This is a genomic window from Roseomonas gilardii (genome assembly GCF_001941945.1).
Lineage (GTDB): Bacteria > Pseudomonadota > Alphaproteobacteria > Acetobacterales > Acetobacteraceae > Roseomonas.
Genome location: NZ_CP015583.1, coordinates 1972827 through 2085447 on the forward strand (window position 1 = coordinate 1972827; position 112621 = coordinate 2085447).

The 112621-nt window shown below is 70.7% G+C and carries 104 protein-coding genes (1 of these 104 running past the window's edge); 36 read left to right on the forward strand and 68 right to left on the reverse strand.

From position 1 onward, the window contains the following. The 7 genes from rnc to RGI145_RS08975 form a co-directional block, all read right to left on the reverse strand. Nucleotides 1-395, reverse strand: partial view of a ribonuclease III gene (gene rnc, locus RGI145_RS08945; RefSeq protein WP_075798083.1) — the 5' portion only. Its footprint begins 346 nt before the window's first position; the window shows 395 of its 741 coding nt (coding positions 1-395); it begins with the start codon at nucleotides 393-395; its stop codon lies beyond the left edge, outside the window. Nucleotides 396-400: 5 nt separating this feature from the next. Then, nucleotides 401-1156: a signal peptidase I gene (gene lepB, locus RGI145_RS08950; RefSeq protein ID WP_075798084.1), complete on the reverse strand. Its 756-nt coding sequence runs from the start codon at nucleotides 1154-1156 to the stop codon at nucleotides 401-403. A gap of 82 nt (nucleotides 1157-1238) precedes the next feature. After that, the gene (gene acpS, locus RGI145_RS08955; protein ID WP_027281380.1) at nucleotides 1239-1679 is read right to left on the reverse strand and encodes a holo-ACP synthase; all 441 of its coding nucleotides are present in this window, start codon (nucleotides 1677-1679) and stop codon (nucleotides 1239-1241) included. 66 nt (nucleotides 1680-1745) lie between these two features. Then, the gene (locus RGI145_RS08960) at nucleotides 1746-4034 is read right to left on the reverse strand and encodes a RelA/SpoT family protein (protein WP_075798085.1); all 2289 of its coding nucleotides are present in this window, start codon (nucleotides 4032-4034) and stop codon (nucleotides 1746-1748) included. A gap of 11 nt (nucleotides 4035-4045) precedes the next feature. Beyond that, nucleotides 4046-4444, reverse strand: coding sequence for a DNA-directed RNA polymerase subunit omega (gene rpoZ / locus RGI145_RS08965; protein ID WP_075798086.1), 399 nt, complete (start codon nucleotides 4442-4444; stop codon nucleotides 4046-4048). Nucleotides 4445-4540: 96 nt separating this feature from the next. Beyond that, entirely contained in the window at nucleotides 4541-5065 is a 525-nt protein-coding gene (folK, locus tag RGI145_RS08970; protein WP_075798087.1) for a 2-amino-4-hydroxy-6-hydroxymethyldihydropteridine diphosphokinase, read from the reverse strand. Continuing rightward, a complete protein-coding gene (locus RGI145_RS08975; protein ID WP_075798088.1) occupies nucleotides 5049-6626 on the reverse strand; it encodes an ABC transporter substrate-binding protein in 1578 nt (525 codons plus the stop codon). Before RGI145_RS08975 ends, folK begins: the two co-directional genes overlap by 17 nt. A 291-nt stretch (nucleotides 6627-6917) precedes the next feature. Here RGI145_RS08975 and RGI145_RS08980 point away from each other — a divergent pair, with 291 nt between their 5' ends. Beyond that, nucleotides 6918-7352: a hypothetical protein gene (locus tag RGI145_RS08980; protein ID WP_075798089.1), complete on the forward strand. Its 435-nt coding sequence runs from the start codon at nucleotides 6918-6920 to the stop codon at nucleotides 7350-7352. 7 nt (nucleotides 7353-7359) lie between these two features. On the opposite strand, the gene RGI145_RS08985 is transcribed toward RGI145_RS08980, so the two are convergent. From RGI145_RS08985 to dapA (RGI145_RS09000), 4 genes are all read right to left on the reverse strand, one after another. After that, nucleotides 7360-8028: a sulfite oxidase-like oxidoreductase gene (locus tag RGI145_RS08985; protein ID WP_075798090.1), complete on the reverse strand. Its 669-nt coding sequence runs from the start codon at nucleotides 8026-8028 to the stop codon at nucleotides 7360-7362. 91 nt (nucleotides 8029-8119) lie between these two features. Further along, a complete protein-coding gene (locus tag RGI145_RS08990) occupies nucleotides 8120-8572 on the reverse strand; it encodes a DoxX family protein (protein WP_075799955.1) in 453 nt (150 codons plus the stop codon). Between the two features lie 113 nt (nucleotides 8573-8685). Beyond that, nucleotides 8686-9183, reverse strand: coding sequence for an SsrA-binding protein SmpB (smpB, locus tag RGI145_RS08995; protein ID WP_027281387.1), 498 nt, complete (start codon nucleotides 9181-9183; stop codon nucleotides 8686-8688). Between the two features lie 148 nt (nucleotides 9184-9331). Further along, complete coding sequence (dapA, locus tag RGI145_RS09000; RefSeq protein WP_075798091.1) at nucleotides 9332-10210, reverse strand: 4-hydroxy-tetrahydrodipicolinate synthase; 879 nt, start codon at nucleotides 10208-10210, stop codon at nucleotides 9332-9334. Between the two features lie 269 nt (nucleotides 10211-10479). Between dapA (RGI145_RS09000) and RGI145_RS09005 the strand changes: the two genes are divergently transcribed. Genes RGI145_RS09005 through RGI145_RS09020 form a run of 4 tightly spaced genes read left to right on the forward strand, consistent with a single transcriptional unit; the run spans nucleotide 10480 to nucleotide 14289 of the window. Further along, entirely contained in the window at nucleotides 10480-12447 is a 1968-nt protein-coding gene (locus RGI145_RS09005) for a lytic transglycosylase domain-containing protein (protein WP_075798092.1), read from the forward strand. Between the two features lie 14 nt (nucleotides 12448-12461). Then, nucleotides 12462-13316 carry an alpha/beta fold hydrolase gene (locus RGI145_RS09010; protein WP_075798093.1) on the forward strand — a complete coding sequence of 285 codons (855 nt, stop codon included), beginning with the start codon at nucleotides 12462-12464 and terminating at the stop codon, nucleotides 13314-13316. Then, nucleotides 13313-13804, forward strand: coding sequence for a phosphatidylglycerophosphatase A family protein (locus tag RGI145_RS09015; protein WP_083670574.1), 492 nt, complete (start codon nucleotides 13313-13315; stop codon nucleotides 13802-13804). Before RGI145_RS09010 ends, RGI145_RS09015 begins: the two co-directional genes overlap by 4 nt. After that, on the forward strand, nucleotides 13804-14289 hold the full coding sequence (locus tag RGI145_RS09020; RefSeq protein WP_075798094.1) for a CinA family protein: 486 nt from the start codon (nucleotides 13804-13806) through the stop codon (nucleotides 14287-14289). Before RGI145_RS09015 ends, RGI145_RS09020 begins: the two co-directional genes overlap by 1 nt. A 36-nt stretch (nucleotides 14290-14325) precedes the next feature. Here RGI145_RS09020 and RGI145_RS09025 read toward each other — a convergent pair whose 3' ends face one another. Both RGI145_RS09025 and RGI145_RS09030 read right to left on the reverse strand, forming a co-directional pair. Next, nucleotides 14326-15393, reverse strand: a complete 1068-nt coding sequence (locus RGI145_RS09025) for a threonine aldolase family protein (RefSeq protein ID WP_075798095.1) — start codon at nucleotides 15391-15393, stop codon at nucleotides 14326-14328. A 77-nt stretch (nucleotides 15394-15470) separates the two neighbouring features. Further along, nucleotides 15471-16358: a LysR family transcriptional regulator gene (locus RGI145_RS09030; protein ID WP_075798096.1), complete on the reverse strand. Its 888-nt coding sequence runs from the start codon at nucleotides 16356-16358 to the stop codon at nucleotides 15471-15473. 102 nt (nucleotides 16359-16460) lie between these two features. Between RGI145_RS09030 and RGI145_RS09035 the strand changes: the two genes are divergently transcribed. After that, complete coding sequence (locus RGI145_RS09035) at nucleotides 16461-16904, forward strand: CidA/LrgA family protein (protein ID WP_075798097.1); 444 nt, start codon at nucleotides 16461-16463, stop codon at nucleotides 16902-16904. Beyond that, entirely contained in the window at nucleotides 16894-17589 is a 696-nt protein-coding gene (locus tag RGI145_RS09040; protein WP_075798098.1) for an LrgB family protein, read from the forward strand. Before RGI145_RS09035 ends, RGI145_RS09040 begins: the two co-directional genes overlap by 11 nt. Before the next feature lie 4 nt (nucleotides 17590-17593). Here RGI145_RS09040 and RGI145_RS09045 read toward each other — a convergent pair whose 3' ends face one another. The 11 genes from RGI145_RS09045 to eno all read right to left on the reverse strand — a co-directional run bounded on the left by RGI145_RS09045 (nucleotide 17594) and on the right by eno (nucleotide 29270). Continuing rightward, nucleotides 17594-18229: a glutathione S-transferase family protein gene (locus RGI145_RS09045; protein ID WP_075798099.1), complete on the reverse strand. Its 636-nt coding sequence runs from the start codon at nucleotides 18227-18229 to the stop codon at nucleotides 17594-17596. Nucleotides 18230-18361: 132 nt separating this feature from the next. Continuing rightward, entirely contained in the window at nucleotides 18362-18850 is a 489-nt protein-coding gene (locus RGI145_RS09050; RefSeq protein ID WP_075798100.1) for a type II toxin-antitoxin system RatA family toxin, read from the reverse strand. After that, nucleotides 18850-19983: a lipoyl synthase gene (gene lipA / locus RGI145_RS09055; protein WP_237183252.1), complete on the reverse strand. Its 1134-nt coding sequence runs from the start codon at nucleotides 19981-19983 to the stop codon at nucleotides 18850-18852. Before lipA ends, RGI145_RS09050 begins: the two co-directional genes overlap by 1 nt. Before the next feature lie 7 nt (nucleotides 19984-19990). After that, nucleotides 19991-21385 carry a dihydrolipoyl dehydrogenase gene (gene lpdA / locus RGI145_RS09060; protein ID WP_075798101.1) on the reverse strand — a complete coding sequence of 465 codons (1395 nt, stop codon included), beginning with the start codon at nucleotides 21383-21385 and terminating at the stop codon, nucleotides 19991-19993. Nucleotides 21386-21408: 23 nt separating this feature from the next. Further along, nucleotides 21409-22827, reverse strand: a complete 1419-nt coding sequence (locus RGI145_RS09065) for a hypothetical protein (RefSeq protein ID WP_075798102.1) — start codon at nucleotides 22825-22827, stop codon at nucleotides 21409-21411. A 5-nt stretch (nucleotides 22828-22832) separates the two neighbouring features. Then, nucleotides 22833-23309: a GNAT family N-acetyltransferase gene (locus RGI145_RS09070; RefSeq protein ID WP_167668257.1), complete on the reverse strand. Its 477-nt coding sequence runs from the start codon at nucleotides 23307-23309 to the stop codon at nucleotides 22833-22835. Next, nucleotides 23306-24685, reverse strand: a complete 1380-nt coding sequence (locus tag RGI145_RS09075) for a pyruvate dehydrogenase complex dihydrolipoamide acetyltransferase (protein ID WP_075798103.1) — start codon at nucleotides 24683-24685, stop codon at nucleotides 23306-23308. Before RGI145_RS09075 ends, RGI145_RS09070 begins: the two co-directional genes overlap by 4 nt. Nucleotides 24686-24698: 13 nt before the next feature. Next, nucleotides 24699-26111: a pyruvate dehydrogenase complex E1 component subunit beta gene (locus tag RGI145_RS09080; RefSeq protein WP_075798104.1), complete on the reverse strand. Its 1413-nt coding sequence runs from the start codon at nucleotides 26109-26111 to the stop codon at nucleotides 24699-24701. Between the two features lies 1 nt (nucleotide 26112). Next, a complete protein-coding gene (gene pdhA / locus RGI145_RS09085; RefSeq protein ID WP_418314507.1) occupies nucleotides 26113-27039 on the reverse strand; it encodes a pyruvate dehydrogenase (acetyl-transferring) E1 component subunit alpha in 927 nt (308 codons plus the stop codon). 421 nt (nucleotides 27040-27460) lie between these two features. Next, nucleotides 27461-27784 (reverse strand): FtsB family cell division protein, encoded by a 324-nt coding sequence (locus tag RGI145_RS09090; protein WP_075798106.1) that lies wholly within the window; start codon nucleotides 27782-27784, stop codon nucleotides 27461-27463. A gap of 205 nt (nucleotides 27785-27989) precedes the next feature. Next, the gene (eno, locus tag RGI145_RS09095; protein WP_075798107.1) at nucleotides 27990-29270 is read right to left on the reverse strand and encodes a phosphopyruvate hydratase; all 1281 of its coding nucleotides are present in this window, start codon (nucleotides 29268-29270) and stop codon (nucleotides 27990-27992) included. A 188-nt stretch (nucleotides 29271-29458) separates the two neighbouring features. Here eno and RGI145_RS09100 point away from each other — a divergent pair, with 188 nt between their 5' ends. Continuing rightward, nucleotides 29459-30082, forward strand: coding sequence for a YceI family protein (locus tag RGI145_RS09100; RefSeq protein WP_075799959.1), 624 nt, complete (start codon nucleotides 29459-29461; stop codon nucleotides 30080-30082). Between the two features lie 4 nt (nucleotides 30083-30086). Here the strand turns inward: RGI145_RS09100 and kdsA are convergent, their stop codons facing one another. From kdsA to tpiA, 4 genes are all read right to left on the reverse strand, one after another. After that, on the reverse strand, nucleotides 30087-30923 hold the full coding sequence (kdsA, locus tag RGI145_RS09105) for a 3-deoxy-8-phosphooctulonate synthase (RefSeq protein WP_075798108.1): 837 nt from the start codon (nucleotides 30921-30923) through the stop codon (nucleotides 30087-30089). Continuing rightward, entirely contained in the window at nucleotides 30920-32551 is a 1632-nt protein-coding gene (locus RGI145_RS09110) for a CTP synthase (protein WP_075798109.1), read from the reverse strand. Before RGI145_RS09110 ends, kdsA begins: the two co-directional genes overlap by 4 nt. Nucleotides 32552-32671: 120 nt before the next feature. Beyond that, the gene (secG, locus tag RGI145_RS09115; protein ID WP_075798110.1) at nucleotides 32672-33064 is read right to left on the reverse strand and encodes a preprotein translocase subunit SecG; all 393 of its coding nucleotides are present in this window, start codon (nucleotides 33062-33064) and stop codon (nucleotides 32672-32674) included. 116 nt (nucleotides 33065-33180) lie between these two features. Further along, nucleotides 33181-33930 carry a triose-phosphate isomerase gene (gene tpiA, locus RGI145_RS09120; protein ID WP_208863980.1) on the reverse strand — a complete coding sequence of 250 codons (750 nt, stop codon included), beginning with the start codon at nucleotides 33928-33930 and terminating at the stop codon, nucleotides 33181-33183. Between the two features lie 179 nt (nucleotides 33931-34109). Here tpiA and RGI145_RS09125 point away from each other — a divergent pair, with 179 nt between their 5' ends. From RGI145_RS09125 to lexA, 6 genes are all read left to right on the forward strand, one after another. Then, a complete protein-coding gene (locus RGI145_RS09125) occupies nucleotides 34110-36026 on the forward strand; it encodes a peptidylprolyl isomerase (RefSeq protein WP_075798112.1) in 1917 nt (638 codons plus the stop codon). Between the two features lie 123 nt (nucleotides 36027-36149). Next, complete coding sequence (trpD, locus tag RGI145_RS09130; RefSeq protein ID WP_075798113.1) at nucleotides 36150-37166, forward strand: anthranilate phosphoribosyltransferase; 1017 nt, start codon at nucleotides 36150-36152, stop codon at nucleotides 37164-37166. A 105-nt stretch (nucleotides 37167-37271) separates the two neighbouring features. Further along, entirely contained in the window at nucleotides 37272-38123 is an 852-nt protein-coding gene (gene trpC, locus RGI145_RS09135; RefSeq protein ID WP_418314501.1) for an indole-3-glycerol phosphate synthase TrpC, read from the forward strand. A gap of 77 nt (nucleotides 38124-38200) precedes the next feature. Beyond that, nucleotides 38201-38632, forward strand: a complete 432-nt coding sequence (gene moaC, locus RGI145_RS09140) for a cyclic pyranopterin monophosphate synthase MoaC (RefSeq protein ID WP_237183253.1) — start codon at nucleotides 38201-38203, stop codon at nucleotides 38630-38632. Nucleotides 38633-38648: 16 nt separating this feature from the next. Continuing rightward, entirely contained in the window at nucleotides 38649-39854 is a 1206-nt protein-coding gene (locus tag RGI145_RS09145) for a molybdopterin molybdotransferase MoeA (RefSeq protein ID WP_075798115.1), read from the forward strand. A 138-nt stretch (nucleotides 39855-39992) separates the two neighbouring features. Then, nucleotides 39993-40721 (forward strand): transcriptional repressor LexA, encoded by a 729-nt coding sequence (lexA, locus tag RGI145_RS09150; protein ID WP_075798116.1) that lies wholly within the window; start codon nucleotides 39993-39995, stop codon nucleotides 40719-40721. On the opposite strand, the gene RGI145_RS09155 is transcribed toward lexA, so the two are convergent. Next, entirely contained in the window at nucleotides 40715-42985 is a 2271-nt protein-coding gene (locus RGI145_RS09155) for a ComEC/Rec2 family competence protein (RefSeq protein WP_075798117.1), read from the reverse strand. The two genes, lexA and RGI145_RS09155, sit on opposite strands and share 7 nt — an antisense overlap. A gap of 152 nt (nucleotides 42986-43137) precedes the next feature. Here RGI145_RS09155 and gltX point away from each other — a divergent pair, with 152 nt between their 5' ends. Next, the gene (gene gltX / locus RGI145_RS09160; protein ID WP_075798118.1) at nucleotides 43138-44520 is read left to right on the forward strand and encodes a glutamate--tRNA ligase; all 1383 of its coding nucleotides are present in this window, start codon (nucleotides 43138-43140) and stop codon (nucleotides 44518-44520) included. A gap of 79 nt (nucleotides 44521-44599) precedes the next feature. Here the strand turns inward: gltX and dapA (RGI145_RS09165) are convergent, their stop codons facing one another. The 3 genes from dapA (RGI145_RS09165) to RGI145_RS09175 all read right to left on the reverse strand — a co-directional run bounded on the left by dapA (RGI145_RS09165) (nucleotide 44600) and on the right by RGI145_RS09175 (nucleotide 47289). Next, nucleotides 44600-45598, reverse strand: a complete 999-nt coding sequence (gene dapA / locus RGI145_RS09165; RefSeq protein ID WP_075798119.1) for a 4-hydroxy-tetrahydrodipicolinate synthase — start codon at nucleotides 45596-45598, stop codon at nucleotides 44600-44602. 9 nt (nucleotides 45599-45607) lie between these two features. After that, nucleotides 45608-46054 carry a hypothetical protein gene (locus tag RGI145_RS09170; protein ID WP_156878484.1) on the reverse strand — a complete coding sequence of 149 codons (447 nt, stop codon included), beginning with the start codon at nucleotides 46052-46054 and terminating at the stop codon, nucleotides 45608-45610. Between the two features lie 287 nt (nucleotides 46055-46341). Beyond that, entirely contained in the window at nucleotides 46342-47289 is a 948-nt protein-coding gene (locus RGI145_RS09175) for a LysR family transcriptional regulator (RefSeq protein ID WP_075798121.1), read from the reverse strand. A gap of 110 nt (nucleotides 47290-47399) precedes the next feature. Here RGI145_RS09175 and RGI145_RS09180 point away from each other — a divergent pair, with 110 nt between their 5' ends. Continuing rightward, nucleotides 47400-47831, forward strand: coding sequence for a DoxX family protein (locus RGI145_RS09180; RefSeq protein ID WP_075798122.1), 432 nt, complete (start codon nucleotides 47400-47402; stop codon nucleotides 47829-47831). Nucleotides 47832-47898: 67 nt separating this feature from the next. Then, complete coding sequence (locus tag RGI145_RS09185; protein ID WP_075798123.1) at nucleotides 47899-48705, forward strand: DODA-type extradiol aromatic ring-opening family dioxygenase; 807 nt, start codon at nucleotides 47899-47901, stop codon at nucleotides 48703-48705. 30 nt (nucleotides 48706-48735) lie between these two features. Here RGI145_RS09185 and RGI145_RS09190 read toward each other — a convergent pair whose 3' ends face one another. From RGI145_RS09190 to RGI145_RS09210, 5 genes are all read right to left on the reverse strand, one after another. Then, nucleotides 48736-49995 (reverse strand): PQQ-dependent sugar dehydrogenase, encoded by a 1260-nt coding sequence (locus RGI145_RS09190; protein WP_075798124.1) that lies wholly within the window; start codon nucleotides 49993-49995, stop codon nucleotides 48736-48738. A gap of 92 nt (nucleotides 49996-50087) precedes the next feature. Beyond that, complete coding sequence (locus RGI145_RS09195; protein ID WP_075798125.1) at nucleotides 50088-51014, reverse strand: DUF697 domain-containing protein; 927 nt, start codon at nucleotides 51012-51014, stop codon at nucleotides 50088-50090. Further along, nucleotides 51011-52432, reverse strand: a complete 1422-nt coding sequence (locus RGI145_RS09200; RefSeq protein ID WP_083670577.1) for a YcjX family GTP-binding protein — start codon at nucleotides 52430-52432, stop codon at nucleotides 51011-51013. The genes RGI145_RS09195 and RGI145_RS09200 overlap by 4 nt, the downstream gene beginning before the upstream one ends. A gap of 7 nt (nucleotides 52433-52439) precedes the next feature. Next, a complete protein-coding gene (gloA, locus tag RGI145_RS09205) occupies nucleotides 52440-52835 on the reverse strand; it encodes a lactoylglutathione lyase (protein ID WP_027281423.1) in 396 nt (131 codons plus the stop codon). A gap of 211 nt (nucleotides 52836-53046) precedes the next feature. Then, a complete protein-coding gene (locus tag RGI145_RS09210) occupies nucleotides 53047-54051 on the reverse strand; it encodes an aldo/keto reductase (RefSeq protein WP_075798126.1) in 1005 nt (334 codons plus the stop codon). A gap of 221 nt (nucleotides 54052-54272) precedes the next feature. On the opposite strand from RGI145_RS09210, the gene RGI145_RS09215 reads away from it, so the two are divergent. Both RGI145_RS09215 and RGI145_RS09220 read left to right on the forward strand, forming a co-directional pair. Next, nucleotides 54273-56672 (forward strand): DUF4214 domain-containing protein, encoded by a 2400-nt coding sequence (locus RGI145_RS09215; RefSeq protein ID WP_075798127.1) that lies wholly within the window; start codon nucleotides 54273-54275, stop codon nucleotides 56670-56672. Between the two features lie 115 nt (nucleotides 56673-56787). Further along, nucleotides 56788-57873 carry an alpha/beta fold hydrolase gene (locus RGI145_RS09220; RefSeq protein ID WP_075798128.1) on the forward strand — a complete coding sequence of 362 codons (1086 nt, stop codon included), beginning with the start codon at nucleotides 56788-56790 and terminating at the stop codon, nucleotides 57871-57873. 21 nt (nucleotides 57874-57894) lie between these two features. On the opposite strand, the gene RGI145_RS09225 is transcribed toward RGI145_RS09220, so the two are convergent. From RGI145_RS09225 to RGI145_RS09245, 5 genes are read right to left on the reverse strand one after another with little or no spacing between them, the layout of a single operon-like run. Next, the gene (locus RGI145_RS09225) at nucleotides 57895-58722 is read right to left on the reverse strand and encodes a phytanoyl-CoA dioxygenase family protein (RefSeq protein WP_075798129.1); all 828 of its coding nucleotides are present in this window, start codon (nucleotides 58720-58722) and stop codon (nucleotides 57895-57897) included. Between the two features lie 18 nt (nucleotides 58723-58740). Further along, nucleotides 58741-59475: an amino acid ABC transporter ATP-binding protein gene (locus RGI145_RS09230; RefSeq protein WP_075798130.1), complete on the reverse strand. Its 735-nt coding sequence runs from the start codon at nucleotides 59473-59475 to the stop codon at nucleotides 58741-58743. A 10-nt stretch (nucleotides 59476-59485) separates the two neighbouring features. Next, nucleotides 59486-60136, reverse strand: a complete 651-nt coding sequence (locus RGI145_RS09235) for an amino acid ABC transporter permease (protein WP_027281428.1) — start codon at nucleotides 60134-60136, stop codon at nucleotides 59486-59488. Continuing rightward, on the reverse strand, nucleotides 60133-60771 hold the full coding sequence (locus tag RGI145_RS09240; RefSeq protein ID WP_027281429.1) for an amino acid ABC transporter permease: 639 nt from the start codon (nucleotides 60769-60771) through the stop codon (nucleotides 60133-60135). The genes RGI145_RS09235 and RGI145_RS09240 overlap by 4 nt, the downstream gene beginning before the upstream one ends. An 18-nt stretch (nucleotides 60772-60789) precedes the next feature. Next, on the reverse strand, nucleotides 60790-61701 hold the full coding sequence (locus tag RGI145_RS09245) for a transporter substrate-binding domain-containing protein (RefSeq protein ID WP_208863951.1): 912 nt from the start codon (nucleotides 61699-61701) through the stop codon (nucleotides 60790-60792). Between the two features lie 188 nt (nucleotides 61702-61889). Here RGI145_RS09245 and RGI145_RS09250 point away from each other — a divergent pair, with 188 nt between their 5' ends. The 3 genes from RGI145_RS09250 (at nucleotide 61890) to hutH (ending at nucleotide 66146) form a co-directional block, all read left to right on the forward strand. Further along, nucleotides 61890-62876 carry an isopenicillin N synthase family dioxygenase gene (locus RGI145_RS09250; RefSeq protein ID WP_208863952.1) on the forward strand — a complete coding sequence of 329 codons (987 nt, stop codon included), beginning with the start codon at nucleotides 61890-61892 and terminating at the stop codon, nucleotides 62874-62876. A gap of 79 nt (nucleotides 62877-62955) precedes the next feature. Further along, complete coding sequence (hutU, locus tag RGI145_RS09255; protein ID WP_075798131.1) at nucleotides 62956-64650, forward strand: urocanate hydratase; 1695 nt, start codon at nucleotides 62956-62958, stop codon at nucleotides 64648-64650. Continuing rightward, a complete protein-coding gene (gene hutH / locus RGI145_RS09260; RefSeq protein ID WP_075798132.1) occupies nucleotides 64647-66146 on the forward strand; it encodes a histidine ammonia-lyase in 1500 nt (499 codons plus the stop codon). The genes hutU and hutH overlap by 4 nt, the downstream gene beginning before the upstream one ends. 25 nt (nucleotides 66147-66171) lie before the next feature. Here hutH and RGI145_RS09265 read toward each other — a convergent pair whose 3' ends face one another. The 11 genes from RGI145_RS09265 to RGI145_RS09315 all read right to left on the reverse strand — a co-directional run bounded on the left by RGI145_RS09265 (nucleotide 66172) and on the right by RGI145_RS09315 (nucleotide 80048). Continuing rightward, entirely contained in the window at nucleotides 66172-68949 is a 2778-nt protein-coding gene (locus tag RGI145_RS09265) for a bifunctional diguanylate cyclase/phosphodiesterase (protein ID WP_075798133.1), read from the reverse strand. Between the two features lie 194 nt (nucleotides 68950-69143). After that, nucleotides 69144-69806 carry a GntR family transcriptional regulator gene (locus RGI145_RS09270; protein WP_075798134.1) on the reverse strand — a complete coding sequence of 221 codons (663 nt, stop codon included), beginning with the start codon at nucleotides 69804-69806 and terminating at the stop codon, nucleotides 69144-69146. A 165-nt stretch (nucleotides 69807-69971) separates the two neighbouring features. Next, nucleotides 69972-70727, reverse strand: coding sequence for a cold-shock protein (locus RGI145_RS09275; protein WP_075798135.1), 756 nt, complete (start codon nucleotides 70725-70727; stop codon nucleotides 69972-69974). Between the two features lie 207 nt (nucleotides 70728-70934). Next, complete coding sequence (locus tag RGI145_RS09280) at nucleotides 70935-71726, reverse strand: FAD binding domain-containing protein (protein ID WP_075798136.1); 792 nt, start codon at nucleotides 71724-71726, stop codon at nucleotides 70935-70937. Nucleotides 71727-71740: 14 nt separating this feature from the next. Further along, a complete protein-coding gene (locus RGI145_RS09285; RefSeq protein WP_075798137.1) occupies nucleotides 71741-72244 on the reverse strand; it encodes a (2Fe-2S)-binding protein in 504 nt (167 codons plus the stop codon). A 260-nt stretch (nucleotides 72245-72504) separates the two neighbouring features. Continuing rightward, nucleotides 72505-73527 (reverse strand): ABC transporter ATP-binding protein, encoded by a 1023-nt coding sequence (locus tag RGI145_RS09290; RefSeq protein ID WP_075798138.1) that lies wholly within the window; start codon nucleotides 73525-73527, stop codon nucleotides 72505-72507. Then, the gene (locus RGI145_RS09295) at nucleotides 73524-74516 is read right to left on the reverse strand and encodes an ABC transporter ATP-binding protein (RefSeq protein WP_075798139.1); all 993 of its coding nucleotides are present in this window, start codon (nucleotides 74514-74516) and stop codon (nucleotides 73524-73526) included. Before RGI145_RS09295 ends, RGI145_RS09290 begins: the two co-directional genes overlap by 4 nt. A 4-nt stretch (nucleotides 74517-74520) precedes the next feature. Then, nucleotides 74521-75432: an ABC transporter permease gene (locus RGI145_RS09300; protein ID WP_075798140.1), complete on the reverse strand. Its 912-nt coding sequence runs from the start codon at nucleotides 75430-75432 to the stop codon at nucleotides 74521-74523. Then, nucleotides 75429-76370 carry an ABC transporter permease gene (locus tag RGI145_RS09305; protein ID WP_019460650.1) on the reverse strand — a complete coding sequence of 314 codons (942 nt, stop codon included), beginning with the start codon at nucleotides 76368-76370 and terminating at the stop codon, nucleotides 75429-75431. The genes RGI145_RS09300 and RGI145_RS09305 overlap by 4 nt, the downstream gene beginning before the upstream one ends. Before the next feature lie 6 nt (nucleotides 76371-76376). Continuing rightward, nucleotides 76377-77975: an ABC transporter substrate-binding protein gene (locus RGI145_RS09310; protein ID WP_075798141.1), complete on the reverse strand. Its 1599-nt coding sequence runs from the start codon at nucleotides 77973-77975 to the stop codon at nucleotides 76377-76379. Between the two features lie 426 nt (nucleotides 77976-78401). Then, nucleotides 78402-80048 (reverse strand): ABC transporter substrate-binding protein, encoded by a 1647-nt coding sequence (locus RGI145_RS09315; protein WP_075798142.1) that lies wholly within the window; start codon nucleotides 80046-80048, stop codon nucleotides 78402-78404. Nucleotides 80049-80246: 198 nt separating this feature from the next. Here RGI145_RS09315 and RGI145_RS09320 point away from each other — a divergent pair, with 198 nt between their 5' ends. From RGI145_RS09320 to RGI145_RS09340, 5 genes are all read left to right on the forward strand, one after another. Beyond that, nucleotides 80247-80633 carry a GtrA family protein gene (locus tag RGI145_RS09320; protein WP_237183254.1) on the forward strand — a complete coding sequence of 129 codons (387 nt, stop codon included), beginning with the start codon at nucleotides 80247-80249 and terminating at the stop codon, nucleotides 80631-80633. Then, nucleotides 80630-81553 carry a glycosyltransferase gene (locus RGI145_RS09325; protein ID WP_075798144.1) on the forward strand — a complete coding sequence of 308 codons (924 nt, stop codon included), beginning with the start codon at nucleotides 80630-80632 and terminating at the stop codon, nucleotides 81551-81553. Before RGI145_RS09320 ends, RGI145_RS09325 begins: the two co-directional genes overlap by 4 nt. A gap of 144 nt (nucleotides 81554-81697) precedes the next feature. Then, complete coding sequence (locus tag RGI145_RS09330; RefSeq protein ID WP_075798145.1) at nucleotides 81698-83449, forward strand: type I secretion system permease/ATPase; 1752 nt, start codon at nucleotides 81698-81700, stop codon at nucleotides 83447-83449. Next, nucleotides 83446-84822 (forward strand): HlyD family type I secretion periplasmic adaptor subunit, encoded by a 1377-nt coding sequence (locus RGI145_RS09335; RefSeq protein WP_075798146.1) that lies wholly within the window; start codon nucleotides 83446-83448, stop codon nucleotides 84820-84822. The genes RGI145_RS09330 and RGI145_RS09335 overlap by 4 nt, the downstream gene beginning before the upstream one ends. Next, nucleotides 84812-85126, forward strand: a complete 315-nt coding sequence (locus RGI145_RS09340; protein ID WP_075798147.1) for a hypothetical protein — start codon at nucleotides 84812-84814, stop codon at nucleotides 85124-85126. Before RGI145_RS09335 ends, RGI145_RS09340 begins: the two co-directional genes overlap by 11 nt. Before the next feature lie 36 nt (nucleotides 85127-85162). Here RGI145_RS09340 and RGI145_RS09345 read toward each other — a convergent pair whose 3' ends face one another. Further along, nucleotides 85163-85900 (reverse strand): glycerophosphodiester phosphodiesterase, encoded by a 738-nt coding sequence (locus RGI145_RS09345; RefSeq protein WP_075798148.1) that lies wholly within the window; start codon nucleotides 85898-85900, stop codon nucleotides 85163-85165. A gap of 97 nt (nucleotides 85901-85997) precedes the next feature. On the opposite strand from RGI145_RS09345, the gene RGI145_RS09350 reads away from it, so the two are divergent. Beyond that, on the forward strand, nucleotides 85998-86306 hold the full coding sequence (locus RGI145_RS09350) for a hypothetical protein (protein WP_075798149.1): 309 nt from the start codon (nucleotides 85998-86000) through the stop codon (nucleotides 86304-86306). A gap of 41 nt (nucleotides 86307-86347) precedes the next feature. Here the strand turns inward: RGI145_RS09350 and RGI145_RS09355 are convergent, their stop codons facing one another. Both RGI145_RS09355 and RGI145_RS09360 read right to left on the reverse strand, forming a co-directional pair. Next, nucleotides 86348-87280, reverse strand: a complete 933-nt coding sequence (locus RGI145_RS09355) for a nucleoside hydrolase (RefSeq protein WP_075798150.1) — start codon at nucleotides 87278-87280, stop codon at nucleotides 86348-86350. Continuing rightward, nucleotides 87277-88464 (reverse strand): amidohydrolase, encoded by a 1188-nt coding sequence (locus RGI145_RS09360; RefSeq protein ID WP_075798151.1) that lies wholly within the window; start codon nucleotides 88462-88464, stop codon nucleotides 87277-87279. The genes RGI145_RS09355 and RGI145_RS09360 overlap by 4 nt, the downstream gene beginning before the upstream one ends. Nucleotides 88465-88556: 92 nt before the next feature. Here RGI145_RS09360 and RGI145_RS09365 point away from each other — a divergent pair, with 92 nt between their 5' ends. From RGI145_RS09365 to RGI145_RS09375, 3 genes are all read left to right on the forward strand, one after another. Continuing rightward, nucleotides 88557-90155: an ABC transporter substrate-binding protein gene (locus tag RGI145_RS09365; RefSeq protein ID WP_075798152.1), complete on the forward strand. Its 1599-nt coding sequence runs from the start codon at nucleotides 88557-88559 to the stop codon at nucleotides 90153-90155. Next, complete coding sequence (locus tag RGI145_RS09370) at nucleotides 90152-91951, forward strand: adenine deaminase (RefSeq protein ID WP_075798153.1); 1800 nt, start codon at nucleotides 90152-90154, stop codon at nucleotides 91949-91951. The genes RGI145_RS09365 and RGI145_RS09370 overlap by 4 nt, the downstream gene beginning before the upstream one ends. A 66-nt stretch (nucleotides 91952-92017) precedes the next feature. Then, on the forward strand, nucleotides 92018-92830 hold the full coding sequence (locus RGI145_RS09375; RefSeq protein WP_075798154.1) for a creatininase family protein: 813 nt from the start codon (nucleotides 92018-92020) through the stop codon (nucleotides 92828-92830). 9 nt (nucleotides 92831-92839) lie between these two features. Here the strand turns inward: RGI145_RS09375 and RGI145_RS09380 are convergent, their stop codons facing one another. Further along, on the reverse strand, nucleotides 92840-93472 hold the full coding sequence (locus tag RGI145_RS09380) for an HAD family hydrolase (RefSeq protein ID WP_075798155.1): 633 nt from the start codon (nucleotides 93470-93472) through the stop codon (nucleotides 92840-92842). A 206-nt stretch (nucleotides 93473-93678) separates the two neighbouring features. On the opposite strand from RGI145_RS09380, the gene RGI145_RS09385 reads away from it, so the two are divergent. The 3 genes from RGI145_RS09385 to RGI145_RS09395 all read left to right on the forward strand — a co-directional run bounded on the left by RGI145_RS09385 (nucleotide 93679) and on the right by RGI145_RS09395 (nucleotide 98179). Beyond that, nucleotides 93679-96147 carry a circularly permuted type 2 ATP-grasp protein gene (locus tag RGI145_RS09385; RefSeq protein ID WP_075798156.1) on the forward strand — a complete coding sequence of 823 codons (2469 nt, stop codon included), beginning with the start codon at nucleotides 93679-93681 and terminating at the stop codon, nucleotides 96145-96147. Then, nucleotides 96144-97013: a transglutaminase family protein gene (locus RGI145_RS09390; protein ID WP_075798157.1), complete on the forward strand. Its 870-nt coding sequence runs from the start codon at nucleotides 96144-96146 to the stop codon at nucleotides 97011-97013. The genes RGI145_RS09385 and RGI145_RS09390 overlap by 4 nt, the downstream gene beginning before the upstream one ends. A gap of 410 nt (nucleotides 97014-97423) precedes the next feature. Next, nucleotides 97424-98179, forward strand: a complete 756-nt coding sequence (locus RGI145_RS09395) for an SDR family oxidoreductase (protein WP_075798158.1) — start codon at nucleotides 97424-97426, stop codon at nucleotides 98177-98179. Between the two features lie 54 nt (nucleotides 98180-98233). Here RGI145_RS09395 and RGI145_RS09400 read toward each other — a convergent pair whose 3' ends face one another. Further along, nucleotides 98234-99253 carry a polyprenyl synthetase family protein gene (locus RGI145_RS09400; protein WP_075798159.1) on the reverse strand — a complete coding sequence of 340 codons (1020 nt, stop codon included), beginning with the start codon at nucleotides 99251-99253 and terminating at the stop codon, nucleotides 98234-98236. 92 nt (nucleotides 99254-99345) lie between these two features. On the opposite strand from RGI145_RS09400, the gene RGI145_RS09405 reads away from it, so the two are divergent. After that, nucleotides 99346-99558, forward strand: coding sequence for a putative signal transducing protein (locus RGI145_RS09405; protein WP_075798160.1), 213 nt, complete (start codon nucleotides 99346-99348; stop codon nucleotides 99556-99558). Continuing rightward, nucleotides 99555-100298, forward strand: coding sequence for a tRNA1(Val) (adenine(37)-N6)-methyltransferase (locus RGI145_RS09410; protein ID WP_075798161.1), 744 nt, complete (start codon nucleotides 99555-99557; stop codon nucleotides 100296-100298). Before RGI145_RS09405 ends, RGI145_RS09410 begins: the two co-directional genes overlap by 4 nt. An 18-nt stretch (nucleotides 100299-100316) precedes the next feature. On the opposite strand, the gene RGI145_RS09415 is transcribed toward RGI145_RS09410, so the two are convergent. The 10 genes from RGI145_RS09415 to RGI145_RS09460 all read right to left on the reverse strand — a co-directional run bounded on the left by RGI145_RS09415 (nucleotide 100317) and on the right by RGI145_RS09460 (nucleotide 112514). Further along, nucleotides 100317-100595, reverse strand: coding sequence for a hypothetical protein (locus RGI145_RS09415; RefSeq protein ID WP_027281462.1), 279 nt, complete (start codon nucleotides 100593-100595; stop codon nucleotides 100317-100319). A 189-nt stretch (nucleotides 100596-100784) separates the two neighbouring features. Further along, entirely contained in the window at nucleotides 100785-101855 is a 1071-nt protein-coding gene (locus tag RGI145_RS09420) for a ribonucleotide-diphosphate reductase subunit beta (protein ID WP_075798162.1), read from the reverse strand. Between the two features lie 151 nt (nucleotides 101856-102006). Further along, on the reverse strand, nucleotides 102007-103872 hold the full coding sequence (locus RGI145_RS09425) for a ribonucleoside-diphosphate reductase subunit alpha (protein ID WP_156878485.1): 1866 nt from the start codon (nucleotides 103870-103872) through the stop codon (nucleotides 102007-102009). Between the two features lie 320 nt (nucleotides 103873-104192). After that, a complete protein-coding gene (locus RGI145_RS09430; protein ID WP_075798163.1) occupies nucleotides 104193-105224 on the reverse strand; it encodes an amino acid ABC transporter substrate-binding protein in 1032 nt (343 codons plus the stop codon). Between the two features lie 89 nt (nucleotides 105225-105313). Then, the gene (gene guaA / locus RGI145_RS09435) at nucleotides 105314-106927 is read right to left on the reverse strand and encodes a glutamine-hydrolyzing GMP synthase (protein WP_075799964.1); all 1614 of its coding nucleotides are present in this window, start codon (nucleotides 106925-106927) and stop codon (nucleotides 105314-105316) included. 56 nt (nucleotides 106928-106983) lie between these two features. Then, nucleotides 106984-107547 carry a GNAT family N-acetyltransferase gene (locus RGI145_RS09440; protein WP_075798164.1) on the reverse strand — a complete coding sequence of 188 codons (564 nt, stop codon included), beginning with the start codon at nucleotides 107545-107547 and terminating at the stop codon, nucleotides 106984-106986. Continuing rightward, on the reverse strand, nucleotides 107544-108893 hold the full coding sequence (locus tag RGI145_RS09445) for an RsmB/NOP family class I SAM-dependent RNA methyltransferase (protein ID WP_075798165.1): 1350 nt from the start codon (nucleotides 108891-108893) through the stop codon (nucleotides 107544-107546). Before RGI145_RS09445 ends, RGI145_RS09440 begins: the two co-directional genes overlap by 4 nt. A gap of 125 nt (nucleotides 108894-109018) precedes the next feature. Continuing rightward, nucleotides 109019-110518: an IMP dehydrogenase gene (guaB, locus tag RGI145_RS09450; RefSeq protein WP_027282208.1), complete on the reverse strand. Its 1500-nt coding sequence runs from the start codon at nucleotides 110516-110518 to the stop codon at nucleotides 109019-109021. Nucleotides 110519-110692: 174 nt separating this feature from the next. Then, the gene (locus RGI145_RS09455; RefSeq protein WP_075798166.1) at nucleotides 110693-111367 is read right to left on the reverse strand and encodes an RlmE family RNA methyltransferase; all 675 of its coding nucleotides are present in this window, start codon (nucleotides 111365-111367) and stop codon (nucleotides 110693-110695) included. A 70-nt stretch (nucleotides 111368-111437) separates the two neighbouring features. Then, entirely contained in the window at nucleotides 111438-112514 is a 1077-nt protein-coding gene (locus tag RGI145_RS09460; RefSeq protein ID WP_075798167.1) for a Ppx/GppA phosphatase family protein, read from the reverse strand. Nucleotides 112515-112621 lie beyond the last annotated feature (107 nt).

Consider the following 112621-nt stretch of genomic DNA (forward strand, 5'->3'; position numbering starts at 1 on the left):
ACCTCCAGCCCGCCATCCAGGTACAGCGCGCCGATCAGCGCCTCCGTGGCATCGGCCAGCACGGTGGCGCGCTGGCGCAGCCCGGTGCGGCCCTCGGCCGGGGGGATGCGCAGGGCCTCGGACAGGCCGATCCCCTCCCCGACCTTGGCCAGCGTGTCGGCGGCCACCAGCACCGCGAGGCGCTTGCCCAGCTCGCCCTCCCGCTCCTGCGGGAAACGCTCGGCCAGCCATTCGGCGATGGCGAGGGCGAGCACGCGGTCACCCAGGAATTCCAGGCGCTCGTTGCTGTCGAGTTGCCGGCGGCGCGGGTCGGCAGCGGAACGGTGGGTCAGGGCCTGGGACAGCAGGGCCGGATTGGCGAAGCGGTGCCCCAGGCGGTCGGTGAAGTCACTCACGGCGGTCAGTGAATCCCTGAGAAGATCCGGTTCCAGCGGACCTCGAAGGGCCAGCGCCAGACCTGCCACCAGGGCGCGGAACTGTCCCAGGAGAAGAAGATGAACTCGGCGCGGCCCACCAGGTTCTCCACCGGCACGAAGCCGACCGCGTTCATGTAGCGGCTGTCCTGGCTGTTGTCCCGGTTGTCGCCCATGGCGAAGAGATGTCCGGCCGGGACCAGGTATTCCGGCGTGTTGTCCGCCTGCCCATTGTCCGAGAACTCGATGATGCTGTGCGTCCGGGGCTGCGCGCCGGGGCTGGGCGGAAGCGTCTCCAGATAGCGCCGGGCCTCCATGGTCGGCCCGTCGCCCGTCACGGTATAGGGGCCGACGAAGTCCCGCTTCACCGGCTGGCCGTTCACGTAGAGGATGCCGCCCGTCACCCGGATGCGGTCGCCCGGCAGGCCGACGATGCGCTTGATGTAGTCCGTCGTGCCATCGGAAGGCAGCTTGAACACCACCACGTCGCCGCGCGCCGGCAGGCGGCCGAAGACGCGGCCGGAGAAGAGGTCCGGCGTGAAGGGCAGCGACGCGTTGGAATAGCCATAGGCGTATTTCGACACGAACAGGTAGTCGCCGACCTGGAGGGTCGGGATCATGCTGCCGGAGGGGATGTTGAAGGGCTCGAAGGCCACCGTCCGGATGCCCACCGCGATGATCACGGCGTAGACGATGGTCTTGAAGCTCTCCACCCAGCCGCCCTGGGCCTTGTTCTTCGCCATGCTGCTCAAGGGAAGGATCCACGTTCGCGCGGCACGGAAGGGGCCGCAGGGGGCCGGTTAGACCCCCTGCCCCTCCGGCCTGTCAAGGAAGGCCGTGCGGCGCGGCGCCGGCGGCCAGGGCCACGGGGATGCCGGCGATGATCACGATCGCCTCGGCATAGGGGTATTCGTCGGTCATGGTCAGGCTGACCTGCGCGGCATAGCCCCGCGGCGTGATGGCGGAAAGCCGCGCCGAGGCGCCACCGGTCAGGCGCAGCGTCGGCTGCCCGGTGGACAGGTTCACCACCCCCAGGTCGCGGTGGAAGACGCCGTGGCTGAAGCCCGTGCCCAGCGCCTTGGACGCCGCCTCCTTGGCCGCGAAGCGCTTGGCATAGGTGGCGGCGCGCAGCTTCTCGGTGCGCGATTCCGCCTTGCGCCGCTCGGCCTCGGTGAAGACGCGCTGGACGAAGCGCTCCCCGTGCCGCGCCAGCACCTTCTCGATGCGGCGGATGTCCACGATGTCGTTGCCGAGGCCGATGATCATGCCTTCGGTCATAGCGCGCCGTTCGGGAAACGTCGCCCCCGGCCTCGCGGCCATGACGCCGGACCGTCAGCCCTTGGCGCGCTCGACCTGCTCGATCCCGGTGGTGGCGCGCAGGGTCGCGATGACGCCGGACAGGTGCCGCAGGTCCCGCACCTCCAGGTCCACCCGCAGCTCCGTGAAGTCGCTGGCGCGGTGCAGGAACTTCAGCGACTGGATCTTCGCGTCCTGCTTGGCGATGGCGATGGTCAGCGCCGCCACGGCGGCATTGTCGTTGGCGGTGACGATGGACAGCCGCGCGAGGTGCTGCCCCACCGAACCGGAGGCGATGTCCCAGTCCACGTCGATGAAGCGTTCCGGCGTGGCGGCGAAGGAGGTCAGGGTCGAGCACTCGGCATTGTGGATCGTGACCCCCTTGCCGGTGGTCACGATGCCCACGATCCGGTCCCCCGGCACCGGGTGGCAGCAGCCGGCGAAGCTGACCGCCATGCCCGCCACGAGGCCGGAGATGCCATAGGCCGCCTCCGGCCGCCGCGCCTGCCGGCTGGGCAGCACCGTGGCCCCGGGCTTGCCGCGCGCCTGGGTGAAGGGCAACACCTCGTGCGCCTGCCGGGCCGGGCCGCGCAGTTCAGGATAGACGGCGTGCAGCACGTCCTTCGGCTGGATATTGCCGCTGCCCACGGCGATGCAGAGTTCGTCATAGCCCGGCTGCTTGAGCGCCTTGATCGCCGGCTCGACGATCTTCTCGGAGAAGTCCAGCCCCTCCTGCCGGAAGGCCCGGGCCATGGCGCCCCGGCCGTTCTCGCGTGCTTCCTCCCGCTGCTTCGCCAGCACGAAGCGGCGGATGCGGGCCCGCGCCTTGCCGGTGACGACGAAGCGCTCCCAGGCCGGGTTCGGGGTGTTGCCCCGGGCGGTGATGATCTCGACCTGGTCGCCATTCTCCAGCCGCTGGCGCAGCGGCTTGATCTGGCCGTTGATCTTGGCGCCGACGCAGGCATCGCCGATGGCGCTGTGGACCTGGTAGGCGAAGTCCACCGGCGTGGCGCCGCGCGGCAGGGCGATCAGGTCGCCCTTGGGCGTGAAGCAGAAGACCTGGTCCTGGTGCAAGGCGAGCTTGGTGTGCTCCAGGAAGTCCTGCGCCTCGCCGCCGGCATTCTCCAGGATGTCCAGCAGGTCCTTGACCCAGGGATAGCGGCGGCGCGGCGGCGCCCCTTCCCGGCCCTGCTTGTAGATCCAGTGCGCGGCCACGCCGTATTCGGCGACCTCGTGCATCTCCGGCGTGCGGATCTGCACCTCGATCTTGGCGTTGCGCCGCTCCGGCACCGTCACGCCCGTGTGGAGCGACTGGTAGCCATTGGGCTTGGGGGTGGAGATGTAGTCCTTGAAGCGCCCCGGCACGACGCGATAGGCCGAGTGGACGGCCCCCAGCGCGGCGTAGCACTGGCCCTTGTCCGGCACGATGACGCGAAAGGCCATGATGTCCGAGAGCTGCTCGAACTCGACCTTCTTCTCGTGCATCTTCAGCCAGATGGAATAGGCGGCCTTTTCCCGGCCCTGGATGTCGATCAGCGGCACCCCCGCCTCGCCGAGCTTGTGCCGCAGGTCGGCCGCGATCTCGTCGATCAGGTCGGCGCCCTGGCCCCGCAGGAAGGCGAGGCGCGCCGAGATGGTCTGGAAGGCATCCGCCTGCAACTCGCGGAAGCAGATCGCCTGCAGCTCGGTGCGCAGGGCGTCCATGCCGATGCGCTCGGCCAGGGGCGCGTAGATCTCCATGGTCTCGCGCGCCACACGCTGCCGCTTCTCGGGCTTCACCACGAGGTGCAGGGTGCGGACGTTGTGCAGGCGGTCGGCCAGCTTCACGAGCAGGACGCGGATGTCCTCGCTCATCGCCAGCACCAGCTTGCGGAAGTTCTCGGCCTGCTTGGTGCGCTCGGACTGGATCTCCAGCCGGGTCAGCTTGGTCACGCCGTCCACGAGGCGCGCGACCTCGGCGCCGAACTGCTTCTCCAGGGCCTGGAGGGTCAGCCCGGTGTCCTCGACCGTGTCGTGCAGCAGGGCGGTGACGATGGAGGCGGTGTCGAGCCGGTAGCCGGCCAGGATCCGCGCCACGGCCACGGGGTGGCCGATATAGGGGTCGCCGTTCTCGCGGGTCTGGCCCTCATGGGCCTTGCGGGCGATCTCGTAGGCCCGTTGGATCAGAGCCGTGTCGGCCCGCCCGTCATAGGAGGCGACGAGGGCGCCGAGCTGGGCGCCGTCATCCTCCGCCTGGGGGGCAGCGGGGGCAACGTCCGTCAGAGCGCTCCCCGCACCGTCAGGGGCGTGCGCCGCCCAGAACCCGCCGGCTCCGGCAGCGCGCACGCCCGGGCCGCTCAGCGGCGGCCGCCGAGCTCGGCGGCGATGGCCGCCTCGATGTCGTCGGGGTTCAGGTCGTCGCCCGAGGCGGCGGCATCGCCACCCTCGTTCTCGTTCACGTCCATGACGCCGAAGATGTTCTCGTCGGTGGCGATGAGGTCGATCACCTCCTCCTCCACCGGCTCAGGCTCCGGCGCGCGCAGCAGGGACTTCACGATGTCCTGTTCCAGCGCCTCCAGATCCACCGTCTGATCGGCGATCTCGCGCAGGGCCACGACCGGATTCTTGTCGTTGTCCCGGTCGAGCGTCAGTTCCTCGCCCCGGCTGATGTTGCGCGCACGCTGCGCCGCCTTCAGCACAAGCTCGAAGCGGTTCGGAACCTGAAGGATGCAGTCTTCTACCGTAACGCGTGCCATATCGAAAACCAGTCGCTGCTTGGGAGGACAAAACTAGATAGACGGCACCCCCCCGCCCCGCAAGGCCTTTGCCGCGAGCCGGCCGCCCCGGATGGGTCAGAGCCGCCGCATCGGCATGGGCGGCAGGCGCGCCAGCAGGGCCTCCAACGCTCCCTCGGGATGGCGCCAGCCCGGGGCCACCTCCGCCAGGGGCAGCAGCACGAAGCGGCGCAGATGCGCCCGGGGATGCGGCAGGACGGGGTCCGGCGCCGGGCGGACCACCCCGCCCACGGCGATCAGGTCCAGGTCCAGGGTCCGGGGCGCGTTGGGATAGGGGCGGACCCGCCCGGCCGCGTCCTCGATCGCCTGCAGGGCGCGCAGCAGCGCCAGGGGATCGGCCGTTCCTCGCAGCCGGGCCACGCCGTTCACATAGGGGGGCGAGCGCGGGTCCGGCGGATCGGGGGGCGTTTCCCACCAGTTGCTCAGTGCCATCAGCGGCAGGCCGCAGATTCCGTCCAGCGCCGCCGCGGCGCGGCGACAGGTCTCCAGCGCCCCGGTGCCGTCGGCGGCCGGCAGGTTTGCCCCCAGCGCGACCAGCGTGTCGGCGAAGGACGGCCCCGCCGCCTCAGCCGCGCCGGACATTCCAGAAGATCGGCATGTTGGCGGGCACGACATCCTGGAGGGAGGTCCGGTAGGCGGTCGGGTAGAAGAGCTGGCCCAGGGGCAGGAAGGGCACCTCCTCGAAGGCGATCGCCTGCATCTCCCGCGCGATCTGCTTCTGCGCCGCCTCGTCCGGGGCGTCGAACCAGCGGTCGCGCAGCGCCTCCAGCCGCGGGCTGGTGGGCCAGCCGAACCAGCCGCCGGCGCCGTTGCCGCGCAAGGGGATATGCGTGGCGGGGTCGGCCACGGTCAGCCCTTCATAGGTGGTGGCGAAGGCGCTCCATCCCCCCTTTTCCACCGGCTCCTTGCTCGTCCGCCGCTGCACCAGCGTGCCCCAGTCCATGCTGGTATAGTCCACGTTCAGCCCCAGCCGCTTGAACAGGTCCGCCGCGACCTGGGCGAAGGTCTGGGTGGTGGGGTAGTCGGAGGGCGACATCAACACGATCCGCTCGCCCTGGTAGCCGCTCTCGGCCACCAGCTTCCGCCCCCGCTCGATGTCGCGGGGGCTGGTCAGCACCTCCATCCCGGCATCGTTGGCCATGGGCAGGCCGGGGGTGAAGACGCCGCAGGGGACCTGGAAGAGCTCCTTTTCCTCCCCCAGCGCGGCGGTCATGAAGTCCCGCTGGTCCAGCACGGACAAGATGGCGCGCAGCAGCTTCGGATTGTCGAAGGGCGGGTGCAGGTGGTTCAGCGCCAGCATCCCCATCACCCCCACCCGGTCGTTCACCGCGACCTTCACCCCGCGCGAGGCCCGCAGCATGGGCAACAGGTCGAACTGCGGCACCTGCACCCAGTCCACCTCGCCATTCTGCAAGGCGGAGGAGGCTGTGGCGCTGTCGGGCATGACCCGCCATTCCACCCGGTCGAAATGCACCACCTTGCCGCCGGCGAGGTAGCTCGCCGGCTCCTGCCGCGGCTGGTAGCGGTCGAAGCGCGCATAGACCGCCCGGTCGCCGGAGACCCACTCGTCGCGCAGGAAGCGATAGGGGCCGCTGCCGACATACTCGTTGATCTGTTGGAAGGCGTCGGTCTTCGCGATCCGCTCCGGCATGACGAAGCAGCTGTCGGCGAAAGCATGGGTCATCAGGGCGAAGGGGTGCTTCAGCCGGATCTCGAAGCGCCGGTCGTCCAGCGGCTTCATCTCCTCCGCCAGTTCCAGCAGCTTCTGACCCAGGGGGCGGCGCTTCGCCCAGCGGTTGATGCTGGTGACGCAGTCCAGCGCCCGCACCGGCTCGCCATCATGGAAGAGCAACCCGTCGCGCAAGGTGAAGCGCCAGGTGAGACGGTCGTCCGACAGCTCGTGCCCTGCCACCATCTGCGGCTGCGGGACGAATTGGGCATCGCGGGCATAGAGCATGTCCCAGATCATCAGCCCGTGGTTCCGGGCGATGGTCGTGGTGGTCCAGACCGGATCGGCATTGGCCAGGTTGCTTTCGGGCGCGAAGCGCAGCACCCGCGCATTCCCCTGTGCCAGGGCGGGCCTGGACAGTGCCGGCGCCGCCACGCCCAGGGCGCCGGCCGCCAAGAAGCTCCTGCGTCGCATCACCCCGACTCCCTTCCGTTCCCGTTCGCGCGGAGGCTAGGCGGGCGCGTCCCGGTTTTCCAGTTGCCCGGTCCATGGGGGGCGCCACGATTTTGCCTCATTGTGGCAATGACTGCCGTCACGTCTTCTATGAGATAGAAGAAACTATCTGTTGGATATTGTTATTACTGATCTTTATCCGCATACGTATCGAGCCGATTCGGGCCAAAATGTGTTTGCAATAAGGCCAAGCCCGCCTCTAAGACGGCTGGGAGCGGTTTGATACCGCATCGCACAACGGCATGCGGGGACATGGTCTTGCAGCACTGGGGGATCAGAAAGGGGCTCATCGGCGGGCTGGCGGCGCTCCTGCTCACGGCCGCCGGTCATGCCGGCGCGCAGCCCTTGCAGCATTCCGGGGGTGGGCTGGTGATCACCGCGGCCTTCGGCGGTGCGTTGCCTTCGCAGAATGTCGGCGGGGACAGCATCTACGTCGTCGCGCGGCTGGGGGATTCCGGGGGACCGGGAGACCGCTTCACTATCGCCAAGGCCTCCCCCTTCTCGCCCCAGACCCGGACGGTCTGGGACAGCCGCCCGCAGATGGCCCTGGGGGCGCGCTACGGGATCGGCCGGATCGAGGAACTCGGCGAGGTCTCGGTCGGCGCCCTGGTCTGCGCCGCCGTGGAATACGACCCGGCGGAGCGCCGCCCGATGGTCGGCGTCGCCACGCTGCGGCTGAGCTTCTGAGCCCGCGTCAGCCGTAGCGTTCCTCCAGCCAGGGATCGCCGCGGTGGTGATAGCCGCGGACCTCCCAGAAGCCCGGCCGGTCCTGGGCCAGGAACTCGATCCGCCGCAGCCATTTCGGGCTCTTCCAGAAATACAGGTGCGGCACCACCAGGCGCATCGGGCCGCCATGCTGACGCGTCAGCGGCGCGCCGTTCCAGCGGAAGGCCAGAAGGTTCTCCGGCCGCGCGAAATCCTCCAGGGCGAGGTTGGTGGTGTAGCCGTCATGGGATTCGAGCGAGACGAAGCGCGCCTCGTCCTTCACCCGCACATGCTCGATCAGGGTGCCGACCGGCACGCCCTGCCAGTCATTGTCGTAGCGGGACCATTGCGTGACGCAGTGGATGTCGTTGCGGAAGCCCTGCTGCGGCATGGCCTGCAAGGCATCCCAGTCCAGCAGGGCCGGTGCCGCCACCAGCCCGTCGATCCGCAGCCGGGCCTTCTCCAGCGGCACATCCGGCTGCACGCCGAGATCCAGCACCGGGAAGTCGGTCACCAGGCGCTGGCCGGGCGGCAGGCGGTCCCGTTCGCGATCGCCGGGCCGGCCGGTGAGGAGGCGGCCCTCCTCGGCCCAGCGGCGCTTGGTTTCCACCAGCTTGTCGCGGATACGCCCGGCCGGTCCCGTCCCGTCCTCGCTCATCTGCCATCCTCGCGCTGCGGCACGGATGGCAGATGAGGCGGCGGGCATGACGGTGCAACGGGCGGCCCGCCGGCATCGGCGCGTTCCGCCCTCAGGGCGTGGCGCGCAGCCCCTGCGCCAGCGGCGCGTCCTCCCGGGCCGGGGCGGTGCGCAGGGCGAGAACCGACACCAGGATCAGCGCGCCGATCATGCCGACATGCTCGGTGGCGGTGTGGAAGGCGACGGTCGCCATCGGCCCCTCGATCGCCCAGAAGCGGTGCACCAGCAGGATGGTCAGCCCGGTGAAGACGCCCAGCGCCCCTGCCCCGAGCCAGACCATGCGGCGCGACACGATCAGCGCCGAGCCGCCGAGCTGCACGAGGATGGTCAGGCCGTTGAACAGCCAGCCGGGGGTGAAGCCGAAGAACTCCATCTCGGCCACGCCGCCGGGGAAGTCGATCAGTTTCGCCAGTCCGCTGCCCCAGAAGGGAAAGGTCAGCAGCAGGCGGGCGGCGAACTCCGTGCCGGCGGCGGAAAGAAGGCGCTGGATCGGGGCGGGTGCCATGGACATTTCCATTCCGGTTCGTTGCGGTGGCGACGCTTCTTGCATCGCCACCACCCGGGCGCGGTGCGCCAGAACACAATCCGGAACCGGAACGCCCTAGCTCGGCCCCGACGTCAGCCCCTGTCCCCGCCCCGGTCCCGCATCAGCCGGGCCTTGTCGCGCTTCCAGTCGCGGTCGGCGATGGCGGCGCGCTTGTCGGCCTTGTTCTTGCCCTCGGCGAGACCCAGCACGACCTTGGCCATGCCGCGCTGGTTGAACAGGATCTCCAGCGGCACCAGGGTCGCACCCTCCTTCGAGACGGCGCCGGCCAGCGAGGTCATCTGCTTGCGGTGGAGCAGCAGCTTGCGCGGGCGGCGCGGCTCGAACTTCGCCACCACCGAGCCCGCCTGCCATTCGGGGATGTAGCAGTTGAACAGCCACATCTCCCCGTCCCGCTCGCCCGCCCAGGCCTCGGTCAGCGTGGCGCGCCCGGCGCGCAGGGACTTCACCTCCGGCCCGACGAGCATGATGCCCGCCTCGACCGTGTCGTTGATCTTGTAGTCGAAACGCGCCTTGCGGTTGGTCGCGGCGGTTCCGTGGCTGATCAGGCCCTTCTTGCGTGGCTCTGCCATGCTGTCCGTCCCCGGAGGCCGGCTTCCGCTCGCGCGGCGGGCCTGGCTCCGGCCTTTCCTGTCATCGCGTGGCCCGGCCCCGGGGCTGTCCTGCCCGCCGGGCCGTCACGTCTCCGGCGCCCGGGGGCCTTAACCCCCGGCGCCGCATTCAGTTGAGCAGCCCCGCCGCCACCATCGCCTCGCGCATCCGGACGCGGCTGGCCTCCGCGATCGGCGCCAGCGGCAGGCGGCAATGGTCGGAGCCGTAGCCGAGCAGGCTGGCGGCATATTTGACCGGCCCCGGCGAGGTTTCGCAGAACATCGCGTCATGCACCGGCAGCAGCCGGTCCTGGATCGCGATGGCCTCGGCCACACGTCCCTCCGCCCAGGCGTCGTGCATCTCCCGGCACAGGCGCGGGGCGACATTGGCGGTGACGCTGATGCAGCCATGGCCGCCGGCGGCCAGGAAGGCCACCGCCGTATGGTCCTCCCCGGAAAGCTGGCAGAAATCCGGGCCGCAGGCGGCGCGGGTGTGCAGCGGGCGGGCGAGGTTCGCCGTGGCGTCCTTGACCCCCACGATATTGGGATGCTTCGCCAGCCGCGCCATGGTCTCGACGCTCATGTCCACGACCGAGCGGGGCGGGATGTTGTAGATCACCACCGGCAGATCCACCGCATCGGCGATGGCCATGAAGTGGCGGTACAGACCCTCCTGCGTCGGCTTGTTGTAGTAGGGCGTGACCACCAGCGCGGCATCCGCGCCCACCTCCTTGGCATGGCGGGTCAGGCGGACCGCCTCGGCGGTGCTGTTGGAGCCGGCGCCCGCCATCACCGGCACGCGGCCGGCGGATACCTCGACGCAGAGCTCCACCACGCGGTCGTGCTCGGCATGGGAAAGGGTCGGGCTCTCGCCCGTGGTGCCGACGGGGATGAAGCCCTGGGTGCCCTCGCCGACCTGCCATTCGACGTGGTCGCGGAAGGCTTTCTCGTCCAGGGTTCCTTCGCGCGTCATCGGGGTGACCAGGGCGACGAGGGAGCCCTTGAACATGGCGGATGATCCTTGGAAAGGCAGGGGAAAGGCAGGCAAAATCGCGCCCCCTGCCGGCCGGCAGGGGGAAGGTGCCGAAACTAGGCGTGCGGCGGGCCCGGAACAAGGCGGCGCGGAGCGGCTTCCGCCCCGGAGCTGCTCCCTCAAAGCCATTCCCGCCGGGCCGGCGGGGGCGGATGGCGCGCGGGGATGCAACAGGGCCGGAACGAGCGGCGCCGGATACAACCCGCCACGGGACAAAGCGGCCGTGCTCGGGTAAAGGCGATGTCATGCGCCGCGCCGCCCTCGCCCTGCTGCTCGCCACCGTCGCCTTCCCGAAAGCCATTCCCGCCCAGCCCTGGTCGCCGGAGGACCAGCGCAATGCCGGGCGCGTGGCCCTGGCCATGGCGGATTCCGGCCGGATGGTGGAAGCCCAGGGCCTCGCCCTGACCGCCGACCCGATGGTCCGCAAGCTGGTCACCTGGATTCGCCTCCAGGCCAAGGACCAGGCCACGGCGGAGGAGCTGGTCGCCTGGACTCAGGCCAATCCGGACTGGCCCCTGCCCGGCCTGATCGCGAGGCGCGCCGAGGAGGCGCTGCTCGCCAGCCCCGACGATGCGCTGGCGCTGCGCTTCTTCGCGCAGCATCCGCCGCGCAGCCTGGATGGCGCGCAACGCTATGCCGATGCGCTGAACCGCGCCGGCCGGCTGGGCGAGGTCACGCCCGTGCTGCGGGCCGCATGGGTCCAGGCGCCGGGCGACGCCGTCGCGGAACCCGGCTTTTTGGCCCGCAACGCCTCGGTGCTGACGCCGGAGGACCACTGGCAGCGCTTCGACCGGCTCGCCTATGCCCGCGAACTCGGCGCGGCGGCGCGGGTGATGCCCTATCTCGATCCGGGGCGCCGCCCCGCGGCCTCGGCCCGGCTGGCCCTGGCCGGGGACCGGCCGGAGGCGGAGGCGCTGCTGCCCGCCGTGAGCACGCCCGATCTCGGGCTGCTGCTGGAACAGGCCCGCTGGCTCCGGCGCCGCGACCGGGACGCCGAGGCCGCCACGGTCTGGGAAGGCGCCGCGCGGCTGCAACGGAATCTGCCGCCCGAGGCCGCCAAGGCGGTCTGGGCGGAGCGGGAGGTCCTGACCCGCAAGTTGATCCGCCTGAACGAGCCCCAGGCCGCCTACAGGGTGGCGGCCGAGCATGGGCAGCCCGGGCCGGGTGCCGCGCGGGGCGAAGCGGAGTTCCTGGCCGGCTGGATCGCCCTGCGCCGCCTGAACGAGCCCGCCACCGCCCAGCTCCACTTCAGCCGGGTGGCCGAGGACAGCACCAGCATCATCACGCGCTCCCGCGCCGCCTACTGGCAGGGCCGCGCCCTGGCGGCGCAGGGGGATGCGGCGGGGGCGAAGGCCGCCTGGAACGCCGCCGCCGGCCTGCCGACCTCCTATTACGGGCAACTCGCCTCCTTCACCCTGAACGAGAGCCCCGCCCGGCTGGCGGAACGCATCCGCGCCGCCGGCGCCGCCCCGCCGCCGCCGGGCCAGACGGCGCTGTTCGTGGAGCGGGAACTGCCTCGCGCGGTGCTCACCCTGGCCGATCTCGGATTGCAACGGCGGGCCCTGCCCTTCCTGCTGCGGCTGGAGGAGCTGTCGCCGGATGCGGGGACGCGGCTGCTGGTGGCGCGGCTGGCGAACAGCACCGGCCGCCCCGACCAGGCGGTCTGGATCTCCCGCCGTTCCGGCATCGACGGCGTGGCCCTGGTGCCCGAGGGCTGGCCGACCCCCTATCCCACGCCGGACGGGCTGGAGCCGGCCCTGGTCCGCGCCATCTCGCGCCAGGAAAGCAATTTCGACCCGCAGGCGGTCTCCCCCTCCAATGCGCGGGGGCTGATGCAGCTGCTGCCCGCCACGGCGGCCGAGGTGGCCCGCAAGAACGGCATCCCGCACCAGTTCGGCTGGCTGACCAGTGACCCGGCGCACAACATGAAGCTCGGCTCGATCTATCTGGGCGACCAGCTCGCCCGCTTCGGTGACAACCCGGCCCTGGCGGCGGCGGCCTACAATGCCGGGCCGCGCCGGGTGGCGGAATGGCTGGCCACCTATGGCGAGCCGGGGAGCCCCGGCGTGGACATGATCGACTGGGTCGAGCTGATCCCCTTCTCCGAGACCAGGAACTACGTGCAGCGCGTGATCGAGAACATGGTCGTCTATCGCGCCCTCGGCGGCGAGGGTGCCCAGCCGCACCCCCTGGCCCGCTGGCTGGCCCCCTGAGGGGAACTCCGAGCATGGCGGAACAGGCTCCGCGGGAGCGCCGGATACGCAGCCGCGACGGATTCACCCTGGCGGCGCTGGACTGGGCGGGCGATGCCTCGCGCACCCCGCTGCTCTGCCTTTCGGGGATCGGGCGGAACGCGCTGGACTTCGCCAGCCTGGCGGAACGCCATGCCGGGCAGCGGCGCGTGGTGGCCCTGGACTATATCGGCCACGGGGACAGCGACCGCGCCGGGGAGATCGGGCGCTACGACCCGCGCGAGGCCCTGGCCGATGTCCTGGATGTCTGCGCCGCGCTGGGCATGCCCCGGGTGATCACCGTGGGCACCTCCTTCGGCGGGCTGCTCTCCATGTTCCTGGCCCTGCAGCGGCCGGCCATGCTGCGCGGGGTGGTGCTGAACGATATCGGGCCGCGCGTCGAGGGCGGCGGGCTCGGCCGGGTGCGGGACTTCCTGGGGCGGGACCCGGCCTTCGCCACGGAGGCCGATGCGGCCCGGTATCTGCGCCAGGTGCTGCCGCAGCTTCCCGTGGCCGACGAGGCCGGCTGGCTGCGCCTCGCCGCGCGCACTTACCGGCGCGGTCCCGATGGCCGCCTGCATCCCCGGTGGGACCTCCGCATCGCGCAGGCCATGGACACGGGCGCGGCGGTGACGGATTTCGGCCCGCTCTTCCAGGGGCTGCATGACCTGCCGGTCATGCTGGTCTGGGGTGAGCTGAGCGAGCTCCTTTCCGCTGATACGGTGAACCGGATGCGGCGGGAGAAGCCGGACCTGGAGCTCGTGGTCCACCCGAATTCCGGCCATGCCCCGCTCCTGGAGGAGCCGGAGATCGTCCCGCGCCTGGATGCCTTCCTGGACCGGCTGGCATGACCGCTCCCCTGACCGCCCCCTTGCCGCCCGCCTTGCCGACACCCGCGCGCGCCACCCCCCGCCTCGCGGTCCTGGTCGCCTCGATGGGCGGCGTGGGGCGGCTGCGCCCGGCGCCCGGCACATGGGGCTCGGCCCTGGTGCTGCCCCTCGCCTGGCTCGGCCCCGGACCCTGCATGCTGGCGGCGGTGCTCTTTACCCTGGCCGGGGTCCTGGCCGTCGGCCGGCTGCCCCGGGCGCAGAGCGATCCGCCCTGGGTGGTGGTGGACGAGGCCGCCGGGCAGAGCCTCGCCCTGGCCGCCCTGGCCCCGCAGGCGGGGCTCCTCTGGGTGCTGGCCGCCTTTCTCCTGTTCCGCTTCTTCGACATCCTGAAGCCGCCGCCGGTTCGCTGGGCCGACCGGCGCGACGGGCCGGTCTGGGTGATGCTGGACGACGTGCTGGCCGGGGCGCTCGCCGCCGCCGTGCTCGCGATCGCGCGGAGTGTCCTGTGATGCTGCCCGGGGAAACCATGGCGCAGGCCGCGCGCCTTCTGGAACGGCTCCAGGCCCGGGGGCTGACCCTGGCCACGGCGGAAAGCTGCACCGGCGGGCTGATCGCCGCCGCGCTGACGGCCATCCCCGGCTCCTCCGCCACGGTGCTGGCGGGGTTCGTGACCTACTCCAACGGGGCCAAGACGGCGATGCTGGGCGTGCCGGAGGCGGTGATCGCCTCGGTGGGCGCGGTCAGCGAGGAGACCGCCCGCGCCATGGCGGAAGGGGCGCTGGAGCGTTCGGGCGCCGACCTCGCCGTGTCGGTGACGGGGATCGCCGGCCCCGGGGGCGCCGTGCCGGGCAAGCCGGTGGGCACGGTCTGGTTCGGCCTCGCCCGGCGGGGCCGGCCGGTGCGCGCGCTGCGCCACGTCTTTCCCGGCGACCGCACCGCCGTCCGCGCCGCGACCGTGGCCGAGGCGCTCCGCCTGCTGGACGAGGCGGCCTGAGGCCGGGGGCGGCGGAGCCTCCCCCGGTCGCGCCGTTCAGTGCTCCGCGACGATGCCGCGGATGGCGGCCAGGGTCTCCTCGATCATGCCCGAGGACACGTCGAGATGCGTGCAGGCGCGGATCTTGCCGGCGAGCGCACTGACCAGGATGCCCTGGCGGCGCAGCTCCATCTGCAGCTCGGCGGGGGAGAAGCCGGCGCCGCGTGGATCGAAATAGACCAGGTTGGTGTCCGGATCGGTCACCTCGATGCCCGGGATCTGCTTCAGGCCGCGCGCCAGGGCGCTGGCGTTCATATGGTCCTCGGCCAGCCGGTCCACATGGTGGTCGAGGGAGTAGAGGCAGGCCGCGGCGCAGACGCCGCCCTGGCGCATCGCCCCGCCCAGGCGCTGCTTCCAGCGCCAGGCATGGCCGATGAACTCCTCCGACCCGCAGAGCACCGCGCCGAGCGGGGCGCCGAGGCCCTTGGTGAAGTCGAGCCAGGCCGTGTCGAAGCCGGCGCACATCTCGGCGGCCGGGATGCCGCTGGCGACACAGGCGTTCAGCAGCCGGGCGCCGTCCATATGCGTGGCCCAGCCCTGCTCATGCGCCACCGCCGCCACGGCATCGAGCTGCGCCTTCGGCCAGACCGCGCCGCCACCATGGTTCGAGGTCTGCTCGACCTCCAGCATCGTCTGCGGCGGGGCGTTGCGGTTGCGCGGGCGGATGGCGGCGCGCACGGCATCGGCGTCGAACATCCCGCGCGGGCCGTGGAGGCCGGTGATCTGCACCCCGCCCAGCGCGGCATGGGCGCCGCCCTCGCTGTTGATGATATGCGCCGTCTCATGCGCCAGGATCTCGTCGCCCGGCCGCGTGTGCACCAGCGTGGCGATGACGTTGCACATGGTGCCGGAGGGCAGGAAGACCGCCGCCTCCTTGCCCAGCAGCGAGGCCATGCGGTCGCAGAGCGCGTTGATGGTCGGGTCGTTGCCGGACTGGTCGTCCCCCACCTCGGCCCGGGTCATGGCCTCCAGCATCGCCGGGGTGGGACGGGTCTGGGTGTCGGAATAGAGGTTGATCCGGACGGGCGGCGCGCCTGCGGGCGGACGGGGCGGGGCGTGAACCATGCGCGCGGACTCCTGACACTGCTTCGGCGGGGAAACTGGCAGGGATGACGCATCGCGTCATCCCCTCCCGCACCCGATCAGCGGCGCAGCGGCAAGGCGGCCCGCACCATCTCCAGCCAGGCCCTGGCCGCCGGGGAGAGCGCGCCGTCCTGCCGCCAGATCAGCCCGCACTGCCAGCGCAGGTCGGGTTCCTCGACCAGCGCCACGGGCATCGGCAGCGGCGCGCGGGGCGCGACCATCAGGCGCGGCAGCAGCGCCACGCCCAGGCCGGAGGCCACCAGGGCGGTGATGAAGTCGCTCTGGCCGCTGCGCGCCGCCTCGCGCGGGGTGAAGCCACGGGCGGCGCAGGCGCGCTGGATCACCTCGTTCAGCGCGAAGCCGGTCTCGAAGAGGATCAGCGGCCGGTCGCGCAGTTCCTCCAGCCGGATCGCCTCCCGCCCGGCGAGCGGATCACCTTCCGGTAGCAGGGCCACCAGCGGGTCGTCCCAGACGGGCTGCCATTCCAGCCCCGCGGCGATCGGCAGGATGGCCATGGCCATCTCGATCTCCCCGCCCAGCACGGCTTCCGACAGGGTCAGGGAGCCCTGTTCCAGCAGCGCGATGGTGATGTCCGGATGCGCCGCCCGGAAGCGCCCCACCAGCGGCGCGAAGAGCGCGGCACTGCCGAAGGGGGTCAGCCCCAGGCGCAGATGGCCGCGCGTGAGGCCGCGCAGGGCGTCCAGCTCGGCCAGCATGGTGTCGCGGCTGGCCAGCATGGCCTGGGCGTGGCGCAGCACGACCTCCCCGGCCTCAGTGGGTCTCACCCCATGGGGCAGGCGGTGCAGCAGGTCGAGGCCCACTTCGTCCTCCAACTGGCGGACAGCCTTGCTGACGGTGGGCTGGCTCGCGAAGATCTCGCGGCTGGCGGCGGAGAAGCCGTTGCGCCGCACGACCTCGACGAAGGCCCGGAGGGTGCGCAGGTCCATACCCTATTCTGTATCGGAATGGGCTGAATTCCAGCAATTCATTTTGGGTATGCTGCGGCGCGGCCTATCTTTCTGCCTCCGACGCCCCAGCGGACATCAGCCATGAGCATCCCCGTCAACCTCGCAGGACCTTTGCGGCACGAGTTCCAGAAGCGCTGGTGGCTTCAGGCCGGCTTCTTCGTCTTCGCCTCCTGGGTCAGCGGCCTGCTGGTGCAGCGGATAGGGATTGGCCTGCCCGGCACCATCCTGGGCATGGGCCTCGTGCTGGTGCTCCTCGCCACCCGCCTGATGCGGCCGGAAAGCCTGCGACGCGGCGCGCTGGTCCTCCAGGACCACCTGATGCTCTTCTTCGTGCCGCCCATGCTGGCATTGCTGGACCACCCGGAATTCCTCAGCCTCGATGGCCTGCTGGTGCTACTTTCCGTGGTGGCCGGCACGCTGGCCGTGATGGCCGGGACCGGGCTGGTGGTGGAGTCCTGCATCCGCGCCATCGAGCGGGCCGAAGCACGCGAGGGCACTCTCCGGGACGGGCATCATGTGGCCTGAGCATCCCCTCGCCGCCCTGGCCTGGCTGTTGGCGACGCTGGCGATCTATGCGGGCAGCCGCGCCCTGCACCGCCGCTTCCTGGCGTGGTGGAGTTCGCCGCTGCTGCTCACCTGGGTCTCGCTGCTGGTGCTGATCCCGGTGGCTCATTCGGACTACCGGACCTATCTCGGCGGCACCGCCTGGCTGGGGGCGCTGCTGGGGCCGGCGACCATCTCCTTCGCGCTGCCGATCTACGACCAGCGCGCGCTGATCCGGCGTTACTGGCCCGTGCTGACGGCCGGGGTCCTGGCGGGCAGCGTGCTGTCGGTGGTCGTCTCCGCCGCGCTGGCGCATCTGCTGCACTTCTCGCCGACCATGGAACTGAGCCTCTTCCCCCGCTCGGTGACCACGCCCTTCGCCATGATCGCCTCGCAGGAGATCGGTGGCGTTCCGGGCATCACCGCCAGCTTCGTGGCGATCACCGGCATCTTCGGCGCCACGGTGGGCCCGGTGCTGATCCGCCTGCTGCGCCTGCGCAGCGGCTTCGCGCGCGGTGCGATGCTCGGCATGGGCGCGCATGGTGCCGGCGTCGGGCGGGCCTACCAGCTTTCGGCGCAGGACGGTTCCGTGGCCAGCACGGTGATGGTGCTGGCGGGGCTGCTGAACGTGCTGGTGGCGGTGGGTGTCGCTGCCCTGGTAGGGTGAAGGTTCAGCCCGGCTGGAAGTGCTTCCGCCAGACAGCACCGGCGGCGGGGCGCGCCGCCACGGCACGGGTCAGCGCCTCCAGCCGGGGGCAATGGGCCGGCACCCAGTCCTCCCCGCCCATCCAGCGGGTCAGGACCGAGAAATAGATATCCGCCGCCGAGAAGCGCGTTCCGAGGATGAAGGGGTCCGGCTTCGCCTCGCGCTCCACCAGTTGCCAGATCTCCCGCCCCATCTCGCGTGCCCTTTCGCGGATGGCGGGGGCGTGGGACGGGTCGGCGCTGAAACGCTCCGGGTAATCGGCCCGGGTCACATGCGGGTAGAATTCCCCGGCCGCGAGCGCCATCCAGCGCAGGGCCCATGCCCGTCCCGGATCGCCGGGCGGCGGCAGGAGGCCAGTCTCCGGATGCCGGTCCGCCAGGGTCAGGAGGATGGCGAGGCTTTCCGTGAGCACCGTTCCATCCGGAAGTACCATGGCAGGGACGCGTCCCATCGGATTGATCTTGCGGTATTCATCGGAAAGCTGATGGTCGCCTTCCAGCGGCACCGGACGCAGATCCACGGGGGCGCCGATCTCCGCCAGGGCCATTTCGGCGGTGCAGGAGCCGGAGCGGCGGTCGCCGTAGAGGATATAGGGTTCCATGGCGGGCGAGGCTGCCCTGGGAGGCCGGGCGAAGGCGAGTCAATAAGCCTGATGCCCGGCATCAACCCGCCATATGGGTCAATCCCGGGGAAGATCAGCATTTCCCGGTAAATAGCTGTTCCTGCGGCTTTTCTAGCTGATCGGCTGCGGCTCGCCACGCGGCTGGGCGACGCCGGGGCGGCCATAAAGGGCCATGGCACGGCGTTCGAAGGCCCGGACCATCAGCCGCACCGCCTCACCGAAGACCGTACCGATCACCGCCTGGAGCAGCCGGGAGCGGAATTCGAAATCCACGAAGAAATCGACCTCGCAGCCGGTCACGCCGCCCGGCTGCGGCACGGGGCGGAAGCGCCACTGGTTGTTCAGGTAGCGGAAGGGGCCATTGAGATACTCGACCTGGACATGGCCGGGGCGGTCCAGCGTGACCTGGGAACGGAAGGTCTCGCGGAACATCTTGAAGCCGATGGTCAGGTCGGCGATCAGCTTCCCCTCGTCGCGGGAGATGACACGCGCGCCCACGCACCAGGGCAGGAATTCCGGGTACCGGCCGACATCCGCGACCAGATCGAACATCTGCTCCGGCGTGTACCGGAGCAGCCTCTTTTCGGCATGGGTCGGCATCAGACGGCCGAACGCGCCCCCTGCCCGGCCGGTTGCAGCCCGAGCCTGGCTTCCCGGGCTGCCCGGAGCGCCGCGAAGTCGCGGTCGGCGTGATAGGAGGAGCGGGTCAGCGGCGTCGCGGAGACCAGCAGGAAGCCCTTCGAGCGCGCCATGGCGGCATAGTCCTCGAACTCCGCCGGCTCGACGAAGCGGTCCACGGCGGCGTGCTTCACCGTGGGCTGGAGGTACTGGCCGATGGTCAGGAAATCGATCTCGGCCGAGCGCATGTCGTCCATGACCTGCAGCACCTCGCCCCGCGTCTCGCCCAGCCCGACCATGATGCCGGACTTGGTGAAGACCATCGGGTCCAGCTCCTTCACACGGTCCAGCAGGCGGAGCGAGTGGAAGTAGCGGGCGCCGGGCCGGATGCTCGGATAGAGTTTCGGCACGGTTTCCAGATTGTGGTTGAAGACGTCCGGCCTCGCCTCCACCACCACCTCCAGCGCCCCGTCCTTGCGCAGGAAATCGGGCGTCAGGATCTCGATGGTGGTGTCCGGGGCCGCGCGGCGGATGGCAGCGATGGTCTCGGCGAAGTGCCGGGCGCCGCCGTCCTTCAGGTCGTCGCGGTCCACCGAGGTGACGACGACGTGCTGGAGGCCGAGCTTGGCCACGGCGTCGCCGACCCGGCGCGGCTCGTCCGTGTCCAGGCGCTTCGGCATGCCGGTGGTGATGTTGCAGAAGGAACAGGCCCGCGTGCAGATCTCGCCCATGATCATCATGGTGGCGTGACGCTTGGACCAGCACTCCCCGATATTCGGGCAGGCGGCTTCCTCGCAGACCGTCACGAGCTTGTTGTCGCGCATCAGCTCGCGCGTCTCGTGATAGATCGGATGGGTCGGGGCCTTCACCCGAATCCATTCCGGCTTCCGCTTGATCGGGTTGTCCGGCCGGTGCGCCTTCTCCGGATGGCGCAGGGCAGCCGCGGAGGGCGCGGCGGCCCGGAGCGGCAGAACGGACGCGGGCGAGGGTTCGCGCGCCGCCAGCGCGGCGCGCACCTCCTCGTTCGGGGTGGGGGCGATGGCGGCGCCCGCCGCCTCGCCACTCTGCTGCACCACGCCGCCGGCGCGGTGATCCACCAGGATACGATTGGCCATGACGCCCCTAGATGTGGATCACGCGGCCATAGGCATCAAGCACCGACTCATGCATGGCTTCCGAGACCGTGGGGTGGGGGAAGACCGTGTCCATGAGCTCCTGCTCGGTGGTTTCCATGGTCTTGGCGATGACATAGCCCTGGATCATCTCCGTCACCTCGGGGCCGACCATGTGGGCGCCCAGAAGCTCCCCGGTCTTGCTGTCGAAGACGGTCTTGATGAAGCCCTCGGGCTCGCCCAGCGCGATCGCCTTGCCGTTGCCGATGAAGGGGAAGCGGCCGACGCGCACCTCGTGCCCGGCCTCCTTGGCCCTGGCTTCGGTCAGCCCCACCGAGGCGACCTGCGGGCGGCAATAGGTGCAGCCCGGGATGTTGTTCGTGTCCATCTTGTGCGGATGGCCGCCGGCGATGGCCTCGATGCAGGCGATGGCCTCGTGGCTGGCCTTGTGCGCCAGCCAGGGCGCGCCGGTCAGGTCGCCGATGGCATAGACGCCGGGCTCCCCGGTCTCGCCGAAGCCGGTGGTGACCACATGGGTCCGCTCCACCTTCACCTTGGTGCCTTCCAGGCCCAGATCCTCGACATTGCCGACGATGCCGACCGCCGAGATCAGCCGGTCGGCGGTGATCTCCTGGGTCTTGCCGCCGGTCTCGACCGTGACGGTCACGCTGTCGGCGCCCTTCTTCACGCCCTGCACCTTGGCGCCGGCCAGGACGGTCATGCCCTGCTTCTGGAAGGCCTTCTGCACGAAGGCGCTGACCTCGGCATCCTCGACCGGCAGGATGCGGTCCAGCGCCTCGATCAGCGTCACCTTGGCGCCCATGTTCAGGTAGAAGGAGGCGAATTCCGAACCGATGGCGCCGGAGCCGATCACCACCAGCGACTTCGGCATCTCCTGCGGCACCAGGGCCTCGCGGTAGGACCAGATCAGCTTGCCGTCCGGCTCGATGCCGGGCAGGACGCGGGCGCGGGCGCCGGTGGCGAGCACGATGTGCTTCGCCTGGATCTCGGCGACCGGCTTGCCGTCCTTGGCGACCGAGAGCTTGCCCGGCCCGGCCAGCTTCGCATGGCCGTCGAAGACCGTGACCTTGTTCTTCTTCAGCAGGTGCTTCACGCCGCCCGAAAGCTGCCCCGCCACGGCGCGGGAGCGCTTGACCACCTTCTGGAAGTCGAAGCGGACATTGTCGGCGGCGAAGCCATAGGCATCCAGCGTGTGCAGGAGGTGGTTGATCTCGCTGGCGCGCAGCAGGGCCTTGGTGGGGATGCAGCCCCAGTTCAGGCAGATCCCGCCCAGGTTCTCGCGCTCCACCAGCGCCACTTTCATCTTGAGCTGCGCCGCGCGGATCGCCGCGACATAGCCGCCGGGGCCACCGCCCACCACCACCAGGTCGAACTGCTCGGCCATCGGTTCTTGTCCCTTCCGTGTGATCAGCCCGCCGCCAGACCCGGCAGGCGGCGCAGCGCCGGCATCCGCCGGGCCGCGAGTGAGAGGATTCCCCAGGCCGCGGCGATGGCGCCGCCGAGCATCAGGGAGAGATTGTAGCGTTCCTGGTTCACCGAGGCCCCGGCATGGACGAGGAGCATGATCCAGGCGGGCGCGGCATAGAGCAGGAGCGGCGTCAGCCGGCCGGCGCGGCGGGCGGCGGCGAGGCCGAGGGGCGCCAGCAAGACCATGCCGATCCCCCAGTAGCGGCCGATCCACAGCCCTCTCCAGGCGAGGGAGAGCGTCGTCAGCGTGTGCCAGACCGGGTGGAGCAGGATGCCTTCCCGCACGATCGCCGCGAAATGCGCGTCGATGCCGCCGGGCAGCGCCAGGGCCGCCTCGCGATGCTGCTGGCCGAGGTCGTAGAAGCTGCCGGGCCGGTCCCAGTCGAGCTGCCAGACCGTGTCCTGGCCGAACAGGGCGGCGGCGAGGTTGTCGCCGAAATCCGGCAGCCAGTAGAGGAAGGAGGCGAGAAGCTGGCGGGCGGTCATGTCGTTGTAGGACAGGCGCTCGACCAGCACCGCAGGACCGTAGCCGGCGCCCAGCGCGAAGCGGCCGAGCACGATCTCGTTGCGGATCATCCAGGGCAGCAGGGCCAGCGCGATGCCGAGCAGCCCGAGTGGCAGGGCCTGCCAGGAGAGCCGCCCCCGCCAGGCAGCCACCGCGATCGCCAGCAGCGCCACCGGAATCAGCACCATGTGGCTGGGCCGCGTCAGCACCAGAAGGCCGAGGGCCAGGCCCGCCAGCAGGGGCGGGAGACGGGCCGAACCGCGATCCTGGAACAGCCGCAGGAAGAGCAGCGCAGCGCCGGCGAAGAGGAAGAGGCCCAGGCTCTCGGTCATGGCCAGGGTGATCAGCTTGGCATAGCTCGCCAGCGTGCCCAGGCCGATGGCGGTGGCAAGTGCCGCGATGGCCGGGCTGCCGGACAGGCGCCGCGCGGCGGCGAAGAGGAAACCGAGCGCCCCGGCACAGAGCGCCATCTGCACCGGCAGGGTGAGGCCGCGATAGGGCGGGCAGTTCTGCGCCACGTCGCCGCTGGACCAGTGGCGCACGAGGCAGGCGGCGTTCTCGCGCAGGCGGGGGTCGAGCTCCATCATCCCGGCGAGCAAGAGCGGATAGCCGGGGCCGAGGAACATGCCAGGGGGCGGCACCTCGCGGCTGCTGTCCACCTTGTCGAAGAAGCCGTCGGAATAGACGCCGTGATGCACCAGGTCCCAGGCCGTCATGGCGTAGAAGCGCTGGTCGAAGACATCCAGGCTCCGTGGCCGCGCCGCCGAGCCCACCGCCAGCAGCACCGCGAGGCACAGGGCGAAGGCGGCCCAGGACTGGAGCAGCGGATGGGAAAGGCCGGCCGGGCGGGTCATGGCGGTCAGGCCGCGAGGCCCCGCAGCGCCTCACCATCGAGATAGCAGCGTCTGGCGCCCGTGGCGGTCTCGGCACCGAGCCTGTCGTAGAAGGCGATGGCCGCCATGTTGTCGTCCTTCACGCCCCATTCCAGCCGGTCGCAACCCGCCGCCAGGGCACGCCGCGCGAGATCGGCGAAGATGGCGCGGCCGATGCCCTGCCCCCGGCCTGCTTTCTCGACGAAAACCGTCGTGAGGTGCATCAGGCTGCGGCCGGTGTACATGCGGAACCGGAAGGTCCAGGCGGCGAAGCCGAGCGGCACGCCGTCCCGTTCCGCGATCAGCGCCGCGGCCGCGGGCGGCGCGCCGAAGAAAGCGCGCCGCAGGTCGTCCTCCGTCGCGGTCACCCGTTCCGGCTGCCCCTCATGAGCCGCCAGCGCCCGGGTAAGGCGCAGCAGCACGGGGATATCGGCCGGAACGGCGTCCCGCAGCAGGAGGGTCACAGCATCAGGCTCAGCGGGTCCTCGACCGTCTTCTTGAAGGAGGCCAGCCATTCCGCCGCCAGCGCGCCATCGACCACGCGGTGATCGACGGAGAGCGTACAGGTCATGACCGTGGCGACCGCGAGGGCGCCGTCCTTCACCACCGGGCGCTGTTCCCCGGCGGAGACCGCCAGGATGCCGGCCTGCGGCGGGTTGATGATCGCCGCGAAGTCCTTCACCCCGAACATGCCCATGTTCGAGATGGAGAAGCCGCCGCCCTGGAACTCCTCGGGCTTCAGCTTGCCGGACTTGGCGCGGGCGGCGAGGTCCTTCATCTCGTTGGAGATGGTGGCGAGGCCCTTCTGGTCGGCCTTGCGCACGATCGGCGTGATCAGCCCCTCCGGGATCGACACGGCCACCGAGATGTCCACGTCGTCGTACTGGATGATCGCGTCGTCGGTCCAGGTCGCGTTGACGTTGGGGAACTTCCGCAGCGTCGCCGCCGCAGCCTTGATCACCAGGTCGTTGACCGAGAGCTTGAAGGCGCCCGCCCCGTCCTTCGGCGCGCGGGCATTCAGGTCGGCGCGCAGCTTCAGCAGCGCATCGAGCTGGATGTCCATCGAGACGTAGAAATGCGGGACGGTCTGCTTCGATTCCGACAGGCGGCGCGCGATGACCTTGCGCATCGAACTGTTCGGGATCGCCTTGTGCGGGGCCGTGATCGCCGGGGCCTTGGGCGCGGGCTTCGGCGCCTCGGCCTGCGGTGCGGCGGCAGGAGCGGCGGCGGGCTGGGCCGCGGCCGGCTTCGCGGCACCGCCGCCCTGAACACCGTCCTTCTGGGCCGCCTCGATATCCGCCTTCACGATCCGCCCGTTCGGGCCGGAACCCTGCACGGCGCCCAGGTCGATCCCCGCCTGCTCCGCCATGCGGCGGGCGAGCGGCGAGGCGAAGACGCGGCCGTTGGAGCCGCCGCCCGAGGACGCGGCCGGCGCGGCACTGCCCTTGGGCTGCGGCGCGGGCACCGGCTGCTCGGCGGCGCCCGCCACCTTGCCGCCGGAGTCCTTGACCGCTTCCAGCGCCGGACTGCCGGAGGGAGAGGTGTTGCCCTCCCCGCCTTTCGCCGCGCCGTTGGTGGCGCCGGAGGGCACCGCCTCGCCTTCCTCGATCATGATGCCGATGGGCGCGTTGACCTTCACGCCCTCGGAACCGTCGGGCACCAGGATCTTGCCCAGGACGCCCTCATCGACGGCCTCGAACTCCATCGTGGCCTTGTCGGTCTCGATCTCGGCGAGGATGTCGCCGGACTTGACCGTGTCGCCTTCCTTCTTGAGCCAGCGCGCCAGCGTCCCTTCCGTCATGGTCGGGGAAAGGGCGGGCATCAGGATGTTGGTGGCCATGCGGATGCGCCCCTTACTTGCGGTAGGTCACGGATTTCACCGCGTCCACCACCTGCGAGAGATGCGGCAGGGCCAGCTTCTCCAGGTTCGCGGCATAGGGCAGCGGCACGTCGGCGGCACAGACCCGGGCCGGCGGCGCGTCGAGGTAGTCGAACGCCTCCTCCATCACCCGCATCGCCACCTCGGCGCCGATGCCGGCATAGGGCCAGGCCTCCTGCACGATGACGAGGCGGTTGGTCTTCTTCACCGAGTTCACGATGGTCTCGGTGTCGAGCGGCCGCAGCGTGCGCAGGTTGATGACCTCCGCCTCGATCCCCTCGCCCGCCAGCTTCTCGGCCGCCTGCATCGCAAGGCCGACCTCGATCGAATAGGCGACGATGGTGACGTCCTTGCCCTCGCGCTCGATCTTCGCCTTGCCGATGGGCAGGACGAAGTCCTCGTCGGTCGGGCACTCGAAGGTCTGGCCGTAGAGGATCTCGTTCTCGAGGAAGATCACCGGGTTCGGGTCGCGGATCGCGGCGCGCAGCAGGCCCTTGGCATCCGCCGCGGACCAGGGCGCCATCACCACCAGGCCGGGCACGCTCGCATACCAGGCGGCATAGTCCTGGCTGTGCTGCGCGGCCACGCGGGCGGCGGCACCGTTCGGGCCGCGGAAGACGATCGGGCACTCGATCTGGCCGCCCGACATGTAGCGGGTCTTGGCGGCGGAGTTGATGATCTGGTCGATCGCCTGCATGGCGAAGTTGAAGGTCATGAACTCCAGGATCGGCTTCAGACCGTTCATGGCCGAACCCACCGCGATGCCGGTGAAGCCGTGCTCGGTGATCGGCGTGTCGATCACGCGGCGCGGGCCGAACTCGTCCAGCAGGCCCTGGGAGATCTTGTAGGCGCCCTGGTACTGCGCGACCTCCTCGCCCATCAGATAGACGCGGTCATCCGCCCGCATCTCCAGCGCCATGGCGTCGCGCAGCGCCTCGCGCACGGTGGTCGGCCTGGTCGGGCCCCAGTCCTTTTCCGGGGCGATCGGCTTGGCCGAGGCCTCGGGACGCTCGGCCGCGCCCTTTTCGGCCACCTGCTTGTGGTCCTCGGCCTGCTTCGCCGTCGCCGTTTGGGCGGCCGCCGGCGGTGCGGGCTCGGTCGGCTGGTTGCTGTCCGAACCCGGCGCGGCGGGCTTCGCGCCCTCCCCGCCGCCGTCCAGCTCCGCGATCGGGGCGTTCACGCTGACGCCCTCGGTGCCCTCGGGCACCAGGATCTTCGTCAGCTTGCCCTCGTCCACGGCCTCGAATTCCATCGTGGCCTTGTCGGTCTCGATCTCGGCGATGATGTCGCCGGAGCGGACCTCGTCGCCTTCCTTCTTCAGCCAGCGCGCCAGCTTGCCCTCGGTCATCGTGGGCGACAGGGCAGGCATCAGGAGAGTGGCACCCATCTCAGCGGCTCTCCACCATAACATCGGTCCAGAGTTCGGATTCGTCGGGTTCGGGCGAGGTCTGCGCGAACTCGGCGGCATCGGCGACGATGGCCTTCACCTCGTCGTCGATCTTCTTGGTCTCGGCCTCGTCCACGCCGAGCTCCTGCAGCCGCTTGCGCACCAGCTCGATGGCATCCTGCGTTTCGCGCATGTGCTGCACCTCGTCGCGGGTGCGGTACTTGGCCGGGTCGGACATGGAGTGGCCACGGTAGCGGTAGGTCTTCATCTCCAGCAGGTACGGGCCCTTGCCCTCGCGGCAATGGGCCACGGCGCGCTCGCCGGCCTCCTTGACCGCCAGCACGTCCATGCCGTCCACCTGCTCGCCCGGGATGCCCCAGGGCGCGCCGTTCTGCGACAGGTTCTTGGAGGCCGAGGAACGCTCGACGCTCGTGCCCATGCCGTACTTGTTGTTCTCGATGATGAAGATGACCGGCAGCTTCAGCAGCGCGGCCATGTTGAAGCTCTCGTAGACCTGGCCCTGGTTCGACGCACCCTCGCCGAAATAGGTCAGGCTGACGTTGTCGGTCTGGCGGTACCAGTTCGAGAAAGCGAGGCCGGCGCCGAGCGAGACCTGCGCGCCCACGATGCCGTGGCCGCCGAAGAAGCCCTTCTCGACGCTGAACATGTGCATCGAGCCGCCCTTGCCCTTGGAATAGCCCGTGGCGCGGCCGGTCAGCTCCGCCATCACGCCGCGCGCCTCCATGCCCGTGGCGAGCATGTGGCCGTGGTCGCGATAGGAGGTGATCACCTGGTCGCCGGGCTTCAGGCACATCTGCATGCCCACCACCACGGCCTCCTGGCCGATGTAGAGGTGGCAGAAGCCGCCGATCAGGCCCATGCCATAGAGCTGGCCGGCGCGCTCCTCGAAACGCCGGATCAGCACCATGTCGCGATAGGCCTTCAGCAACTCCTCGCGCAAGGCGGATGGATCCTTGGACTTCCCGCGGCGCTGCTTGGAGGTCGGTTCGACGCCCTGGATCATGGGGGCCCTCTCGCTGCTGTCCTGATGGGCTATCTGCCGGTATTCGCGGCGGCAGCCTCAACTTGGCAGATACGCGGGAGACGGCGCGCCCGCAAGCGCACCCAAGCAGCCGGACAGGTCGTAAGTAATTGATGCTGCATTGCAGCAGGAGATTTTTCGTCCACCTTTCCATCATTCTTCAATGAAAGGGGAAAGGCGGCCCTATCTATACATTTAAACTTCTAGATGACCGGCGCGAAGACTTGGCGGATGCCACACCATGTCTTTGTGCGACGCACAAGAGCCTTCCCGGGCGCGCCATGAGGCCCGCCCGGACGCGGATGGATCAGAACAGGCGCTCGTTGGGTCCGTAGGGGATCACGATCTCGTCCTTGCCCACGACGTTCAGCAGGGCGCGCGCCCGCTCGTCGAGCATGTCGCGATCCAGGTGTTCGGCGCGCAGCCCGGCGACCCTGCGGTCCATGGCGTCCCGCTCGGCCTCGGCGAGGCGGAGTTCGGCCCTCGCATCCTCGATCTGGGCCATGCGCACGGCCCTGGCCTCCGTGCCGCGCGAACCGCTGATCGCGTGATGGGCGAAATAGGCGCAGATGGCCAGGAAGACCGCCGGCAGCACAGCCCCCTGCAGGCGTCTCTTGATCGACTTCAACATGGTTGATCGCCCCCCCGAGCGATGAAAACCCCTCAACAGGCACGAGAAAACACTCGCACATGCAAACGTGCAAGGGATTCAAGGCGCAAGGAATGGTTTCGCGGTGCCGGTGTGTCCCCGCCGCCCTTTCCGGGAAGGACGGGCGCGGCGGCGGGGCCTGCCGGAAGGCGGTACGGGGCACCCGGAGGGGCGCCCCGCGGCGCGATCAGCCGCGCGGCAGCACGGAGCGGCCGGCGTAGCGGGCGGAGGTGCCCAGGCCGCCCTCGATGCGGATCAGCTGGTTGTACTTGGCCAGCCGGTCGGAGCGGGACAGCGAACCCGTCTTGATCTGCCCGCAATTGGTGGCCACGGCGAGGTCGGCGATGGTGGCGTCCTCGGTCTCGCCGGAACGGTGGGACATCACCGCCTTGTAGCCGGCGCGGTGGGCCATCTCGACGGCCTCCAGCGTCTCGGTCAGCGAGCCGATCTGGTTCACCTTCACCAGGATCGCGTTGCCGACGCCCTGCTCGATGCCCTGGCGCAGACGCTCCGGGTTGGTGACGAAGAGGTCGTCGCCCACCAGGTTGCACTTGGCGCCCAGCTTCTCGGTGAGGAGCTTCCAGCCCTCCCAGTCGTCCTCGGCGCAGCCATCCTCGATCGAGACGATCGGGAACTTGCCGCACAGTCCGGCCAGGTAATCGACCATGCCGGCGGCGTCGAGCTTCTTGCCCTCGCCTTCCATGTCATAGACGCCGTTCCTGAAGAACTCGGTCGAGGCGCAGTCCAGCGCGAACATGATGTCCTCGCCGACGCGATGACCGGCCGCCTCGCAGGCCTGGGCGATGAAGCCCAGCGCTTCCTCGGCCGACTTCAGGTTCGGCGCGAAGCCGCCCTCGTCGCCGACATTGGTGTTGTGCCCGGCGTCGTGCAGCTTCTTCTTCAGCGCGTGGAAGACCTCGGCGCCGATGCGGACGGCATCGGCTTCCGTGCCGGCGGAGACCGGCATGATCATGAATTCCTGGATGTCGATCGGGTTGTCCGCGTGCTGGCCGCCGTTGATGATGTTCATCATCGGCACCGGCAGGGTGCGGGCGAAGACGCCGCCGACATAGCGGTAGAGCGGCAGGCCCAGATCGGCGGCCGAGGCCTTGGCCACGGCGAGCGACACGGCCAGGATCGCGTTGGCGCCGAGGCGGCCCTTGTTGGGGGTGCCGTCGAGCTCGATCATGGTCTCGTCGATCTTGACCTGCTCGGTCGATTCCATGCCCGAGATGGCGTCGAAGATCTCGCCCTCGACATTGGCGATGGCCTTGGCCACGCCCTTGCCGCCATAGCGGGACTTGTCGCCGTCCCGCAGCTCCACGGCCTCATGGGCACCGGTCGAGGCCCCCGAGGGGACGGCGGCGCGGCCGGCGGCGCCGGAATCCAGCACCACATCGACTTCGACCGTGGGATTGCCGCGCGAGTCGAGGACCTCGCGCGCGATGATATCGGCGATGGCAGCCACGGCAGGTATCCCTCTGTTGATGTCCCGGTTATGGCGCATAGGGTGCCCTTCCGCCCAGGGCAAGGGGGGGCGGGGCCTCCACCGGAACGGGCCTGCGCCCGGGTTGACCGGATGGCGGCGGGCCTGTCCCAATGCGCGGCTTCGCGGGCCGATCGGGACCCGGCCTGGCAAGACAGGGGATGGGGAAGATGAGGCGACGCGTTCTGGCCGGGTTCCTGCTGCCCCTCCTCCTGCTGCCCGCGCTGCCCGCCCTGCCACAGGGTGTCCCCGGCATGAACCGCGACCCGATGGCGATCCGCGCGGGGCGCTACCGGCTGGATTCCACGCATGGCCGCATCACCTGGGCGGTGAACCACTTCGGCCTGTCCATCTATCGCGGGCAGATCACGGGCATCGAGGCGCGGCTGGTGCTCGATCCCGCGAACATCGCCGGCACCGTGCTGGAGGTGACGGTGCCGATCGACGGATTGCGGACCAGCGATGCGGATCTCGACCGGCACCTGCGGACACCGGATTTCTTCGACCTGTCCCGCTTCCCGCAGGCCCGCTTCGTGGCGGAGAAGGTGGAGCGGACGGGGGATCGCGGTGCCCGGGTGCATGGGCGGCTGACCCTGCACGGGGTGACGAAGCCGGTGACGCTGCGCGTCGCCTTCAACGCCGCCGGGGTGCATCCGGTGAGCAGGCTCTACACGCTGGGCTTCGACGGCAAGGCGACGATCCGGCGCTCGGAATTCGGCATGACCGGCTACCTGCCCGCCGTGGGCGACGAGGTGTCGCTGGAGCTGGAAGGGGAATTCCAGCTCCAGGAGTAGAAGGTCAGTCCGGTTTGGCGAGCCGGTCGAACGCCATCAGCCGCTCGATCAGCGCCGGCATCTCCCGGATCGGGATCATGTTCGGCCCGTCGCTGGGCGCGTGGTCCGGATCTTCGTGGCACTCGATGAAGACCGCCGCCACGCCGACCGCCACCGCCGCCCGGGCCAGGACCGGGGCGAATTCCCGCTGCCCGCCCGAGGAGGTCCCCTGCCCGCCCGGCTGCTGCACCGAATGGGTGGCGTCGAAGACCACCGGGAAGCCGGTGGCCGCCATGATCGGCAGGGCCCGCATGTCGGAGACCAGGGTGTTGTAGCCGAAGGAGGCGCCGCGCTCGCAGAGCATCACCTGGTCGTTGCCAGTGGAGGCCAGCTTGGCCGCCACGTTGCGCATGTCCCAGGGCGCCAGGAACTGGCCCTTCTTCACGTTCACCGGCTTGCCCGTCCGCCCCGCCGCCAGCAGCAGGTCGGTCTGGCGGCAAAGGAAGGCCGGGATCTGCAGGCAGTCCACCGCCTCCGCCGCCGGGGCGCATTGCGCGGGGTCATGCACATCGGTCAGCACGGGCAGGCCGGTGGCCTCCCGCACCTCGGCCAGGATGGCGAGCCCTTCCGCCATGCCGATGCCGCGGGCGGCATTGGCGCTGGTCCGGTTCGCCTTGTCGTAGGAGGACTTGTAGATCATCCCCACCCCGGCCTTCTCCGCCATCTCCCGCAGGGCATGGGCGGTTTCCAGCGCATGGGCGCGGGATTCGATCTGGCAGGGGCCGGAGATGAAGGCGAGAGGCCGGTTGTTGGCGATCTCCGCCACCCGGCTGCCCGGGGCGCCGACGCGGACGGTGATCATACGAGCCGCGCCTGCTTGACCGCCGCGCCCACGAAGCCCGCGAAGAGCGGGTGCGGGGCGAAGGGCTTGCTCTTCAGCTCCGGATGGAACTGCACGCCGATGAACCAGGGGTGGTCCGGCCGCTCCACGATCTCCGGCAGCACGCCGTCCGGCGACATGCCGGAGAAGCGGAGCCCGTGCTCCTCCAGCCGGTCGCGGTAGTTCACGTTCACCTCGAAGCGGTGGCGGTGGCGCTCGGTGATCTCGGCGGCGCCGCCATAGACCTGCCGCACCAGCGAGCCCTCGGCCAGGATCGAGGGATAGGAACCCAGGCGCATGGTGCCGCCCAGGTCGCTGGCCTCGTCGCGACGCTCGGTGACGTTGCCACGCCGCCATTCGGTCAGCAGGCCGACCACCGGCTCGGCGCAGGGGCCGAATTCGGTGGAGGAGGCCTCTTTCAGCCCGGCCTCGTTCCGCGCCGCCTCGATCACCGCCATCTGCATGCCGAAGCAGATGCCCAGGAAGGGGATCTTGTGCTCGCGGGCGAAGCGGACGGCCTCGATCTTGCCCTCCGCGCCACGCTCGCCGAAGCCGCCCGGCACCAGGATGCCGTGCACGCCCTCCAGCCGCTCCACCGCGCCATCGGTCTCGAAGACCTGGGCATCCACCCAGTCCAGCCTCACCTTGACGCCGTGCGCGATGCCGCCGTGGATCAGTGCCTCGTTCAGCGACTTATAGGCGTCCAGCAGGTTGGTGTACTTGCCCACCACCGCGACCTTCACCTCCCCCTCGGGGTGGTTGAGGCCGCGCACGATCCGCTGCCAGCGGGACAGGTCCGGCTCGCCATAGGCGGACATGTCGAAATGGCGCAGGACCTCCCGGTCCAGACCTTCCTCGTGATAGCTCAGCGGCACCTCGTAGATGCTGCTGGCATCCAGGGCCGGGATCACGCTCTCGGGGCGCACGTTGCAGAACAGCGCGATCTTGCGGCGCTCGTTGTCCGGGATCTGGCGGTCGCAGCGGCAGAGCAGGATCTGCGGCTGGATGCCCAGGCCCAGCAGTTCCTTCACCGAATGCTGCGTCGGCTTGGTCTTCAGCTCGCCGGCCGAGGGGATATAGGGCACCAGCGTCAGGTGGATGAAGAGGCTCTGCCGCTGGCCGAGCTCGTTGCCGAGCTGCCGCAGGGCTTCCAGGAAGGGCAGGCTCTCGATGTCGCCCACCGTGCCGCCGACCTCGACCAGCACGAAGTCGTAGTCCTCGGTCTCGGCCAGCACGCCGGCCTTGATGTGGTCGGTGATGTGCGGAATGACCTGGACCGTGCCGCCCAGGTAGTCGCCGCGGCGCTCCTTCGCGAGCACCTCCGAGTAGATGCGCCCGGAGGTCCAGGCATCCGCCTGGTTCGCGTGGACGCCGGTGAAGCGCTCGTAGTGGCCGAGATCGAGGTCGGTTTCCGCCCCGTCATCGGTCACGAAGACCTCGCCGTGCTGGTAGGGGCTCATCGTCCCCGGATCCACGTTGAGATAGGGGTCGAGCTTGCGCAGGCGGACCTTGTATCCGCGCGCCTGCAACAGCGCCGCGAGGGAGGCGGCGGCGATGCCCTTGCCGAGAGAGGAGACCACGCCGCCGGTGATGAAGATGAACCGCGTCATGGGAGGCCGTCATAACCCCTTTCGGGGGCGGCCGGCTACACGCATGGCACGCGGGAGGGCCATGCGCGGATCAAACCCGCGCGGGTGTTGAACCGCGCGGGCATCGGTGCAGGGGGCAGATCAGTTGTTCGGGACGGAAGGCCCGGACGGAGTCGCCGGCAGGGCGGGCAGGGCCGGCGGTGCGCCCGGCGCCGTGGAAGGCGCGGCGGGCGCACCACCGGGGGTGGCGGGCGCGCCGGCGGCCGGGGGCGGGTTGTTCAGGATCGAGCTGCCGCCGCTCTGGCTGGCGCCACGGTTGATCAGCGCCAGCGCCATGGCCAGCACCATGAAGAGCGTGGCCAGCACCGCGGTGGAGCGGGTCAGCAGGTTGGCGGTGCCGCGCCCGGTCATGAAGGCGCCCATCCCCTGGGAGGAGCCGATGCCGAGGCCGCCACCCTCGCTGCGCTGGAGCAGCACCACGCCGATCAGCGCGAGGGCGACGAAGAAGTGCAGGACGAGCAGGACGGTGGTCATGGTGCCCCGGCTTCTACCCGCCCCGCGTGGCCGTTGCTACCCCGGCCGAGCGGCCCGGCCGGGGTTTTGCGCCCAAATCCGGCCTGGGTCATCCGGCCTGGGTCATCCGGCTTGGGTCAGCCCGCCGCGCCGGCGGCGATGGCCAGGAAGTCCGCCGCCACCAGCGAGGCGCCGCCCACCAGCGCGCCATCCACATGCGGCAGGGCCAGGATCGCCTTGGCGTTGGAGGGCTTCACCGAGCCGCCGTAGAGCAGGCGGGTGCCCTGCCCCGCCTCGCCGAAGCGGGCCACCAGCTCCTGCCGCATCCGGGCATGCATGGCGGCGATGTCCGCCTCGGTGGGGGTCTTGCCGGTGCCGATGGCCCAGACGGGCTCATAGGCCACCACGCCCTTGGCCGCCGTGAAGCCGTCCGGCAGGGAGCCGGCGATCTGCCCGGCCACCACGGATTCGGCCTCCCCCGCCTCGCGCTGGGCCAGGCTTTCCCCAACGCAGACGATGGGGATCAGCCCGGCGGCGATGGCGGCCTCCGCCTTGGCCTTCACCAGCGCGTCCGTCTCGCCATGGTCGGCGCGGCGCTCGGAATGGCCGAGGATGACATAGGCGCAGCCGGCATCCGCCAGCATCGGGGCGGAAACGTCGCCGGTATGGGCGCCCTTCTCCTTGGGCGAGCAGTCCTGTGCCCCGACCGCGATGGGCTGGAAGGCGATGGCGGCGGAGGCCGCGTGGATGTGCACGAAGGGCGGGCAGACCAGCAGGTCCACGGCGCCGGTCACCTCCGCGGCCCCCTGGCGCACCGCATCGGCGAGGCCGGCGGCCTCCCGGGCGGTGCCGTTCATCTTCCAGTTGCCGGCGATCAGCGGGCGGATGCCAGGGGTCATCGAAGCCTCTCCGAATGTTTCATTCGCTCTCCCCGGCGGTATCCCGGCCGGTGGAGGTTTGGCAACTCCGCCCGCCTCCGGTAAGGCGTGCCCCCGACCCGGCGTACCGTGCCGGACCCTTCTTCTTTCGGGCGCCCCCGGGCCGCCCCAGGGACTTGCCGGACCAGATGCTCACCGCCTTCCGCCGCCTCGCCGGGACATGGTTCGCCAAGGGCCTGTTCCTGCTGCTGATCCTTTCCTTCGGCATCTGGGGGATCGAGGATGTCGTGCGCAATTTCGGCCGCGACAGCGCCGTGGCGCGCGTGGACGGACACCCGATCGAGCTGGCCGAGGCCCAGGCGGCGGCGCGGCGGCAGATGGCGCAGCTGCAGCGGCAGCTCGGCCCCGACTTCGCCATCAACGATGCCTTGCGCCAGACCGCGGCCCAGCAGGCGGTCGCGGCCCTGGTCAACCAGCGCATCGCCTCGGCGGAGTCCGACCGCATGGGCGTCGCTGCCTCCGACCAGGCGGTGCGCGACTATGTCTTCGCCATCCCGGCCTTCCAGGCGGGCGGGCAGTTCAGCCGTGCCATCTTCAACCAGTTCCTGCGCGGCAACGGGCTGGACGAGAACGGCTTCCTGGCGCTGGTGAAGCGGGAGCTGGAGCGGCAGCAGATCATCACCTCGGTCCGCGCCGGCATCCATGCCCCGGATGCGCTGGTGAAGCCCCTGCTGGCCCAGGCGGGCGAGCGCCGCGTGGTGGAGCTGGCGACCCTGCCGCTCTCGGACGCGCCGGAGCCCCCGGCCCCGACCGAGGAGCAGCTCCGCCGCTTCTGGGAGAACAACCCGCAGCAGTTCTCCACGCCGGAGCTCCGCACCGCGACCGTGGCCCGGCTGGCCGCCGAGATCGTGATGAAGGACGTCCAGGTCACGGACGAGGAAATCGCCCAGGCCTATGCCGCCGCCGGCGACCGTTTCCACACGCCGGAGCGCCGGACGCTGGAGCAGGTCCTCTTCCCCACCGGCCCCCAGGCGGAGGAAGAGGCGAAGGCCCTGGCCGCGACCTGGAAGAACGGCGCGGATTTCGCGACGATCACGGAGAAGGCCAAGGCGGAAGGCGGGCAGCCGGTGGAGCTGGGCACGCTTTCCCAGGCCGAGATCCCCGTGCCGGAACTGGTCCGCGCGGCCTTCGCCACGCCGGAGGGCGAGGTGTCGGCACCGGTGAAGTCCTCCTTCGGCTGGCACGTGCTGAAGGTGGTCAAGGTCGAGCCCCCGGCGGTGCGCGGGCTGGATCAGGCGCGCGACGAACTCCGCAACGAGCTGGCCCAGAGCAAAGCCGCCGACCTGGCCTTCGAGCGCATCAACGGCGCCGAGGACGCCCTGGCCGGCGGCGCGAAGCTGGCGGAGGCGGCGAAGCAGTTCGGCATGGAGGTCGGCACGGTGACGGTGGATGCCACCGGCCACGCCCCGGACGGACAGGCCGCCAGCCTCCCGGTGCCGGACTATGCCCGCGACGAGACCCTGGCCGCCATCTTCGCGGCGCAGCCCCGGCAGCCCGCGCGGATGGAGGAATCCAAGGCCGGGGCCGGCTTCGTGGGCGTCGAGCTGGATTCGGTTCAGCCCCCGGCCCCCCGGCCCTTCGAGCAGGTGGAGGACGCCGTCCGCGCCGCCTGGACCGAGGATGCCCGCGCCCATGCCCAGGAAGAGAAGGCGGCCGCCCTGCTCGCCGCGGTCAAGGACGGGCGCAGCCTGGAGGATGCGGCGAAGGAGGCCGGGGTGATCGCCCTGCGCAGCGATCCCTTCGGCCGCGACGGGCGCAACGAGGCCGGGCCCCGCGTGCCGCCGGAACTGCTGAACCAGATCTTCGGCACGAAGCCCAACGATGCCACCATGGTCCGCACGGCCCAGGGCTTCGCCGTGGCGCAGGTGCTGGAGGTCACGCCGGGCGACGTGGCCGATGCCTCCGCCCTGCGCGCCTTCCGCGGCCGGATCGAGAGCGGCATGGGCGACGAGCTGGAGATCCAGTACCTGAACGCCCTGCGCGACCGCACCCCGGTGCAGATCAACGAGGCGCTGCTGCCGCAGGTCGCCGGGGGGATGCCGTGATGCCGCGCGCCCCGCTTGATCACGGCGCCGGGAGGCGGAACACTGTCCGGCCATGATCCTGGCCATGATCCCCGACGCCGCCATCCCCCGCCCCCTGCCGGCCGGTCCGGGAAGGGGCCGGCCATGAGCGAGACCTCCCTCAAGCCGGTGCTGGCGCGCCTCGCCCAGGGCGAGACGCTGGACGAGGATGAGGCGGAGCGGGCCTTCGGCATCATCATGAACGGCGAGGCCACCCCGGCGCAGATCGCGGGGCTGGTGATGGCCATGCGGCTGCGGGGCGAGACGGTGGCCGAGATGGCCGGCGCCGTCCGCGCCATGCGCGCCCGCATGGTGCCCGCCGAGGTGCCGCCCGGCGCGGTGGACATCGTCGGCACGGGCGGCGACGGGGCGGGGACGCTGAACATCTCCACCGCCGCCGCCATGGTGGTCGCGGGCTGTGGCGTGCCGGTGGCCAAGCATGGCAACAAGGCCCAGTCCTCGCGCTCCGGCACGGCGGATGCCTTCTCGGCGCTGGGGGTCAATCTCGACATCCCCTTCGAGCGCATCCCGGCGGTGATCCGCGAGGCCGGGATGGTCTTCCTGATGGCGCAGCGCCATCACGCCGCCCTGCGCCACGCCGCCGGGCCGCGCGTGGAACTCGGCACCCGCACCATCTTCAACCTGCTGGGGCCGATGGCCAATCCGGGCGGCGTGACGCGCCAGATGACCGGCGCCTTCGCCCCGCAATGGCTGCGCCCGATGGCCGAGGCCCTGGGGCGCCTGGGCAGCGAGCATGCCTGGCTCGTGCACGGCCAGGGGCTGGACGAGCTGACCGTCAGCGGCCCCAGCCAGGTGGTGGAGCTGCGCGACGGGCACCTGCGGGAATTCACCGTCTCGCCGGGGGATGTGGGGCTGCCGGTCTCCCCCGTGGAGTCCCTGCGCGGCGGCGATCCGGAGCGCAACGCGGCGGCGCTGCTGGCGCTGCTGGACGGTGTCGCCAGCCCCTATCGCGACTGCGTGGTTCTGAACGCGGCCGCCGCCCTTGTGGTGGCGGGCCGGAGCGACGATCTGCGCGAGGCGGCCCGGATGGCCGCCGCATCCATCGACCAGGGCGCCGCGCGCGGCGTGCTGGAGCGCCTCCGCACCGCCACCGCACCCTGACCACCCCCGCCCCCGCGCGCCCCGGTTCGTGCAGACCCTTCCATGCAACCCGGGCGGCGGCCGGAACTTGACGAGGCGGCGTCATACGCCGCAGGAAACCGTTCCATGGACCAAGCCTCAACGCTCGCGGCCCCCGAGACCCGCAGTGCCGCCAACCGCGACATGCCCGACATCCTCGCCCGGATCATGGCCGAGAAGGCCGTGGAGGTGCAGGCGCGGATGCACGAGATCTCCCGGTCCGAGATGGAACGGCGCGCCACCGCCGCCCCGGCACCGCGCTCCTTCACCGGGGCGCTGTGCAAGTTCCTGGGCGAGGGCCGCACCGGCCTGATCGCCGAGATCAAGCGCTCCTCCCCCTCCGGTGGGCTGATCCGCCAGGATTTCTCCCCCGCGAAGCTGGCCCGGGCCTATTGCGATGCCGGCGCCGCCTGCCTGTCCGTTCTCACCGATGCGCCGCATTTCGGCGGCTCCCTCGAATACCTCGCCGAAGCGCGGGCCGCCTGCGAGCTGCCGGTGCTGCGCAAGGACTTCATGCTCGACCCCTATCAGGTCCTTGAGGCGCGGGCTGCCGGGGCCGACTGCATCCTGCTGATCATGGCCGCCATCACCGACGAGCAGGCTCATGCGCTGGAGGACACGGCGCGCAGCCTGGACATGTCCGTGCTGGCCGAGGTCCATGACGAGCGCGAGCTGGACCGGGCCCTGGGGCTGGAGACACGGCTGATCGGGGTGAACAACCGCGACCTGCGCACGCTGCGGACGGATATCGCGGTGACGGAGCGCCTCGCCCCGCTGATCCCCGCCGACCGCATCCCGGTCGGCGAGAGCGGCATCCGCACGCCCGACGACGTGCGCCGCATGGCCGCCGCCGGGGCGCGCTGCCTGCTGGTCGGGGAACACCTGCTGCGCCAGCCGGATGTGGGAGCGGCGGCCCGGGCGCTGATCGAGGCCGGTTGAGCGGCGACGAGCCGGAAGGCCCCGCAAGGGATAGCCAGGGGCCCCTCACCCATTTCGACGCGGCCGGAAAGGCCGCGATGGTCGATATCTCGGCCAAGGCGGTCACCGAGCGTCGCGCCACCGCGCGTGGCCGCGTGGTGATGCGGCCGGAAACCCTGGTGCTGATCCGCGAGGGCCGTGCCGGCAAGGGCGACGTGCTGGGCGTGGCGCGGCTCGCCGGCATCATGGCCGCCAAGCGCACCGCCGACCTGATTCCGCTCTGCCACCCCCTGCCCCTCACCTCCGTGAAGCTCGACCTGGAACCGGTGGAGCCCGATACGGTGGAGATCGCCGCCACCGTCTCCACCGCCGGGCGCACCGGGGTGGAGATGGAGGCGCTGACCGCCGCCACCGTGGCGGCCCTGACCGTCTATGACATGTGCAAGGCGGTGGACCGGGGGATGCGGATCGAGGCGGTGCGCGTGGTGCACAAGTCGGGCGGCAAGTCCGGCACTTTCGAGGCCGACTGAAAGGGTTCCAGCGAGGATGATCCCGGTTTCCGAGGCGCTGCGGCGAATCCTGGATGCGTTGTCCCCCGTCCCGGCGGAGACGGTCAGCCTGCCGGAAGCCTGGAACCGTGTCCTGGCCGCGCCCGTGGCGGCACGCCTGACCCAGCCGCCCGCTGACGTCTCGGCCATGGACGGCTATGCCGTGCGGGCCGCCGAGGCGGTGGAGGGTGCCACCCTGGCGGTAACCGGGGCCGCGCCGGCGGGCCATCCCTTCGCCGGCACGGTCGGGCCGGGCGAGACGGTCCGGATCTTCACCGGCGGCTTCGTGCCGGAAGGGGCGGACGGCATCCTGCTGCAGGAGGACGCCACCGCCGAGGGCGACCGCGTCACCGTGCGGGAAACCGTGCGCCCCGGGCGCTGGATCCGGCGGCGCGGGCTGGACTTCGCCGTTGGAGAGGAACTGCTTTCCCCCGGGCGGCAACTCACGGCGCGGGATATCGGCCTCGCCGCCGCCGCCAACCATGCCTGGCTGACCGTGCACCGCCGGCCCCGGATCGGCATCCTGGCCACGGGCGACGAGATCGCCCTGCCCGGCGACCCGCTGCCGCCGGGCGGCATCGTGTCCTCCAACGCCCATGCCCTGGCCGCCCTGGTGCGCGGCGCCGGGGGCGACCCCGTGATCCTGCCCATCGTCGGGGATGATTCCGCGGCCATCGCCATGGCGGCCGCGGCGGCGGAAGGCTGCGACCTGCTCGCCACCACAGGCGGTGCCAGCGTCGGGGAGCATGACCTCGTGCAGTCGGCACTGGGGCCGCAGGGCTTCGCGCTGGATTTCTGGCGGATCGCCATGCGTCCCGGCAAGCCGCTGATCTGGGGGCATCTGCGCGGCGTGCCGCTGCTCGGCCTGCCGGGCAACCCGGTCTCGGCGCTGGTCTGCGGCGTGCTGTTCCTGCGCCCGGCCATCGCGCGCCTCTCCGGCCTGCCCGCCGGCCCCGCGCCCACCCGGCTGGCCCGGATCGGACGCGACCTGCCGGAGAACGACCGGCGGGAGGACTATCTGCGCGCGAGCCTGGAGGCCACGGGCGCGGACCTGCCCGTCGCCACCCCCTTCGCCGCGCAGGACAGCTCGATGCTCAAGACCCTGGCCCGTGCCGATGCGCTGGTGCTGCGGGCGCCGCACGCCCCGGCCCTGGCGGCGGGCGGGACGGTGGAAATCATCGACCTCGCGGCGCTCGGGGTCTGAACCGGCCCCTCCCTGACCCTTCCGTGATGGCGGAACACCTGTGGAATCCGGGGATAAACTTGACGACAAGCCAGGAACTTATCTAGAACAAGCAGATAACGTTTCCTCTTTGTTCGCCGCCCGGTTGGGAGATGCGCCATGCTAACGCGGAAGCAGCACGAGCTTCTCGTCTTCATCGACCGGCACCTGCGCCAGACCGGCTTCTCGCCCTCTTTCGAGGAGATGAAGGAGGCCCTCAACCTGCGCTCGAAGTCCGGCATCCACCGCCTGATCACGGCGCTGGAAGAACGCGGCTTCCTCAAGCGCCGCGCGCACCGGGCCCGGGCGCTGGAGGTGGTGCGGCTGCCCGACAGCCTCGCCCCCGGCAAGACGCCGTCCCGCGCGGCAGCGGCGGGCCCCGCCGGATCGTCCGGTGGCGCCTCCAACGTCATCCGTGGCAACTTCGCGCCGAACCTGGCGGGGGTGCCCTCCCCGGCCGAGCACAGCGTCGTGCAGCTCCCGCTCTATGGCCGCATCGCCGCCGGCCAGCCGATCGAGGCGCTGCGCGACACCGGCGGCAGCGTGGAGGTCCCGGCCTCGCTGCTCACGGGCGGCGAGCACTATGCGCTGGAGGTCTCCGGGGATTCGATGGTCGAGGCCGGAATCCTCGACAGTGACACGGTGATCATCCGCCGGGGCGATACGGCCGAGAACGGCACCATCGTCGTGGCACTGGTGGACGATGCGGAGGTCACGCTGAAGCGCCTCCGCCGCAAGGGCAATTCCATCGCCCTGGAGCCCGCCAATGCCAGCTACGAGACGCGGATCTTCGGCCCCGACCGGGTGAAGGTCCAGGGCACGCTGGTCGGGCTGCTGCGCCGCTACTGATCCTCGCCGGGGAGTTCTTCCGGCGGCTCCGCGGGTTCGGCGGCCATGTCCGGCCCGCCTTCATCCTCCCTGGCCGGGGCCTCGCGCGGCCTCGGCTTCGGGACAGGCGGCACCCAGGGGCGCTCGCCCCGCAGCATCCGGTCCGAAACCACCCTTGCCCCGTCGGGGGCCAGGAACACGGCCTGGGCGCCGTCGCGCCAGACGCTGAAACGGTCCACCACCAGCGGCGAGGTCCGGCCGGCACGGCAGCGGCCCCGGATCGGCTCGGCCGAGACCAGCGCCGCGACGCTGTCGCACCAGGGCTCCATCCGGATCGGCGGCGGCGCCACGCCCCGGCGCGTCTTCACCTTGCGCAACAGGGCGATCGCCGGCCCCCCCGGATGGGGCCGCAGTAGGCAGTGGCCGGCGGCGCAGCTCAGCCCGGCCGCCACGTTCTCCCCTTCCTCCGGCAGCGGCGCGAAGCCCGCCTCCCCCCAGTCGCGCAACCAGCTGTCACGGGTGAAGCCGTTGCTGCCCGAGCCACGCGCCAGGAAGACGCCTTCGGGGCTGCGATAGGCGATCAGCCGCGCATCGGCCGAGACCAGCAGGTCGGGCCGCGGCACCAGCGGGGCGGAGAACAGGCCGAACAGGATCAGCGGCACCCCCGCCCAGCGCCAGCGCGTGCGCCAGAGGCAGAGCCAGATCATCCCGAAGCTCGCCAGCAGCAGGCCCCAGGCGGGAATCGGCGGCGCGATGGCGGTGGCGCCGGGCCAGGACGCGACGCGGCGGGCCGTGGCCAGCACGAGGTCGGTGCCCCAGCCCATCGGCACCAGCGCCAGCCATTCCAGGCGGAAGGGCATCAGCAGCACCGCCAGCATCCCCGCCGGCATCACCAGCAGCGACGTCACCGGCACCGCCACCGCATTCGCCACCACGCCATAGAGCTGGAGCCGGCCGAAATGGTGCAGGCCATAGGGCGTGGTGGCCAGCCCGGCGAGCAGCGAGGTGAGGGTCAGGCCGAGCACCGCCACCAGCCCCCGCCGCCAGGCCTCGCCCTGCCCCCGCAGGCGGTCCAGCGGCCCGCGCATCGCCTCCCACCCCGCGATCAGCGCCAGCACGGCGGCGAAGCTCATCTGGAAGGAGGGGCCGAGCAGCGCCGCCGGCTGCCAGGCCAGCACCAGCGCGGCGGCCAGGGCCAAGGCGCGCAGCGACACCACCCGCCGCCCCAGCAGCACCGCCACCGTGGCCAGGGCGGCCATGGCCAGGGAACGCAGCATCGGCACCTGCGATCCGGTGAGCACCGTATAGGCCGTGCCGAGCAGCAGCCCCGCCGCGGCCGCCACGGACTTGCTGTCCGCCCGCAGGGCCAGGGGCGGCACCAGCGCCACCAGCAGCCGCACCACGCTCATCCCCAGGCCGATCACGATGGCCACGTGCAGGCCGGACACGGAGAGCAGATGGGCGAGGCCGCTGTCGCGCATCGCCGCCACGGCCTCGTCCGGGATGGGCGTCTGGCTGCCGGTGAGCATGGCGCTGGACACGGTGCTCGTCGCACCGCTGCCAAGCACGGCGAGGACGCGCTGTTCCAGCAGGCTCCGCAGCCCGGAGAAGCCGCTCCCGCCCGGTGAGGACGGCGCCGCCTCCAGCCGCTCCACGGGCGCCAGGGCCGAGGCGCTGCCGGCACTGCCGTCGAAGAAGGCGGATCGCTGGTAGTCCCAGGCACCGGGGGCCGAGGGCGGCGGCGGCGGCCGCAACAGGGCGCGCACCCGCAGCCGGTCGCCCGGCGAGATCGGCGTCTCGTCGCCCTTCTTCAGCCGGAGGCGCAGGCTGCGCTCCAGCGCCGGCTGTCCCTCGCCGGGGGTCGCCCCGGTCAGCAGGACGCGTCTTCCGCCCGGCAGGCGTTCGACCGAATCCACGCTCCCCACCAGGATCACCGCCCGGCGCGGCAGGTCCGGCACGGGCGGCAGGCTGACCCGGGCCCAGAGGGCGATGGAGAAGCCCAGCGCGACGGTCCCGGCCAGGCCCAGCAGCAGGGCGGGCAGCGGCGCCCGCCGACGCAGCCAGAGCGCCGGGAGCAGCAGGGGCGCGGGCAGCCACAGCCAGGCCTCGGAAGGTTCCCGCGACAGGGCGAAGTACAGGAGGATCCCGGTGCCGAGGGCGACGGCGAACCAGGGTGGCACGCGACTCCACTCGGCCTGCAACAGGGCCTGGAACCCGTCGCGCAGGCGCGTGGCGAGGCCGGTCCGGGCCTGCCGGTCCGGGGCGAGGAGAAAGGTGGAGGACAACAACCCAAGGTTGTTTCATTCCGGGTCAGAGCGCAACTCTCCGTGATCGGATCACCTCCGGCCCGGCCCAGGGCCGTCACGTCCGCGCCGCATTCCAGCGACAGCGGCGCGCCGTCTTCAAACCCGTCCGGACAGGGTGCTAATCAGCCGGAATGACCGTCCGCACGCGCTTCGCGCCCTCCCCCACGGGCTACCTCCATATCGGGGGCGCCCGCACCGCCTTGTTCAACTACCTCTTCGCCAAGCACCATGGCGGGCAGTACCTGCTGCGCATCGAGGACACGGACAAGGCACGCTCCACGCCGGAAGCGGTGCGGCAGATCCTGGAAAGCCTGGAATGGCTCGGCCTCTCGCCCGACGAGCCGCCGGTGATGCAGTCGGCCCGCGAGGCGCGGCACGCCGAGGTGGCGCGGCAGCTCCTGGCCGAGGGCAAGGCCTATCTCGCCTTCGACACGGCCGAGGAACTGGCCGCGATGCGCGAGCAGGCGATGAAGGAGGGCCGCCCGCCCCGCTACGATGGCCGCTGGCGCGACCGCGACCCGTCCGAGGCGCCGCCGGGCATGGCCGGTGCCGTGCGCATCAAGGCGCCGCGCGAAGGGGAGACGGTGATCCGCGATCTCGTGCAGGGCGAGGTCCGGGTGAACAATGCCGAGCTGGACGACATGATCATCCTGCGTTCGGACGGCACGCCGACCTATCAGCATGCCGTGGTGGTCGATGACCACGACATGGCGATCACGCATGTGATCCGCGGCGACGACCACCTGACCAACACCTTCCGCCAGATCATGATCTATGACGCGATGGGCTGGGACCGGCCGGACTTCGCGCATATCCCGCTGATCCATGGCGCCGACGGGGCGAAGCTGTCCAAGCGCCACGGCGCGGTGGGCGCGCTGGAGTTCCGCGACCAGGGGCTGCTGCCGGAGGCGGTGTGCAACTATCTGCTTCGCCTCGGCTGGGGCCATGGCGACGAGGAGATCGTGCCGCGCGACCGCGCCATCGCGCTCTTCGAGCTCAGCGATGTGGGCCGCTCGGCCAGCCGCATGGACTATACCAAGCTGGCGCATGTGAACGGCGTCTATATCCGCGATGCCGATCCCGACCGGCTGGCGCGGGAGGTGATGGCGCGCCTCGCCCGGCGGGGCCTGCCGATCGACGACACCGGCGCGGCACGGGTCCGCGCCCTGGTGCCCAGCCTGCAGCCCCGCGCCCGCACGCTGGAGGAGATGGCCGACGGCGCCGCCTTCGTGCTGGAGCGTCCCGAGCCCGACGCGAAGGCGGCCGGGCAGCTCACCGGGGAATCGCGGGAGCGGCTCGCCATCCTGGCCGGGGCGCTGGAGACGGTGGCCTGGGACGGCCCGGCGCTGGAAACGCTGCTGCGCGAGCAGGCCGAGGCGCAGGCCGTGAAGCTCGGTGCCCTGGCGCAGCCGCTGCGCGCGGCGCTGACCGGGCGCACCCAGTCGCCGCCGATCGACGCGGTGCTGCTGGCCCTGGGCCGCGAGGAGAGCCTGCGCCGCATCCGGGCCGCCTGAACCGCGCCATCCCTCCCGCCCCTCTGCCGGGAGGGATGGCGCGCCCGTGTGTGTGGCAGGCCCCCGCGCAGCCTCGCTCCTAGTGGAGCCTGCCGATGCCCGCATCCCCGCCCGGATGGACGGGGCAGGACGCCGGGAAAGGCATGTCCCCGGCCGCGAGCAGTTCCTCGTGCGGAAGAAGCGCGCCGAGGAGCCGCTCCACCACCATCCGGGTTTCCGCGCGGGCGCGGATCAGGGGCAGGCGCGGCCGGCTGTCGGATAGCCGCAGCCTCTCCAGCCCCGCCTTCAGGAGCACAGGATTGCTTTCCGCGAAAAGCGCCTCGTGCAGCGGTGAAAGGCTCTGGTGCAGCGCGGCGAGCATCCCGGTGTCACGGGCCGTCCAGGCCCGGTACTGGGCGGTGCAGAGCGCCGGCAGCAGGTTGGCGGTGACCGAGATGCACCCCGCCCCGCCCGCCAGCAGATGCGGCACGGCGGTGGCGTCGTCGCCCGAGAACTGCGGGAAATCCCCGCCGCAGAGTCGGCGCAGCCGCGCCGGGCGGCCGATATCCGCCGTGGCGTCCTTGAAGGCCTGGACCAGCCCGTCGTCGCGCAGGGAGGCCACGGTCTCGTCGGCGATGGCGACACCCGTCCGCGATGGCACGTCATAGAGGATGAGCGGCAGGCCGCTGACGGCGGCCACGGCCCGGATATGGGCGCGGATGCCATCCTGGCTTGGCCGGATATAGGGCGGAGCGGCACAGAGCAGGCCCGTCGCGCCGCCCCGGGCTGCGGTGGCGGCGAGTTCCACCGCGGCCTGGGTGCAGCCGCCGCCGATGCCGGCGACCACCTCCGCCCGGTGGCCGACCGCCTCGGACACGACGCGCAGCGCCCTGGCCTGCTCGACAGGCGTCATCGCGGCCGCCTCGCCGGTGCTGCCGCAGACCACCACGGCGGAGGCGCCGCGCGTGACGCAGCGTTCCGCCAGCCGGGCCAGGGCCGCTTCGTCCAGCTCCCCGTCGCCGGGGCGGAAGGGCGTGGCCAGGGCTGGAATCCAGCCCTCCAGACGGGGCAGGAGATGTGCTGAGGCTTGACGCATCATCGTCATTCCTCAGCGGACCGGCGGACGGCCTGACAGCGGCGTGTGCAGGCGGCAGGTCACCACCACCGCACCATCCGGCCCGGACGCGGCATGCACGGCCCTGAAGCCATCGCTGCGCAGGCGCCGGACCAGGGAGAGGGCCGCGCTCCGCGCCTTTTCGCCGAGCAGGCGCAGGGCCAGGCGGCCACCGGACGCGCCATCGGCCAGGGCGTGGCGGGCGGACCGGGCCACCGACAGGGCCTCGTCCTCGCTGTGCAGGTGGGGCGCCACCACGACCTCGGCCGCGGCGGGATACGCCGGGGGGTCGGTGAGGCATGTGGCCGAACGGCAGCCCCGGCGCACCGTGGCACAGAGCAGATCCGCGCTGCTGCCGCCGATGATCAGCACGCGGTCATGCGGCTGTGTCTCCACCGCGTCGAGCAGATCGCCGGCCGGCGCCGCGCCGGGAGCGATCATGCGCCGCAGCCGCGCGGGACGGCTGAGCAGAGCCAGGGGAAGCGGAGCCTCCGGGCGCGTGGAAGCCTGGGAGGGCCGGGGCGCGGGCGCCGCCATGCGTGTGTTTGGCATGAGGGAAGAATAGGTCTGGCTGCGTAAAGACGATATTCGCCGCATGGGCTGCCCGCATAAAGAACACGTAAAAACCGCGATGCGAATGAGCCACGCCACCAAGTCATCTGCCGGATGCGTCATTTGGGGACGCGAGCAAACCGCCGGCACCCGGTGCCGTCTTTTTCCGGGTGGGTTCAGTCCACTATCGGCGGCAGGTTCCGCTCCCAGGGTGGCTCAGGCACCCAGGCCCGGGCCAGGAAATCGACCATGGCCCGTGTCTTGGCGGGCGCCTGCCGCCCCGCCCCCGCCGGCAGGGGTGGCTGCACCGCATGGATGCCAAGCCAGCCCATGGGGGGATGGTCCAGCGCGATCCCGACCAGCCGGCCATCCCGCAGGGCCTCGTCCAGCAGGAAGACCGGCTGGTAGATCAGCCCCTGCCCGGCGATCGCCGCCTCGCGCAGCGCATCGCCGTTGTTGGCGCGGAGGCTGCCGCCGACCGGCACCGAGACCTCCCCGCGCGTGCCGAACACCCAGCGTTCCGCTCCGACCGCCTCCGACAACGTGTAGCCGAGGCAGGCATGGCGCCGCAGTTCCTCCACGCGCGCAGGGATGCCCCGCGCTTCGAGGTAGGAGGGAGCGCCGCAGACGATCATGCGGACCGGCGCCAGGCGCCGCGCCACCAGGCTGCTGTCGCCCAGGCGGCGGATGCGGATGGCGAGGTCCCAACCCTCCTCCACCAGATCCACCAGACGGTCGTTCAGGCCCAACTCCACGGTCACGCGCGGATGCAGGCGGCCGAACGCCGCCAGCAGGGGCGCCACATGCCGCGTGCCGAAGGAGACCGGTGCGTTCAGCCGCAGCAGGCCGCGCGGCTCCAGCCGGTCGGCGGAAACGGCGCGCTCGGCCTCCTCGATCTCCGGCAGCAGGCGCAGGCAGGAATCGAGGAAGCTACGCCCGGCCTCGGTGAGGGAGAGCCGGCGGGTGGTGCGGTGGAGGAGCCGCACACCCAGGCGTTCCTCCAGCGCCGCGACATGCTTGGTCACCATGGTCTGGGAAAGGCCGAGGGCGCGGGCGGCGGCGGAGAAGCTGCCCATCCCAGCCACCCGGGCGAAGACCTCCATCCCCGTCACGCGGTCCAGCATGGATCTCACTCTCCTGGTATGAAGTGAGTTCCGGAATAGCGGGATTATCGCACGGCTGGCGAGGGTGCATCTCCCCCGGCAACGATCCTCCAACGGAGACCCCTCCCCTGATGACCGACGCCCGCACCGCCCCCTGGGCCGCCCTCCTGCTCCGGCTATCGCTCGGCGTGCTGTTCCTGGCCCATGCCGGGCTGAAGATCTTCGTCTTCACCCCCGCCGGCACGGCCGCCTTTTTCGGCAAGCTCGGCCTGCCGCCGGCGCTCGCCTATGCCACCATGACTGTCGAGGTGCTCGGCGGCGTGGCGCTGATCCTCGGCGTCTGGGCCCGCCTGGCGGCGCTGGTGCTGATCCCCGTCCTGCTCGGCGCCATCTTCAGCGTGCACGGCGCCAACGGGTTCTTCTTCACCAATGCCGGCGGCGGCTGGGAATTTCCCGCCTTCTGGGCCCTGGCCCTCTTCGCCCAGGCCCTGCTGGGCGATGGCGCCCTGGCGCTGAAGCCGACCCCGCTGCCCGCCGCGGCGCGCCTGCCGGCGCATGCCTGATGAAACGGGGGTGCGGGCTGCCTTCCCCGGCGGCCCGTCCCCCACGGATACGGAGACACGGATCATCATGACCACCCCTGCCCCCCGCCAGCCCGTGATCTTCATCCCGCATGGCGGCGGCCCCTGCTTCTTCATGGACTGGCCGAAGACCTGGGACCGGATGGCGGAGCACCTGCGCGGCATCCCGCAGCGCCTGCCCGCGCGGCCGAAGGCCATCCTGGTCGTGTCTGGCCACTGGGAAACGGCGATGCCCACCGTCACCACCGGCACGCGGCCGCCGCTGATCTTCGACTACTACGGCTTCCCGCCGCATACCTACGAGCTGCGCTACCCGGCCCCCTGTTCGCCGGAACTGGCGGCGCGGGTGCGGGAGCTGCTGGGGCAGGCCGGGATCGAATCCGCCGGAGATGACGCGCGCGGCTTCGACCATGGCGTCTTCATCCCGTTCCTGCTGGCCTTCCCGGAGGCCGAGATCCCGGTGGTGGAACTGTCCGTGCGCGACGATCTGGACCCGGCGGAGCATCTCGCCCTGGGCCGGGCACTGGCGCCGCTGCGGGACGAGGGCGTGCTGATCGTGGCGACCGGCATGACCTATCACAACCTGCGGCACTTCATGCGGCCGGATGGCGTGAACGACGAGGTCTCGGTGGTCTTCGACGACTGGCTCGGAGAGGCCGTGACCGCGGCGCCCGCGCAGCGCGACCGGCTGCTGCTGGGGTGGGAACAGGCCCCCGGCGCCCGTGCCTGCCACCCGCGCGAGGAGCACCTGATCCCGCTGCTCTTCGCCGCGGGAGCCGCCGGGGAGGATATCGGCCAGCGCGACTACCACGACCGGGTGATGGGCAAGGCGCTGTCCGGCTTCCGCTTCGGGTGAGCGGGCTGGGGGTGCCCTGCCCCCCTCGCGTCAGCCCGTGGCGGTGACGCGCCAGACCGTGTTGCCGCTGTCATCGGCCACCAGCAGGGCGCCCGCCGCATCCATGGCGACGCCGACCGGGCGGCCATTGACCTGCCCGGTTTCCGGATCGGCCATGAAGCCGGTGAGGAAATCCCGCGCCGGGCCGTTCGGGCGCCCGTTGGCGAAGGGCAGGTAGATGACGCGGTAGCCGGCGAAGGCCGCGCGGTTCCAGGAGCCGCGCTGGCCGATGAAGGCACCGCCGCGCCACTCCGCCGGGAAGGCACTGCCGGCCGAGAAATCCAGCCCGAGCGAGGCCGTGTGCGGCCCGAGCGCATAATCCGGCACGATGGCGCGGGCCACCATCTCCCGCTCCCGGTTGCCCATGCGATCCCGCAGGCGCGGGTCGGCGTGCTGCCCGAAATAGCTGTAGGGCCAGCCGTAGAAGCCGCCCTGCCGCACATGGGTCAGGTAGTCGGGCACGAGGTCGTCGCCGATGTTGTCGCGCTCGTTCACCACGGTCCAGAGTTCGCCCGAGCCGGGTTCCCAGGCCATGCCGACGGGGTTGCGCAGCCCGCTGGCGAAGAGGCGCTCGTTCGAGCCGTCCAGGTCCACCCGCAGGATGCAGGCGCGGCGCCGTTCGTTCTCCAGCCCGTGCTCGGCCACGTTGCTGCCGGAACCCACGCTGATGAAGAGGCTGCGCCCGTCCCGCGCCGGCAGCAGGTTGCGCGTCCAGTGGTTGTTGTAGCCGCCGGCCGGTAGGTCGAGGATCTTCTCGCCCCGCGCCGTGATCTTCCCGCGCCCGCCATTCCAGGGAAAGCGCAGCAGCCCGTCGGTGTTGGCGACGAAAAGCGTGTCGCCCAGCACCGCCATGCCGAAGGGGCGGTTCAGCCCGTCCAGCAGCACCAGGCGTTCCGCCGCGGCGCCGTCACGGCCCTGGCCCCGCAGCAGGGTGATCCGGTTGGCGCGCGGCGCCTCCGCCACCAGCACCTCGCCGCCCGGCAGCGGGAGGATCATGCGCGGGTTGTCGAGTCCGGTGCCATAGGCCGCCACCGTGAAGCCCTGGGGCGCCCGTGGCGTCCGCCCGGCGGGCCAGCCGCCGCCATGGGAGCGGTTGACCACGCGGTGCGCCGTGTTCGGCGAGGGCAGGTCCGGCTGCGGCCCCATGCCCGGGAGCTGGCCCGGACCCTGCTGGGCCAGGGCACGGGCGGCGAGACCGCCGGCGGCGGCCCCTCCGGCCAGGGCGAGGAGGAGATGGCGTCGAAGCGTCATGGGCGGTCGGCTCCTGTCGCGGCCGCGTCCCGGCGGCGGTGGTATTCCCAACGGAACGCCGGACGGGGCGGAACGCTTCGGAGGCTGGCGCCTCAGCGCTCCCCCTGCCCTCCGGCGGCAGGCGAGGGCGAGCCGGGCGCGGGCACGATGCGGCAGGCCGCGGCGGCGGCACGGGCCAGGGAGAGCATGCGCCGCGCCGCGACGGCTCCGGTGGCGGCCTCGCCCGCCAGCTTCTCCACCAGCGGGTTGGACACCACCGCGCGCGTCGCCGCATCGGCCAGGACGTTGGTGGCCGCGACCGTGGCAGCGGAGAAGGCCGAGCGGCGCAGCAGCGCCACCGTGCCCGCGATGCCGGGGCGCAGCCCGTGCAGCGCCGCGACCTGCCGCACCAGCCGCACCGCGCGCCAGCCGAAGACGAGGGCATCCCAGGCGGGGGACGGGCTGATGGCGGTGGCGGCGAAAGCCTGCACCGCCGCCGTGCGGCCCAGGCTGATGGCCTGGGCATCGAGGGCGCGCAGCGGCCCGGCCTCCAGCAACGCGCGCAGGGTCGGGATGTCCGGCGCCTCGCGCAGCGCCGGCAGGATGTCACGGGCGGCGGGCACCCGCGCCGCCCAGCGGATCACATCCGCCTTGGCGCGGCCGAGGTCGCCGGTGGCCAGGGCCTCCCGCGTCCGGTCCACCGCGTCCAGCGCGGCCAGGGCGCGGACCTCCCGCAGCCCGGCCCAGAAGATCAGGCCGAAGCCGAAGACCGCGACCAGCAGGGTGAGGCCGCCCAGGACCGGGCCGCGCGCGAACTGCGAGGCGACGAAATTCGCCGCGTCCAGCATCGACAGGCCCAGGATCAGCGAGGAGACGCCGGTTGCCGCGAGGCTGAGGCTGGACCAGCCGCCAATACGCGGCTCCGCCACCGGCACCACCGCCTGTTCCCAGCGCAGGTCCAGGCGCTCGTCGGGGCGGGATGGCGCCTCGTCTTCCAGGATGACGCGCGGGCCGGCGGGCGGGGTCCTCGGGTCGCTCACAGCAGGTCTCCGATCAGGCTGGCCAGCAACCGGTCCAGCCCCAGATGCGGAACGCCGGAATGGCCGCCCGGCTCCAGCCTCGGCGGACGGAAGACCGGCATGGCGAAATAGGGCGCGCTCCAATAGGCCTCGTCCGGCCGTTTCGCGGGCACCTGCCCGGGATCGACCCGCGCCCAGCGCCCGGTTTCCAGCAGCACGCCGCGCACGGCGGGCACGGCATGGCCATCGCGCTCAGCCAGCGTGTCCTCCGTGCAGCGGAGCGCGGCGATGGCCTGCACCGAGACCTCCGCGCCCGCCGCCAGGACGCGGGCGCGCGGCGCGGAGACGAGGTCGCCCAGCAGCGCCGCGAGGTTCTCCCGCGAGGCCTCCGGCACATGGTCCGCCTTGGTCGCGGCGAAGGCGACATGGGACACGCCGGCCCCGGTGATCCAGTCGAGCCAGGAGCCGCCATAGCGCAGGCTCTCGGCGATGGCGGCCAGGGATTCCGCCGTGTCGTCGAAGGATTCGCGCCCGGCATGCAGCGCGCCGAGCACATCCACCAACACCGCCTGACGGTCGAAGCGGCGGAAGACCGGCTCGAAGAAATGCGCCCGCTGGTCCTGGAGATAGGCGTCGTGGCGGCGGGCGAGCAGCGCCGCCATCTCCCCGCCCCGCGCGGCCTCCGGCAGCGGAAAGAACCAGAGCAGCGGCGTTTCCCCGCGCGGACCGGGATTCAGCACCCGGCCGGGCTGGAGGAAGCGCAGGCCCAGCTCGTCGCGGCAGTGGCGCAGCGCGTCGCGGTAGAGCACCCAGCCACGGCGGACCAGCGCCTCCTCCGCCGTGGCGGCGGGCGGCAGGGCGCGGGCGAAATCCAGGAAGGCGCGCACCGGCTCGGCCCGGATGCGTTCCAGCCTCGCCAGCGTGGCATCGGACCAGCCGGCATGGCTGCCGTTGAACATCGGCAGGTCCAACAGCCACTCGCCGGGATAGTCCAGCAGTTCCAGCGTCACCTGCCGGTCGGGCAGGAGCTGCCCCCAGAAGTTCCGGCGCCGGATGGTGAGCGCCAGGGACAGGGTCGAGAGGTCCTCGGTCCGCGCCGGCCATTGCGGCGGGTCGGCGGCGAGGGATTCCAGATGCGCCAGCGCGTCGAAGCGCGGCGTGTTCTCGGTGCCGGCGGGAACGAGCTGGACGGAGAGGAGACGGCCGCCGGCCGCCTCCTCCAGCGCCGGCAGGGTGCGGGCGCGCGAGCCCGCCGCCAGCAGGTTGGCCACCAGCGAGGTCAGCATCACCGTCTTGCCGGCCCGCGACAGGCCGGTGACGGCGAGCCGCACCTTGTCCCGCCCGGCGAGCGAGCGGGCGGCATCCTCGGTCCCGGCCAGGACGTCCCGCCACAGGCGGCCGGGCGTCCCGGTCAGCACGTCCAGGGGCGATGGGCTCACCGCTGGATCAGGGGCGCTGGATCAGCTCGATCTTGTAGCCGTCCGGGTCCTCGACGAAGGCGATGATGGTGGTGCCGTGCTTCACCGGCCCGGCCTCGCGCGTCACCTTGCCGCCGCCGTTGCGCACCTTCTCGCAGGCCGCGGCCACATCGGGCACGCCCACGGCGAGATGGCCGAAGCCGGTGCCGATCTCGTACTTCTCCACGCCGTAGTTGTAGGTCAGCTCGATCTCGCCGCCATTCTCCTTGTTGCCCTCGCCATAGCCGAGGAAGGCGAGCGTGTACTGGCCGGCGGGCACGTCGTTGCGGCGCAGCTCCTTCATGCCCAGCAGATCGGTGTAGAACTTCACGCTGCGGTCGAGGTCGCCGACGCGGATCATGGTGTGCAGGAAGCGTCCGGACATCCGGGGTCTCTCCATTCTATGGCGTCTCAGCGCCGGAGCGGGGGCCGCGTTTCCGTGTTTTCGCGTTTCCAGGGCGGGGCGGAGGCCGCCCCGGATGCCCCCGGCGCCGGAATCGGCGGGCGCGGCGCCCGCGCCAGGGCGGGCCGGGTCCCTAGCTGGCCCCGGCGCCGCCCGGGCGCAAGCCACCCAAGCCATCGCCGGACCGGGCCGCTCAGCCAGTCACGCGTCCCTCCACCGGATAGGCCGGGTCGGTGTAGCCCGGGGTGGAGGGATGCCCGGCCGGCACCAGCCGGTCCACCAGCGCCTCGTCCTCCGCCGTGAAGCGGTAGTCCAGCGCGCCGAGATACTCCTCCCACTGCGCCTCGGTGCGAGGTCCGGCGATGGGCGCGGTGACGAGCCGGTTGTGCAGCAGCCAGGCCATGGCGAACTGGCCGGGGGTGACGCCCCGTGCCCTGGCCTGCTCCGCGATCCGCTGGGCGATCTCCAGGCTCTCGCGCCGCCATTCGGTCTCCATCAGGCGCTTGTCGGCACGCTCCGCACGCGTGCCTGCCTCCGGCGCGGCTTCGGGGCGGTACTTGCCCGTCAGCACGCCGCGCGCCAGAGGGCTGTAGGACGCGACGCCCAGGCCGAAATGGGCGCAGGCCGGCAGGTGCTCCACCTCCGCCATGCGGTTCAGCGCGTTGTAGAGCGGCTGGCTGACCACGGGCCGGTCGATGCCTGCCGCGTCGCAGAGGCGGCAGATCTCCGCCAGGCGCCAGGAGCGGAAGTTGGACACGCCGAAATGGCGGATCTTGCCGGCGCGCACGAGGTCCGCCATGGCGCGCACCGTTTCCTCCAGCGGCGTCGCGTGGTCCTCCTTGTGCAGATAGAGGATGTCGATCGCCTCCACGCCCAGGCGGCGCAGGCTGGCCTCGGCGGCCAGGATGCAGTGGCGGCGCGACAGGCCGCGGTCGTTGGGTCCCTGCCCCGTCGGATTGGCGAGCTTGGTGGCCAGCACCCACCAGTCGCGCTCGCCGCGGATCAGGCGGCCGGTGATCTCCTCGGAACGGCCGTCATTGTAGACATCCGCCGTGTCGATGAAGTTGATCCCGGCCTCCCGCGCACGGGCTGTGATGCGCCCGGCGACGTCCTCCTCGGTGGGGCCGCCGAACATCATGGTGCCGAGGCAGAGCGGCGACACCTTCAGGCCGCTGCGGCCGAGCCTGCGATATTCCATGGGAACCCTCCACCCTGTCGTGCTGTGGCGATCCTAGGCCGGAGGATCCGGAATGCCGATCCCGGCCTGTCCGCAATCCTCCGGCGGGGTGTGAAAATGCAACTATAGGTTGCTGTTAAAAATAGAATTTCCCCCTTGAATTCTTTCGTTTTCGATCTGGCCGCCTGCTGATTCTTTCCCGATAACCGCCGGGCGACGGGGTCCGTGACGGGGGTGATACCATGGCAAGCAGCTTCAGCCCGGAGGGGACCATCCTGACCGGCCCCATCAGCACGGACGACCGGCTGGACATCGCGGCGGGCCGGACGGTCACGATCAGCGGCGCCGTGGCGGTGGGATCGCTGGCGGATGCGGGGCATCTGGTCCTGCCGCGCGGCAGCACGCTGGAACTCGCGCACAATGGCGGGACGGACAGCGCGGAGATCGGCGGCAGCCTGGAGATCGCCGGGACGGCCACGATCTCCAACGGGCGCTTCCACGTGGCCGATGGCGGGGTGGTGACGCTGGCGGGCGGTTCCCTGGCCTGGGCCCTTCTGGCCGGCGGGAACTTCATCGCGCCGCAGAGCTATTCCAAGAACCCCTCGATCACCGTGGACGGCACGTTGCAGGGAAGTGGTACGGTCGGCGGTGGCGCGACCTTCGCGCGCGGGCTCTCGGCCTTCTGGACGATCGAGAACAACGGCACCATCGCGGCCCAGGGCGGAACGCTGACGGTCTATGCCCAGACCTTCACCAACAATGGCACGCTGGAGGCGAAGTCCGGCGCCTCACTCGCGCTCTATACCAACTCGGTGGTCAAGGGCACGCTGATCGCCCATGACGGCGCGACGCTGACGGCCGGCGGCTTCATCGATGCGAACGCGCATATCGTGCTTGATGGCGAGACCTCGGCCATCAAGGGCACGCGTTGGTATTCCGGTCCCGTGAGCTTCACGCTGGAAGGCGTCGATCAGTACGGAATCAACGGCTACAACGGCAACATCAACCAGATGGGGCTGACCGGCCTCGGCACCGCCGGCAGCCTGGAGCTGCTGAACGGGCGCGACTTCCACTCGATCAACACCATCGCCGACAGTGGCAGCATCCTGCTCGGCGGCGGCGATTTCGATTCCGCCGGGCTGACCATCGGCGCGACCGGCCGCTTCACCGGCCATGGCAGCCTCGGCGGGACGGTGGTGAACAACGGCACCATCACCGCGCAGGGCGGCACGCTGGTGATCGACAGCGCCAGCATCACCGGGACGGGCGGCTTCGCGATCCAGGCAGGGGCGGAGCTCAGCCTGGGCGACCGGGTGGCGGACAACGCGATGGCCGGGATCGGCACGCTCGGCACGGATGTCACGATGCGCTTCCTGGGCACGACGGGCGTGCTGAGCATCGAGGAAGCCGGCGATTTCCACGCCTCCGTCGCGGGCTTCGGCATCGGCAACACGATCGACCTGATGAACGAGAGCATCGGCTTCGGCATGCTCAATGCCAACGGCACGATGAGCCTCTATGGCAGCGGGGCGCAGGCGGGCGCGCTGGTCGCGGTGCTGACCCTCGCCGAACTGCGCTCCGGCCATTTCGTCACGGCCGGCAGCGACGGCCATGGCGGCACGCAGATCGGGCTGAGCGACAGCGATCCCGGCCTTGCGCATCTGGTCCAGGGCGGCGCGGGCGACGACCGGCTGACGCTCGGCGGCTATGCCCTCAACCATGTCGATGGCGGCGCCGGCCACGACCGGCTGGACCTGGGCGCCATCGGGCTTCGCGGCAGCGATGTCGCGGTCCAGGCGGACGGCACGCTGCTGCTGCATGCGGGCGGCGAGACAGCGGTGCTGCGCGACGTGGAGGAGGTGCGCTTCGCCGATGGCCGCATGGTCTTCGACCTGCACGACCCGGCGGCGGAGGTCATGCGCCTCTATGGCGCGGCGCTGGGGCGGTCACCGGACCAGACCGGGCTGAACCATTTCATCGATGCGCTGGATGGCGGGCAGAGCCTGACCGGCATCGCCACCGGCTTCCTGAACAGCCCGGAATTCGCCGCGCGCTACGGCAGCCTCGACGACAGCGGCTTCGTCGCCCGTCTCTACGCCAATGTGCTGGGCCGCGCGCCCGATGCCGGCGGGCTGGCCTTCCACACCGGCAACCTCGCCCATGGCATGTCGCGCGAGAACCTGCTCGTCGCCTTCTCCGAAAGCCCGGAGAACATCGCCCGCACCGCGCCCACGGTGCAGGCGGGGATCTGGGATGCCGACGAGACCGCCCTGCAGGTCGCCCGGCTCTACGACGCCACCTTCGGCCGCCATCCGGATGTGGGCGGGCTGGAGTTCTGGACGGGGAACATCGAGGGCGGCACCCTGGCACTCGCCGGCGTCGCAAAGGGCTTCGAGGGCAGCGCGGAATTCCAGGCGGGCTATGCCGGGCTGGACAATGCCGGCTTCGTCACCCGCCTCTACGAGAACGCCCTGCACCGGGCGCCGGATGCGGGCGGGCTGGCGAACTGGACCGCGAATCTCGACGCGCATCTCCTCAGCCGCTCCGAAGTGCTGCTCGCCTTCTCGGAAAGCGCGGAGCACCAGATGCTGACGGCCGAGATGACGGGCAGCGCCTCCGGACACGGCATCGCCTTCGCCTGACAGCGGCGCGGCGGGGGCATCCCGGGGGTGAATTGACCGCCGCGCGGCGCCAGGCGCACCCTCCCGGAAAGACCGGCGGCTCCCATGGCCGGACCGGGACGAGGGAGGAAGGTTCATGCCGGAACGCAGGCAGGTCGCGCGCATCGCGGCCCTGGGGGCGATGGCGCTGCTGTCCTGGTCGCTGCCCGGTGCCGCCCGGGCCGCCGACTACCCGGCGGCGCAGGAGAAGGACTGGATCGCCCGCGACTTCCGCTTCAGCAATGGCCGGACCATGGCGGAGATGCGTGTCCACTACGCCACGCTGGGCGATCCTTCGGGCGAGCCTGTGCTGGTGCTGCACGGCACGGGCGGTTCCGGCACGGGGCTGCTGAGCCCGGTCTTCGCGGGGGAGCTGTTCGGCCCCGGGCAGGCCCTGGATGCGCGGAAGTACTTCGTCATCCTGCCCGATGCGATCGGCGCCGGGAAATCCTCGAAACCCTCGGACGGGCTGAAGGCGGATTTCCCCTCCTACGATTATGGCGACATGGTGCAGGCGCAGTACCGGCTGCTGACCGAGGGGATGGGCATCCGCCACCTGCGCCTCGTCATCGGCAACTCGATGGGCGGCATGGAAAGCTGGGCCTGGGGCGTGACCCATCCAGGCTTCATGGATGCCCTGGTGCCCATGGCCTCGCAGCCCACGCCGATGGCCGGGCGCAACTGGATGCTGCGCCGGATGCTGATCGAGACGGTGCGGGCCGACCCGTCCTACCAGGGCGGCAACTACACGGCGCAGCCGGCCTCGCTGCGGATGGCCAACACCTTCTTCGACATCGCCACCAATGGCGGCACGCTGAACCTCCAGGCGCGCGGCACCACCCATGCCGGGGCCGACCAGTATGTGGACGAAAGGCTGGCCCTGCCCGCGCCGCGCGACGCCAACGACTTCATCTACCAGTGGAACGCCTCGGCGAACTATGACCCGTCCGGGAAGCTGGAGCGGATCGAGGCGCCGGTCCTCGCCATCAATTCCGCCGATGACGAGCGCAACCCGCCGGAAACCGGGATCATGGCCGAGGCCATGAAGCGGGTGCCGAACGGGCGGGTCTTCCTGATCCCCGCCAGCACGGAAACGCGCGGCCACGGCACCACGGGCATGGCGAAGTTCTGGGCGGCGGAGCTGCAATCCTTCCTCGCCCAGGTGCCGCGGCGGCAGCCCTGAGGCGCCGCCGCGCGGCGCCGTTCAGCCGCGCCAGACCACCGGGAAGACCGGGCTGTCCATCGGCCCGCCCGGTTCCGGCGCCCCCGGCAGCGGCGGCGGCGACATGAAGCCGTTCCGCAGCACATAGGTCGCGTCGTCGCCCGTCCAGCGGGAGGATACGGCGCGGCGCCGGGTCGGCAGGTGGTTGCCCGGCGCGCCGTGCAGGGTGAGGCCCTGGAAGACCACGCAGTCGCCCGGCTCCAGGTCCCAGCCGAGGAGCCGGTTCTCCCGCTTCACCTGCTCCATGTCCGGCATGGTCTCGAACTCGTCGGTCGGATGGTCCTGCTGGTCGGCGAAGCGCTTCGGGCGGAACCAGCGGCCCCAGCGGTGCGAGCCGGCGACGTATTCGACCCCGGCCTCCCTCGGCACCGGCTCCAGCGCCATCCAGAGCGAGCAGACCTGGGCGCCGTCCACCGTCCAGTAGGGCTGGTCGTGGTGCCAGGGCGTCGGCTCCAGCGTACCGGGCTCCTTCACCAGCACATGCTCGTGGAAGAGGTTCACCTTGCGCGAGCCCATCAGCCGCCCGACGACCCCGGCGGCCGGGGAATGGAACAGGAATTCCCCGTATTCCGGGATGCGCTGCCAGTTGCAGTAATCGGCGAAGAACATGCCGGGCTTGCCCTCGGGGGTGTAGCGCTTCCCCATCGGGCCGGGCTCCCGCATGTTCCGCTCGATCCCCCGGTCCAGCATCGCCAGCCATTCGGGGCCGAAGGCGCCGCGGACGCAGACGGCGCCGTCGCGCTCGTAATCCCCGCGCAGCGCGTCGAGCTGGGCCGCGAGTCCCGCCGGCAGGGTGTCGGTGGCGGACATGTCCTGTTTCCTCCCTGGCTACCCGGCCGCCCAGGCGACGCGGCCGAGATAGGTGGCGAGGAAGCGTTGCAGGCGCTCCTCCGCCGGATGGGTGAAGACCTCCTGCGCCGGCCCGTCCACCAGCACCCTCCCCGCCTCCATGAACAGGGCGCGCGTGGCGACGGAGGCGATGAAGCCCATCTCATGGCTGACCACGAGCATGGTCAGCCCGTCCTTCGCGAGGTCGCGGATCACGTCCAGCACCTCGGTGGTCAGCTCCGGGTCGAGGCTCGCGGTGGGCTCGTCGAAAAGCACCAGGCGTGGCCGCGCGGCCAGGGTGCGGGCGATGGCCACGCGCTGCTGCTGCCCGCCGGAGAGGGTCGCGGGCTTGCGTCCGGCCTGCTGCGCCAGCCCGACCCGGGCCAGCATGCGCTGCGCGATCTCCCGCGCCTCGGCGCGCGGCATCTTCCGCGCCACGCGCAGCGGCATGGCGACGTTCTCCTCGGCCGAGAGATGCGGCCAGAGCGCGAAGTTCTGGAACACCATGCTGATCGCGCCATCGCCGGGCCGGGCCACCTTGCCCTCGACCGTCACACGCCCGCCGCTCAGCGGGTCGAGCCCGGCGATGCAGCGCAGCAGCGAGGATTTGCCGGAACCGGAGGGACCGATGATGCCCAGCACCTCACCCTTCGCCACGGAAAGACCGATGTCGCGCAGGATCTCCACATCGCCGACCCGGCGCTGGAGGTTCTCGACACGGAGAAGCTCGCTCATTTCCTCTCCTTCAGGCCGCGAGGAGCCGGGCGGTGACACGCTCGGCGCGGCGTCCGGCCTCGGCCATGATCTCCACCAGCGCCCAGTAGAAGACGGCCAGCACCGCCATGGCCGGGGCATAGGCGAAGGTGGCGCTGCCGACGCCGGTCACGCGGAAGGTGATCTCGGGCACGGTGATGATCGACAGCACGGCCGTCTCCTTCAGCAGGATCACGGTCAGGTTCACGAGGGCCGGCAACGCGGCCAGCGCCGCCCCCGGCAGGAGCACGCGGATCACGGATTGCGCGCCGTTCAGCCCGGCGAGCCGCGCGGCCTCCATCTGCGCGCGCGGCACGGCGACGAAGCCGCCCCGGAAGACCTCGGAATAATAGGCGCCGCCATAGACGGTGAGCGCGAGCATCCCGGCCAGGACCGGCGACAGGTCCAGCCCGATGAAGGGGCCGCCGTAGTAGAGCAGGAAGGACTGCACCAGGAAGGGCGTGCCCCGGATCACCTCGACCAGCACCGCCAGCCCCCAGCCCAGCGGGCGCGGGCCAAGATGCCGGCCGCAGGCGACCAGCAGGCCGAGCACGAGGCCCAGCGCGGCACCACCCAGCCAGACCAGCAGGGTGAGCGGCAGGCCGTTCAGCGCCGCGACGAAGGATTGCTGGAGGACGCTCACGCCGCGCCTCTCCGCGCCGCGCCGACACCCAGCAGCACGAGGTTCAGCGCCAGGTAGAAGAGCCCCGCCAGCGCATAGGATTCCAGCGGCATGAAGGTGCTGGCGGCGATGGCCTGGGCATTGCGGGTGATCTCCGAGATGCCCACCACCGAGACCAGGGCGGAGGCCTTGAGGATCATCGTCGCCTCCCCCACCAGGGCCGGACGCATGGCGGCGAGCGCGATGGGCAGGCGGATGCGCAGGAAGGTCTGGCGCGGCGTCAGCCCGGCGAGCAGCGCGGCCTCCAGCGCCGGCTTCGGCACGGTGGAAAGCCCGCCGCGCAGGATCTCCCCCGCATAGGCGGCACAGCACAGGCCGAGCGTGCCCACCGCCGCCACCCAGGGCGAGAGGTGCAGGCCCAGGAAGGGCAGCGCGTAGTAGGAGAGCAGGAGCTGCACCAGCAGCGGCACGCCGCGGAAGAAGGAGACGTAGAGGCGCGCGAAGAGCCGCGCCCCCGCCGAGCGCGCGGTGGCGGCGGCGGCGATCAGCGCGCCGAGCGAGAAGCCGATGGCGATGCCGGCCAGGGAGACCAGGATGGTGTTCCCCGCCCCGCGCAACAGGGCGGGCCAGGCCTCCGCCAGGAAGGCGGCGTCCAAGCTGTCAGGCCGCCTGGATCAGACGGCGGGATCGGTCACGCGGGCCGGCACGTCGAAGCTCTGGCCGAACCACTTCTCCTGGATCTTCGCCAGGCGGCCATCCGTGCGCATCTTGTCCAGCGCCGCGTCCACCGCGTCGAGCAGCGGCTTGCTGGCCTCGTCCTTGCGGCCGAGGAAGCCGAAATAGGTCTTGGCGCCGAAGGTGGGCAGCACCACCGCGAAGACGTTCGGGCGCTGCTTGGCGGTATAGGCGATGTTGGGCAGGGAATTCCCCACCGCCACGATCCGGCCGGCGGCGAGGTCGGCATAGGCCTCCGAGAAGGAGACGTATTCCCGCACCTCCGTCTTGCCCGGCAGCTTGCCCACGAACTCCTGCGTCTGGGCGAGCTGCGAGGTCGCCTTGCCGGAGCCGACCGCCTTGCCCGCCACGTCCTCGGGCTTCGCGATGCCCTTCTCGCTGGCGCGCCTCAGGAAGGCGACCGTCGCCTCCGCCACGGGGGCAGTGAAGCGGTAGCGTTCGGAGCGGGCCTTGGTGATGGTCGCGGGGCCGGCCACCATGTCGTAGTTCCCGGCATCCAGGCCCGGCAGCACGGATTCCCAGGGCAGGTCCTGGAACTCCACCTTCACGCCCAGCTCCTTGCCGATTTCGGCGAAGGTATCGGCGTTCAGCCCGACCTGCTTGCCGCCCTCGGTGAAGTCGAAGGGGGCGAAGTGGAATTCCGAGGCGACATGCAGCACCCCGGCGCTCTTCGCCTTGGCCAGCGCGTCCTGCGCCCGGGCGAGGCGCGGCGCCGCCAGGGTGAAGGCCGCGGCAACCCCGAGCAGCGCCAGCGGGCGCCGGCCGATCGCGGCGGCCCCATCAGCGCGGGCCCCATCGGCGCGGGCCCCATCGGGGAGGGCCGGGGACGGCCGGGTGGGAAGATCCGTCATGCCACATCTCCATACGGGCCTCCGCCATGCGGGGCGCGCGGCAAGAGGCGCGCTTCCCTGCGGGGAGGCTTCCGAGAATCCCAGATCGAGCCGTGCCGCGGCGTTCCTGCCGTCTTTGCGGGATGCAGGTTGACCTGCCCTGCCCGCCTCGTAAAGCTCCGTGCCGGAAGCTTTCCGAAGGTGCTCCCATGTCCGCCTCCGCCATGCCCGCCTCCCTGCCCGTCATCGACATCGCCGGGCTGCGCGCGGGCCGGCCCGGGGCGTTGGAAAGCACGGCGGCGGAGATCAACGCCGCCTGCACCGGGCCGGGCTTCTTCTACATCCGCGGCCACGGGGTGCATGAGGGCGTGATCGCCGCCGCGGTGGAGGCCGCGCGCGCCTTCTTCGCCCTGCCCGAGGAGACCAAGCGCCAGGTCGCCGCCAACAGGCTGCATCGCGGCTGGCACGCCATGGGCGGGGCGCTGATGGAGGGCGCGAAGCACACCGACCGCAAGGAGTTCTTCTCCATCGGCCTGGAATTGCCGGAAAGCGATCCCCTGGTGCGGGCGGGCGAGCCGCTGCGCGGGCCGAACCAATGGCCGGATTTCGTGCCGCAGATGCAGCCGGCCTTCGCCGATTATTTCCGCGAGATCAGCCTCGCCGGGGCGGCGCTGCTCTCGGCGGTGGCGGCGAGCCTCGGCCTGAAGCCGGATTTCTTCGCGGCCTCCTACCGCAAGCCGTTGCAGCGGACCCAGGCCATCTACTACCCGCCCCGTCCGGAAGGCGCGGGCGAGGACGAGTTCGGCGTGGCGCCGCACACGGATTTCGGCTGCCTGACCCTGCTGTGGCAGGATGCCAACGGCGGCCTCCAGGTGCGGGAGCGGCAGAGCGGCGGCTGGATCGACGCGCCGCCCCTGCCCGGCACGCTGGTGGTGAATGTGGGCGACCTGCTGGGGCGCTGGAGCAACGACCGCTTCGCCTCCACCCCGCACCGGGTGATCAACCGCTCGGGGCGGGAGCGCTATTCCATCGCCAGCTTCTACGACCCGGATTTCGGCGCCATGGTCGATCCCTGCGCCCTCGGCGTGGCGAGGGAGGACGCGCGCTACGAGCCCATCACCGCCGGGCAGCACATCCTGAACCGCTTCGACCAGGCCTTCGGCTACCGCAAGCGCCTCGCCGCCGCCCAGATCTGACGGCCCAGGGCTGACGGCCCAGGGCTGACGGCAAGGCCGCCCAGCCTCTTTCCCAACGTCGCGAAGGGACCCCTCGCCCATGTCGGATTCCGCCGCAGGCAACCACCGCTTCCGCAACGCGCCGGCCATCCGGGCCCCGCGCGGGCCGGAGATCAGCGCCCGCCACTGGACCACCGAGGCCGCGCTGCGGATGCTGATGAACAACCTCGACGACGAGGTGGCGGAGCGGCCGGAAGAGCTGGTCGTCTATGGCGGCATCGGCCGCGCCGCGCGGGACTGGCGTTGCTACGAGGCCATCGTGGCCACGCTGCGCCGGCTGACCGAGACGCAGACCCTGCTGGTGCAGTCGGGCAAGCCGGTCGGCGTTTTCGAGACCCATGCCGACGCGCCGCGCGTGCTGATCGCCAATTCCAACATCGTGCCGCACTGGGCGAACTGGGAGCACTTCTCCGAGCTCGATCGCAAGGGGCTGATGATGTACGGCCAGATGACGGCCGGCTCCTGGATCTATATCGGCTCCCAGGGCATCGTGCAGGGCACCTACGAGACCTTCGCCGAGGCCGGGCGGCAGCATTTCGGCGGCAGCCTCGCGGGCCGCTGGATCCTGACCGCCGGGCTCGGCGGCATGGGCGGCGCGCAGCCCCTGGCCGGCGTCTTCGCCGGGGCCTGCGTGCTGGCGGTGGAATGCCAGCCCTCCCGCATCGAGAAGCGGCTGCAGACGCGCTATCTCGACGAGAAGGCAGACGACCTGGATACGGCGCTGGCGATGATCCGCAAGGCCTGCGACGAGAAGCGCGCCATCAGCGTCGGGCTGCTCGGCAATGCGGCGGAGGTCTTCCCGGAGCTGGTGCGGCGCGGCGTGGTGCCGGACATCGTCACCGACCAGACCTCGGCGCATGATCCGGCGAACGGCTACCTCCCCGCCGGCTGGACGCTGGACCGGTGGGAGCGCGGGCGGGAGCGCGATCCGCAATCCGTGGCAGCGGCGGCCAAGGCCTCCATGGTCGCGCATGTACAGGCGATGCTGGACTTCCAGCGCCTGGGCGCCGTCGTGATGGATTACGGCAACAACATCCGCCAGATGGCGCAGGACGAAGGGCTGGAAGGCGCCTTCGGCTTCCCGGGCTTCGTGCCCGCCTATATCCGCCCGCTCTTCTGCCGCGGCATCGGCCCCTTCCGCTGGGCGGCGCTGTCCGGCGATCCGGAGGACATCTACCGCACCGATGCCAAGGTGAAGGAGCTGATCCCCGACGACCCGCACCTGCACAACTGGTTCGACATGGCGCGGGAGAGGATCGCCTTCCAGGGCCTGCCCGCCCGCATCTGCTGGGTCGGGCTGGGGCAGCGTCACCGGCTCGGCCTCGCCTTCAACGAGATGGTGGCGAAGGGCGAGCTGAAGGCCCCCGTGGTGATCGGCCGCGACCACCTCGATTCCGGCTCCGTCGCCTCCCCGAACCGGGAGACCGAGGCGATGCGCGACGGCTCCGACACCGTCTCCGACTGGCCGCTGCTGAACGCCCTTCTCAACACCGCCTCCGGCGCCACATGGGTCTCCCTGCATCACGGAGGGGGAGTCGGCATGGGCTATTCGCAACATGCGGGGATGGTGATCGTGGCGGATGGCACGCCGGAAGCGGAACGGCGCCTGCGGCGGGTGCTGTGGAACGACCCCGCCACCGGCGTGATGCGCCATGCCGATGCGGGCTACGACATCGCCATCGACTGCGCCCGGGAACAGGGGCTGGACCTGCCGATGCTGGAGGGCAAGCCATGATCACGCCGGGGCAGATCCATCTCGACGCGCTGCGCGCCGTCATGGCCGGCGGCGTGCTGGAGCTTCCCGCCGGCTGGGAGGCGCCGATGCGCGCCTCCTGCGACGCGCTCGCCGCGCGGCTGGCGGCCGGGGACACGATGTATGGCGTGAACACCGGCTTCGGAAAGCTCGCCAGCACGCGGATCAGCGACACGGACCTCGTGCAGCTCCAGCTCAACCTGATCCGCAGCCATGCGGCGGGGGTGGGCGAGCCGCTGCCGGAACCGGTGGTCCGGCTCGTCCTGGCGCTGAAGGCGCTGTCCCTGGCGCGCGGCGCCTCGGCGGCGCAGCCCTCGACGGTCGAGGCGCTGCTCGCCCTGCTGAACGGCAATGTCCTGCCGGTGATCCCGGCGCGGGGCTCGGTGGGCGCCTCGGGCGACCTCGCCCCCCTCGCCCATCTCTCGCTGGTGCTGATCGGCGAGGGCCAGGCCATGGAACTCGGCGCCACCGTGCCCGGCGCCGTGGCGCTGAAGCGGCTGGGGCTGAAGCCGCTGCCCCTGGGGCCCAAGGAGGGGCTGGCGCTGCTCAACGGCACCCAGGTCTCCGCCGCCCTGGCGCTCGCCGGCCATTTCGCCGCCGAGGACCTCTGGCGGACGGCGCTGATCTCCGGCGCGCTCAGCACCGAGGGTGCGCGCGGCTCCGACACGCCCTTCGACCCGCGCATCCATGCGCTGCGCGGCCAGGAGGGGCAGATCCACAGCGCCGCGATCCTGCGCGCGCTGATGGCGGGCAGTGCCATCCGCGACAGCCACCGCGACAACGATCCGCGCGTGCAGGACCCCTATTCCCTGCGCTGCCAGCCACAGGTGATGGGCGCCTGCCTCGACACGCTGGAGCATGTGGCGAAGATCCTGGCCCGGGAGGCCAATGCGGTCACCGACAACCCGCTGGTGACGGAGGACGGAGACGTGCTCTCCGGCGGCAACTTCCACGCCGAGCCCGTGGCCTTCGCGGCCGATCACCTCGCCCTGGTGCTGGCCGAGATCGGCGCCCTGGCGGAGCGGCGGATCGCGCTTCTGGTCGATCCGGTCCTGTCCGGCCTGCCGGCCTTCCTGGTCAAGGAGGGCGGGCTGAATTCCGGCTTCATGATCGCCCAGGTGACGGCGGCGGCGCTGGTGGCGGAGAACCGCGCCCTGGCCACGCCGCGCAGCGTGGACAGCCTGCCGACCAGCGCCAACCAGGAGGACCATGTCAGCATGGCCACCGGCGCCGGGCTGCGGCTGGCGCAGATGGCGCGCAACCTGACCGACATCCTGGCCATCGAGCTGCTCTGCGGCGCCCAGGCGGTGGAGTTCCACCGGCCGCTGCGCTCCTCGCCGGTGCTGGAACGGGCGCATGTCCTGGTGCGCGGGGTGGCCGAACCCTGGGAACGCGACCGTCAGATGGCACCCGATATCGCCGCCGTCTCGCGCCTGATCCGGAAGGGCAGCTTCGCCGACCTTTGCCCGGCCCTCTGATCGCCCTCCGGGACCACCCCCGGCATCACCCCGCGGGATCGACCCTCGCCCAGGGAGGCTCCGCCAGGATCGCGGCGATCTCGCCGGCCGGGCGGGGCGGGCTGAACAGGTAGCCCTGCCCTTCCTCGCAGCCCTGGCGCAGCAGCATCTCGTGCTGCTCCGGGGTTTCCACCCCCTCGGCCAGGGTGATCATGCCCAGGCTGGCGCCGAGGCTGGTCACGGCGCGCACGATGGCGGCGCAATCCTCGCGCCCGCCCATGTCGCGGACGAAGGACTGGTCGATCTTCACCTTGTCGAAGGGGAATTTCCGCAGGTAGCTGAGCGAGGAATAGCCCGTGCCGAAATCGTCCAGCGCGACCCGCACGCCGTGCCGGCGGATCTGGTGCAGGGCGGACAGCGTGTCCTGCGTATCCTCCAGCAGCACCGTCTCGGTCACCTCCAGCTCCAGCCGGTCCGGCCGCAGGCCCGAACCTTCCAGGGCACCGAGGATCTGCTGCACAAGCACCTCCCCGGCGGCGAACTGGGTGGCCGACAGGTTCACCGCGATCTTCAAAGGCGCGGGCCAGGACGCGGCCTGGCGGCAGGCTTCCTCCAGCACCCAGGCGCCGATCGGCACCATCAGCTCGCTCTGCTCGACGAAGGGCATGAACTCTGCCGGGGAAACCAGCCCGCGATGCGGATGGCGCCAGCGGATCAGCGCCTCGAAGCCGACCACCTCGCCGGTGCAGAGGCGCAGGATCGGCTGGTAGAACAGCTCGAACTCCTGCCGGGCCAGGGCGCGGTGCAGATCGGCTTCGAGCTGCCGCCGGGACTGCATGGCGCGCTCCATCTCCGGCTCGAAGAAGCGGAAGCGCCCGCGCCCCTCCGCCTTCGCCCGGTAGAGCGCGAGGTCGGCCTTGCGCATCAGCGTGTCCTCGCCCTCCTCCTCGCCGGGCAGGAGCACCGCGATGCCCAGGCTGACTCCCACGCGCAGGGTCTCCCCGCCCAGGCGGCAGGGCAGGCTCAGCTCCGCGATCAGGCGCTCCGCCAGGCTGGCGGCATCCTCCGCGCGCTCCAGCCCCGTCTGCAGCACGGCGAACTCGTCGCCGCCGAGTCGTGCCACCGTATCGATGCTGCGCACGCAGCGCCGCAGCCTCGCCGTGGCCTCCCGCAGCACCGCGTCCCCGACGGGGTGGCCCAGCGTGTCGTTGATCTCCTTGAAATGGTCGAGGTCCAGATAGAGCAGCGCGCAACCTTCGCCGCGCCCCGCCCGCGCCACGGCGGCGCTCAGCCGCTCGCCGAAAAGGCTGCGGTTCGGCAGGTCGGTGAGCGCGTCGTGGCGCGCCATATGGGCGATCCGCGCCTCGGCGGAACGCCGGGCGGTCACGTCCTCCAGCGTGGCGATCCAGCCGCCATCGGGCATCTGGCGCAGGTTGACCGACAGGAAGCGGCCATCCTCCAGCTCCCAGGAGAAGGTCCAGCGGGCACGGCGGGCTGCCCTGTCCTCCGCCGGCGCGTTCGGCTGCGGGTCCTCCCGCAGATGCGACCGGAAGCTCCGGAGGTCCCGCCGGGTCAGGGCGCCGCCGGCAAGGGCCACGGCGAACAGGCGGGACACCGGATGCCCGACGAGATCGGACCCGTCCGGCAGGCCCAGGATCGCGAGGAGGCGTTGGTTGGCCACCTGCAGGATGCGCGATGCATCCAGCATGCAGATCCCCTGCACGAGGTTGTCCAGGGCGACCCCGAAGCGCATCGCCTGGAGGGCGCGCTCATGCTCCGCCTGCTCGCGCTCCCGCAGCAGTTCCAGTTCCGCGCGGCTCTCCGCCGCCTGGGCCCGGGCGATGCGGGCCTGGTTGAGAAGCTGCCGCCGCCCCAGCAGCGCCACGCCCAGCACGCCCGCCTCCAGCAGCAGAGCCGAGCCCAGAAGAAGGCATTGCTGGCGCCGCCATCCCTCCAGCATGGCGTCGCGCGTGCGGCTGACGGCGATGATCAGGGGATTGAGGTCGAGGGAGCGCAGGACGATCACGCGCATCCGCCCGTCCAGCCCGGCCTGTTCCGGCAGGAGCCGTGTCTCGCCGGGCTCCGGCACCCGCTCCGTCCGCACCGTCCTGACGCCGTCCGCTCCGGCATCCAGCGGCGGGAAGCGCGAGAGGATCGAGCCGTCCTGGTGGACCAGGGTGATGGCCATGCCCGGCAGCGTGGCCAGCTTGGCGTGGAAGCTCTCGAAATAGCTGAACGGCATGGCCACCAGCACGAAGCCCAGGAGATCCCCCCGGGCGCCGAGGATGCGGCGGCCGATCCAGATCCGCCGGCGATTTCCGTCCGGGGTGTCGAGTGGGTCGCCGATGATGCGGTCCTCCTCCTCGGAGGACAGCACGCTGACGATCCAGTCCCGCGACAGGGGCGGGCGCGGCAGTTCCGCTCCCCCCACGCCCACGACGGCATGGCCCGAGCGGTCATAGACTCCGATGGTCTCGATCTGCGGAAGGCCGGCGACCCAGTCCTTGAGGCGGCGCATCAGCTCCGGCGCGACGCTGGCGCGCGCCAGATCGTCCACATTCTCCACGCCACGCTCGCGCAGCCCATCGGTGATGCTGAGATTGATCAGCTCGATCGACTGGAAAGCCCGGTCCGCCTGATCCGAGAGGGCCAGCGCCAGGCGCTCCAGATCCTGAGTCCCGCTGTCGATGGCCCGGTCACGCAGGTCCCGCATCAGGAGGACGGTGCCGGCCGCGATGGCGAGCGCCAGTGCCAGGCTTCCCGCCAGCAGGAACGCCACGGGACGAGACGTGCCGGTCCGATCCTGCCAGGCGCGCCGATTCATCCGCTATGCCTCCGGCAGCAGGAAAGCGACCGGCCGCCATGGTGCGGGATGGCGTCATGCCGGCCGGAGGAAGCATCCTCGATGAAGTTTCGTACCGGGAGCGTGAGTACCGCAAGTTGCATTTCAAAAACTGTCTGTCACCGAATCCCCGTTACATCAATCCGCGCGCAAGCGTCGATGTCATGAGACATCCGTCACAGGGCGGTACCGGCCTCCGGTGCTGTCAGGGCGGACAGCACGCCGGTGCGGGACGTCCAGACCGCCTCGTGCATGGCGCGGGCCGCATCGGCCGCGCGGCCTTCCAGCATGGCCAGCAGCAGGCTTTCCCCCACGGGCGCATCCGAGCCGGCCTGTCCCGGCCGGAGCAGCATCATACGGCGCGATTCATCCAGCAGGCGGCCGATCTGCTGCGCCAGGCGCTCGTTCCCGGACAGTGCCGCGACGCGCCGGTGGAAGTCATGCCGCGCCTCCAGCCGTTCCACGAGTGTCGCCGCCGCCATGGAGCGTTGCCGCGCCTCCGCCAGCGCGGTGTCGCCCGACGCCACGCGCCCGGCCGCGCGGCGTGCCGCCTCCGGCTCCAGCAACAGGCGCAGGTCGAAGACCTCGTGGATGTCGCGGATGGTCACCAGCGACACGACCCAACCACGCCGTGGGACGGCCTCGACGAGTCCCTCCTCCGCCAGCCGGGCCAGGGCAGCCCGGATCGGCGCCTTGCCGAGTCCGAGGCGTTGCGCGGTGCTGCCTTCCGCCAGGGTCTCGCCCGGGCGAAGGCGGCAGTCGATGATCTCCCCGCGCAGCCGATCCATGGCCTGCCGGGTCAGCGAGGCCTGCGGCGGGTCCAGGGTGGGCTCTGTCATGACGCTGCCTCTCCGACTGACATGTCAGAGAAGGATTATCATGGCTTCAGCCGGGCGCCACAAGGGCACCGCAGCGCCGAAGGCCGCGCTCCTGCAGGAGCGGAGGCATGAAAAAACCCCGGCACCTTGCGGCACCGGGGTCTTCCAGATCCGAGAAAGGACGGATCAGCTGTCCTTGAGCACGACCGCCTGACGGCCACGCTGTCCGTCACGGACCTCCAGCGCGACCTTCTGGCCCTGCTGGACATCCTGCACGCCGGCGCGCTGCAGAACGGAGGAATGCAGGAACACGTCCTGGCCGCCATCGTCCGGCGTCACGAAGCCGAAGCCGCGCACCTGGTCGAACCACTTGACGGTGCCACCGACGGCGTAGGTCGGGCCACCCTCGTCGCGGCCGAAGTCACGGCGCGGCGGCGGACGGTCGCCGAAATTGCCACGCGGCGGGCCGCCACGGTCGCCGAAGCCACCGCCGAAGCCGCCACGGTCGCCGAAGTCACGGCGGGGCGGACGGTCGCCGAAGCCACCGCGATCGCCGAAGCCGCCACGCGGCGGGCCACGGTCGCCGAAGCCACCGCCGAAGCCGCCACGGTCGCCGAAGTCACGGCGGGGCGGACGGTCGCCGAAGTCGCGGCGGGGGGGACGGTCGCCGAAGCCGCCACCGGCATGGCCGCCGGGGCCCTTCTTCAACTCGGTGATGCGGGTCACCAGGCGGCGTCCCTGGCGGTCCGTGCCGATCTCGCAAACCAGCTTGTCGCCCGTCTCGGGGGGCTCGATGCCGGCTTCGGTCAGGGCCGATGCGTGGAAGAAAACGTCCTGGCCATCGGGGCCAAGCACAAAGCCGAAGCCTTTACGCCCGTTATACCACTTCACCTCGGCCTCGACGGCGCCGGTGCCACCCTGGGGGTCGTTGTCGGGAAACACTGTCTCTTTCGCCTACGCAACTTCCACGGCCCGACGGAATGCAGGACCGGTGCGATGATGGTCGCACGCACTCATGCGGAAATCTAGCCGAAACGACAAAATGCGGAGTAAGGACATGCAATTTTACGCCCGATCACCCCCGCGGTGGCCCGGGCGCCGGGCGGCGCCCCCCGGCGGTGCTGCGCCAGGGGGTCACCGTGGAAGGCCTCAGCCGGCGTCCAGGAGAGCGCGCTTCGCCATCACCGTGACGAGATGGGCCCGGTATTCCGCCCCGCCATGGATGTCGCTGAGCAGGTCGTCCGGCGACTGGCGAATCCCCGCCACGGCGTCCGGACTCCAGTTCGCGGCCAGGGCCGCCTCCATCTCGGGCTGCCGGAAGACACCGGGGCCGGCACCGTTCACCACCACGCGCACCCCGGCCGGCCCCTTCGCCACGAAGACTCCGGTCAGCACATAGCGCGAGGCCGGGTTGCGCATCTTCGCATAGCCCGCCTTCTCCGGCACCGGGAAGCGCAGGGCGACGACCAGCTCATCCGGCTCCAGCGCCGTGGTGAACATGCCCTGGAAGAACTCGTCGGCCCCGATCTCCCGCCGGTCGGTCACGAAACGGGCGCCCAGCGCCAGGGCGGCGGCCGGGTAATCGGCGGCGGGATCGTTATTCGCCAGGCTGCCGCCGATGGTGCCGCGGTTGCGGACCTGCGTATCCCCCAGATGTCCTGCCATGCGCGCCAGGGCGGGAATCGCCTGCCGCACCACATCGCTGTCCTGGATATCCGCATGGCGCGACAGGGCGCCGATGACGAGCGTATCGCCCTCCAGGCGGATACCCTTCATCTCGGCGATGCCGGTCAGGTCCACCAGAGCGGAGGGCCGGTTCAGCCGGTGCTTCAGCGCCGGCAGCAGGGTCTGGCCGCCCGAGAGCGCCTTGGCCTCCGGATCGGCCAGGAGCTTCACCGCTTCGGCGAGCGAGGACGGCTTGTGATAGGCGAAATCGTACATGGCCTCCCCTCCCCTTACTCGGCCGCCGGGGCGAGGGCCGGCTGGCGGCCGTGCATGACCTGCTGCGCCGCGTCGATCGCCGCCACGATGTTATGGTAGCCCGTGCAGCGGCAGAGATTGCCCTCCAGCCCATGCCGGATCTCCGCTTCGGACAGGCCTTCGGGATGGCGCTTCACCAGGTCGATGGCCGACATCACCATGCCCGGCGTGCAGAAGCCGCACTGGAGCGCATGATGCTCGCGGAAGGCTTCCTGCATCGGATGCAGCGCGCCGTCCGGCCCGGCCAGCCCCTCGATGGTGGTGACCTCGCTGCCCTGCGCCTGCACGGCCAGCACGGTGCAGGACTTCACGCTCTCGCCATCCACATGCACCACGCAGGCGCCGCACTGGCTGGTGTCGCAGCCGACATGGGTGCCGGTCAGGCGCAGCTTCTCGCGCAGGAGCTCCACCAGCAGGGTGCGGCCCTCGACCTCCACCGTATGCGCCGTGCCGTTCACGGTCAGTGACACCTGAGGCATCGCACCCCTCCCCATCCCAGCTGCGTCGGATCGACAAGTCGCCATCGGCGATGGCCGGCGAAGATCCCGGCTTTCCCGCAAGAGTCCGTCCCGGGATGGCATACGTCAAGCAGGGCATTGATTGAGAACGATTCTCAGGTGGGCAATGCACCTGCCCGTGGCGCCGGAATCCGCCCGGGTGACAACAGAAAACGGGGGAAGGACCCAAGGCCCTCCCCCCGCTGCACAAGGCGCCGGGGCCACGAGACCCCGGCCCGGTTTCAGGCATAGGCCGGCACGTTGCGCGCCAGCGGGTTCTGCGCTTCCGGCAGGTCGTGCAGGTGGCAGGCCGCGAAATGCCCGCTGTCCGTCGGCTTCAGCCGCGGCTCGTCGATGCGGCAGCGGTCGAAGACATAAGGGCAGCGCGTGTGGAAGCGGCAGCCGGAGGGCGGGTTGATCGGGCTCGGCACGTCGCCCTTCAGCACGATCCGCTTGCGCCCCGCGCCGGGCTCCGGCACCGGCACGGCGGAAAGCAGCGCCTCCGTATAGGGGTGCTTCGGCGCGGCGAAGAGCTGCCGGCGCGGCGCCACCTCCACCATCTTGCCGAGATACATGACCGCCACGCGGTGCGTCATGTGCTCGACGATGGCGAGGTCGTGGCTGATGAAGAGCAGCGCGAGGCCGAGCTCCTTCTGCAGATCCTGCAGCAGGTTCACGATCTGCGCCTTCACCGACACGTCGAGCGCCGAAACCGCCTCGTCGCAGATGATGAGGTCGGGCTCCGCCGCCAGGGCGCGGGCGATGCCGATTCGCTGCCGCTGCCCGCCGGAGAATTCGTGCGGCCAGCGGTTGATGGCGTCGCGCGGCAGGCGGACCGTGTCCATCAGCTTGTAGAGCCGCTTCTCCAGGTCGTCGCCGCTCTTGGCCATGCCGAAGTTGCGGATCGGCTCGGCCAGGATGTCGCGCACCCGCATGCGCGGATTCAGCGAGGAGAAGGGGTCCTGGAACACCACCTGCATCCGCCGCCGCATCTTCCGCAGCGTGCCGAGCGGCATGTCGTCGATGCGCTGGCCATCCAGGATCACCTGCCCCTCGGTGATGTCGAAGAGGCGCAGGATGGCCTTGCCCACGGTGGACTTGCCGCAGCCGGACTCGCCCACCACGGACAGCGTCTCGCCCCGGTTCACCGAGAAGGAGACGCCGTCCACGGCATAGACATAGCCCTTCACCCCGCCGAGCAGGCCGCCACGGATGGGATAGTGCTTCTTGAGGTCCACGACCTCCAGGACCGGCGTGCCGCTCATGCCGCGAGCGCCTCCTTCTCCGCATAGTGACAGGCCGCGAGATGGCCCGGCGCCTTGAGTTCCAGCGCCGGGGCCACCTTGCGGCAGAAATCCGTGGCGTAGGAGCAGCGGCCGGCGAAGACGCAGCCCTGGATCTTCTGCTTCAGGCTGGGCACCAGGCCGGGGATCTCGGCCAGCCGCTCCGTCTCTCCCGTGAGGGAGGAACCCAGCTTCGGCACGGCGCCGAGCAGGCCCTGGGTGTAGGGGTGCTTCGGCGCGCGGAACAACTCGCCCACCTCGGCCTCCTCCACCTTGCGGCCGGCATACATGACGATCACCCGCTCCGCGACCTCGGCCACCACGCCGAGGTCATGGGTGATCAGCACGATGGCCGCGCCGACGCGGTGCTTCAGGTCGCGCATCAGGTCGAGGATCTGCGCCTGGATGGTCACGTCGAGCGCCGTGGTCGGCTCGTCGGCGATCAGCAGCTTCGGGTTGCAGGCCAGCGCCATGGCGATCATGACGCGCTGGCGCATGCCGCCGGAAAGCTGGTGCGGATACTCCTTCACCCGCCGCTCCGGCGCCGGGATGCCGACCAGCTTCAGCATCTCGATGGCGCGGACCTCGGCCTGCCGGCGGTTCATGCCCTGGTGCAGCCGCAGGCTCTCGCCGATCTGCTTGCCGATGGTCAGCACCGGGTTCAGCGAGGTCATCGGCTCCTGGAAGATCATGCTGATCTCGTTGCCGCGGATGTCGCGCATCTCGCGGTCCTGGAGCTTCAGCAGGTCCTTGCCCTCGAAGCGGATGGAGCCGGCGATCCGGCCCGGCGGCTCGGGGATGAGCCGCAGGATGGACATGGAGGTGACCGACTTGCCGCAGCCGGACTCGCCCACGATCGCCACCGTCTCGCCGGCATTGACGTGGAAGCTCAGCCCGTCCACGGCGCGGTTCACGCCGCCGTCGGGGGTGCGGAAATGGGTCTGGAGGTTCTCGACTTCGAGAAGGGCCATCAGGTCAGATCCTCTTGGCCGCGCGCGGGTCGAGCGCGTCGCGCAGGCCGTCGCCCAGCAGGTTCACCGCCAGCACGGAGATGGACAGGAACAGGGCCGGGAAGAAGACGATATAGGGCTTCACCTGCCAGAGCGCGCGGCCCTCGGCCATGATGTTGCCCCAGGACGGGATGATCGGCGGCGTGCCGGCACCGATGAAGCTCAGGCTCGCCTCGATCAGCATGGCGGCGGCGCAGATATAGGTCGCCTGCACCGTCATCGGCGCGATCGTGTTGGGCAGGATGTGGCGCCAGATGATCACCGGCGTGCGGGTGCCGGAGGCGATGGCCGCGTCCACATAGGGCTGCTCGCGCAGCGACAGCACCACGCCGCGCACCAGGCGCGAAACGCGCGGGATCTCGGCGATGGTGATGGCGAGCACCACGTTGCCGACCGAGCCGCGGCTGAGCGCCATCAGCGCGATGGCCAGCAGGATGGAAGGGATGGACATCAGCCCGTCCATCACCCGCATGATGATGCTGTCGGCCCAGCGCACGAAGCCGGCGAAGAGGCCGATGGCCAGCCCGATCACCGAGGCGAAGAAGGCGGTGGCGAAGCCCACGATCAGCGAAACGCGGGTGCCGTAGAGCACGCGCGAATAGACGTCGCGCCCCAGCATGTCCGTGCCGAACCAGTACATGGCCGAGGGCTCGCGCGTGCGGCGCGCCGGGGCCAGGGCGGTCGGGTCCACCGTCCAGAGATAGGGGGCGAAGACGGCGACAAAGACCAGCAGGGCGAGCAGGAAGCTGCCCAGGGCGATGGTCGGATGGCGCCGGATGAAGCCGATGACGCCTTTGCGGACCTTCGCGACCGGCATGACGTCCGGCATCTGCGGCGCGGCCGCGGTGCTCCGCGGCTCGAGGACGGAGGTGCTCAATAGCGGATCCTCGGATCGAACAGGGTGTAGAGCAGGTCGATGCAGAGATTGACCAGCACATAGGTGAAGGAGAAGAGCAGCACGACGCCCTGGATGATCGGGTAGTCGCGGCGCAGGATCGCATCCACCGTCAGGCGGCCGAGGCCGGGGATGGCGAAGACGCTCTCGGTGATCACCGCACCGCCGATCAGCAGGGCAATGCCCAGGCCGATCACCGTCACGATGGGCACGGCCGCGTTCTTGAGCGCGTGCAGGAACAGGATGCCCGTCTGGCCGACACCCTTGGCACGCGCGGTGCGGACGTAATCCTGCTGCAGCACCTCCATCATGGTGGCGCGGGTGATGCGGGCGATCAGCGCGATATAGGCGCTGCCCAGCGCCAGGGAGGGCAGGATCAGGTTGGCGAACCAGGGGCCGATGCCCTGGGACAGCGGCGTGTAGCCCTGCACCGGCACCCAATCCAGGCGCAGCGCGAAGAAATAGGCGAGCAGGTAGCCCACCACGAAGGTCGGCACCGAGAAGCCCAGCACCGCGAAGCCCATCACGAAGCGGTCGATCCAGGACCCCGCCTTCCAGGCCGCGACCACGCCCATCGGCACCGCGATGGTGATGGCGATCAGCAGCGTCAGCACCATCAGCGACAGCGTCGGCTCGATACGCTGCGCGATCATCGTGCTGACCGGCAGGTTGGTGAAGATCGAGGTGCCGAGGTCACCCTGGATGATGTGCCAGGCCCATTCGCCGAAGCGCACCAGGAAGGGACGGTCCAGGCCAAGCGTGGCACGGATGCGCTCCACATCGGCGGGCGTCGCCTGGTCGCCGGCGATCACCGCGGCCGGATCGCCCGGCGCGAAATAGAGCAGCGAGAAGACGAAGAGCGCGACGATCACCATCACGGGGATCGTCGCCACGATTCGGCGGAGGATATACGAGAACATGGACCCTTATGCCTTGGAAACGCCCCAGAAGACAGGGAACGGCGCCTGCACCACGCCGGAAACGTTCCGCCGCCATGCCTGGTAGGACAGGAAGAACCCGGTGGGAGCGTAGAGGCCCGCCTCCACCGCCGCGATGTTGAGCTTGTCGATGGCCGCCTTCTCGGCCGCGAAATCCGGCGCGGCGAACCACTCGTCGCGCGCCGCCTCGACCGCATCCGACTTCGGCCAGCCGAACCAGGCGCCGTCGCCATTGGCGCGGATCGGCGTATAGGCCGCCGGGTTGATGCAGTCCCCGCCGGCATGCCAGGTGTGGAACATGTTCCAGCCGCCCTGGCCCGGCGGCCCCTTCACCGCGCGGCGGGCGCCCACCGTGCCCCAGTCCGTCGCCACGAAGTCGAGCTTGAAGCCGATGCGCTGCAACAGGTCGGCGGTGACGTCGCCCTGCGCCTTGGTGATCGGCTGGTCCTGCGCGACGATGCAGGTGACGGGGCGGCCGTCATAGGAGGATGCGGCGAGCAGTTTCTTCGCCGCCTCGATGTTGCGCATCTTCAGCATCTCGCCGCCCGCCTCGGTGTAGAGCGGCGTGCCGGGCGTGAAATAGCCCGCCATCGGCTTCCACAGGCTGTCGTCGTCGCCGACGATCGCCTTCATGTAGTCCTCCTGGTTCAGCGCCGTCATCACCGCATGCCGCACCTTCACGTCGTCGAAGGGCGGCTGGGTGTGGTTGAACCGGAAATTGCCGATATTGCCGAGCGGATCGGCGATATCGACCAAGATGTTGCGGTTGGCCTTCAGCACCGGGATCAGGTCGCTGATCGGGCTTTCCCACCAGTCGATCTCGCCGTTCTGCAAGGCGGCGGAAGCCGTCGCCGCATCGGGCATGATGATCCACTCGATCCGGTCGAGCAGCGCCTGCTTGCCACCCGCCAGCCACGAGCCCGGCTCCTGGCGCGGCCTGTAGTCGGCGAACTTCACGAAGACCGCCCTGGCGCCCGGCACCCACTCCTCCCGCACGAAGCGGTAGGGGCCGGAGCCGATGTATTCCTTGATCTGATCGAAGGGGTCGGTCTTCGCGATCCGCTCCGGCATGATGAAGGAGCAGGGCGCGTTCACCTTGCCCAGCGCCAGCAGCATCTTCGGATAAGGCTTCTTCAGCGACCAGCGGATGGTGCGGTCATCCACCGCCACCAGCTCGTTCTGCTGCGCCCGGATCATCTGCCCCATCGGGTCGCGCACCGCCCAGCGGTTCAGGCTGGCCACCACGTCCTTCGCCAGCACCGGCGAGCCGTCGTGGAACTTCAGCCCTTCCCGCAGCCGGAAGGTCCAGACCAGCCCGTCCGGCGTGACCTCCTCGCCCTCCGCCATCTGCCGCTGCGGCTGCAGCTTGCTGTCCACGCCATAGAGCGTGTCCCAGACCAGGGTGGAGGCATTCCGCACCACGTACTGGGTGCCCCAGATCGGGTCGAAATTGGCGAGATTCGCCTGGGGAACGAAGCGCAGGGTCTTCGCAGCCGCGCCTTGCGCCAGGGCGGGGGCGGAAAGGCCCGCCGTCGCGGCAGCGATGCCTAATCCGGCGCCAGTCCTCAGGAGCGAACGTCGATGCATCGGAAACGAATCTCCTAAGCGGCGCCCGGGAGAGCGGCCATGTGGCAAAGGCTCCGTGCAGGAACGGCGGACGCCGTACCTGTTGGAACTTCACCGCGTGCCTGCACAATGCATGCCACTCCCGGACCTCCCGTCGCCTGGACCGGTCGCTAGGCCGGAGAAGCGTCATTTTCCTTGCCGGGAGCCTAACACGAGACGCCCCGGTCTCCGCGAGAGGAAAACGGGCTCCGCATCACGGAAAAATGTCGAAGATATTGCACGAACGTGACGGAAAACCGAATTTTCTTCTCGGATTGAGATCCGGAAGCGGTCTCCTCATCCGCCGTCCAGTGACAAGGCGGGCGGCTGCCCGGATGACATGAAGAGGGCGCCGGCCATCTCAGGTACGGCTTCCGGCCTTTCCGTGGAAAGGCCGGAAGCCGGGGGTCAGGCCGTGCGCTGCACGTTCCAGAACAGCGGCATGCCCTTCAGCACGCCGCTCAGTGTGCGGCGATAGGCGGTGGCCTGGAAGTACTGGCCCAGCGGCAGGTAGGGCACGTCCTCGAAGGCCTGCTTCTGGACCTCGGCGGCGAGCTTCTTCTGCGCCTCCAGATCCGGCGCCTCCAGCCAGGCGGCGCGCAGCTCCTCCAGCTTCGGCGCGGTCGGCCAGCCGAACCAGGCCTTGTCGCCATTGCCGCGCAGGGACTGGCTGACACCCGGGTTGAACAGGTCGAGCCCGGCCCAGAAGGTGAAGAAGACGCTCCAGCCGCCCTTGGACGGCGCCTCGCGGCTGGCACGCCGCTGCACCACCGAGCCCCAGTCGGTGGAGATGAACTCCACCTCCATGCCCGACTTCTTGAACATGTCGGCGCCGACCTGGGCGAGCGCGTTCAGCGAGGGGAAGTCCGAGGCGGCGATCAGGGTGATCTTCTCGCCCTTGTAGCCGGCCGCCTTGAGATCGGCCTTCACCTTGTCGTAGTCGCGCGGGCTGGTCAGCGCCTCCATGCCCACATCGCTGGCCATGGGCGTGTCGGGCGGGAAGAAGCCGACATTGTCGCGCCACAGGCTGCGGTCGTCGCCGATCACGGCGGTCATGTAGTCCGCCTGGTTCACCGCGCCGAGCAGGGCACGGCGGATGGCGGGGTTGTTGAACGGCGGATGCAGGTGGTTGAAGCGGCAGATCGCCACCAGCCCGGTCGGGTCGGGGATCTCGACCACGATGTTGCGGTCCTTGCGCAGCACCGGCTGCAGGTCGGCGGTGGGCTGTTCCCACCAGTCCATCTCGCCATTGCTCAGGGCGTTGGAGGCCGTGGCCGCGTCCGGGATCACCGTCCATTCGATCCGGTCGAAGTTCGCCACCTTCGGCCCGGCGGTCCAGCTCGGCGTGCCGTCCTTGCGCGGCACATAGCCCTCGAAGCGCTTGTAGACGATCTTCGAGCCCGGCACCCGCTCCTCGGCCACCCACTGGAAGGGGCCGGAGCCGACGATCTCCTTCACCGGCGTGGCCGGGTCGGTCTTGGCGATGCGCTCCGGCATGATGAAGCAGATCGGCGTGGAGGGCTTGCCCAGCGCGTCGAAGAGCAGCGGAAAAGGCTTCTTCAGCCGGAACAGGATGGTCTTCTCGTCCGGCGCCGAGAGCTCCTCGGTCACCGCCATCAGCGCCTGTCCCAGCGCGTCGCGCGCCGCCCAGCGGCGGATGGAGGTGGTGCAGTCCACCGCCTTCACCGGCTGGCCGTCATGGAACTTCAGCCCGTCGCGCAGGGTGATGGTGACGCGGCGGCCATCCTCCTCGACCTTGTGGCCCTCGGCCATCTGCGGCTGCGGCTTGTAGTCCTCGTCATAGCCATAGAGCGTGTCCCAGACGAGGTAGCCATGGTGGCGGGTGACATAGGCGGTGGTGACGATCGGATCGACCACGGCGAGGTCGGCCTGCGGGATGAACTTCAGCACGCGCGGCGTGGCGGCCGTCCCGGGCGCCGCGGCAGGGGCAGCGGGCGTGGCCGCCGGCTTGCCTGCCTGGGCATGGCCGTCCTTCGGCAGAGCGGAGGCCATTCCGGCCAGGGCGACGCCGGCCAGCAGATCACGGCGAAACATCGGACAACCTCTCCAGATGTCGGGTTTGCCGGGAAAGGAAGCCCGCCCCCGGACGCGGCGCAAGCCCCCGCCCCCGTAACGGATCGCATTCCCCGCCACCGGCCCGCCGCTTGGCTTTCGCGCGCCGCTCGCCTATTGCCCTGCGTCATGGAGGCCAGCCTTGCCACGACCGACCGAAACGGACCGGAGATCCGGGCCGTGCTAAGGCAGATGTGGCGCTTCGGCGTGGTCGGCGGCATCGGATTCGTGGTCGATTCCGCGGTGCTCATGGCCGCCATCGCCCTCGGCGCCGGCCCCTATGGCGGGCGGGTGCTGTCCTATCTCGCGGCGGCCACCACCACCTGGGCGCTGAACCGGGCCTGGACCTTCCGCGGCCGCGGCGCCGGGCCGGCGCACCGGCAATGGGTGCGCTTCCTCCTGGTGAACCTCGTCGGCTTTGCCCTGAACTACGGAACCTACGCCCTGCTCCTCTCCAACCTGCCGCTGGTCGCGGCCCACCCCGTGCTTGGCGTGGCCGCCGGCGCGCTGGCCGGCATGGGCGGGAACTTCGTCCTGTCCCGCCGCTTCGTCTTCACCGACCGATGACGGAACCCCGCATCGCCGTCCTCGTCCCCTGCCGGGACGAGGAAGCCGCCGTGGGCGAGGTGGTTCGCGGCTTCCGCGCCGCCCTGCCCGGCGCCACCGTCTATGTCTACGACAACAACAGCACCGACCGGACGCGGGAGGTCGCCGCCGCCGCCGGGGCGGTGGTGCGTTCGGAAAGCCAGCCCGGCAAGGGCAGCGTGGTGCGGCGGATGTTCGCCGACATCGAGGCCGACGCCTATGTCCTCGTGGATGGCGACGGCACCTACGACGCCTCGGCCGCCCCGGAGATGGTGCGCCGACTGCTGGAGGAGCGGCTGGACATGGTCACCGCCATCCGGGTGGACGAGAGCGTCGGCGCCTACCGCCCCGGGCACCGCTTCGGCAACCTGATGCTGACCGGCATGGTCCGGCTGGTCTTCGGCGACCGGATCACCGACATGCTCTCGGGCTACCGCACCTTCTCGCGGCGCTTCGTGAAATCCTTCCCCGCCCTGGCGCATGGCTTCGAGACGGAAACGGAATTCACCGTCCATGCGCTGGAGCTGCACCTGCCGGTCGGAGAACTGCCGACCCCCTATCGCGAGCGGCCGGCGGGCTCCGCCTCCAAGCTGCACACGATCCGCGACGGCATCCGCATCCTGGGCACCATCGCCGCCCTGGTGCGGCGGGAACGCCCCCTGCCCTTCTTCGGCGGCCTTGCCGCCCTGCTCCTCCTCCTGGCGGCGCTGCTGATGGTCCCGGTGCTGGAGACCTATCTGCAAACCGGCCTGGTGCCGCGCATGCCGAGCTTCCTGGCATCGGTCGGCCTGACCATCCTGGCCTGGCTCTCGATCGCCTGCGGCCTGATCCTCGACACCGTCACCCAGGGGCGGCGGGAGGCCAAGCGCATGGCTTATCTTTCGATTCCGTCACGATATTGATTCCATCACAAAATTAATACAAACTTCCGCGATCGCTTATTATACTAGCGGTTGTACTCGTTAACCTTTGGGAACCTGTTCGTTGGTATTGGACTACCGCGCATACCGCCGTGATCCCGTTTCTTCCCCGGAAAGGAATTCCGCATGACGCCTCCCAAGGAGATCCGGGAAAAGGACACGGTGTTATCGCGGGCCTTGGCCGCCTGCCGGCAGCAGTTCGTCGGCGTGGCGCTGTTCAGCGGCGTGGTGAACGTGCTGCAGCTCACGATCTCGCTCTACATGATGCAGGTCTTCGACCGCGTCCTGGCGACGCGCAGCACGGACACATTGCTCTGGCTGACCGTGGTCGCGGGCAGCGCGATCCTGCTTCTCGCGGTGCTGGAGGGTGTGCGCGGGCAGGTGATGCAGCGGGCCGCCGGCTGGATCGAGGCCCGGGTGGCCCCCGAGGGGTTCCTGCGCGCGCTGGAGGCACAGCTTCGCGGCCGGACCTACCGCACGGAGGCGCTGCGGGACCTGTCCCTGGCGCGCAACTGGCTCGGCAGCCCGGCGGCGCTTGCCCTCTATGACGTGCCCTGGGTGCCGATCTACCTGGCGGTGATCTTCCTGCTTCATCCGCTGCTCGGGGCGGTGGCGCTGGGTGGTGCCGTCCTGCTCTTCCTGCTGACCCTGCTGGGAGAGGCGGTGACCTCCCCTCTGCTGAAGCAGGCGGGCACGGCCAGCCTGCTCGCCAACCGCCGGGCGGAGATGCTGATCCGCAACGCCGAGGTGATCGACAGCATGGGCATGGCCCCCGCTGTGCTGCGCCGCTGGCGGGAGGCCGTGGCCGACGGCACGCCGCAGCAGGAGCGCGCGGCGAACCGGGCGGCGCTGCTGATGTCGGTGACCAAGTTCACCCGTCTGGCCCTGCAGATCGCCATCCTGGGCCTCGGTGCCTGGCTGGTGTTGCGGCAGGAGCTGACCTCCGGCGCCTCCATCGCCGGCTCGATCATCATGGGCCGCGCCCTGGCGCCGGTGGAACAGGTGATCGCCGGCTGGAAGGGGCTGGTGCAGGTGCGCCAGGCGCTGCAGCGGCTGAAGACCTTCCTGGCGCTGCCGCGCCTGCGGCCGGCGGGCATGCCGCTGCCGGAGCCCAAGGGCCGGCTGGTGGCGGAACGCCTCGCCTACGCGCCGCCAGGGCAGACGGCCGCGGTGATCAAGGGGCTGAACTTCGCGATCGAGGCGGGGGAGAGCGTGGCCATCATCGGCCCCTCCGCCGCCGGCAAGACCACGCTGGTCCGCCTGCTGATCGGCACGCTGGCGCCCAGCGCCGGGGCCGCGCGGCTCGACGGGGCGGATGTCTCCACTTGGCTGCGTGAGGATCTCGGCCGCCATCTCGGCTATCTGCCGCAGGATGTGGAGCTGTTCGAGGGCAGCGTCTTCCGCAACATCGCCCGCATGGGCGAGGCGGAGCCGGAGGACGTCTTCGCCGCGGCGAAGCTGGCCGGCTGCCACGAGATGATCCTGCGCCTGCCGCAGGGCTACGACACCGAGGTCGGCGAGGCGGGGCAGCAGCTTTCCGGCGGCCAGCGCCAGCTCGTGGGCCTGGCCCGCGCGCTCTTCGGGCGGCCGAAGCTGCTGGTGCTGGACGAACCCGACAGCAGCCTCGACGGCGATGCCGAGGCACGCCTGCTCCATGCGCTGCGCGAACTGCGCGAGCACGGCACCACCGTGGTGCTGGTGAGCCACCGTCCCGTCCTGGTCCAGGGCGTGGACAAGGTGATGCTGCTGCGCGACGGGCAGATCGAGGCCTTCGGCCCGCGGCAGGAGGTGCTGAACCGCGTCATGGGCCCGCGTCCGGCCGTGGCCGCGCCGCGCAATCCCGCCTCCCTGCCCGGCCAGCCTGGAGTTGCCGCATGAGCGCGAATATCGCCCTGCCGCCCCTTGGCGGTCCCCTGACCCCCACCCCGGCGGGCCATCCCGGCCTGCCGGAGCTGGTGCTCGACCTGCCGCGCCCCCGCACGCGCGGTCCGATGCTGCTCGGCATCGCCAGCATCGCGCTGTTCGTCGGCGGCTTCGGCACCTGGTCCTTCACCGCCCCCCTGAGCGAGGCCGCCATCGCCCCCGGCGTCATCAAGGCCGAGGGCAACCGCCGCGCCGTGCAGCACCTGGAGGGCGGGATCGTGCGCGAGATCCTGGTCCGCGACGGTGACGAGGTGAAGGCCGGGCAGGTCCTGATGCGGCTGGACGACACCCAGTCCGACGCCACGCTGGAAAGCTCGCGCGGCACCCGCTGGGCGCTGATGGCGCAGGCGGCCCGGGACGCGGCCGAGGTGGCGGGCGCCACGACCGTCGCCTATCCGGCGGAGCTGGTCTCCTCCGACGACCCGCGTGCGCGGGAGGCGATGACGGGGCAGAGCATCCTCTTCGCCAGCCGCACCGCCAGCCTGGCCAGCCAGATCCAGGTGCTGGAGGCCCGGCTGGGCCAGTACGGCGCCTCCATCCTCTCCACCCGCGCCCAGATCACCAGCCAGCAGCGCCAGCTCGACCTGCTGCGGCGCGAGGAAACGGATGTGCGGGCCCTGGTGGCGCAGGGGCTGGAGCGGATGCCCCGCCTGCTGGGCCTGCAACGGCAGATCGCCTCGGCGGAAGGCAACATCTCCGACCTGCAGGGGCAGGTCGAACGGGCCGAGGCCCAGATCACCGAGACCCGGAACCAGCTCCGCAACACGCGCGACCAGCGCGTGCAGGAAGCCTCCACCGATGCGCGGGAGGTGGATACCAAGCTGCGGGAACTGCAGGAGCGCATCCGCGCCGCGCAGGACGTGTCCACGCGCCGCGAGATCCTGGCGCCGGTGGATGGCGTCGTGCTCAACAGCCATTTCTTCAACCCCGGCGCCGTGGTGAAGCCCGGCGACACGGTGCTGGAGATCGTACCCGACCGCGACCGGCTGGTGGCGGAGGTGAAGGTCTCCCCCACCGACATCGACGTGGTCCATAACGGGCTGGAGGCGGAAGTGCGGCTGCCGGCCTTCAAGCAGCGGCTGGTGCCCTATCTGCACGGGCACGTCACCTTCGTGGGCAGCGACGTGAATCAGGAGCCGCAGCGCGGCACCGAATACTACCGCGCGCAGATCGTGATCGAGCCGGACCAGATCGCCAAGCTGGAGAACGTCTCGCTGAAGGCCGGCATGCCGGTGGAGGCGCAGATCAAGATCGGCGACCGGAGCTTCTTCCGCTACATGATGCAGCCTCTGATCGACAGCTTCCACAGGGCCTTCCGTGAGCAGTAACAACAAGCCGGCCCCGGCCGCACTTCCCTGCATCTTCAGCGACGGGGTCATCGACGCCCAGGTGCGCCATGGCGTGGCGCGCTTCACCCTGGGCCAGACGGGAACGGACGGCCAGCTCGCCCCGGCGGGCCAGCTCGTCCTGCCGCTGACCCAGTTGCCCAACCTGATCGGCAGCGTCACGCGGCTGCTGCAGGAGCTGGAGGCGCGTGCCCGGCAGGCACAGCAGCAACAGCAGGGCGCCGCGGCGGCGGCCGAACCGGCGGCAACGCCGGCGGGTGGCGCCTTCCGTTTCTCCACGGAGTAAAGTTTCCAGGCGCTCCGGCAACGGGGCGCCTGGACCCTATCCCCGCTCGCCGCGCATCCGCATGGCCAGCACGGGATCATCGCTGGCCATCGCATCCACGCCCAGATCCAGCATGCGGGCGATGCTGTCCGCGTGGTTGCCGCCCCAGACGGCGATCCGCAGTCCGGCCGCGCGCAGCCCCGCCACCAGTTCCGCATCCATCACGCTGGCATGGGTTTCCACCATGGAAAGCCCATGGGCCTTCGCCACGCCGATCACCCCCGGCAGGCCCAGCCCCTCCAGCATGGCCGGGTCGAAGAGCCAGGCGACATGGTCGAAGCCGCCCGCCGCCTGGGCCGCGGCGGCGGTGGGCGCGTGAAAGGCGATGATGCCGCAGCGCCCCCGCATTCCATGCCGGTCCAGGATCGGAAGCGCCACGTCCAGCAAGCCCGGATAGGGCCTGCCTCGCACATCCGTCTTGAGCTCGACCTGCAGGCCGGAGGCGGAGGAAGCGACCAGTTCGACGACATCGCGCAGATGCGGGATGCACTCCCCGCCCGCGCCGCGCAGGCGGAGGCGCGTCAGCTCCTCGACCGGATGCTCGGCCAGGAGGCCCTGCCCCTCGGAGGTCCTTTCCAGCCGGGCGTCGTGATGCACGATTGGCTGCTCATCAACCGAAAGGTGTATATCGCACTCGCAATATTCAACCTTAAGCTGTGATGCATGGCGGAACCCACCAATACTGTTCTCCGGCCACAAAAATGCACCGCCTCGATGGCCGATGATTTTTGTCATGGGCGGTATTGTCTCCCGTCTTCTTGAAAGGGTGGAACTGGATGCGCATTGGGCCTATTCCTATCTTCACCTGCCCTGAAGCGTGGAACGTGGTGAGATGTCGCTCATTCTGGTTCTGTATGACTTGCCACAAGGCGCGACCGAGGTTCTGGAACAGGCGATCTGGGAGGTCTCGGAAAGCCACTGGGTCGCCAACGCGAATGCTCTCTTCGTTTCGAGTGACATGTCGGTGAGCTATCTTTCCCAGCACCTTCGCGGCGCCCTGCGGCGTAACGGGATCGCCGGACCGATCCTGGTCATGCGCATGGCGGAGGATATCGCCACGGACGGCCTGCCGCCGGACGCCGCCTCCTGGCTGCGTCAGCAGGTGGACCTGCCCATGCCGCGCGCCGCCCGGCCGAACTGAGGCCCAGCCTCCGCCCTTCCCGCGCGGCGGGCCGCCATGCTTCATGGCAGCGAGGCCAGCCGCCCGGCCAAAGCCTCGAAGAACGGCTCCACGGCCAGTGTTTCCGCGACGCGGATATTCGGCGTTCGCCGCATCCGGTTCCAGCGGTCGATATGCGTGCGCCCCCGGCCGATGCCGGTGCCGCATTCCACCTCCACCCAGGCTTCCCGAAGACCGAAGAGTTCCGGCCACAGCACCAGCGCCACGGCGCAGGGGTCGTGCAGCGGAAAGCCACGATGCCCGAAGCGGCGGGAGGCCGGCACGCCCCGCAGGATGGCGCAGGCAGCCTCCAGGCAGGCCCCCTTCCCCGCCCCGGCCAGCCGTTCCACCACGGCTGGCGTGACGAAGGCCTGGGCGGTGAGGTCCAGGGTCACGAGGCTGACCGGCAGCCCTGTGGCGATCACGGCGGCCAGCGCCTCGGGATCGGAGGCGGCGTTGAACTCGGCCGAGGGTGTCCAGTTCCCCTCGCCCCAGGCGCCGGTCATCAGCACGATCTCGCGCACGCGGTCCCGCAGCTCCGGCTCGGCGGACAGGGCCAGAGCGAGGTTCGTGGCCGGCGCCAGACCGATCAGCGTCACCTCGCCCGGGGCCGAGCGGCGCAGCAGGTCCCGGATGGCATCCGCCGCCAGGCCGGGCGCGACTGGCGGGCCTTCCGGCAGGCTCACCCCGGCCAAGCCATCGGCCGCATGCACCGCCGTCTCGGAGCGGAACTCGCCCAGCAGCGGGCGGCTCGCCCCGCCCACCACCGGCACGGCCCGTCCGGTCAGCCCGATGATGGCACGGGCATTGGCGAGCGTCCGCTCCAGTCCGACATTGCCGCCGCAGACCGTCACCAGCCGCACATCCAGCTCCGGCGAGGCCAGGGCCAGCCAGAGCGCGATCGCGTCATCCGTGCCCGGGTCGCAATCGATGACGGTGGTGCGCGGCGCGGTCATCCCAGCTCCACCTCGACCAGGCTGCACCAGTAGGCCGCGCCATGCGCGACGATCTCGTCGTTGAAATCGTAATGCGGATTGTGCTGGTAGCCCTCGGGATGGCGCGGCGCACCCATGCCGATGAAGGCGAAGGCGCCGGGACGTTCGAGCAGCATGAAGGCGAAATCCTCGCCCGGCGTGATCGGCTCCGGGTCGTCATCCACCAAGGCCTCGCCCACCGTGGCGCGGGCGGCGCGCAGCGCGACCTGCACCTGCTCCGCATGGTTCACCGTGGGCGGCGTACCGTGGATGTAGCGGGCCTCCACCGACACCTCATGCGTCGCGGCGGTATTCTCCGCGATGGCCAGGATGCGGCGCTCCAGCAGGGCGCGTTCCTCGTTGCGGAAGGCACGAGCGGTGCCGCGCACCGTCACCTTCGCCGGGATCACGTTCGGCGCCTTGGCATCGCCCGCCGCGATATGGCCGACGCTGACGACGCCGCTCTGCAAGGGGTCGATGTTGCGGGCCACGATGCTGTGCAGCGCGGTGATGAACTGTGCCGCCGCCAGCGTGGCATCCGCCGCCAGATGCGGCCGCGCGCCATGCCCGCCCTTGCCGGTGAAGACGGCCTCCCAGGTATCGGCGCTGGCCAGGGCGCGGCTGCGCGGCACGGCGATGCTGCCCACCGGCATGTCGAGCATGTTGTGCAGCCCATAGACCGCATCGACGGGGAAGGTCTCGAACAGCCCCTCCCTGATCATGCGGTCGGCGCCACCGAGTCCCTCCTCGGCGGGCTGGAAGATGAACTGCACCGTGCCGGAGAAGCGGTCCGGATTCCGTGCCAGCCACTTCGCGGCGCCGAGCAGCATGGCGGTGTGCCCGTCATGGCCGCAGGCATGCATCGTGCCGGGCCTGGTGCTGGCATAGGGAAGCCCCGTCACCTCGCCCATCGCCAGCGCGTCCATGTCGGCACGCAGCCCGATGGCCCGGTTGCCGCCGCCGCTGCTCCCCTTGCCGCGCAGCGTGCCGACCACGCCGGTCCCGCCCAGCCCCTCGGTCACCTCGATCCCGGCCTCGCGCAGCTCCCGCGCCACCAGCGCGGCGGTGCGCGTCTCGTCGAAGCCGAGTTCCGGATGGGCATGGATGTCGCGGCGCCAGGCGGTCATGGCCGGGGCGAGAGGGGCGAGATCCTCCGGTGAGGGCATAATTCGTCTCCAGACTGGATAGCGGGCTTGCTTTCCGGCGCCGGGCGGTATCATGCCACGCGCCAGAAATCACTGCCACCGGACCACCCGCCATGCGCCTCCCCCGCCTTCGCGACGCCCTGCTCGCCTCCACCCTCCTGGCTGGTGCGGCGCTGGCGGTCGCGGCACCGGCCGCCGCCCAGGATTCCGACACGCTGCGCATCGGCATGGAGGCCGGGCCGACCAGCATCGACCCGCATTTCGCCAGCGTGATCACCAACTACGCCTATGGCCGCCACTACTTCCAGCCGCTGATGGAACAGGATGCGCGGCAGGTGCTGCGCCCGGCGCTGGCCACCGAATGGCGCGCGGTGGACGACCTGACCTGGGAGATCAGGCTGAACCCGGCGGCGCGCTTCCAGGACGGCACGCCGGTGACGGTGGACGACGTGGCCTTCACCATCGCCCGCGCCGGCGACGTGCCGAACTCGCCCTCCTCGCTCAACACCTATACCCGGCCGGTGAAGTCGGTGGAGCAGGTGGATGCGCATACGCTGCGCATCCACACCCATGCGCCGACGCCGCTGATGGCGAACTACCTGTCCATGGTGATGATCCTGGCCAGGCATGCGGCGGAGGGGCTCTCCACCGCCGATTTCAACGCCGGCAAGGGCATGGTCGGCACGGGCCCCTATCGCTACGTCTCCTGGACGCCCGGCGGCGTGGCGGTGATGGAACGCTACGAGGAGTTCGCCGGGCCGAAGCCCGCCTTCAAGCGGGTCGAGTTCCGCCCCATCGCCAATGCCGGCGCCCGCACCGCCGCACTGCGCGCCGGCGATGTGGACCTGATCGAGATCGTGCCGACCGACCAGTTCGACCGCTTCGCCAAGGACGCGAGCTTCGCCACCGCCGCCAGCCCCTCCAACCGGCTGATGTTCCTGACGCTGGACAGCGACCGCGAGGTGACGCCGCACATCGCGGGCCGCGACGGCAAGCCGATCCCCAACCCGCTGCGGGACGTGCGGGTGCGCAAGGCGCTGTCCATGGCGATCAACCGGGAGGCTATCGTCTCCCGCGTCATGCAGGGCCAGGGCCTGCCCAGCAACGACCTTGCCCCCCCGGGCTATTTCGGCGCCTCGCCCGAACTGGCGAAGCCGCAGCCCTTCGACCTCGCGGCGGCGAAGAAGCTGCTGGCCGAGGCAGGCTATCCGGAAGGCTTCGCCGTGCAGATCAACGGGCCGAACGACCGCTACGTGAATGACGAGCAGGTGGTGCAGGCGATCGGCCAGATGTGGAGCCGCGCCGGCCTCGCCGCCACGGTGGAAACGAAGCCGCGCGGCACTTGGCTGAGCGAGTCGGCGCAGCTCAAATACTCGGTGAACCTGTCCGGCTTCTCGCCCAATCCGGAGGTGCTGGGGATGCTGGAGGCTCTGATCCACACGGTGGACCCGTCGCGCGGCTTCGGCCCGGCCAATCGCGGGCGCTTCAGCAATGCCGCGATCGACCGGCTGATCGAGCAGGCCCGCACCACCATGGACAACCAGGAGCGCGAGCGCATCAGCCGCGAGGCTACGCGCATGGCGATCCTCGACCAGCAGGCGCTGATCCCGCTCTATTTCCAGACCAACACCTGGGCGATGCGGAAGGGGCTGCGCTACGAGGCCCGCACCGACGAGATGACGCTCGCCACCAGCGTGAGCAAGGCACCATGAGCTTCGCCCCCGAAGCCCCCATCGCCGCGGAGACCCGCCGCCGCGCCGTCCAGGCGGCGCAGGGCAAGGCACCCTTCGACCTGCTGCTCACCGGCGGTACGCTGGTGGATGTCGCGACCGGCGAGCTGCGCGCGGCGGATGTCGGGCTGGTCGGCGGGCTGATCGCCTCCGTGCACCCGCCCGGCACGCGCGCCGACGCGGCGGAATTCCATGACCTCGCGGGCCGCTTCCTGGCGCCCGGCTTCGTGGACAACCACCTGCATTTCGAATCCTCCTTCATGGCCCCCGTGGACTACGCCAGCACCGTCGTGCCCCACGGCGTCACCACCACGGTCTGGGACCCGCACGAGCTGGCCAATGTGCTGGGCGTGCCGGGCGTGCGCTGGGCGGTGGAGGCGGCGCGGGGCCTGCCGCTGCGCGTGCTGGTCGCCGCCCCGTCCTGCGTCCCCTCCGCCCCCGGGCTGGAGGTGGCGGGCGCCGAGATCGGGCCGGAGGAGATGCGCGAGATGCTCCGCTGGCCCGAGGTCGCCGGGGTGGCCGAGGTCATGGACATGGCCGGGGTGCTCGCCGGCAGCGCGCGGATGGAAGGCATCGTCGGCGCCGGCATGGCGGCGGGCAAGAACGTCAACGGCCATGGGCGGGACCTCGCGGGCGCCGCCCTCCAGGCCTATGCCGCCTCGGGCGTGACCTCGGACCACGAGATCACCTCGGGCGAGGACCTGCTGGCCAAGCTCCGCGCCGGGCTGACGGTGGAGCTGCGCGGCAGCCACGACACTGTCCTGCCGGGCGCCGTGGCGGCGATCCTGTCCCTGCCGGTCTTCCCGGCCGGCCTCGTGGCCTGCACGGACGACATCTTCCCGGACGAGCTGGTGGCCAAGGGCGGCCTGCGCGATACGCTCGCACGGCTGGTGGCGCGCGGTCTGAACCCGGTGCTGGCGATCCGCATGGCCACGCTGAACGCCGCGCTGCGGCTGAAGCGCGACGATATCGGCCTGATCGCCCCCGGGCGGCGCGCCGAGATCGCGGTGCTCTCCGACCTGCCCGGCATGGTGGTGGAGCGGGTCTATGTGGCCGGGCGCCTCGTGGCGGAGGGGGGCCGGATGCTCGAAGCCCTGCCCCGCGACCTGTCCGGCGCGCCGCGCGACACGGTGAAGCTCCAGCCCCAGGCGCCGGAGGCCTTCCGCCTGCGGGTGAAGGGCATCGACAACGGAAACGCACGCCTGCCCGTGGTCGGCGGCGCCCGCGTGGTCCATTGGGCCGAGGCCGAGGTCACGGTGCGCGACGGCATCGCCGCGCTGCCGCCGGGCCATGCGCTGATCGCCATCCTCCACCGGCATGGGCGGCGCGACCCGGCGCCCATGCTCTGCCTCGCCGATGGCTGGGGCGAGCCGGAGGGCGCCGTGGCCACCACGATCAGCCACGACAACCACAACCTGCTGGTGCTGGGCCGCGACCCGGCGGACATGGCGGCGGCGGCCAACGCGCTGATCGCCTGCGGCGGCGGCATGGCCGTGGCGGCGGGCGGCCGGGTGACGGGGGTGATGCCGCTGCCCATCGCCGGGCTGCTGGCCGAGACGCCGCCCGCGGAAACCGCCGCCAGCTTCGCCCGGCTGCGCGCCGCGGCCGATGCGGTGATGCCGTGGAAGCCGCCCTTCCGCGTCTTCCGCGGCGTCACCGGCATCTCGCTGGCCTGCAACCCCGGCCCGCATCCGACCGATCTGGGCATCACCGACGGCGGCACGGGCGAGGTGCGCGACCCGGCCCTGCCGCTGGGCACGGAGCCCGTTCCGGCCTGAAGGCCGGCGCGACGCCGGAACCCCGGTTCCGGCGTTGCCATCACCGGGAAAAGGGAGGATGCCACCATGCCGATCCGCACGCGCTTCTGGGCCGAGCTGCGCTGGCCGGAATTCCGGGACCTGCCGGAGAACACGGTGGCGGTCCTGCCCATCGCCGCCACGGAGCAGCACGGGCCGCATCTTCCCGTCTCCACCGACCAGACCATCAATGCCGGCATCCTGGCCCGTTCCCTCACCCACTGTCCGCCGGAACTGCCGCTGCTGGTCCTGCCCCATCAGGCCGTGGGGCTCTCGGTGGAGCACCTGGCCTTTCCCGGCACGCTGACGCTGGACGAGGAAGGCTTCCTCCGCCTCGTCACCGGGATCGGCGCCAGCGTGGCGCGCGCCGGGGTGCGGCGGCTGGTGGTGATGAACGCCCATGGCGGCAACGCCGCGATGCTGGAGGTCGCCTGCCGCCGCCTCCGCGCCGAAAACCGCATCCTGGCGATCGGCAGCCACTGGGACCGGATGGGCCGGCCGGAGGGTTCCGCCGATCCGGTGGAGGCGCGCTACGGCATCCATGCCGGGCGGGACGAGACGGCCCTCATGCTGCGCCTCTCGCCCCAGGATGTGGACCGCGCCGCCATGGCCGATTTCCCCAGCGCGAAGCAACGGCTGGAGGACACCGCCCCCGCCATCGCCTCCGCCCTGGGCGCCAGCCTGGCCTGGCAGGCGCAGGACCTGAACCCGGCCGGGGCGGTCGGCGATGCCACGAAGGCCACGGCGGAGCTGGGCGGGGCCCTGCTGGACTTCGCCGCCCGGCGCATGGCGGAGCTCTGGCGGCAGGTGGCGGCGGTGGATCTCGACGCCTGGCTGCGGGACATGCCCGAGGCGCCATAGCTCCTCCCGTCAGGCGGGCGGCGCCACCGGCAGCCCCAGCGCCACCAGCTCCGCCCGCAGATGCTCGGGCGAGGTGAAGTGGATGCCGTGCATCCCGAGATCGCCCGCCGTCCGCGCGTTGCGGGGATTGTCGTCGATATAGACGGCCGCCTGCGGGTCCACCCCGAAGCGTTCCAGCAGCAGGCGGTAGATCCGGGGATCGGGCTTGATCAGCTTCTCCTGCCCGGACACCACCACACCCCGGAACCAGCCCAGGAAGTCGAAGCGCTCCTCCGCCACCGGATAGGTCTCGGCGGACCAGTTGGTCAGGGCATAGAGCGGCACGCCGCCCTCGCGCAGCTCGCGCAGGATCTCCACCGTACCGTCGATGGCCCCCCGGATCATCTCCGGCCAGTGCCGGTGGAAGGCGTCGATCAGTTCCTCCTGCCCCGGATGCTGGGCGCGCAGCAGGGCGGTGGCCTCGGCCCAGCTCCGCCCGGCATCCTGCTGCAGGTTCCATTCGTTGGTGCAGACCTCGGCTAGGAACCGCTCCATCCCCGCCTCGTCCCCGGGGAAGAGCCGGCGGTAGAGGTGACGCGGGTCCCAGTCCACCAGCACGCCGCCGAGGTCGAAGATGACGATGCTGCGCTGTTCGGCGGTCATGCCGGGATTCCTTCCGGATCGGGGGGGGAACGGGTGGACGGGGCGGCGCAGACTGCCCGCTTCCGCCCCCGGAGTCAGCCGCCCCGGCGGAATCGCCGCGCCGGGCCGGGTGGGCGGCTGGCGCAGCAGGTGCCAGCCCGGCTAGATGAAGGGATGAGCGCCGCACGCCCGCCCGCCACCGCCATGCCCGCCGGACCCTGTCCGGGATGAGCGTCGCCGCCGACGAGATGGTGGACGGCCAACGCCGGATCCGCCCGCACTGGCGCAGCATCCTGGGCGCCCTGTCCGGCCTGTCCGCCCCCGACCTGTCGGACCGCGCGCTCAGCCTGCACCGGGCGCTGGAGGAGGACGGGATCGCCTCCCTCCTGCCCTCCGAGGAGCGGGTGACGGCCTGGCGTTGCGACCTGCTGCCCATGCCCATCCCGGCCGCGGAGTTCACCCATCTGGAGCAGGGGCTGGCACAGCGGGCCCGGCTGCTGGAGCTGGTGCTGGAGGATGTCTACGGCCCACAGCGGCTGCTGGCCGAGGGGCTGCTGCCGGCCGAGCTGGTCTTCAACAACGCCGCCTTCCTGCGCGCCTGCCGCACCACCGGCCCGGTGCCGCGCCCCGCCATGCTCAGCGTGCTGGCGACGGACCTGCAACGCGGGCTGGACGGGCAATGGCGCGTGGCCGGGGATTCCATCGCCCGCATGGCCGGGCTGGCGCAGGCGCTGGAGAACCGCCGCCTGCTCGCCCGCACCATGCCGGAACTCTTCCGCCGTGTGCCGCTGCGGCCGATGCGCCCGTTCCTGGAGGCCTGGCAGCTTTCGCTCCGCCATGCCCTGCCGCCCGGACATGCGGAGGATGCCATCGCCCTGCTCACCCCCGCCGTGGGCGATCCGAGCTGGGCCGAGAACGTGGTGCTGACCCAGGCGCTGGACTGCATCCCCGTGGAACCGGGGGATCTCACGGTGCGCCGGGGCCGGCTCTACCTGAAGACGCTGCGCGGGCTGCAGCCGATCGGCGCGCTGCTGCGGCGGATGCAGGGCCATCTGCTGGACCCGCTGGAATCCGATGCCCCCGCCGCCGGCGGCGTGGTCGGGCTGATGGACGCCGCCCGCAACGGCGAGGTGCGGATCGTCAACGACCCTGGCGCCGACATGGCGGAGGCCCCGGCCCTGGCCGCCTTCCTGCCGCGCCTCTGCGAGGTGCTGCTGGGCGAGGCGCTGCGCCTGCCGGGGCTGCGCACGCTCTGGCTGGGCGATCCCGCCGCGCTGGCGGAGGTCCGCGCCACGCCGGAGCGGTGGATGCTCCGCTCGGCCACCGATCCGCGCAGCCCACCCGTGCTGCTGGACCCGGCGAACAGCGCCCTCCTCGCCCGTCTGGAGGACCGGCCGGAGGGCTGGGCCGCCACGGAGCTTTCCCCACCCTCGCAGGTGCCCTGCTGGGTGAGCGGCGCGGGGGAGGACGGGACCGGCGCCAAGGTGCCGCTTCCCGTGCGGCTGCGCATGTTCCTGGCCGGCGAGCATGCGGACGGCGACGCGCGCGGCGCCCCCGGCTGGCGGGTCCTGCCCGGCGGCTTCGCCCATATCCTGGAGGACGGCGCCCATGCCTTCACCCGGGTGCCGGAAGGCGGGCTGTCCAAGGATGTCTGGGTGCTGGAGGACGAGGCGGAGGCCGGACTGCCCCCCGCCCTCCAGTCGCCGCCGCTGGCGCTGCGCCGGATGGCGGCCGGCATGCCGTCGCGGGCGGGGGACAACCTCTTCTGGCTGGGCCGCTACGTGGAGCGGCTGGACACCGCCGCCCGCCTGTCGCGCGCCGCCCTGGTGCGGCTGGAGCGCGACGCCCTGCTGCCGCATGAGCTGGCGGAGCTGCACACCCTGGCCCGCTGCTTGGTGCCCGCCGGGCTGGTGAAGGTGGAGGACTTCCCTGTCGCCGGGGATGCCGGGCCGCTGCGGCGGGCGCTGCTGCGCGCCGCCCGGCCGGATGAATCGCTGTCCCGCGCCTTCGGGCGCATCGCCCGGCTGGCCGAGGCCACGCGCGACCGGCAGACCGGCGACATGCACGACGCCTTCCTCCAGCCCTTGCGGGAGATGCGGGACAAGCTGTCCCGGGTGCGCGACCTGCAATCCCTGTCCCGCCTGCACCGCGCCGCCATGCGCTATGCCGCCGGGGTGGCCGGGGTGGCCGCGGAGAACATGGTGCGCGGCGGCGCCCATACCTTCCTGGATCTCGGGCGCCGGGTGGAACGTGCCCAGTCCGTCGCCTCCGCCCTGTCCATGGCGCTCGACCAGCCGCCCGCGCGGCTGGAGGCCGGGCTGCGCCTCGCGCTGGAGCTGTGCGATTCCGTGATCACCTACCGCACGCGCTATCTGGCCGCGCCACAGGCGGAACCGGTGCTGGCGCTGGTCCTGGCTGATTCCGGCAACCCCCGCGGGCTGGGCTTCCAGTTCGCCCGCGCCCAGGAACTGCTGGAGAACCTGGCCGGCCGCGACGACACCCTGGCCCGGGAGGCGGAAGCCCTGTCGAACGAGACCCTCGCCATCGCCGAGGGACCGGTGGGCGAGGTCCCCGGGCGGCTGCGGGGCGTGGAGGAACGCGCGGGCCAGCTGGCCGAGGGAATCTCGCGCCAGTACTTCACCCTGCTGCCGCAGGCACGGTCTCTGGTCCCGGTCATCGGACGGGGGATGGCATGATCCTGCGTGTCCGGCACGTCACCAGCTATGCCTATGGCCATCCGGTGGAGATGGCCACGCACATGCTCTGCCTGACGCCGCGCGAACTGCCCGCGCAGCGCGTGCTAAGCACGACGCTGACCAGCACGCCGGAGGCCGCCCGGACCACCATCGGGCGGGACCACTTCGGCAACCACGTCACCTGGCTCTTCCTCGACAGCCCGCACGAACGCTTCGAGGTGGTGACCGAGGCGGTGGTGGACGTGCATTTCCTGCCCCCTCCCCCGGCCGCCGCGACCCTGCCCTGGGAGGCGGTGGCGGCCATGGCGCGGCGCGACCCGGAGGCGGCGGAGTTCACCTTCCCGAGCCCCATGGTCCGGGTGGGCGAGGCGGCGCGGGACTTCGTCACCCCCTCCTTCCCCGCCGGCCGCCCGGTGCTGGAAGGGCTGCTGGACCTGAATTCCCGCTTCAAGAAGGAATTCCGCTTCCGCTCCGGCGTCACCGGCATCGCCACCCCGGTGGACGAGGTGCTGCGCCGGCGCGAGGGCGTCTGCCAGGACTTCTCCCATGTCATGATCGCCGGCCTGCGCGCCCTTGGCCTGCCGGCGCGCTACACCTCCGGCTATATCCGCACCTATCCGCCGCCGGGGCAGCCCCGCCGCGTCGGCGCCGACATGTCGCATGCCTGGGTCGGCGCCTGGCTGGGACCGGAGCTCGGCTGGCTGAACCTGGACCCGACCAACAACATCCTGCTCTCGGAGGAGCATGTGCTGCTCGGCTGGGGTCGCGATTTCGGCGATGTCTCGCCGCTGCGCGGCATCATCCTGGGCGGCGGGCGGCACAAGCTGGAAGTGGGCGTGGATCTCGCGCCGGTCGGCGAGGACTGATCCGGACGGCGGAATGCGCCCATCCATGGGCGTGCGCATGGCACCAGCCATCGCCGGGGAGCCATGCTGTCCGGCACGGTCCCCCGACGCCCCTTGCTTCCCGAAGCCCGCCCGGGCTATAGGAATAAAATCAACTCCCGCCGTTGCATCACCGGCCCCTGAAGCAGGCGTCCGGGCACTCCCCCGGTTCGCGACACCGGGCACGGCCCTGCGTCCGCCCGGTCGGATAAAGGGCTAAAACCCTAAAATGCTAAAATCCTAAAGAACCGGCACCGCACGCGTGACGGAAGGCCCTGGCCCGTGACGTGTCCGGCGGCCTGCATTCCGCCGTTCGATGACACGTCCCCCTCGTCTTGCCGCATGGCCGCAGGCGACGCAGGCTGCGCCCGCATTCCAGGGAGTGGGACGAGATGACGGAATCGCGGATCGCGGTGGTGACGGGCGCCGGCTCGGGGATCGGACGCGCCGCCACGCTGGCGCTGCTGGCCGATGGCTGGTCGGTGGCCCTGGCCGGGCGGCGGCGCGATGCGCTGGAGGAAACGGTGGCGCAGGCGGGCGAGCATGGCGGCCGCTGCCTGCCGGTGCCGACCGACATCACCGACGCGGCCTCGGTGGAGTCGCTCTTCGCCACGGTGAAGCAGCGCTGGGGGCGCCTGGACCTGCTGTTCAACAATGCCGGGCGCGGCAGCCCCGCCGTGGATTTCGACGAGATCAGCGATGCCGACTGGTTCGGCGTGGTGGCGGCCAACCTGAACGGCGCCTTCCTCTGCGCCCGCGCCGCCTATGCGATGATGAAGGCGCAGGACCCGAAAGGCGGCCGCATCATCAACAACGGCTCGATCAGCGCCTATGCCCCCCGGCCGGGCAGCGCGCCCTATACCGCCACCAAGCACGCCATCAGCGGCCTGACCAAGTCGATCAGCCTGGACGGGCGCAAGCACGACATCGCCTGCGGCCAGATCGACGTGGGCAATGCCGCGACCGAGATGACCGAGCGCATGACCCGGGGCGTGCCGCAGGCGGATGGGCGGATGATGGTTGAGCCGCGGATGGACGTGGCAAATGTCGGCCGCGCCGTGGCCCATATGGCCGCGCTGCCGCTCGATGCGAATGTGCAGAACATGACCATTATGGCCACCGCCATGCCCTTCGTCGGGCGCGGCTGAAACCGGCGGCCGGGGAGGACACCGCCCTCCCCCTTCCTGCCCTTGCCTCGCGCCTCAGCGGGCGCGGGCGATGCAGAAGCGGATGATGTCGGACAGGGCCTGGCGCTCCGGCCCCTGCGGGAAGAGGTCCAGCGCCCGCTGCGCCGAGCGGCCATAGTCCTCGGCCAGCGCCAGCGTGGCGCCCAGGGTGTCGTGCCGGCGCATCAGGTTCAGGGCATGTTCCAGGTCGTCCTCGCCCTGCTCCCGCTCTTCCAGCACCCGGCGCCAGAAGACCCGCTCCTCCTCGTCGCCCCGCTGGAAGGCCAGCAGGACCGGAAGGGTGATCTTGCCCTCGCGGAAGTCGTCGCCGACCGTCTTGCCCAGTTCGGCCTGCCGCGCCGAATAGTCCAGCGCATCGTCCACGAGCTGGAAGGCCATGCCGAGGTCGCGGCCATAGGCATGCAGCGCCTGCGCCTCGGCCTCCGGCCGGTCGGCCACCACGGCGCCGATCTCGGTGGCGGCGGCGAAGAGCGCGGCGGTCTTGCCGGCGATGACCTGCAGGTACTGCTCCTCGGTCGTGGCCGTGTCGTTCTGGATGACGAGTTGCAGCACCTCGCCCTCCACGATCGTGGCGGCGGCCTGGCTCAGGATCGCGAGCACGCGCAGCGAGCCGTCGCGCACCATGAGCTGGAAGGCGCGGGCGAACAGGAAGTCCCCCACCAGCACCGAGGGTTTGTTGCCGAACAGCGCATTGGCGCTGGCCTGGCCCCGGCGCAGGGAGCTTTCGTCCACCACGTCGTCATGCAGCAGCGTGGCGGTGTGCAGGAACTCCACGCAGGCGGCCAGCGCGGCATGGCGCTCCCCCCGGTAGCCGCACATCCGCGCAGCCGCCAGGGTGAGCAGCGGCCGCAGGCGCTTGCCCCCGGCCGCGACGATATGCGCGGCGAGCTGCGGGATCAGGGAGACCGGGCTGTCCATGTGCTCGACGATGAGCCGGTTGCACAGCTCCAGGTCGTCGCGGACCAGTTCGGTCAGAACCACGAGCGCAGCCTCGGGATTCTCGTCGTCGGGCGTCGGCGTGACGGCTACGCTCAAGCAGGAAATGACCTTAGAAGACCGGCCGGCAACATAGCCATGACGGGCAGCCACGCCAAGGCGCGCACGCCCACAACCCTGCCGGAGCACGCATGCACATCCTGGCCACGGGTCTCGACCCGGTCCGCCTGAGCTTCCTGCAGGCCCTGCTGCGGGACGCGGGCATCCCGTCCACCGTCCTCGACGCCCATGTCAGCGCCGTGGAGGGCGGGATCGGTGCCTTCCCCCGCCGGCTGGCGGTCCGGCAGGAGGATGCCCGCGCCGCCGAGGCGGTGCTGCGGGAGGCGGGGGAAGCGGGCGCGTGACGGCAGACCCCACCCTCACCGAGGATCGGCTGCTCGACGGCCGCGTCCTGCTTCACCAGCCATCCGACGGGCTGCGGGCGGGGCTGGATGCCGTGATGCTGGCGGCACATGTTCCGGCCCGGCCCGGGGAGAAGGTGCTGGAACTCGGCTGCGGCAGCGGCGCCGCGCTGCTCTGCCTGCTGGCCCGCGTTCCGGGCCTCGAAGGCATCGGGATCGAGCGCGACCCCGGCCTCGCGGCCCTGGCGACGGAGAACCTGCACCGGAACGGCTGGGCAGGCCGCGCCCAGATCCGGACGGTGGATATCGCCCGGCCGGACGCCTTGCCTGGCCAGGGCTTCGCGGCACATGGCCTCGCCAATCCGCCCTACTGGACGGGCGGCACCGCCTCGCCCGACCCGCGCCGGGCGGCGGCGATGCATGAGGCGGAGCCGGCGCCGCTGCTTCTCTGGGCAAAGGTCCTGGCCAGGGGTGTCCGTCCGGGCGGGTCCGCGACACTGATCCTGCCGGCGCACCGGCACGGCGAGGGTTGGGCGGCCTTGCGCGAGGCCGGTTTCGGGGCTGTCTCGCTCTTCCCGCTCTGGCCGAGGGCCGGACGGGAGGCGAAGCGGGTCATGTTGCAGGGCTGGTTGGCGCGGCGGGGGCCGGACCGGGTTCTGCCCGGGCTGGTGCTGCATGAGGGCCCGGGCTGGTCCGCCGGGGCGGAGGCCGTGCTGCGGCACGGGGCCGCCCTGCCCGGCTGAGCGGCGCGGCCGCTCGTGTCAGCCCTGCGCTTCCGGATGGCGCAGCAGCCAGAGCCGCTCATGCGCCGCCACGAGGCTTTCCATGTTCTTGCGCCGGTTGACGTCCGGATGCACCGGCTTGCGGGTCAGCATGACCTCGAGAAGCCGCAGGAGATCCTCCGCGACCTCGAAATCCTCCTGATCGCAGGCATGGTGAAAGGCGATCAGGATCTTGTCCGAGAGGCGGCGCGTCTGCCTCGGGGCCGAGCCGGGGCGTGTCCCCGGCTTCGTCGTCTCGCTGCTATCGTTCTCAGCCATGTCGAGGCCGGCACCCCACGCTATGATCGGACAGATTGACGCCATTTCGACGAATACACGCAGCACAATCTATCCGTTGCAAGCGTGCCATGAAACCCCGCCACTGTACCGCCATTTCCTGTCAAGGAAACTCTAATTTTGAGACATCGCCCTCAATCCCGGGCGATGTCCCATCAATTTCAGCCGATTTCACTCAGCGACGGGGCCGTTCCGGGAAGGAGGCATCTTGGCCTCCCCGGTGGACGTATTGAAGACGCTATCCTCGAAGGCTTCTTCCCAACTTCCGGTTGTAGAAGCCTTGGAATACTCCGTGGCGCGGTTCTCGAAGAAATTCGTGTGCTCGATGGCGTTCAGCATCTCGTCGAGCCAGGGCAGCGGGTTGCGCTCGATCCGGTAGACCGGCTCCAGGCCGAGTTGCTGCAGGCGGCGGTCGGCGATGAAGCGGATGTACTGCTTCACCTCCGGCGCGGTCAGCCCCTGCACGTCGCCCAGTTCGAAGGCGAGGTCGATGAAGGCGTCCTCGTGCTCGACGATCGTCTCGCAGACCTCGGTGATGTCGCGGCGGAGCTCCGCCGTCCAGATCTCCGGATTCTCCTGCACGAAGGTGTGGAAGAGCTTGATCACGGAAAGGCAGTGCAGCGTCTCGTCGCGCACCGACCAGGTGACGATCTGGCCCATCCCCTTCATCTTGTTGAAGCGGGGGAAGTTCAGCAGGATCGCGAAGGAGGCGAAGAGCTGGAGCCCCTCGGTGAAGGCGCCGAAGGCAGCGAGCGTCTTGGCGATCTCGGTCTTCGAATCGACCGAGAAGCTCTGCATGTAGTCGTACTTGTCCTTCATCTCCTTGTATTTGAGGAAGGCCTGGTACTCGGTCTCCGGCATGCCGATCGTGTCGAGGAGATGGCTGTAGGCCGCGATATGCACCGTCTCGATGTTCGAGAAGGCCGACAGCATCATGAGCACTTCCGTCGGCTTGAACACCTGGGCGTAGTGCTTCATGTAGCAGTTGTTCACCTCCACGTCCGACTGCGTGAAGAAGCGGAAGATCTGCGTCACGAGGTTGCGCTCCACCTCGGTCAGGTTCTTCTGCCAGTCCTTCACGTCATCGGCCATCGGAACCTCTTCCGGCAGCCAGTGGACGCGCTGCTGCGTCAGCCAGGCGTCATAGGCCCAGGGATAGCGGAAGGGCTTGTAGACCGGGTTGGCGGTCAGCAGGTCGAAATGCGTCGGCATCTCGTCGGTGGGGTTGTGGCCGTCGGGCATGGGGCGTCTCGCTGCGTTTCGGTCTGTCTCGTTGGCGGCGCGAGGAAAGGGGCGGCGCACCTCCTCCATGCCGGGGACCCGCCCCGGCGCCCTCACGCCCGCCGATATCCCGGGCGGCCAGGCATTCCCGCCGCGCCGGACCTGGCCGTGCCTATTGGCAGGCCAGGCATTCCTCGTAGTCGGTGTTGCCGCCCGCCAGCCGCGCCGCCACCAGCGGCAGCGGGATCTGCGGGTCGTTCGCCACGGCGGCCGCCCCCGGCGAAGGCTGCGGGGCCACCTTCTCGCTGATCGTATCGGCGCGCTGGATGGAGAGCGAGCGGCAGTAGTAGAGCGACTTCATCCCCTTCTTCCAGGCCTGGAAGTGGATCTGGTGCAGGTCGCGCTTGTGCACGTTGGCCGGCAGGAAGAGGTTCACCGACTGCGCCTGGCAGATGAAGGGCGTGCGGTCGGCGGCGTGCTCGACCACCCAGCGCTGGTCCAGCTCGAAGGCGGTCTTGAACACCGCCTTCTCCTGCTCGTCCAGGAAGTCCAGGTGCTGCACCGAACCCTTGCTGACGGTGATGCTCGTCCAGGTGTCATCGTCGTCGCGGCCGTGCTTCGCCAGCACCTTCTTCAGATGCGGGTTGCGCACGATGAAGGAGCCGGAGAGCGTCTTGTGGTTGTACACATTGGCCGCGATCGGCTCGATGCCAGCCGAGGCGCCGCCGCAGATGACGCTGATCGAGGCGGTGGGCGCGATCGCCATCTTGTTCGAGAAGCGCTCGTTGAACCCGTATTCCGCCGCGTCCGGGCAAGGGCCGCGCTCATTGGCGAGCCTGACGCTGGCGGCATCGGCCTGCGCACGGATATGCTTGAACATCCGCTTGTTCCAGACCTTCGCCACCACGCTCTCGAAGGGCACGTTCTGCGCCTGGAGAAAGGAGTGGAAGCCCATGACGCCGAGGCCCACCGAACGCTCCCGCATGGCGCTGTAGCGTGCGCGGGCCATGCTGTCGGGCGCGGTGTCGATGAAGCTCTGCAGCACGTTGTCGAGGAAGCGCATCACGTCCTCGATGAAGGTCGGATGGTCCTTCCACTCGAACCAGGACTCGAAGTTCAGCGAGCTCAGGCAGCACACCGCCGTGCGCTGCTGCCCGTGCTGGTCACGCCCCGTGGGCAGGGTGATCTCGGAGCAGAGGTTGGAGGTCTTCACCTCCAGCCCGGCCAGCTTGTGGTATTCCGGGCGCGCGTTGTTCACCGCGTCGCTGTAGATGATGTAGGGCTCGCCCTGCTCGATCCGCGCCAGCAGGATGCGGATCCAGAGGCCGCGCGCCGAGATCTTGCGGATGACCGCACCGTCCTTGGGGCTGGTCAGCGCCCATTCCTCGTCGGCCTCCACCGCACGCATGAAGGCGTCGGGGATCAGGATGCCGTGGTGGAGGTTCAGCGCCTTGCGGTTCGGGTCGCCGCCGGTGGGACGGCGGATGTCGATGAACTCCTCGATCTCGGGATGCGAGACCGGCAGATACACGGCGGCCGAGCCGCGGCGCAGCGAGCCCTGGGAGATCGCCAGGGTCAGGCTGTCCATCACGCGGATGAAGGGCACGATGCCGGAGGTCTTGCCGTTCTGGCCGACCTTCTCGCCGATCGAGCGCAGGTTGCCCCAGTAGGAGCCGATGCCGCCGCCCTTGGAGGCGAGCCAGACATTCTCGTTCCACAGGCCCAGGATGCCGTCGAGGCTGTCATCCGCCTCGTTCAGGAAGCAGGAGATGGGCAGGCCGCGCGTCGTGCCGCCATTGGACAGCACCGGCGTCGCCGGCATGAACCAGAGCTTCGAGATGTAGTCGTAGATCCGCTGCGCATGCGCGGCGTCATCGCCATAGGCCGAGGCGACACGGGCGAAGAGGTCCTGGTAGGATTCGCCGGGCAGCAGGTAGCGGTCGTCGAGCGTCGCCTTGCCGAAATCGGTGAGCAGCGCGTCGCGGCTCCGGTCGATGGTGACCTGGCCATGCCCCTCAAGCTGAACGGCGTCGAACATGGCGGTCCTCTCCTTAGGCGGGTCCGGTGATGCGATATGGTGTTCTGGAGTCTGCCGAGGGTCGTCCCCCCGGGCGGACAGGCTTCTTAACACCACATCTGGTGTCCGGCCAATCGAAGACGCCTAGGCCTTGTAGGGGAAACCAAATTCCCGTGCGGTCCCCGCGACTCGCTGAAACTCCTGGGGAAATGCCGGCGGGCGGATTGTGCCGACAGGTCGTGTCCGATTCGGGGCGCGGCTCTTGCCCCCGTTATTCACACTATCCACAGGCGAGGGCGGCGCCGGGACGCGGGACGGACCCGCACCCCGGCCACCATGGCTCAGCGCATCGGCGGCGGGTACTGGAGGCCGCCCTTGTTCCAAAGGTTGTTCAGGCCGCGCTGCACGCCCATCGGGGTGATGTTGCGGTCCCAGACCTCGGCGTAGTTGCCCACCTGCTTGACGACCTGCACCGCCCAGTCCGCCGGCACGCCGAGCATCTTGCCGAGGTCGCCGCTCCTGCCCATGAAGCGCTGGATCTCGGGGTTGTTGTTGTCTACGAAGCTTTCGACGTTCCTGGAGGTCATGCCCAGCTCCTCGGCGGTGAGCTGCGCGAAATGCGTCCACTTCACGATGTCGAAGAACTTCCAGTCGCCCTTGCGCACCATGGAGCCCAGCGGCTCCTTGGAGATGATTTCCGGCAGGATGGTGTACTGGCCGGCATTCGCCCCTTGGCTGAAGCGGAAGGAGGCGAGCGAGGAGGCGTCGGTGGTGAAGGCGTCGCAGCGGCCGCTGATGAAGGCGTTGCGGATCTCCTCGATGCTCTCGATCACCACCGGGGTGAACTTCATGCCGTTCGAGCGGAAATAGTCGGTGAGGTTCAGCTCGGTGGTCGAGCCTGGCTGCACGCAGACCGAGGCGCCGTCCAGCTCCTTCACCGACTTCACGCCGGAGGCCGTCTTCACGGCGAAGCCGGTGCCGTCATAGAAGTTCACCGCGGCGAATTCGAGGCCCAGCGCCGCCTCGCGCCCCAGCGTCCAGGTGGTGGAGCGCACCAGCATGTCCACCTCGCCCGACTGGAGCGCGGTGAAGCGGTTGGTGGCGGTGGTGTTGACGAAGCGCACCTTGTCGGCATTGCCCAGGATGGCGGTGGCGACGGCGCGGCAGGTGTCGGAATCGATGCCCTTCATCACGCCCTGGCTGTCGGGCAGGCTGAAGCCGACATTGTTGCCGGCGACGCCGCAGAGCAGGTAGCCGCGCTCCTTGATCGCGCCCATCGTATCGGCGGCTGGCTGGGCGGAGGCCTGCTGCGCGGCCGGAAATGCGGAGATGGCGACGGCCAGGGCGGCCGCCGCGACGCTCGTCATGCGCATCGTGTCTTACCCTTCCCAGGGGCCTCCGTCCCGTCGGAGGCCGGTGGGTCGAGCGTCGCCGTGCTACCGCCCGGCAAACAAGCGCCGGTTTACTCCCATTCGATGGTTCCGGGCGGCTTGCTGGTCACGTCGTAGGCAACCCGGTTGATCCCGCGCACCTCGTTGACGATCCGGTTGGCAACCCGGCTCAGGAAGGCGATTTCGAAGGGATAGACATCCGCCGTCATGCCGTCCGTGCTGGTGACGGCACGCAGGGCGCAGGCCTGGTCGTAGGTGCGGCCGTCGCCCATCACGCCCACGGTGCGGACGGGCAGCAGCACGGCGAAGGCCTGCCAGATCGCGTCGTAGAGGCCGGCGTTGCGGATCTCCTCCAGGAAGACCAGGTCCGCCTGCTGCAGGATCTGCACCTTCTCCCGCGTCACCTCGCCAGGGATGCGGATGGCCAGGCCGGGCCCCGGGAAGGGGTGACGGCCGACGATGACCTCCGGCATGCCCAGCTCGCGGCCCAGGGCGCGGACCTCGTCCTTGAACAGTTCGCGCAGCGGCTCGACGAGCTTCATGCGCATGTTCTCGGGCAGGCCGCCGACATTGTGGTGCGACTTGATGGTGACGGAGGGGCCGCCGGTGGCGGAGACGCTCTCGATCACATCCGGATAGAGCGTGCCCTGGGCCAGGAAATCGGCACCGCCGATCTTCGCCTGCTCCTCCTCGAACACCTCGATGAACAGCCGGCCGATGGTCTTGCGCTTCACCTCCGGGTCGGTGACGCCCTTCAGCGCGCCGAGGAACAGCTCGGAGGCGTCGCGGTGCACCAGCTTGATGTTGAAGCGATCGCGGAAGGTGGCCAGCACCTGCTCCGTCTCGCCCGCGCGCATTAGCCCGTGATCGACATAGATGCAGGTGAGCTGGTCGCCGATCGCCTCATGGATCAGCACCGCCGCCACCGAGGAATCGACGCCGCCGGACAGGCCGCAGATCACCTTGCCGGTGCCGACCTGGGCGCGGATGCGGGCGATCTCCTCGGCGCGGAAGGCACCCATGGTCCAGTCGCCATGGCAGCCGCAGACCGTGTGCGTGAAGTTCCGCAGCAGCGCCGCGCCGTGCGGGGTGTGCACCACCTCCGGATGGAACTGCACGCCGTAATAGTGGCGGCTGTCATCGGCGATGATGGCGAGCGGCGCGCCCTCGCTGACGGCGACGGGGCGGAAGCCTTCCGGCAGGCGCGTCACGCGGTCGCCATGGCTCATCCAGACCTGCTCGCGCGCGCCCTTCTCCCAGACGCCCTGGGTCAGGGCACAGGCATCGGTGATCTCGACGAAGGCGCGGCCGAACTCGCGGTGATGGCCACTCTCCACCAGCCCGCCGAGCTGGGCGCACATGGTCTGCTGGCCGTAGCAGATGCCCAGCACCGGCAGGCCCAGCTCGAAGACCGCCTTCGGCGCGCGGGGGCTCTCGCCCTCGGTCACGCTGGCGGGGCCGCCGGACAGGATAATGCCGCGCGGCTGGAAGTCGCGGATGCGGTCGTCGCTGGCGGTGAAGGGCCAGATCTCGCAGTACACCCCGCTTTCGCGCAGGCGGCGCGCGATGAGCTGCGTCACCTGGCTGCCGAAATCGAGGATCAGGATGCGGTCATGTCCGCCAGCAGCCTCTTGCGCCGAGGCGGGAGCGGGGGTGACGGGAGTCGTCGCGATGGGGTCGGCCATGGCGGCGCGAAGCACGGCGGGAGGGCTGGCGTCAACCACTTCCTGCGCGGGGCAGGTCAGCCCCGGGAGGAAACGGCCGTGGCGTCGAGCAGGGTCTCGATCGGGTCCCAGGCGATGGCGGTCTGTTGCACCGCCCGGCCGCCGACCTGGATGACCTCGTGGGCCACCGGCCGCCCGCCCAGATGGCGGTAGAAGAAGCGGGCATGATTGTCGGACAGCACCCAGAGCATGGCGGAGGCGCATCCGATGGCCGCCAGATGCGCGGCCGAGGCGCGCAACAGCCGGCGGCCGATCCCCTGGTCCCGGTAGTCGCTGAGGACATAGAGGGTGGCGACCTCGCCTTCCCCCCATCGGGTGCCCATCCCGGCGCGCCGCGCCGGGCCGGCGGAGGCGAAGCCGACCACGCGCCGGCCCGGCTCCGGCGTCTCGGCGACGAAAAGCGCCTCGCCCTCCCGGCGGGAGATCAGCCCGTGGCCATAGCCTGCGCCGATCCTCTGCGGCGAGAGGTTGGCAAGAAAGTCGTCCGGCAGCAGACCGGCATAGGAATCCCGCCAGGCGGCGACATGCACGGCCCCGATGGCGAAGGCATCCTGCGGCCGGGCGCGGCGGATGGCAGTCACGATGTCCCGGCCTCCCGCCGCTCCAGCACGGCGCAGAAGAAGCCGTCCGTTTCCTGCCGGTGCGGCGCCAGGGCCAGGAAGTCCTCCCCAGCACCCAGGCTGTCACCGGGGCTGGCCGGAGCCGCCTCCCCTTCCCACCCGGCGAAGCCCTGCGCCCAGGCCTCCGCCAGCGTCACCGTCCGGAACTCCGGATGGTTGCTCAGAAACTCCCGCACCTGCACCTCATCCTCCCCGGGCAGGACCGAGCAGGTAGCGTAGACCAGCTTTCCCCCGGGACGCACCAGGGAAGCCGCGCGGCGCAATATCTCGCCCTGTTTCACCTGGAGCTCCGCCAGGTCGCCCGCGCCGGTACGCAGCCGGGCATCGGGATTGCGCCGCCAGGTGCCGGTGCCGGTGCAGGGGGCATCCACCAGCACGCGGTCGAACTGGCCGGCCCGGCGCTTGGCCCAGCGGTCGCCCGGCACCAGCAGGTGCGTCTCGGCATTGTCCACCCCGGCCCGGCGCAGGCGCTGGGTGGCGCCGGAGAGTCGCGGCACGGACACGTCGCAGGCCACGATCCGCCCGCGATTGCCCATGGCGGCCGCCATGGCCAGGGTCTTGCCCGCCGCCCCGGCGCAGTAGTCAGCGACCCGCATGCCGGGCCGCGCATCGGCCAGCAGGGCGATGAGCTGCGAACCCTCGTCCTGGATCTCCACCATTCCTTCCCGGAAGGCACGGGTGGCCAGGATCGGCTGGCGTTCCGCCAGCCGCAGGCCCCAGGGGGACAGGGCCGTGGGCTGCGCCGCGATGCCCTCCGCGGCCAGCGTGGCGATCGCCGCCTCGCGCGTGGCCTTCAGCAGGTTCACCCGCAGGTCCAGCGGCGCGGCGCCGGTCATGGCCTTCGCCGCCTCGGGCAGTTCCGCGCCGAAACGCTCGCGAAAGCCCGGCAGGGCCCAGCCGGGGATGTTCAGCCGGATATCCTCGGGCATCTCCGGCCGCAGGAGCGGCGGCCGCAGGGCGGAGAGAATACGGCGCTCGGCCGGCTCCAGGGGAGCCTCGGCATGGCGCTCGCCATTGAAGGTGGCGAGCACGGACTGGAGGGATTCCTCCGTGGCCATGAGCATATGGGTCGCGACCAGCAGGCGCGGCGTCGGCTGGCCACCGACGCGTTCCAGGTGCCAGTCGAGGCGCAGCCGTTCCCGAACCACGCCCCAGGCACGCTCCGCCACCGCGCGGCGGTCGCCGCCCCCGATATAGCGGCGCGCCCGGAAGAACTCGTTGGACACCGCATCCGCCGGGCGGCGAGGCTGGGCCTCCAGCTGCTCCAGCAGGGCGACGGCGGCGGCGATACGGGCGGCGGGGGTCATCTCAAGAATTCTGCCTGAACGAGCGACGCCCCGGGGAGGCGCCTGGATGGCAGCGCCTCGGCCCGGGGCGGGTTGCATGGAAAGGGATGGTCCCGGCCCGGCTCGTCGCCGGGCCGAAGGGGTTTTCAGCCGTCGGCTCGGTAGTTCGGTGCCTCACGCGTGATCGCCACATCATGGACATGGCTTTCCCGCAGACCGGCATTGGTGATGCGACGGAAGCGGCAGTTCTGCTGCATCTCGGCCATCGTGCCATTGCCGGTGTAGCCCATGGCCGAGCGCAGCCCGCCCACGAGCTGGTGGATCACCGCGCCGACCGGGCCCTTGTAGCCGATGCGGCCTTCGATCCCCTCGGGCACGAATTTCAGGCTGTCCTGTACCTCGGCCTGGAAGTAGCGGTCGGCCGAACCGCGCGCCATGGCGCCCAGCGAACCCATGCCGCGATAGGACTTGAAGGAGCGGCCCTGGTAGAGGAACACCTCGCCCGGCGCCTCGTCCGTGCCGGCGAAGAGGCTGCCCATCATCACGCAGTCGGCGCCGGCGGCGATGGCCTTGGCAATGTCACCCGAGGTGCGGATGCCGCCGTCGGCAATGGCAGGCACGTCCTTCTCCCGCGCCGCGGCGGAGCATTCCAGCACCGCCGTGAGCTGCGGCACGCCGACGCCGGCCACGATGCGGGTGGTGCAGATGGAGCCCGGGCCGATGCCGATCTTCACCGCATCGGCGCCCGCCTCGATCAGCGCCAGCACCGCCTCCGGCGTCGCCACGTTGCCGGCGATCACCTGCACGCTGTTGGAGAGCTGCTTCACGCGCTCCACCGCCTTCAGCACGCCGGCGGAATGGCCATGGGCGGTGTCCACCACGATCACGTCCACCTCGGCCGCCACCAGGGCCTCGGCGCGGCGCAACCCGTCCTCGCCCGTGCCGGTCGCGGCGGCGGCGCGCAGGCGGCCCATCGCGTCCTTCACGGCGGAGGGGTTGGCCTGGGCCTTGTCCATGTCCTTGACAGTGATCAGGCCGATGCAGCGGTACTGGTCGTCCACCACCAGCAGCTTCTCGATGCGGTGCTTGTGCAGCAGGGCGCGCGCCTGTTCCGGCGTGGCGTCGTTCAGCACGGTGACGAGGTTCTCGCGCGTCATCAGCTCATAGACGCGCAGGTTGGGGTCCGTGGCGAAGCGCACGTCGCGGCTGGTGACGATGCCGACGAGGCGCTTGCTTTCCCGCTCCACCACGGGGATGCCGCTGATGTGGTGCTGGTCCTGCAGGGCGCGGACATCGGCCAGCGTCTGATCGGGATGGATGGTGACGGGGTTCACCACCATGCCGCTCTCGAACTTCTTCACCCGGCGGACCTGGGCGGCCTGCTCCTCGATGGAGAGGTTCTTGTGGATCACGCCGATGCCGCCGGCCTGGGCCATGGCGATGGCCATGGGGGCCTCGGTCACCGTGTCCATCGCCGCGGCGACGAGCGGGATGTTCAGCCGGATCTCCCGCGTCAGCCTGGTGCGGGTGTCGGTCTGGGAGGGCAGGACGGTGGAATAGCCGGGAACCAGCAGCACGTCGTCGAAGGCGAAGGCCTCCTCGAAGGTGATGCGGCTGTCGATTCGGGGGAGCATATCGGGTGCCATGGGCGGGGGCCTCTCGGGGGATGGCGCTGCGCGACCTTGGCGGCCCCTCCTACGCTGCCGGGGCGGTCGATGGCAAGCATCTCCGCCCGTGCAGGTTGTCCCGCACGATCCTGGCAGGGTCGCGCCCGCCGCAGGGCCGCCGGCCTGGACGCGGCGGTACGATGGCCCCAGATCTCAGTCGTTTGAGCCGCGGAACCCCTGCGCCACGACATAGGCCTCGGCGCTGTCCTTGCGGCTGGCCGGGGGCTTGGCATGGCGCACCTGGGCATAGTCGCGCTTGAGGGCGGCCAGCAGCTCCTTCTCCGTGCCGCCCTGGAAGACCTTCGCCACGAAGCCGCCGCCCGGCGCCAGGACGCGTCGCGCGAAATCCGCCGCCAGCTCCACCAGCCCCATGATCCGCAGATGGTCGGTCGCGTTGTGCCCGGTGGTGTTGGGCGCCATGTCGGACAGCACCAGATCCGCCTGCCCGTCCAGCGCTGCCAGCACCGCATCCTCGCCCGCCTGCTCGGTGAAGTCGCCTTCCAGCAGAATCGCGCCGGGGATGGGATCGATCGGCAGCAGGTCCAGCCCCACCACCCGGCCGCGATCGCCGATCACCTTCAGCGCGACCTGGGTCCAGCCCCCGGGCGCGGCGCCCAGGTCCACCACGCGCTGCCCGGGCTTCAGCAGCTTGAAGCGCTCATCCAGTTCCAGCAGCTTGAAGGCGGCGCGGGAGCGCCATCCGGCGGCCTTGGCGGCGCGGACATAGGGGTCGTTGATCTGGCGTTCCAGCCAGCGCTGGGAAGCGGTCGTCCGGCCCTTGGCGGTGCGCAGGCGCGCGGTGAGGCCGCGATCGGCGGGAGGTTTCATGCCGCCCTTATAGAGCAGGTCGTCACGGATGGAGCAGGGGCGGCATCGCCCGAAAGCGCGTGCCCCGCGCTCAGTGCGTCGCGGCGCTGATCCCGCGTGCCAGCGGCCAGTCCCGCCCACGCCGTCCGGTGGGGGGGCGGCCATGGCGCATCATCCGCAGCAGCATGCCTTCCCGCAGCCCACGATCGCAAACGGTAAGGCGCGGAGCCGGCCAGGTGCGGCGGATGGCGGCATAGATGGCGCAACCCGGCAGGACGAAGTCCATCCGCTCCGGACCGATGCACGGATGAGCCGCCATGCCTTCCCGCCCCAGGGCCAGCAGGCGGTTCAGGGCGGCATCCGCGGCGTCGATTCCCAGCACCTGCCCGTCCACCAGCGGGCGCGAATAGCGCGGCAGGTCCAGAGCGATGCCGGCCAGGGTGGTCACCGTGCCGCTGGTGCCCATCAGGCTGACCCCGCCGGCGCGCATCTCCTGCCGGATGCAGTGGACGGCGTTGAAGGGCTCCAGCCGGGAGGCGATCTCCTCCACCAGGGCAGCGAAACCCTGGCGGCTGTCGCAGAGCGCGCCCGCCTGCTCGGCCACCGTCACCACTCCCACCGGGACGGAGACATAGCCGAGGAGCGAGGGTTGCTCCCCCGGTTCGCGCGGCGTGCGGATCCAGGCGACCTCGGTCGAGCCGCCGCCGATATCGAAGAGCAGGATCCGCCGGTCGGCCTGGGCCATCAGAGGTGCGCAGGATTCCATGGCGAGGACCGCTTCCTCGCGCGGCGAGATCACCTCGATCGGCAAGCCCAGGGCGGATTCGGCGCGCCGGAGGAAATCCGCGCCGTTGGCGGCGCGGCGGCAGGCCTCGGTGGCGACGGCGCGCGCCGCATAGATCGGACGGCGGGCCAGCTTGTCCCGGCAGGCGGACAATGCCCCCAGGGCGCGGTCCACGGCACTGGTGGTCAGGCTGCCGGTCCGGCCCAGCCCCTCCCCCAGGCGCACGATTCGGCTGAAACTGTCGAGAACGCGAAAACCCTCCGGACCGCCGGGCGCGGCCAACAGGAGGCGGCAGTTGTTCGTCCCGAGATCGATCGCCGCATGGACCGGCGCGGCGAAGGCCGAGCCGGGGCGACAGGTCGGGAGGTGGCTCATCGTCGCCATGGGACTGTCATGATCCGGGAGCCCATGCGCCTGGGCAAGAGCTTTCATGCGTTGGGGTGGTTGCAGGCCGTGGGGACCGATGCTATCTCGCGCCTCGTCAGCGACCG

Coding starts and splice junctions, on each gene's coding strand:
- lepB (WP_075798084.1), bottom strand. CDS start 1,156: ATGGCGAAGAACAAGGCCCAGGGCGGCTGGGTGGAGAGCTTCAAGACC.
- acpS (WP_027281380.1), bottom strand. CDS start 1,679: ATGATCATCGGCCTCGGCAACGACATCGTGGACATCCGCCGCATCGAG.
- rpoZ (WP_075798086.1), bottom strand. CDS start 4,444: ATGGCACGCGTTACGGTAGAAGACTGCATCCTTCAGGTTCCGAACCGC.
- folK (WP_075798087.1), bottom strand. CDS start 5,065: ATGTCCGGCGCGGCTGAGGCGGCGGGGCCGTCCTTCGCCGACACGCTG.
- RGI145_RS08975 (WP_075798088.1), bottom strand. CDS start 6,626: ATGCGACGCAGGAGCTTCTTGGCGGCCGGCGCCCTGGGCGTGGCGGCG.
- RGI145_RS08980 (WP_075798089.1), top strand. CDS start 6,918: ATGGTCTTGCAGCACTGGGGGATCAGAAAGGGGCTCATCGGCGGGCTG.
- RGI145_RS08985 (WP_075798090.1), bottom strand. CDS start 8,028: ATGAGCGAGGACGGGACGGGACCGGCCGGGCGTATCCGCGACAAGCTG.
- RGI145_RS08990 (WP_075799955.1), bottom strand. CDS start 8,572: ATGGCACCCGCCCCGATCCAGCGCCTTCTTTCCGCCGCCGGCACGGAG.
- smpB (WP_027281387.1), bottom strand. CDS start 9,183: ATGGCAGAGCCACGCAAGAAGGGCCTGATCAGCCACGGAACCGCCGCG.
- dapA (WP_075798091.1), bottom strand. CDS start 10,210: ATGTTCAAGGGCTCCCTCGTCGCCCTGGTCACCCCGATGACGCGCGAA.
- RGI145_RS09005 (WP_075798092.1), top strand. CDS start 10,480: ATGCGCCGCGCCGCCCTCGCCCTGCTGCTCGCCACCGTCGCCTTCCCG.
- RGI145_RS09010 (WP_075798093.1), top strand. CDS start 12,462: ATGGCGGAACAGGCTCCGCGGGAGCGCCGGATACGCAGCCGCGACGGA.
- RGI145_RS09015 (WP_083670574.1), top strand. CDS start 13,313: ATGACCGCTCCCCTGACCGCCCCCTTGCCGCCCGCCTTGCCGACACCC.
- RGI145_RS09020 (WP_075798094.1), top strand. CDS start 13,804: ATGCTGCCCGGGGAAACCATGGCGCAGGCCGCGCGCCTTCTGGAACGG.
- RGI145_RS09025 (WP_075798095.1), bottom strand. CDS start 15,393: ATGGTTCACGCCCCGCCCCGTCCGCCCGCAGGCGCGCCGCCCGTCCGG.
- RGI145_RS09030 (WP_075798096.1), bottom strand. CDS start 16,358: ATGGACCTGCGCACCCTCCGGGCCTTCGTCGAGGTCGTGCGGCGCAAC.
- RGI145_RS09035 (WP_075798097.1), top strand. CDS start 16,461: ATGAGCATCCCCGTCAACCTCGCAGGACCTTTGCGGCACGAGTTCCAG.
- RGI145_RS09040 (WP_075798098.1), top strand. CDS start 16,894: ATGTGGCCTGAGCATCCCCTCGCCGCCCTGGCCTGGCTGTTGGCGACG.
- RGI145_RS09045 (WP_075798099.1), bottom strand. CDS start 18,229: ATGGAACCCTATATCCTCTACGGCGACCGCCGCTCCGGCTCCTGCACC.
- RGI145_RS09050 (WP_075798100.1), bottom strand. CDS start 18,850: ATGCCGACCCATGCCGAAAAGAGGCTGCTCCGGTACACGCCGGAGCAG.
- lipA (WP_237183252.1), bottom strand. CDS start 19,983: ATGGCCAATCGTATCCTGGTGGATCACCGCGCCGGCGGCGTGGTGCAG.
- lpdA (WP_075798101.1), bottom strand. CDS start 21,385: ATGGCCGAGCAGTTCGACCTGGTGGTGGTGGGCGGTGGCCCCGGCGGC.
- RGI145_RS09065 (WP_075798102.1), bottom strand. CDS start 22,827: ATGACCCGCCCGGCCGGCCTTTCCCATCCGCTGCTCCAGTCCTGGGCC.
- RGI145_RS09075 (WP_075798103.1), bottom strand. CDS start 24,685: ATGGCCACCAACATCCTGATGCCCGCCCTTTCCCCGACCATGACGGAA.
- RGI145_RS09080 (WP_075798104.1), bottom strand. CDS start 26,111: ATGGGTGCCACTCTCCTGATGCCTGCCCTGTCGCCCACGATGACCGAG.
- pdhA (WP_418314507.1), bottom strand. CDS start 27,039: ATGGTGCTGATCCGGCGTTTCGAGGAGCGCGCCGGCCAGCTCTATGGC.
- RGI145_RS09090 (WP_075798106.1), bottom strand. CDS start 27,784: ATGTTGAAGTCGATCAAGAGACGCCTGCAGGGGGCTGTGCTGCCGGCG.
- RGI145_RS09100 (WP_075799959.1), top strand. CDS start 29,459: ATGAGGCGACGCGTTCTGGCCGGGTTCCTGCTGCCCCTCCTCCTGCTG.
- kdsA (WP_075798108.1), bottom strand. CDS start 30,923: ATGATCACCGTCCGCGTCGGCGCCCCGGGCAGCCGGGTGGCGGAGATC.
- RGI145_RS09110 (WP_075798109.1), bottom strand. CDS start 32,551: ATGACGCGGTTCATCTTCATCACCGGCGGCGTGGTCTCCTCTCTCGGC.
- secG (WP_075798110.1), bottom strand. CDS start 33,064: ATGACCACCGTCCTGCTCGTCCTGCACTTCTTCGTCGCCCTCGCGCTG.
- RGI145_RS09125 (WP_075798112.1), top strand. CDS start 34,110: ATGCTCACCGCCTTCCGCCGCCTCGCCGGGACATGGTTCGCCAAGGGC.
- trpD (WP_075798113.1), top strand. CDS start 36,150: ATGAGCGAGACCTCCCTCAAGCCGGTGCTGGCGCGCCTCGCCCAGGGC.
- trpC (WP_418314501.1), top strand. CDS start 37,272: ATGGACCAAGCCTCAACGCTCGCGGCCCCCGAGACCCGCAGTGCCGCC.
- moaC (WP_237183253.1), top strand. CDS start 38,201: ATGGTCGATATCTCGGCCAAGGCGGTCACCGAGCGTCGCGCCACCGCG.
- RGI145_RS09145 (WP_075798115.1), top strand. CDS start 38,649: ATGATCCCGGTTTCCGAGGCGCTGCGGCGAATCCTGGATGCGTTGTCC.
- lexA (WP_075798116.1), top strand. CDS start 39,993: ATGCTAACGCGGAAGCAGCACGAGCTTCTCGTCTTCATCGACCGGCAC.
- gltX (WP_075798118.1), top strand. CDS start 43,138: ATGACCGTCCGCACGCGCTTCGCGCCCTCCCCCACGGGCTACCTCCAT.
- dapA (WP_075798119.1), bottom strand. CDS start 45,598: ATGATGCGTCAAGCCTCAGCACATCTCCTGCCCCGTCTGGAGGGCTGG.
- RGI145_RS09170 (WP_156878484.1), bottom strand. CDS start 46,054: ATGATCGCTCCCGGCGCGGCGCCGGCCGGCGATCTGCTCGACGCGGTG.
- RGI145_RS09175 (WP_075798121.1), bottom strand. CDS start 47,289: ATGCTGGACCGCGTGACGGGGATGGAGGTCTTCGCCCGGGTGGCTGGG.
- RGI145_RS09180 (WP_075798122.1), top strand. CDS start 47,400: ATGACCGACGCCCGCACCGCCCCCTGGGCCGCCCTCCTGCTCCGGCTA.
- RGI145_RS09185 (WP_075798123.1), top strand. CDS start 47,899: ATGACCACCCCTGCCCCCCGCCAGCCCGTGATCTTCATCCCGCATGGC.
- RGI145_RS09190 (WP_075798124.1), bottom strand. CDS start 49,995: ATGACGCTTCGACGCCATCTCCTCCTCGCCCTGGCCGGAGGGGCCGCC.
- gloA (WP_027281423.1), bottom strand. CDS start 52,835: ATGTCCGGACGCTTCCTGCACACCATGATCCGCGTCGGCGACCTCGAC.
- RGI145_RS09210 (WP_075798126.1), bottom strand. CDS start 54,051: ATGGAATATCGCAGGCTCGGCCGCAGCGGCCTGAAGGTGTCGCCGCTC.
- RGI145_RS09215 (WP_075798127.1), top strand. CDS start 54,273: ATGGCAAGCAGCTTCAGCCCGGAGGGGACCATCCTGACCGGCCCCATC.
- RGI145_RS09220 (WP_075798128.1), top strand. CDS start 56,788: ATGCCGGAACGCAGGCAGGTCGCGCGCATCGCGGCCCTGGGGGCGATG.
- RGI145_RS09225 (WP_075798129.1), bottom strand. CDS start 58,722: ATGTCCGCCACCGACACCCTGCCGGCGGGACTCGCGGCCCAGCTCGAC.
- RGI145_RS09230 (WP_075798130.1), bottom strand. CDS start 59,475: ATGAGCGAGCTTCTCCGTGTCGAGAACCTCCAGCGCCGGGTCGGCGAT.
- RGI145_RS09245 (WP_208863951.1), bottom strand. CDS start 61,701: ATGACGGATCTTCCCACCCGGCCGTCCCCGGCCCTCCCCGATGGGGCC.
- RGI145_RS09250 (WP_208863952.1), top strand. CDS start 61,890: ATGTCCGCCTCCGCCATGCCCGCCTCCCTGCCCGTCATCGACATCGCC.
- hutU (WP_075798131.1), top strand. CDS start 62,956: ATGTCGGATTCCGCCGCAGGCAACCACCGCTTCCGCAACGCGCCGGCC.
- hutH (WP_075798132.1), top strand. CDS start 64,647: ATGATCACGCCGGGGCAGATCCATCTCGACGCGCTGCGCGCCGTCATG.
- RGI145_RS09265 (WP_075798133.1), bottom strand. CDS start 68,949: ATGAATCGGCGCGCCTGGCAGGATCGGACCGGCACGTCTCGTCCCGTG.
- RGI145_RS09270 (WP_075798134.1), bottom strand. CDS start 69,806: ATGACAGAGCCCACCCTGGACCCGCCGCAGGCCTCGCTGACCCGGCAG.
- RGI145_RS09280 (WP_075798136.1), bottom strand. CDS start 71,726: ATGTACGATTTCGCCTATCACAAGCCGTCCTCGCTCGCCGAAGCGGTG.
- RGI145_RS09285 (WP_075798137.1), bottom strand. CDS start 72,244: ATGCCTCAGGTGTCACTGACCGTGAACGGCACGGCGCATACGGTGGAG.
- RGI145_RS09290 (WP_075798138.1), bottom strand. CDS start 73,527: ATGAGCGGCACGCCGGTCCTGGAGGTCGTGGACCTCAAGAAGCACTAT.
- RGI145_RS09295 (WP_075798139.1), bottom strand. CDS start 74,516: ATGGCCCTTCTCGAAGTCGAGAACCTCCAGACCCATTTCCGCACCCCC.
- RGI145_RS09305 (WP_019460650.1), bottom strand. CDS start 76,370: ATGTTCTCGTATATCCTCCGCCGAATCGTGGCGACGATCCCCGTGATG.
- RGI145_RS09310 (WP_075798141.1), bottom strand. CDS start 77,975: ATGCATCGACGTTCGCTCCTGAGGACTGGCGCCGGATTAGGCATCGCT.
- RGI145_RS09315 (WP_075798142.1), bottom strand. CDS start 80,048: ATGTTTCGCCGTGATCTGCTGGCCGGCGTCGCCCTGGCCGGAATGGCC.
- RGI145_RS09325 (WP_075798144.1), top strand. CDS start 80,630: ATGACGGAACCCCGCATCGCCGTCCTCGTCCCCTGCCGGGACGAGGAA.
- RGI145_RS09330 (WP_075798145.1), top strand. CDS start 81,698: ATGACGCCTCCCAAGGAGATCCGGGAAAAGGACACGGTGTTATCGCGG.
- RGI145_RS09335 (WP_075798146.1), top strand. CDS start 83,446: ATGAGCGCGAATATCGCCCTGCCGCCCCTTGGCGGTCCCCTGACCCCC.
- RGI145_RS09345 (WP_075798148.1), bottom strand. CDS start 85,900: ATGACAAAAATCATCGGCCATCGAGGCGGTGCATTTTTGTGGCCGGAG.
- RGI145_RS09350 (WP_075798149.1), top strand. CDS start 85,998: ATGTCGCTCATTCTGGTTCTGTATGACTTGCCACAAGGCGCGACCGAG.
- RGI145_RS09355 (WP_075798150.1), bottom strand. CDS start 87,280: ATGACCGCGCCGCGCACCACCGTCATCGATTGCGACCCGGGCACGGAT.
- RGI145_RS09360 (WP_075798151.1), bottom strand. CDS start 88,464: ATGCCCTCACCGGAGGATCTCGCCCCTCTCGCCCCGGCCATGACCGCC.
- RGI145_RS09365 (WP_075798152.1), top strand. CDS start 88,557: ATGCGCCTCCCCCGCCTTCGCGACGCCCTGCTCGCCTCCACCCTCCTG.
- RGI145_RS09370 (WP_075798153.1), top strand. CDS start 90,152: ATGAGCTTCGCCCCCGAAGCCCCCATCGCCGCGGAGACCCGCCGCCGC.
- RGI145_RS09375 (WP_075798154.1), top strand. CDS start 92,018: ATGCCGATCCGCACGCGCTTCTGGGCCGAGCTGCGCTGGCCGGAATTC.
- RGI145_RS09380 (WP_075798155.1), bottom strand. CDS start 93,472: ATGACCGCCGAACAGCGCAGCATCGTCATCTTCGACCTCGGCGGCGTG.
- RGI145_RS09385 (WP_075798156.1), top strand. CDS start 93,679: ATGAGCGTCGCCGCCGACGAGATGGTGGACGGCCAACGCCGGATCCGC.
- RGI145_RS09390 (WP_075798157.1), top strand. CDS start 96,144: ATGATCCTGCGTGTCCGGCACGTCACCAGCTATGCCTATGGCCATCCG.
- RGI145_RS09395 (WP_075798158.1), top strand. CDS start 97,424: ATGACGGAATCGCGGATCGCGGTGGTGACGGGCGCCGGCTCGGGGATC.
- RGI145_RS09405 (WP_075798160.1), top strand. CDS start 99,346: ATGCACATCCTGGCCACGGGTCTCGACCCGGTCCGCCTGAGCTTCCTG.
- RGI145_RS09415 (WP_027281462.1), bottom strand. CDS start 100,595: ATGGCTGAGAACGATAGCAGCGAGACGACGAAGCCGGGGACACGCCCC.
- RGI145_RS09420 (WP_075798162.1), bottom strand. CDS start 101,855: ATGCCCGACGGCCACAACCCCACCGACGAGATGCCGACGCATTTCGAC.
- RGI145_RS09425 (WP_156878485.1), bottom strand. CDS start 103,872: ATGTTCGACGCCGTTCAGCTTGAGGGGCATGGCCAGGTCACCATCGAC.
- RGI145_RS09430 (WP_075798163.1), bottom strand. CDS start 105,224: ATGCGCATGACGAGCGTCGCGGCGGCCGCCCTGGCCGTCGCCATCTCC.
- guaA (WP_075799964.1), bottom strand. CDS start 106,927: ATGGCCGACCCCATCGCGACGACTCCCGTCACCCCCGCTCCCGCCTCG.
- RGI145_RS09445 (WP_075798165.1), bottom strand. CDS start 108,893: ATGACCCCCGCCGCCCGTATCGCCGCCGCCGTCGCCCTGCTGGAGCAG.
- guaB (WP_027282208.1), bottom strand. CDS start 110,518: ATGGCACCCGATATGCTCCCCCGAATCGACAGCCGCATCACCTTCGAG.
- RGI145_RS09455 (WP_075798166.1), bottom strand. CDS start 111,367: ATGAAACCTCCCGCCGATCGCGGCCTCACCGCGCGCCTGCGCACCGCC.
- RGI145_RS09460 (WP_075798167.1), bottom strand. CDS start 112,514: ATGGCGACGATGAGCCACCTCCCGACCTGTCGCCCCGGCTCGGCCTTC.